65 protein-coding genes and 1 pseudogene (1 of these 66 cut by a window edge) are annotated in these 87,507 nt (G+C 50.0%); 23 read left to right on the top strand and 43 right to left on the bottom strand.

The features are described 5' to 3' along the window. Positions 1–99 precede the first annotated feature (99 nt). Both dsbB and nhaB read right to left on the bottom strand, forming a co-directional pair. The gene (gene dsbB / locus BIT28_RS14540; RefSeq protein ID WP_075764918.1) at positions 100–621 is read right to left on the bottom strand and encodes a disulfide bond formation protein DsbB; all 522 of its coding nucleotides are present in this window, start codon (positions 619–621) and stop codon (positions 100–102) included. Between the two features lie 91 nt (positions 622–712). Beyond that, the gene (gene nhaB / locus BIT28_RS14535) at positions 713–2,305 is read right to left on the bottom strand and encodes a Na(+)/H(+) antiporter NhaB (RefSeq protein ID WP_075764916.1); all 1,593 of its coding nucleotides are present in this window, start codon (positions 2,303–2,305) and stop codon (positions 713–715) included. A gap of 466 nt (positions 2,306–2,771) precedes the next feature. Here nhaB and fadR point away from each other — a divergent pair, with 466 nt between their 5' ends. Next, the gene (fadR, locus tag BIT28_RS14530) at positions 2,772–3,623 is read left to right on the top strand and encodes a fatty acid metabolism transcriptional regulator FadR (RefSeq protein WP_075764914.1); all 852 of its coding nucleotides are present in this window, start codon (positions 2,772–2,774) and stop codon (positions 3,621–3,623) included. 75 nt (positions 3,624–3,698) lie between these two features. On the opposite strand, the gene BIT28_RS14525 is transcribed toward fadR, so the two are convergent. Genes BIT28_RS14525 through BIT28_RS14515 form a run of 3 tightly spaced genes read right to left on the bottom strand, consistent with a single transcriptional unit; the run spans position 3,699 to position 8,503 of the window. After that, positions 3,699–5,228 (bottom strand): SpoVR family protein, encoded by a 1,530-nt coding sequence (locus BIT28_RS14525; RefSeq protein ID WP_075764912.1) that lies wholly within the window; start codon positions 5,226–5,228, stop codon positions 3,699–3,701. Between the two features lie 30 nt (positions 5,229–5,258). Next, on the bottom strand, positions 5,259–6,530 hold the full coding sequence (locus BIT28_RS14520; RefSeq protein ID WP_075764910.1) for a YeaH/YhbH family protein: 1,272 nt from the start codon (positions 6,528–6,530) through the stop codon (positions 5,259–5,261). A gap of 38 nt (positions 6,531–6,568) precedes the next feature. Then, complete coding sequence (locus BIT28_RS14515; protein WP_075764908.1) at positions 6,569–8,503, bottom strand: PrkA family serine protein kinase; 1,935 nt, start codon at positions 8,501–8,503, stop codon at positions 6,569–6,571. Between the two features lie 571 nt (positions 8,504–9,074). Here BIT28_RS14515 and BIT28_RS14510 point away from each other — a divergent pair. Beyond that, entirely contained in the window at positions 9,075–9,455 is a 381-nt protein-coding gene (locus BIT28_RS14510) for a VOC family protein (protein ID WP_075764906.1), read from the top strand. A 73-nt stretch (positions 9,456–9,528) separates the two neighbouring features. On the opposite strand, the gene BIT28_RS14505 is transcribed toward BIT28_RS14510, so the two are convergent. Beyond that, positions 9,529–10,404, bottom strand: a complete 876-nt coding sequence (locus BIT28_RS14505; RefSeq protein ID WP_075764904.1) for a D-hexose-6-phosphate mutarotase — start codon at positions 10,402–10,404, stop codon at positions 9,529–9,531. A gap of 255 nt (positions 10,405–10,659) precedes the next feature. After that, positions 10,660–11,655, bottom strand: a complete 996-nt coding sequence (gene gap / locus BIT28_RS14500) for a type I glyceraldehyde-3-phosphate dehydrogenase (RefSeq protein ID WP_075764902.1) — start codon at positions 11,653–11,655, stop codon at positions 10,660–10,662. 348 nt (positions 11,656–12,003) lie between these two features. On the opposite strand from gap, the gene msrB reads away from it, so the two are divergent. Further along, entirely contained in the window at positions 12,004–12,405 is a 402-nt protein-coding gene (msrB, locus tag BIT28_RS14495; RefSeq protein WP_075764900.1) for a peptide-methionine (R)-S-oxide reductase MsrB, read from the top strand. A 90-nt stretch (positions 12,406–12,495) separates the two neighbouring features. Here the strand turns inward: msrB and BIT28_RS14490 are convergent, their stop codons facing one another. After that, positions 12,496–13,323 carry a DUF2989 domain-containing protein gene (locus tag BIT28_RS14490; protein WP_075764898.1) on the bottom strand — a complete coding sequence of 276 codons (828 nt, stop codon included), beginning with the start codon at positions 13,321–13,323 and terminating at the stop codon, positions 12,496–12,498. A 240-nt stretch (positions 13,324–13,563) separates the two neighbouring features. Between BIT28_RS14490 and BIT28_RS14485 the strand changes: the two genes are divergently transcribed. Further along, the gene (locus BIT28_RS14485; RefSeq protein WP_075764896.1) at positions 13,564–13,851 is read left to right on the top strand and encodes a YeaC family protein; all 288 of its coding nucleotides are present in this window, start codon (positions 13,564–13,566) and stop codon (positions 13,849–13,851) included. A gap of 29 nt (positions 13,852–13,880) precedes the next feature. Here BIT28_RS14485 and BIT28_RS14480 read toward each other — a convergent pair whose 3' ends face one another. After that, on the bottom strand, positions 13,881–14,552 hold the full coding sequence (locus BIT28_RS14480) for a glutathione S-transferase family protein (RefSeq protein ID WP_075764894.1): 672 nt from the start codon (positions 14,550–14,552) through the stop codon (positions 13,881–13,883). Positions 14,553–14,737: 185 nt separating this feature from the next. Between BIT28_RS14480 and BIT28_RS14475 the strand changes: the two genes are divergently transcribed. Next, the gene (locus BIT28_RS14475) at positions 14,738–15,010 is read left to right on the top strand and encodes a hypothetical protein (protein ID WP_139310476.1); all 273 of its coding nucleotides are present in this window, start codon (positions 14,738–14,740) and stop codon (positions 15,008–15,010) included. A gap of 85 nt (positions 15,011–15,095) precedes the next feature. Here BIT28_RS14475 and ansA read toward each other — a convergent pair whose 3' ends face one another. Continuing rightward, positions 15,096–16,106 carry an asparaginase gene (ansA, locus tag BIT28_RS14470; protein WP_075764890.1) on the bottom strand — a complete coding sequence of 337 codons (1,011 nt, stop codon included), beginning with the start codon at positions 16,104–16,106 and terminating at the stop codon, positions 15,096–15,098. 84 nt (positions 16,107–16,190) lie between these two features. Further along, a complete protein-coding gene (sppA, locus tag BIT28_RS14465; RefSeq protein WP_075764888.1) occupies positions 16,191–18,044 on the bottom strand; it encodes a signal peptide peptidase SppA in 1,854 nt (617 codons plus the stop codon). A gap of 264 nt (positions 18,045–18,308) precedes the next feature. On the opposite strand from sppA, the gene BIT28_RS14460 reads away from it, so the two are divergent. From BIT28_RS14460 to BIT28_RS14440, 5 genes are all read left to right on the top strand, one after another. Further along, on the top strand, positions 18,309–20,321 hold the full coding sequence (locus BIT28_RS14460; protein WP_075764885.1) for an NADPH-dependent 2,4-dienoyl-CoA reductase: 2,013 nt from the start codon (positions 18,309–18,311) through the stop codon (positions 20,319–20,321). A 149-nt stretch (positions 20,322–20,470) separates the two neighbouring features. Further along, positions 20,471–21,019 carry an NAD(P)H nitroreductase gene (locus BIT28_RS14455; protein ID WP_075764883.1) on the top strand — a complete coding sequence of 183 codons (549 nt, stop codon included), beginning with the start codon at positions 20,471–20,473 and terminating at the stop codon, positions 21,017–21,019. 155 nt (positions 21,020–21,174) lie between these two features. Beyond that, complete coding sequence (selD, locus tag BIT28_RS14450) at positions 21,175–22,212, top strand: selenide, water dikinase SelD (RefSeq protein ID WP_075764881.1); 1,038 nt, start codon at positions 21,175–21,177, stop codon at positions 22,210–22,212. Beyond that, positions 22,212–23,306 carry a tRNA 2-selenouridine(34) synthase MnmH gene (gene mnmH / locus BIT28_RS14445; RefSeq protein ID WP_075764879.1) on the top strand — a complete coding sequence of 365 codons (1,095 nt, stop codon included), beginning with the start codon at positions 22,212–22,214 and terminating at the stop codon, positions 23,304–23,306. The genes selD and mnmH overlap by 1 nt, the downstream gene beginning before the upstream one ends. 138 nt (positions 23,307–23,444) lie before the next feature. Then, the gene (locus BIT28_RS14440) at positions 23,445–25,442 is read left to right on the top strand and encodes a DNA topoisomerase III (protein WP_075764877.1); all 1,998 of its coding nucleotides are present in this window, start codon (positions 23,445–23,447) and stop codon (positions 25,440–25,442) included. On the opposite strand, the gene BIT28_RS14435 is transcribed toward BIT28_RS14440, so the two are convergent. Beyond that, positions 25,439–27,061, bottom strand: a complete 1,623-nt coding sequence (locus tag BIT28_RS14435) for a GGDEF domain-containing protein (protein ID WP_075764875.1) — start codon at positions 27,059–27,061, stop codon at positions 25,439–25,441. The genes BIT28_RS14440 and BIT28_RS14435 overlap by 4 nt on opposite strands. Positions 27,062–27,359: 298 nt before the next feature. Beyond that, positions 27,360–28,055 (bottom strand): SDR family oxidoreductase, encoded by a 696-nt coding sequence (locus BIT28_RS14430; RefSeq protein WP_075764873.1) that lies wholly within the window; start codon positions 28,053–28,055, stop codon positions 27,360–27,362. 167 nt (positions 28,056–28,222) lie between these two features. Here BIT28_RS14430 and BIT28_RS14425 point away from each other — a divergent pair, with 167 nt between their 5' ends. Next, positions 28,223–28,498 (top strand): hypothetical protein, encoded by a 276-nt coding sequence (locus tag BIT28_RS14425; RefSeq protein WP_075764871.1) that lies wholly within the window; start codon positions 28,223–28,225, stop codon positions 28,496–28,498. A 79-nt stretch (positions 28,499–28,577) separates the two neighbouring features. Here BIT28_RS14425 and BIT28_RS14420 read toward each other — a convergent pair whose 3' ends face one another. After that, positions 28,578–30,434, bottom strand: a complete 1,857-nt coding sequence (locus BIT28_RS14420) for a DUF3413 domain-containing protein (RefSeq protein ID WP_075764869.1) — start codon at positions 30,432–30,434, stop codon at positions 28,578–28,580. Positions 30,435–30,479: 45 nt separating this feature from the next. Then, positions 30,480–30,698 (bottom strand): YejL family protein, encoded by a 219-nt coding sequence (locus BIT28_RS14415; RefSeq protein WP_075764867.1) that lies wholly within the window; start codon positions 30,696–30,698, stop codon positions 30,480–30,482. 74 nt (positions 30,699–30,772) lie between these two features. Here BIT28_RS14415 and yejK point away from each other — a divergent pair, with 74 nt between their 5' ends. The 3 genes from yejK (at position 30,773) to BIT28_RS14400 (ending at position 34,375) form a co-directional block, all read left to right on the top strand. After that, positions 30,773–31,786 carry a nucleoid-associated protein YejK gene (gene yejK, locus BIT28_RS14410; protein ID WP_075764865.1) on the top strand — a complete coding sequence of 338 codons (1,014 nt, stop codon included), beginning with the start codon at positions 30,773–30,775 and terminating at the stop codon, positions 31,784–31,786. A 225-nt stretch (positions 31,787–32,011) separates the two neighbouring features. Next, on the top strand, positions 32,012–33,793 hold the full coding sequence (locus BIT28_RS14405) for an Hpt domain-containing protein (RefSeq protein ID WP_075764863.1): 1,782 nt from the start codon (positions 32,012–32,014) through the stop codon (positions 33,791–33,793). Positions 33,794–34,015: 222 nt separating this feature from the next. Next, on the top strand, positions 34,016–34,375 hold the full coding sequence (locus BIT28_RS14400; RefSeq protein WP_075764934.1) for a nitrous oxide-stimulated promoter family protein: 360 nt from the start codon (positions 34,016–34,018) through the stop codon (positions 34,373–34,375). A 119-nt stretch (positions 34,376–34,494) separates the two neighbouring features. On the opposite strand, the gene fldA is transcribed toward BIT28_RS14400, so the two are convergent. From fldA to nhaC, 7 genes are all read right to left on the bottom strand, one after another. Beyond that, a complete protein-coding gene (gene fldA, locus BIT28_RS14395; protein WP_075764861.1) occupies positions 34,495–34,989 on the bottom strand; it encodes a flavodoxin FldA in 495 nt (164 codons plus the stop codon). A gap of 85 nt (positions 34,990–35,074) precedes the next feature. Next, positions 35,075–38,647 (bottom strand): pyruvate:ferredoxin (flavodoxin) oxidoreductase, encoded by a 3,573-nt coding sequence (gene nifJ / locus BIT28_RS14390; protein ID WP_075764859.1) that lies wholly within the window; start codon positions 38,645–38,647, stop codon positions 35,075–35,077. Positions 38,648–38,811: 164 nt separating this feature from the next. Then, a complete protein-coding gene (gene hcp / locus BIT28_RS14385; RefSeq protein WP_075764857.1) occupies positions 38,812–40,161 on the bottom strand; it encodes a hydroxylamine reductase in 1,350 nt (449 codons plus the stop codon). A gap of 536 nt (positions 40,162–40,697) precedes the next feature. Continuing rightward, positions 40,698–41,834: a M20 family metallopeptidase gene (locus BIT28_RS14380; RefSeq protein ID WP_075764855.1), complete on the bottom strand. Its 1,137-nt coding sequence runs from the start codon at positions 41,832–41,834 to the stop codon at positions 40,698–40,700. 84 nt (positions 41,835–41,918) lie between these two features. Next, on the bottom strand, positions 41,919–42,380 hold the full coding sequence (locus BIT28_RS14375) for a YjiG family protein (RefSeq protein WP_075764853.1): 462 nt from the start codon (positions 42,378–42,380) through the stop codon (positions 41,919–41,921). After that, entirely contained in the window at positions 42,380–43,123 is a 744-nt protein-coding gene (locus BIT28_RS14370; protein WP_075764851.1) for a nucleoside recognition domain-containing protein, read from the bottom strand. Before BIT28_RS14370 ends, BIT28_RS14375 begins: the two co-directional genes overlap by 1 nt. A gap of 519 nt (positions 43,124–43,642) precedes the next feature. Beyond that, positions 43,643–45,082 (bottom strand): Na+/H+ antiporter NhaC, encoded by a 1,440-nt coding sequence (gene nhaC, locus BIT28_RS14365; RefSeq protein WP_075764849.1) that lies wholly within the window; start codon positions 45,080–45,082, stop codon positions 43,643–43,645. Between the two features lie 803 nt (positions 45,083–45,885). Between nhaC and asd the strand changes: the two genes are divergently transcribed. Further along, the gene (gene asd / locus BIT28_RS14360) at positions 45,886–47,001 is read left to right on the top strand and encodes an aspartate-semialdehyde dehydrogenase (protein ID WP_089153680.1); all 1,116 of its coding nucleotides are present in this window, start codon (positions 45,886–45,888) and stop codon (positions 46,999–47,001) included. A gap of 114 nt (positions 47,002–47,115) precedes the next feature. Here the strand turns inward: asd and BIT28_RS14355 are convergent, their stop codons facing one another. From BIT28_RS14355 to sodB, 3 genes are all read right to left on the bottom strand, one after another. After that, a complete protein-coding gene (locus BIT28_RS14355) occupies positions 47,116–50,208 on the bottom strand; it encodes an efflux RND transporter permease subunit (RefSeq protein ID WP_075764845.1) in 3,093 nt (1,030 codons plus the stop codon). Next, a complete protein-coding gene (locus BIT28_RS14350) occupies positions 50,208–51,320 on the bottom strand; it encodes an efflux RND transporter periplasmic adaptor subunit (protein ID WP_075764842.1) in 1,113 nt (370 codons plus the stop codon). The genes BIT28_RS14355 and BIT28_RS14350 overlap by 1 nt, the downstream gene beginning before the upstream one ends. A 247-nt stretch (positions 51,321–51,567) precedes the next feature. Continuing rightward, positions 51,568–52,152, bottom strand: coding sequence for a superoxide dismutase [Fe] (gene sodB / locus BIT28_RS14345; RefSeq protein ID WP_075764840.1), 585 nt, complete (start codon positions 52,150–52,152; stop codon positions 51,568–51,570). A 372-nt stretch (positions 52,153–52,524) separates the two neighbouring features. Between sodB and BIT28_RS14340 the strand changes: the two genes are divergently transcribed. Next, positions 52,525–52,866 (top strand): Grx4 family monothiol glutaredoxin, encoded by a 342-nt coding sequence (locus tag BIT28_RS14340; RefSeq protein ID WP_075764838.1) that lies wholly within the window; start codon positions 52,525–52,527, stop codon positions 52,864–52,866. A gap of 186 nt (positions 52,867–53,052) precedes the next feature. Further along, positions 53,053–53,538, top strand: a complete 486-nt coding sequence (locus BIT28_RS14335) for a plastocyanin/azurin family copper-binding protein (protein ID WP_075764836.1) — start codon at positions 53,053–53,055, stop codon at positions 53,536–53,538. A 184-nt stretch (positions 53,539–53,722) separates the two neighbouring features. On the opposite strand, the gene BIT28_RS14330 is transcribed toward BIT28_RS14335, so the two are convergent. From BIT28_RS14330 to BIT28_RS14315, 4 genes are read right to left on the bottom strand one after another with little or no spacing between them, the layout of a single operon-like run. Beyond that, positions 53,723–56,419, bottom strand: a complete 2,697-nt coding sequence (locus BIT28_RS14330) for a molybdopterin-dependent oxidoreductase (RefSeq protein ID WP_075764834.1) — start codon at positions 56,417–56,419, stop codon at positions 53,723–53,725. Positions 56,420–56,421: 2 nt separating this feature from the next. After that, positions 56,422–57,009, bottom strand: a complete 588-nt coding sequence (locus BIT28_RS14325) for an arsenate reductase (azurin) small subunit (RefSeq protein WP_425439635.1) — start codon at positions 57,007–57,009, stop codon at positions 56,422–56,424. Positions 57,010–57,020: 11 nt separating this feature from the next. Next, positions 57,021–58,250 carry a cytochrome-c peroxidase gene (locus BIT28_RS14320; protein WP_075764829.1) on the bottom strand — a complete coding sequence of 410 codons (1,230 nt, stop codon included), beginning with the start codon at positions 58,248–58,250 and terminating at the stop codon, positions 57,021–57,023. A 10-nt stretch (positions 58,251–58,260) separates the two neighbouring features. Next, positions 58,261–59,352 carry a cytochrome-c peroxidase gene (locus tag BIT28_RS14315; RefSeq protein ID WP_075764827.1) on the bottom strand — a complete coding sequence of 364 codons (1,092 nt, stop codon included), beginning with the start codon at positions 59,350–59,352 and terminating at the stop codon, positions 58,261–58,263. A gap of 358 nt (positions 59,353–59,710) precedes the next feature. Here BIT28_RS14315 and BIT28_RS14310 point away from each other — a divergent pair, with 358 nt between their 5' ends. The 3 genes from BIT28_RS14310 to BIT28_RS14300 all read left to right on the top strand — a co-directional run bounded on the left by BIT28_RS14310 (position 59,711) and on the right by BIT28_RS14300 (position 66,119). Then, positions 59,711–62,107, top strand: coding sequence for a HEAT repeat domain-containing protein (locus BIT28_RS14310; protein WP_083651864.1), 2,397 nt, complete (start codon positions 59,711–59,713; stop codon positions 62,105–62,107). Positions 62,108–62,255: 148 nt separating this feature from the next. Continuing rightward, positions 62,256–64,781, top strand: a complete 2,526-nt coding sequence (locus tag BIT28_RS14305) for a PAS domain S-box protein (RefSeq protein ID WP_075764823.1) — start codon at positions 62,256–62,258, stop codon at positions 64,779–64,781. A 6-nt stretch (positions 64,782–64,787) separates the two neighbouring features. Then, positions 64,788–66,119: a sigma-54-dependent transcriptional regulator gene (locus BIT28_RS14300; RefSeq protein WP_075764821.1), complete on the top strand. Its 1,332-nt coding sequence runs from the start codon at positions 64,788–64,790 to the stop codon at positions 66,117–66,119. Between the two features lie 100 nt (positions 66,120–66,219). On the opposite strand, the gene BIT28_RS14295 is transcribed toward BIT28_RS14300, so the two are convergent. The 3 genes from BIT28_RS14295 to BIT28_RS14285 all read right to left on the bottom strand — a co-directional run bounded on the left by BIT28_RS14295 (position 66,220) and on the right by BIT28_RS14285 (position 73,841). Beyond that, positions 66,220–70,596, bottom strand: a complete 4,377-nt coding sequence (locus BIT28_RS14295) for a transporter substrate-binding domain-containing protein (protein ID WP_075764819.1) — start codon at positions 70,594–70,596, stop codon at positions 66,220–66,222. Between the two features lie 146 nt (positions 70,597–70,742). Further along, complete coding sequence (locus tag BIT28_RS14290; protein ID WP_075764817.1) at positions 70,743–72,071, bottom strand: response regulator; 1,329 nt, start codon at positions 72,069–72,071, stop codon at positions 70,743–70,745. 447 nt (positions 72,072–72,518) lie between these two features. After that, on the bottom strand, positions 72,519–73,841 hold the full coding sequence (locus tag BIT28_RS14285; RefSeq protein WP_075764932.1) for a Na+/H+ antiporter family protein: 1,323 nt from the start codon (positions 73,839–73,841) through the stop codon (positions 72,519–72,521). A gap of 303 nt (positions 73,842–74,144) precedes the next feature. Here BIT28_RS14285 and BIT28_RS14280 point away from each other — a divergent pair. Continuing rightward, positions 74,145–74,749, top strand: a pseudogene (locus BIT28_RS14280) (peroxiredoxin C). 80 nt (positions 74,750–74,829) lie between these two features. Here the strand turns inward: BIT28_RS14280 and BIT28_RS14275 are convergent. From BIT28_RS14275 to rnt, 3 genes are all read right to left on the bottom strand, one after another. After that, positions 74,830–77,310, bottom strand: a complete 2,481-nt coding sequence (locus tag BIT28_RS14275; RefSeq protein WP_075764815.1) for a VolA/Pla-1 family phospholipase — start codon at positions 77,308–77,310, stop codon at positions 74,830–74,832. A gap of 50 nt (positions 77,311–77,360) precedes the next feature. Beyond that, complete coding sequence (locus BIT28_RS14270; RefSeq protein ID WP_075764813.1) at positions 77,361–78,602, bottom strand: outer membrane protein transport protein; 1,242 nt, start codon at positions 78,600–78,602, stop codon at positions 77,361–77,363. A 599-nt stretch (positions 78,603–79,201) separates the two neighbouring features. Next, positions 79,202–79,873, bottom strand: a complete 672-nt coding sequence (gene rnt, locus BIT28_RS14265; protein ID WP_075764811.1) for a ribonuclease T — start codon at positions 79,871–79,873, stop codon at positions 79,202–79,204. Positions 79,874–80,095: 222 nt separating this feature from the next. Here rnt and motY point away from each other — a divergent pair, with 222 nt between their 5' ends. Then, positions 80,096–80,914, top strand: coding sequence for a flagellar protein MotY (gene motY, locus BIT28_RS14260; protein WP_245823700.1), 819 nt, complete (start codon positions 80,096–80,098; stop codon positions 80,912–80,914). A 109-nt stretch (positions 80,915–81,023) separates the two neighbouring features. On the opposite strand, the gene BIT28_RS14255 is transcribed toward motY, so the two are convergent. Then, on the bottom strand, positions 81,024–81,467 hold the full coding sequence (locus tag BIT28_RS14255) for a DUF2753 domain-containing protein (protein ID WP_075764807.1): 444 nt from the start codon (positions 81,465–81,467) through the stop codon (positions 81,024–81,026). Positions 81,468–81,481: 14 nt separating this feature from the next. Next, a complete protein-coding gene (locus tag BIT28_RS14250) occupies positions 81,482–82,096 on the bottom strand; it encodes a superoxide dismutase (RefSeq protein WP_075764805.1) in 615 nt (204 codons plus the stop codon). A 171-nt stretch (positions 82,097–82,267) separates the two neighbouring features. On the opposite strand from BIT28_RS14250, the gene BIT28_RS14245 reads away from it, so the two are divergent. After that, complete coding sequence (locus tag BIT28_RS14245) at positions 82,268–82,600, top strand: hypothetical protein (protein ID WP_245823699.1); 333 nt, start codon at positions 82,268–82,270, stop codon at positions 82,598–82,600. 60 nt (positions 82,601–82,660) lie between these two features. On the opposite strand, the gene gloA is transcribed toward BIT28_RS14245, so the two are convergent. From gloA to rsxC, 6 genes are all read right to left on the bottom strand, one after another. Further along, complete coding sequence (gene gloA / locus BIT28_RS14240) at positions 82,661–83,053, bottom strand: lactoylglutathione lyase (RefSeq protein ID WP_075764803.1); 393 nt, start codon at positions 83,051–83,053, stop codon at positions 82,661–82,663. 86 nt (positions 83,054–83,139) lie between these two features. Continuing rightward, entirely contained in the window at positions 83,140–83,781 is a 642-nt protein-coding gene (gene nth / locus BIT28_RS14235; protein ID WP_075764801.1) for an endonuclease III, read from the bottom strand. A 130-nt stretch (positions 83,782–83,911) separates the two neighbouring features. Then, entirely contained in the window at positions 83,912–84,610 is a 699-nt protein-coding gene (locus tag BIT28_RS14230; RefSeq protein ID WP_075764799.1) for an electron transport complex subunit E, read from the bottom strand. After that, positions 84,607–85,242 (bottom strand): electron transport complex subunit RsxG, encoded by a 636-nt coding sequence (gene rsxG / locus BIT28_RS14225; RefSeq protein WP_075764797.1) that lies wholly within the window; start codon positions 85,240–85,242, stop codon positions 84,607–84,609. Before rsxG ends, BIT28_RS14230 begins: the two co-directional genes overlap by 4 nt. A gap of 8 nt (positions 85,243–85,250) precedes the next feature. After that, complete coding sequence (gene rsxD, locus BIT28_RS14220; protein ID WP_075764795.1) at positions 85,251–86,300, bottom strand: electron transport complex subunit RsxD; 1,050 nt, start codon at positions 86,298–86,300, stop codon at positions 85,251–85,253. Positions 86,301–86,302: 2 nt separating this feature from the next. Next, a protein-coding gene (gene rsxC, locus BIT28_RS14215; RefSeq protein WP_075764793.1) for an electron transport complex subunit RsxC crosses the window boundary here: on the bottom strand, positions 86,303–87,507 show its 3' end. Its footprint extends 2,032 nt past the window's final position; 1,205 of the gene's 3,237 nt are visible here — the last part of the coding sequence; its start codon lies off the right edge, out of view; the stop codon is at positions 86,303–86,305.

Raw genomic sequence — 87,507 nt, 5'->3', positions numbered from 1 at the left:
ATTCGGAACCGCCGTATGCGACCCACGCTTGTACGGTGGTGTGAGAGGACGGAGGCCGCGAGGCCTCCTCCTACTCGATTCTTTCCACGATTCTAGTTTCTAGAACCTTTCTTTTTTCTTGCCAAAGAACTGCGCGATAACAATGAGCGCCAGAACCACAAGGTTAGCGGCAAAAATGATGACCAGCCATTGTGGCATGGACTGACCGAGGAAGGACCAGACCACCTTACTGCAGTCACCCGTAGCTTCAAACATCCACGGAACCCACTGGTTTAGTGGTGCCCACTCCGGAAACGTCACAAACAAATCACAGGTTGCAAAAGGCGACGGATTGAACTGGTAACCGACGTGCTCGTTGGCGAGAGCCAGCCCCTGATAGGCACTGTATCCCCACCCGGCAAGCCCGGTCCAGCGGATCACGGTGTTTTGCGGGGCAATCATACCAAGCAGGGCAGCAAAGCCTATTCCCATCATAGCGACACGTTCATAGATACACATGACACATGGGTCGAGTTTCATGACATGCTGGAAGAACAGGGCGCAAGCTTCAAAGAAAACAATGAAAATGAGCAGTAATAGCCAGGATAACCGGCTTTTGGAAAAGGTATTCAGAAATTGCATGAAATGATCTCACCTATACTTAAAACAAAGCCCTGAGAAATCAGGGCTTTGAACTTGTAATTTCTGACACTTATCTTTGCTAAAGATTCAATTAATGTCCAGTAGCAGGTGCAATATGTGAGGCAGCTTCCGCAACATGGTGACTTAGCCACCCCATGTCGTGGAACCACTCCGTCATTGGAACCAGCATAAACTCTATACCGGCTAGGCCAACGAGTGACAGCACAATGGTATACGGCAAGGCCATGTATACCATTCGGCCGTAGGACAGGCGAATCAACGGAGCCAGCGCCGACGTCAATGCGAATAGGAAAGCAGCCTGACCGTTCGGTGTTGCCACTGACGGCAAGTTGGTACCGGTATTGATAGCAACAGCCAACATATCGAACTGGTCGCGGGTGATGACGCCATTAATCAATGCGGTTTTCACTTCGTTAATGTATACCGTACCGACGAACACATTATCCGACACCATCGATAGCAGGCCGTTGGCAATGTAGAACATTGTCATCTGGGCGCTGCCTTCAAGGCTGAGTACCATTTCGATAATCGGTGCAAACAAATGCTGGTCGATAATAACGGCAACGATAGAGAAGAAAACGGCAAGCAGCGCGGTGAACGGCAGTGCCTCTTCGAACGCTTTACCCAGTGCATGTTCTTCAGTAATGCCGGTGAAAGAGGTGGCCAGGATAATGACCGTCAGACCAATCAGGCCGACTGCTGCAAGGTGCAGGGCAAGGCCAAGAATAAGCCATATCGCGATGACAACCTGGATAGCCAGCTTGGCGTAATCAATGTTGGTGCGGCGCTTGCGTTCTTCGTCGTCGAAATCAACCAGAATTTTACGGACATTCTCCGGCAGGCGGGTACCGTAACCACAAATCTGAAATTTTTCGACCAGTATGCAAGTCACTATGCCGCACAAGAATACAGGAACCGTGACCGGTGCCATGCGCAGGATGAACTCACCGAACAGCCAACCGGCCTGATCGGCAATGATCAGGTTCTGGGGTTCGCCCACCATGGTCATTACGCCACCCAGGGCGGTACCGATACCGGCATGCATTAGCAGGCTGCGAAGGAACGCACGGTAGTTTTCCAGATCATTACGGCTCACTTCGCGGATATGCAAATCAGTCGTATGGTCGTGTGAGGCATGGGGTTCACGGCCTGAGGCAACCTTGTGATAGATGCTGTAGAAGCCAATGGTCACGCTGATCACAACCGCGATAACGGTCAGTGCATCAAGGAAGGCGGACAGAAAGGCGGCCATGACAACAAACGACAACGACAGCAGTGTCTTCGATTTGATGTTGATCAGTATCTTGGTGAAAATGAACAGCAGTAGCTGCTTCATGAAGTAGATACCGGCAACCATGAAGATCAGTAGCAATAAGACTTCGATGTTGGCAACCAGTTCGTGTTTGACCTGCTCGGGGCTGGTCATTCCTATTGCTACGGCTTCGATAGCCAGCAAACCACCGGGTTGTAGCGGGTAACATTTCAGGGCCATGGCAAGAGTAAAGATAAACTCAATGACCAGTAACCAACCTGCGACAAAAGGGTCGATTAGGAAAAAGACGATTGGGTTGATGATGAGGAAGGCGATGATTGCCAGTTTGTACCAGTCGGGAGCCTTGCCTAAAAAGTTCTTGATGAAGGCGTTCCCTAGCGAAATAGCCATGTTCTTGGGTCTCTCAAAATACGCAAATTATTCGATGAGCCGGCTGCTACTTGCCTATTAGTCCGAGACCAAGATAACCAGTTGGTGGTTAAGTGTTCTTATGAGACCCCCTAAGCTAAAAATCATTTCCCTGATGGTTTTTAACTTAAAGCAGGCAGCAGCTTCCATTTAGCTCCCAGAGATAGATCGTGCTAACTGTACAGTTTGATCTAGATCAGTCAAGTAGTGAGATGGGAAGATGTTTAATTTATTGATATCTCATCTCAAAACCGGGGATTTAGGGCGGTAGATTACCACGCTCTGAAATATTTGCTTACAATTCGCAGGAAACGTTGAGCATTATCAAATTTTGAAGCGCAAAGTAAAACATGTCTTTTACATACCCAGCAGAGTTTCGCCCATTGCTTAACTAGTGGTATGATGAGTTAATAATATATAAGCAAGAAGCAACTGGAAAAATAATCAGATGGTTATAAAGGCTGATAGCCCAGCAACATTTGCTGAGAAATATATCATAGAGAGTATCTGGAATAATCACTTCCCACAGGGGTCGATTCTTCCGGCTGAGCGGGAACTGTCCGAGCTGATTGGTGTTACCCGTACGACGCTTCGTGAGGTGCTGCAGCGTCTTGCCCGTGATGGTTGGTTGACCATTCAGCACGGCAAACCGACTCGTGTAAACAACTATATGGACACGTCGGGCCTGAGCATTCTTGATACTTTGATTACTTTGGACGGACAAGATGTTCAGGGGGTACTTGAAGACCTGCTTTCTGCTCGAACAGATATTAGCAGCGTGTATATGCGATATGCTGTTAAGGGGAACAGCGAAGAAGCTAGCCAATTGCTGGCTAACATCATCACTTCTTGCGAGAGTTTGCTAAAGGCTGGCAACTTTACCGACTTCGTTGAAGCAAGCGACGCAAAGACAGAGTTGATGCAGGAAGTGAAGAAGATCGTCGATAAATACGGAAAAGATCAACCGGAGCTTTGCGAAGCGATTTGCCGAGCCCGCGCGTTTAACTACTACGATTACCGTATGTTCCAGGGGATGGCGGCGAAATCAGGCAACACCCTGTATGTTCTGACGATTAACGGCCTGCGCAAGATTTATACCCGTGTTGGTGGTTACTACTTTATGTCGAAGGAAGCCTGCGAACTGGCACTTGATTTCTACCGCGACATGAAGTCTTACTGTGACAATAACCAGCCGGAGCTGGTTGCCGATCGCATCAAGAAGTATGGCCGCGAGAGCGGAGCGATTTGGTACAGCAACCGTGTTGAGATTGCACGCTACCTGTATGAGGAAGAGCAGTAAGCTCGGGGCGACATTGTCGTAAATGTAAAAAGGAGATGCAAATGCATCTCCTTTTTTGTTTGTGGTTTTTGGTTGCTATATCTCTGAATCATATTGATTACGAACAGGGCAGGTACCGAGGATCTGCGTTCTGCCGTCGGGCATCTCTTCCTCCAGAGTGACATCGAAGCCCCACAGGCGGTACATGTGTTTTAGTACTTCCGTATGGCTGTCTGCTAAGGGAATCCTGTTGTGCGGTACATACCTTAGGGTGAGTGAGCGATCACCTTTCAGCGCCACATTCCACACCTGAATATTCGGCTCATTATTGCTGAGGTTGTACTGGGACGAGAGCTTCTCGCGGATCATCCGGTAACCTTCCTCATTGTGAATGGCGCTGACCTCGACGTAGTTGTGGCGGTCGTCGTCATCTACGGCGAAGAGTTTAAAATCACGCATCACTTTCGGTGACAGGTACTGGCTGATGAAGCTTTCGTCTTTGAAATTCTCCATCGCAAAGTGCACGGTATCCAGCCAGTCAGCCCCTGCAATGTCCGGGAACCAGTATTTGTCTTCCTCCGTCGGGTTTTCACAGATTCTGCGGATGTCTTGGAACATGGCAAAGCCCAGGGCATACGGATTGATACCGCTATAATACGGACTGTTGTAGTCCGGCTGAGCGACAACATTGGTATGGCTGTGAAGAAACTCGATAATAAATCGATCGGTAACCAGGCCTTCGTCATAGAGGTGGTTGAGGATGGTATAGTGCCAGAAAGTCGCCCAGCCTTCGTTCATCACCTGCGTTTGTTTCTGCGGGTAGAAATACTGGCTGACTTTACGCACGATACGGACTATTTCACGCTGCCATGGCTCCAACAGCGGCGCATGCTTCTCGATGAAATACAGGATGTTTTCCTGGGGTTCATGGGGGTAACGCGCTTCTTCTGTCTTGAGTTCTTTTTCTTCCTGGATAGGAATGGTACGCCACAGTGCGTTGACTTGGGTTTGCAGGTAATCTTCCCGTGCCTTTTGCCGGGCCTTTTCCTCGACGAGTGAAATTTTTTGCGGGCGCTTATAGCGATCCACACCGTAATTCATGAGCGCATGACAAGAGTCGAGCAGTCTCTCGACCTCATCGACGCCGTATTTTTCTTCGCATTCAGTGATGTATTTGCGGGCAAAGAGCAAGTAGTCGATGATTGAGCTGGCATCGGTCCAGGTTTTAAACAGGTAGTTGCCCTTGAAGAACGAGTTGTGACCATAGCAGGCATGGGCCATGACCAGTGCCTGCATGGTTATCGTATTTTCTTCCATCAGGTAAGCGATACAGGGATCCGAGTTAATCACAATCTCGTAGGCCAACCCCATTTGGCCGTGTTTGTAGCCACGCTCCGTTTCGATAAAGCGCTTCCCGAAAGACCAATGATGGTAGTTGATGGGCATCCCGATACTGGAATAGGCATCCATCATCTGTTCAGCAGTGATGATTTCGATCTGGTTAGGATAGGCGTCAAGCCGATAGTGATCGGCGACGCGTTTAATTTCCGTGTGATACTGCTCAAGCAGGTCAAACGTCCAGTCAGGACCATCACTGAGTGTTTTTGACTTAGTGGTTGTTACCATAACACACTCCCCTATAGCGCTTGCTGACATCTAATTCACTTGTTTCTTGAATAGCTCCCGGAATACCGGGAAGATGTCTTCCACACTCCTTATGTTTTGCATCGCAAAGTTGCTGTGGCTTGCCTGCAGTGCCTCATACTCCCGCCATAATGTCTGGTGTGCCCGGCGGGTGATCTCGATGTAGGAATAATAACGGCTGACTGGCAGGATATGCTTGTCCAGCAGTTCTCGACAGCCGGGTGAATCATCAGCCCAGTTATCACCATCTGAGGCTTGTGCCGCATAGATATTCCACTCAGCCGGTGAGTAACGTTTCTTGACGATGTCATCCATCATTCGCAATGCACTAGATACAATCGTGCCCCCGGTTTCCTGAGAGTAGAAGAACTCATGCTCGTCTACTTCCTTAGCCTGGGTGTGGTGGCGAATAAAGACTACATCAACATTTTTGTAGGTTCGGTTGAGGAACAGGTACAACAAGATATAGAAGCGCTTTGCCATATCCTTGGTCGCCTGATCCATCGAGCCGGATACGTCCATCAGGCAGAACATCACTGCCTGGCTGGTGGGTAGTGGCCGACGTTCGTAATTCTTGTAGCGTAAGTCAAAGGTATCGATGAAGGGCACGCTGCTGATTTTTTCCCGCAGGGCCTGAATCTCCCGTTTCACCCGATCTTCTTCGAGTGGCTGGGCCGGTTCGGTATTCATCAAATAATCTAGCGCTTGTTCCAGCTCCCTTAGCTGACGACGTTTGGCGGCCGTCATTGCTGTCCGGCGAGCCAGCGAATTTTGCAACGATTTCACGATGGCAATGTTGGCCGGTACTCCGGAAGATTTATAGCCGGAGCGGAATGTTTTCCACTCAACGATTTTATTGAGCTGGTTTTTTTCCAGGTTTGGCAGTTCCAGATCTTCGAAAAGCAAATCAAGGTATTCATCCTTTGAAATCTGGAAAACAAATTCATCCTGGCCTTCACCGTCAGGGCTGGCCTGTCCCTCACCGGCACCGCCTTGACCCGCCCCTCCCTGGGGGCGTTCAATACGATCTCCGGGGCTGAACTGGTCATTGCCCGGGTGGACAACTTCACGTTGTCCACCACGGCCTTGGTGAAAGCTTGGCTCGCGGATGTCGCGGGAAGGTATGGTAATATCCTCGCCGCTTTCGACATCGGTGATCGAGCGTTTGTTTACCGCATCAGCGATCGATTCCTTGATCTGCTGTTTATGGCGGCGCAGAAAACGCTGACGGTTCACCGTGCTTTTGTTTTTACCGTTGAGCCTTCGGTCTATAAAATGCCCCATAAGCTCTCCCCTTATTCATCCCATAATTCCGTGGCAGGCTACGACGACTTGCGTACGCGCAGATACCATTCGGATAGCAGGCGCACTTGCTTGCGGGTGTAGCCTTTTTCCATCATGCGAGCCACGAAGTCATCGTGTTTTTTCTGCTCATCGGTGGATGTCTTGGCATTAAACGAGATGACAGGAAGCAGCTCTTCGGTATTCGAGAACATTTTTTTCTCGATTACGGTACGAAGCTTCTCGTAGCTGGTCCAGTTCGGGTTCTTGCCGGCATTGCTGGCACGGGCACGCAGTACGAAGTTAACGATCTCATTACGGAAGTCTTTCGGGTTGCTGATTCCGGCAGGCTTCTCGATTTTCTCAAGCTCGTTGTTCAGCGCCGAGCGGTCGAACAACTGACCGGTTTCCGGATCGCGGTATTCCTGATCCTGAATCCAGAAGTCGGCATAGCTGACATAGCGGTCAAAGATGTTCTGACCGTATTCGGAGTAGGACTCGAGATAAGCGGTCTGGATTTCTTTGCCGATGAACTCGACATACTTCGGTGTCAGGTAACCTTTTAAATGCTCGAGGTATTTTTCTGCCATTTCCTGCGGGAACTGCTCTCGTTCAATTTGCTGTTCCAGTACATAGAACAGATGAACGGGGTTGGCTGCCACTTCGGAATGATCGAAGTTAAAGACTCGCGACAGGATCTTGAAGGCGAATCGGGTCGACAGACCGGCCATACCTTCATCGACACCGGCGTAGTCACGGTACTCCTGGTAAGACTTGGCTTTCGGATCCGTATCCTTCAGGGTTTCACCGTCATAGACACGCATTTTCGAGTAAAGGCTGGAGTTTTCCGGCTCTTTCAGGCGAGACAACACGGTGAAGCGCGCCAGAATTTCCAGGGTGCTTGGCGAGCAAGGTGCGGCTGACAATTCACTGTTCTGAAGCAGTTTTTCGTAAATGCGGATTTCTTCCGATACACGCAGACAATAAGGCACTTTGACGATGTAGACTCGGTCAAGGAAGGCCTCGTTGTTTTTGTTGTTACGGAACGTCTGCCACTCAGATTCGTTGGAGTGGGCCAGAATAATACCGTCAAACGGCAATGCAGAAAGCCCTTCGGTACCGTTGTAGTTGCCTTCCTGCGTTGCTGTCAGCAACGGGTGCAGCACTTTCAATGGCGCCTTGAACATCTCGACGAACTCCATCAGACCCTGGTTGGCCTTACAGAGAGCACCGGAATAGCTGTAGGCATCCGGGTCATCCTGAGAGAAGTGCTCAAGCTGGCGGATGTCGACTTTACCGACCAGTGATGAGATATCCTGGTTGTTTTCGTCACCGGGTTCGGTTTTGGCGATACCGACCTGATCGAGAATAGACGGGCGGACTTTGACGACTTTGAATTTAGTAATATCACCGCCAAATTCGTGCAGGCGTTTGGCAGCCCATGGTGACATGATGTTGTTAAGATAGCGCTCTGGAATGCCAAATTCTTTATTGAGGATGTCTCCGTCTTCATTTTTATCGAACAGGCAGAAAGGGTGGTCGTTAACCGGGCTGCGTTCGCCGTTTGCTGTCAGTACATACACAGGTACTTTCTGCATCAGACTCTTAAGCTTTTCGGCCAGTGATGACTTACCGCCACCAACTGGACCTAATAGGTATAGGATTTGTTTGCGCTCTTCCAAGCCTTGTGCCGCGTGCTTGAGGTAAGAAACGATTTGTTCAATGGCATCTTCCATGCCGTAGAAGTCTTCAAACGTTTTGTAACGGGAAATGACGCGGTTGGAGAATAGACGGCTCAAACGTGGGTCTTGAGCGGTATCAATCATTTCTGGTTCGCCGATTGCCATCAGCAAGCGTTCTGCAGCATTGACGTAAGCACTGCGGTCATTACGACAGATTTCAAGGAATTCTTGCAATGAAAGCTCTTCATCCTTGGCTTCTTCATAGCGTTGACGATAGTGGTCAAAAATACTCATGGTATGCCCCCTGAATCGTTCTTCAATCAATTAGAAAGGACGAAAACAATTAACTTTCACATCCCTCATATCTTAAGACTAGACCTAACTGATCAAATTGCTTCACTGAGTTGTTGGTTTATAAACTAAATTTCCCTTTTGTCCTTGCCTAACGAACTGAATGTTTTTTGAACATATTCTTACTATCCTCCTATAAATTGGGAATCGCAAGCGGATTTGTTTAAAAAATAGCGTCGATTTTGTTGCGATATTGTGATCTCGGTCGCTGCGGGAAAGTTGAGTCGCAAATCAGGGATATTGTTTCATTACTGGTTTTACCGCCTAAATGTAAAGCTTTTCATTGTGCAAAAATGTGCCATAAAGTGCTTTGTTTAGCTTGATGTGGTTTTTTTGTTCAAAGTGAGTTTGTGACGAATTGTTTTCCTTTTTCAGAACAAAATTTGAAGATCGTAGTGAAAGTAGCCCGCATCCAAGCTGTCAAATATTTGCGATAACGGCTTTTTTGGAGGGCGAAATCGATCCCCCTGACATATGCTAGAGAAGTAATTTGTGGAACGGGGGAGCTTGATTTATGGGGATTTCACGTGTTGATACAGTTTCGATTCCGGTCTCAGACCAGAGTCAGGCCTTGCTCTTTTATCGTGATGCCTTAGGGTTTGAGCTGATACGCGATCATCACGCCGATAACCATAAGCGCTGGATCCAGCTGGCACCGAAAGGGGCTGAGACGACAATCAGTCTAGTCATACCATTTGGCGGCATGAAGGCAGGATCTGTTCAGGGGCTGGTTGTGCAAACGGATGATATCCACACCACGCACAGCGAACTGACGGGCAGGGGAGTGCCCCTTTCTGAGATTGTCACCATTATTGGCGGGCGGTTTGCGACGTTTGCCGATCCGGATGGCAATGGCTGGGTACTCATTGAAACAAACACGCATATGCTTGCCTAGGGACGAGGCTCAGTGAATGTTGCTAATTAAGGCAATGCCGCCGAGATGGCGGCATTGAAAGCAGTGACTGCTATTACTTCTGCACTGTTATCTGCGTGCTGAGCGTGTGGGATTCACCCGGTGCCAATTCGATGGCTTGCTCGTGGATGGCGGATTCGACACAGACCATTGTCTCAAAGCTGTTGTCTGCCATATCCCCCATGCTGACAGATAGTGCCTGCCATGGATTCCAGATAACTGCAGCATCATGGCCCTGGTTAGTAACCAGAAGTTGTCTCTGATGGGCCTTGTCATCAATGACAACCGGATTAGCTGGCGAGGTATAAACGCGATCTGTTTCAGCGTTGAATGTCAGCGTATTGCCGCCAGTACAGGCTTCGTTGCCTTTGGTGCTATCTAGGTAAGCTTCACCCATGCCCGTTACAGCGATGTCGCCGATAGCAGCCACGTTAAAGTAGGTGTGCAGCGCACCGGTGAATGACCAGGAATGCTTATCGGTATTGGTCGAGGTCAGGCTGACTGTCAGTTCGCGACCAATTTCAAAGGTAATCTCATTGTGGAATTTATTAGGCCAGATAGCGCGGGTCGCCTCGGTGTCTTCCAGTGTCAGTGACACAATCACACCCTGTTCATTTTCACGGTGCTGATTTAGCGTCCACTGGCTATTACGTGCAAAGCCGTGAGAAGGTGTCGCTACTTTACCGAACCAAGGCCAGCAGACAGGTACACCACCGCGGATGGCTTTTGCCGTATCGAATTCAGCCTTTTCGCTAAGCCAGATGACGTCTTTCTCTCCTGCAGGCTTGTACCAAATCAGGTGGCCGCCGTGGAGGGAAATACCGGCCTCGGCCAGCTGGTGAATTACACGTACAATTTTGATGCCCTGGAACTCACAGATCGTGACTGCGTCAGATAGTGCTGAAATTGTCGGAAGGTTACGTAAATCCATAAGATCTTCATTCCTCACAGGTTGTAATCGGGTCAATGCTTATTTGATTGGCATCTCGACGAGATGAAAGGAAATACCAATGAAATAGGGACTTAATTTTATTTAAAAAATATCAGTAAAAATTAAAATAAATTTGTTAAATATGTAGGTACTTTTTTGTCATTGCTGTGTTTGTTGAATAGAGGTGCTCTGAACTCAGCATACAAAAAAGGCGGCTATTAAGCCGCCTTTTGTCATTCTTGCTAAAAGCTTACATTACTTAGAGATGTGAGCGATTAGGTCTAGAACTTTGTTTGAGTAACCGATTTCGTTGTCGTACCAAGATACAACTTTAACGAAGTTATCAGTTAGAGCGATACCAGCTTTAGCATCGAATACAGAAGTCTGAACTTCACCGATGAAGTCCTGAGATACTACTGCATCTTCAGTGTAACCTAGAACGCCTTTCAGCTCGCCTTCAGAAGCTTCTTTCATTGCTGCACAGATAGCTTCGTAAGATGCGCCAGTTTTCAGGTTAACTGTTAGGTCAACTACAGAAACGTTAGCAGTTGGTACGCGGAAAGCCATACCAGTTAGTTTGCCGTTTAGTTCAGGAAGAACAACGCCTACAGCTTTAGCAGCACCAGTTGAAGAAGGGATGATGTTCTGAGAAGCACCACGACCACCACGCCAGTCTTTAGCAGAAGGACCGTCAACAGTCTTCTGAGTAGCAGTAGTTGCGTGAACAGTAGTCATCAGACCAGACTCGATACCGAACTTGTCGTTAAGAACTTTAGCGATTGGCGCTAGGCAGTTAGTAGTACAAGAAGCGTTAGAAACGATGTCCTGACCTGCGTAAGTGTCTTGGTTAACACCCATAACGATCATTGGAGTTGCGTCTTTAGAAGGACCAGTTAGAACAACCTTCTTCGCACCAGCAGTGATGTGCTGACGAGCAGTTTCGTCAGTTAGGAAAATACCTGTTGCTTCAGCAACAACGTCAACACCGATTTCGTCCCACTTAAGGTCAGTTGGGTTGCGCTCTGCAGTTACGCGAACTGTTTTGCCGTTAACGATTAGGTTACCGCCTTCAACTTCAACAGTACCGTTGAAACGGCCGTGAGTTGAATCGTACTTCAGCATGTATGCCATGTATTCAACGTCGATAAGGTCGTTGATACCAACAACTTCGATGTCATTGCGCTCTACTGCAGCACGGAAAACGAAACGTCCAATACGGCCAAAACCGTTAATACCTACTTTGATAGTCATTACAGTTGCTCCACAACTTAATTTCTAATGAAAGATAACTGGTAGTAAAATTACAGAATCTTGGGTGACCCTGCAAGCCAAAAACGAACTTAAATTGCGTGAGGTCAAAAAAAAGTTCGGATTTTTTTTACATTCCCACTACAACGATGCAATTTCATACAATACTTGTATGAATATCCATCATTGCTGTTGTTAACTTTTAATATCCACACTCCGCTCATCTAAAATATGCTTAAATGAGCACGTACATGTAAAATCCTTTCGAGCAGGAAGTATGTGCTACAGTTCGCTTGATTGGCAAATAATTTTGCTTGGCCCAGTGATGGATAAATACAGATAGGATAAGTAATGTCAGATAAATCAGATGCTTATTGGCGCGATAATTTAACGGCGGAGCAATATCATATTTGCCGTGAACGAGGAACCGAGCGTCCATTTTCTGGAACCTTGCTTCATAACCGCGATACGGGGATATACCACTGTACTTGCTGTAACAAGCCCTTGTTTCAATCAGGGAACAAATATGACTCAGGATGCGGATGGCCAAGTTTCGATGCACCGATCAGTACTGATGCAATTCGTTATTTGAAAGACAACAGCCATGGCATGCAGCGCATCGAGATCCGCTGCGCCTATTGTGACAGTCATTTAGGGCATGTTTTTCCTGATGGACCGAAAACAACGGGTGAACGATATTGTGTCAACTCAGTGTCACTGGCCTTTCAGCCAAACGCTACGGTTGAAAAGTAATTACAGATTTGATTGTTTGAAAAAGGGCTCGTTGGGCCCTTTTGCATTTATCCCCCCAGCGAGAGAGGCTTTAGACATCAGTCAGCAGACTTAATTGGCCATGCTGGCTCTGAAGTTTCCTTTCTCCAGCGCCTTCGATATCTTCTGAGCTTGAAGATCTATTGCTTGTCGCTCGTCGTCAGGCATTGGGTAAAAGCTGATTAGCTTCTCCTGGCTGACGACGGAAGCCCCGAGTTCGGTGCCGACTCTTGCCCACAGGTAGGCGTTGGTGATCGATTCTGTCTGATGGGACAACGTTGCCAGAGACTGGATGATTTCTGGTTTAATAATCTGTCCGCGCTCATATAGCTCCAGGGCATGCTTAAGCAGCTGGATTGTCTTTGCTTTGTCTTTGTCGGTGTAATAGGTTGCCAGTGCAAGCTGTAGCTCGGGTGTTTCAAGAGCTGGGGTGCCTTCAAGCTGCAAAAACTGACGTAATGCCCCTTTTTCGCCCTGGCTCCAGCGGTAATAGATAATTTCAGGATCATCGGACTTTGCGAGTTCCTCGGACAACCTTGCAATCGACTTATAGCTATTAATGAGGGCTCTTGTTCGCAGGGTTTTGCGCTCTTTCAGTTCTGTCGGCTCGATTCGAGCAGCGTATTCCAGGCACTTTTGGTAATCGTAGGTGAATTTAAGCTCTTTAAATTTCTCTTCGGCGACAGGGTTTTTCTGCACATCATAGCGTTGCCAAATTAGGTTGGTGCGCTGAAGGCGGCACTGACCATCATTCAGGTTAGTGCTCTCGCAGATCTCCGGATACTTTTCGCATAGGCTTTCTGTTGAACGGTGGCGTTCAAAGCAGCCGCTAAGCAGCGTTAGGCTTACTGCTGCCAGCGATAGTTTTACTAATGTTGTTGATCTACGGGCAATGCTCATATTGGGTAATAGATTACTTTGAGTGTCTAATAGAATTTAGCGACTGACTATGGTGTTATCTTAACCGATGTATATTGAAAAAAAGCCAAAGGCTCAGATTTTTTTCGCATTGTGATCTGAGGAGCAAAAAAACTGACCGGTAGTTGGCGCTTTGGGATGTAATTGGTATTACTCCCAGCTCGATACTTGATTAGAATTATAAAGATGGAGCCAACGCACCATCAGATAGGAAGCCTGCATATGGAACTAGAACAACTATTAAAAGTGATGACCCCGGAAGTGTATCAGCGCATCACCACGGCAGTAGAGATTGGTAAGTGGCCCGATGGTACGCCGCTCACCCAGGAGCAGCGCGACTCGGCGATGCAAGCCGTGATGATTTATCAGTCCCGCCATAATACCGATGCCGAGCATATGTCAGTTGAGGCCGGGGGAGAAATCAAATTTAAGTCGAAAGCAGAGCTGAAACGCGATTTCGGGGTGCCGGAGCCTGACGATATCGCTCGCTTCGACCACAGTCAACTCTGAGTAACGACAACTAATAATATTTCCTTGGGCTAACCGACATGGTTGTCAAAGATCATGGGTTCACAATAAAAACCGCTGAGCTCATGATCTTCTTCGCTGATTAAATTCGCTATCCAGGGTTCCTGTTCAATATTGGCAAGATAGGCCTGCAATTTCGGGTAGTGGGTTAGTCTTAGCCCGGCCATCCAGCCACTGCGAAATACACTCCATAAACTGATTTCAGCCATCGAAAAGTGTCCGGCGACATACCCTTCAACTGGCAGCTGCTCTTCTACGTAATCCAGGACCTGTGGCAGGTGGTGCTCAAGGCATTGCTTGATGGCCTGTTGGTCCACATCTTTGTTCAGCATTTTTCCGCGCATGATTTTTTGGTAGAAAAGTACCCCGCCGATGAGTGATGTGAGTCGGGTATCGGCATATTCTTCCAGCCAGCGTACCTGGGCGCGCGCCGCCGCCGAGCCGGGATAGAGGGGAGGGACCGGGAAAATATCATCAAGGTAGTGGGCGATGACCGTCGAGTCCATGATGTTGCTGCCGTCATGCTCGAGGACCGGCACCTTGCCCATCGGGTGGCGCTTCTGAGCCAGTTCTTTTTCTAGATAGGGGTTAAGAGGCTGCAGATCATAGGCAATCCCTTTGTAGGAAAGCGCGAGCATGATTTTTCTGACAAACGGAGAAATGGAGGCACCGTGTAGAATCATAGTATTGTCTCGGGCTAATTGGCCTGTAGTGCTACAGACATGAACAGGTGAATAGACGTAATTGTTATAAAGTGTAGCCGAGATAAAGTATTAGGAGGTGTTCTGGCTGAGGGACCGCTTGATGTCTGCGATGTGAGAACTACATTTAAACCAAACTGTATCGTGTCACGATTCAGGAGGAAGCCATGAGGTATGCGGTATTTTGCGGAATGGGAGAGTTTCAGGGAGCGGCAGATGCATCATCGCCTGCCGATGCGGCGCTGGAAGTGCTTTACGAGCAGCTGGCCGGTGTCGATTGCAGCCAGGTCGAGCTGGCTCCCTGTGATGATCTGGCAAAGGCAAGTTTGCTGGTGTATGAGCTAGCCGGTGAGCTGCCTGCAAATATTGCTGACAAAGGCCCACACGGTTTGAAGGAGATTCCTACCAAAGGTGAACCTAACGGGTTCACTGAAGTGTAGTCGTACAAGCTTGCCTGATGAAAAAAGCCCTGGTCAAAGGCCAGGGCTGTAGTCGGTAACAATAGTTGTTTGGCGAGACGAACAGTTAGTGCGTCAGCTCACCACGTAAATCTTGCTGCATCATACTACGTACTGTTTCTATCGGTAGATCCTGACTGAGCAGGTAATGTAGCTTGGCAAGAGTTGCTTCAGGGGTCATGTCATAACCACTGAGTACGCCGGCATCAGCCAAGGCACATCCCGTGGCATAGCCACCCATGTTCACTTTTCCGGATAGGCACTGTGTCAGGTTCATCACAATGACACCGCGTTCGGTTGCTTCCTTCAACTGGGCAAGAAGGTCTGGGTTTTGTGGCGCATTACCCACACCAAACGTTAGCAGAATCATGGCATTGACCGGCTGACGTAAGGTATTACGGATAACTTCCGGAGAGATCCCCGGGTACATGGTGATCACGCCAATTGGCTGTGGTGTGATCGCATGTACTTTAAACTTGCCTTCAGGCTGCTTACTTAGCTCGACATTATTGAGCTGAATATTGATACCGGCTTCCAACAGTGGTGGCAGGTTCGGCGAAATAAAGGCACCAAAGCCGTCAGCATGGGCCTTGGTACTGCGGTTACCACGGATCAACTTATTGTTGAAGAAAACAGTGACTTCATTGATCGGGTAGTTCGCCGCGATGTGAAGAGAATTCAGCAAGTTGCTCTGGCCATCGGAACGCAGTTCGGCCAGTGGAATTTGAGAGCCGGTAACAATGACAGGCTTGTCCAGATTTTCAAACATAAACGACAGTGCCGAGGCGGTATATGCCATGGTGTCCGTACCATGAAGAATGACAAAACCGTCATATTTGTCGTAGTTTGCCTTGATATCATCTGCAATGCGCTGCCAGTCCGCTGGCGTCATATCTGATGAGTCGATAAGAGGCTCGTACTCGTGAATCGTAAACCTCGGCATTTCTGGACGATGGAATTCAGGCATGCTTTCCAGCTGCTTCTGCATAAAGCCCGCAACAGGGATGTATCCATGGTCTGACTTCTGCATACCAATGGTGCCGCCGGTGTAAGCAATGTAAATATGTTTTCTTTCCATAATCGGGTACAGACATTTCGGGTTGGTGGCCGCATTATACGGTTAACGCACAGTAAAAAAAGCCCGGCATGTGCCGGGCTGATCTCACTTTTCAATATTGCTGCAGTTCAGGCAGAAAGCATATTGTCCTTTTGGATCGTTAAAGTTACTTAGCGTTGTGAAGTCTGTTACAACTTGTTGCGTAACAGGCCGGAGCGCCGCAGGCACCTGGCCAAATACCATGGTCGCCAGTTTGGTGCTTGCCTCGGAGGCAAACTCCTGCAACAGCAACTCGGCCGGGCTGAGTGGCTCTTCCATCCAGCGAAGTTCGTAGCTGTCTAGCTTGGCAAGCTCAACAGCAGCGGCGATAGCGTCATCAAAATCACCCAGTTGATCAACCAACCCGAGCTCTAGGGCGTCGTGACCGGTCCAAACTCGTCCCTGGGCAATCTTGTCGGCCTGTGCCAGTGACATATTGCGATACTGGCTGACAAGGCCGATAAAGCGCTGGTAGCCATGCTCGACGCCGAGCTGGAAGACTTCGGCTACGCCCTCTGGCAGCTCACGGGTCACACCGACACCAGAGAATGGTGTGGTACCGACTCCGTCGCTATATACGCCCATCTTTTCCAGTCCCTTCTCGAAGGTTGTCAGGATGGCAAAGATCCCGATAGAGCCGGTGATCGTCGTTGGCTGGGCCAGGATCTTGTCGGCACTGGATGAAATCCAGTAGCCCCCGGAAGCGGCCAGGCTGGACATTGAAACAACAACTGGTTTTCCGGCCAGTTTCAGGGCATCGACTTCGCTGCGGATCACCTCGGAGGCAAAGGCGCTGCCGCCAGGGCTGTCGACGCGCAGAATAACGGCTTTGACTTCGTCATCAAGGCGAGCTTCGCGCAGCAGAGCCGCTGTCGAGTCGCCGCCGACAGTGCCTTGACGCTGTTGTCCGTCCACAATTGCCCCGCTGGCTACAACGACGGCAACTTGGTTCGGACTTGGCAGATCGTTATTGAACAGCGTTGGCTGGTAATCGTAGTAACTGATCTGGTTAAAGCTGTTTTCACCGTCACTGCCAAACTGTTCAATCATTTTTTGGTTTAGCTGCGGGCGGTTGGTGAGCTCGTCAACCAGTCCCATTTCCATGCTCAGTTTGGCAAAATCACCGTTTACCGCCTTGAGCTGCTTGACGAACTGGCCAAGTTCCGGCGTCAGGGCAGCAGCGTCGATGTGGCGATTCTTGGCAACATCCGCCGTGTACGCGCCCCATAGCTGGTTTAGCCATACAGTATTGGCTTCGCGTGCCTGTGCTGACATACCGTTTCGGGTATAGGGTTCAACGAAAGATTTATAGGTGCCGACCCTAAATACATGGGTGTTGACATCGAGCTTTTCGAGCAGGCTTTTGTAGTACAGGGTATAGCTGCCGTAGCCTGTCAGTAACACGCCGCCATCTGGTGACATGAAGATTTTGTCTGCATAGCTAGAGAGGTAGTACTGGCTCTGTTTGTAGTTGTCACCTACCGCATAGACAGGTTTGCCCGCTTGCTTGAATTCCTCGACGGCCTTGGCAATGTAGCGTAGCTTGGTCAGGTTGGTCTCGGCCATTCCTTTCAGGTTCAATACCAGGCCCGTGATGCGGTTATCTGTTGAAGCGGCGCGGATAGTATCAACAATATCGAAGAGTACATTTTCTTGTACGGGCGCCTGGCCCAGGGCATTGCTGGCCAATTGGTCAATCGGGTTAATGTAGGTGCGCTGTTCGACGATCGGGCCAGATAAATCCAGCACCAATGCGGCTTCTTTGGGTAGTGCCGGTTGCTCTCCGCTCTGGTTAAATGCGAAGAAAAGCAGGCCGATAACAAATAAAAAAATCAGATTAAGTATCAGCTGCCGGGTGAAACTGATCAGTTTCCAGATAGCTCGGAATAGTTTTCCAATTCCTTTGAGTACCACTTTCATGAACGTTCCTGATGATGCGATCGGTATTGTTTCTATCCTAACTTAGTAAACAAGGAATTACAGTAATAATCCTTGTTTACAATGTATTCCTTCCCTTAAGTATTGCGTGCTTCAACGGTTGTTGTAAGTAAATTTCAGCTTAGATTGTTGGGTTGTGAGTTACTACATTTGGTGGTGGATGTTGTAATAATGTAAACAAGTGTTTGATAAAAGTTTGAGCAGTTAATATACTGGTCAGACCATAACAACAAAAGAATGGAAGCCATGGACGATAAATCTTACCCTCATTTGTTAGCGCCCCTAGATCTTGGTTTCACTCAGTTACGTAACCGTGTGTTAATGGGATCTATGCACACTGGCCTTGAAGAGTCGCGAGACGGCTTCAAGAAACTTTCCGCTTTCTATGCAGCCCGAGCTCGAGGTGGGGTCGGGTTGATTGTCACCGGCGGTTTCTCGCCGAATTTCCGTGGCAGGCTGCATCCACTGAGTGCCGAGTTCAGTTCGGCGCGCGCTGCCCGGGCTCACAGGGTTATCACTGATGCTGTTCATGAAGAAGGCGGCAAGATAGCCTTGCAGCTTTTGCATGCCGGTCGCTATGCGATGCATCCGTTTGCCGTGAGTGCTTCAGCCATTCGCGCGCCAATTTCAAAGTTTACCCCGAGCAAGATGAGTAACCGCCAGATCAACAAGACGATTGAGGCTTTTGCGCGTAGTTCCGAGCTTGCGCGCGAAGCGGGTTATGACGGTGTTGAGCTGATGGGCTCGGAAGGATACCTGATTAACCAGTTTATCTGTAAGCGTTCCAACCATCGCTATGATGAATGGGGCGGAAGTTATGAAAACCGTATTCGTTTTCCAGTTGAAGTGGTAAAGGCGGTTCGCAAGCGTGTCGGGCGAGACTTCATTATCATTTTCCGTCTGTCGATGCTGGATTTGGTCGAGCAGGGCAGTACTCATGAGGAAGTGGTCCAGCTTGCGAAGGAGCTCGAAGCGGCCGGTGTGACGATTCTAAATACCGGTATCGGCTGGCACGAAGCCCGGGTGCCGACTATTGCGACGCAGGTTCCGCGTGCGGCATTTACCTGGGTGACCGAGAAGCTCAAGAGTGAAGTCAATATTCCGTTGGTGACCTGTAACCGGATCAATACTCCCCAGGTTGCCGAAGATATATTGTCCTCGCAGCAAGCCGATATGGTGTCGATGGCAAGGCCGTTTCTTGCCGATCCGGACTTTGTGGTCAAAGCAGAGCAAGATCGTGCAGACGATATCAATACCTGTATTGGCTGTAATCAGGCGTGCCTGGATCATGTGTTTGTCGGCAAGCGTGCCAGTTGCCTGGTCAACCCGCAGGCCTGTTACGAAACCGAGCTGGTGCTGACGCCAACGGCTAAGCAGCGACGTGTGGCTATCGTCGGGGCGGGACCGGCTGGGATGGCAACCGCAGTTGCAGCTGCTGAGCGCGGCTTCGAGGTTGATTTGTTTGAGAAGAACGACCATGTCGGTGGTCAGTTTAATCTGGCCATGCAAATACCGGGTAAGGAAGAGTTCAAGGAAACGATTCGTTACTTTACCCGCCGCCTGGAACAGACCGGCGTTAACGTCAAGCTGAGTCATCCTGTCGATGCCGATGAGCTTAAAGGCTATGACGAAGTGATCGTTGCAACCGGGGTTCAGCCGCGAAACCCGAAGATCCCGGGTGTGAATCATGAAAAAGTGATCGACTACCAGACGTTGATCCGAGATAAGGTACAGCTTGGTCAGAAAGTTGCCGTTATCGGTGCTGGCGGCATCGGTGTGGATGTCTCTACCATGCTGACGGAGCCGGAAAATCAGGATCTCGACAGCTGGCTTCAGGACTGGGGCGTCGACAAGTCGATTGAGCATGCCGGTGGCCTGTATCCCCATGATGAGTATGTCAGTCAGCGCCAGGTGTGGCTCATGCAGCGTAAGCCGGGCAAAGTCGGTAAGGGACCGGGACGCACCACAGGGTGGATTCATCGCAAGGTACTGGAAAAGCGCGGTGTGGAGTTGCTCAGTGGCGTCAGCTACGACAAGATTGATGATCAGGGTTTGCATATTACGGTCGAAGGTCAGCCCCGCCTGCTGGAGGTCGACAATATCGTGCTCTGTGCCGGTCAAACCTCGGTGGAGGTGTTGTCCGACAAGTTAAAGGCGATGAATGTCAATGTGCATGTCATTGGCGGTGCCGATGTTGCAGGGGAGGTTGATGCCAAGCGGGTAATCCGCCAGGGTATCGAGCTGGCCGCGAAACTATAAGAAAGTTAGTAAGCTAAGCAGCCAGTGCCGTGATATTCGGGGCTGGTTGCGAACCCCCTCTCAACTCCTTCCCCCTACTATTTCTACGGTTTTACTGTACAGTATTTATGATATTGTAAAACAATAATTATTATCATCATGAGGTTGTTATGGATGCTCTATCATTATTGTTAAATCGTCGTTCGTTACCCAAGCTGATGGAACCGGCTCCGCAGGGTGAGGTGCTGGAAAATATCTTCCGGGCCGGCCTGCGAGCACCGGATCATGCCGGATTGACGCCATGGCGATTTATCGTTTCGCATGGCGAAGGCCTGAATAAGCTGGCGGATATTTTGGTGGAAGCGGCGAAAGCTGATGGTGTCGACGAGGCGACCATTGAAAAAGCCGCGAGAGCTCCGTTTCGCGCCCCGATGGTGATCACTGTGGTTGCTAAAGTGACCGAGCACGAGAAGGTGCCGGTGATTGAGCAACACCTGTCGGCAGGTTGCGCTGCTCAGGCAATGCAGATGGCGGCGGTAGCGCAGGGTTTTTCCGGCTTCTGGCGCACCGGCAAATGGGCCTATCATCCGGTCGTGCGTGAGGCATTGGGCGTACAAGGCGATGACCAGATTGTCGGATTTTTATATATTGGTACGCCGGGCTGCCGCGCGGCAAAAGTCTCTGAGCGAGATCTGGGCCAGTTTGTTGAATACCTCTAGGCTCACTTGAAGCTTGTTCAGGTGCGGAACGCTATAAATCGTTTATCGGGAAGCTGATACTCCATCAGTTTCCCCTCTTTATTGATCCAGAGAGGTGACAGGGTTTGACCGCCGGAGTAGAATTCTCTGCTCTTGTTATTATTCCGGAGCGTGTCATGGAAAATGTCCGCCTTACACAATACAGCCACGGCGCAGGATGCGGCTGTAAAATATCCCCTCAAGTTCTTGATACTATTCTCCGAACTCAACTCGCCCCATTCTCGGATCCTAACCTGCTGGTGGGAAATGAAAGCAAGGATGATGCTGCCGTTTATGATCTCGGCAATGGCAGTTCGGTGATCAGTACCACTGATTTCTTCATGCCGATTGTCGATAACCCATTCGATTTTGGCCGCATTGCTGCCACGAATGCCATCAGTGATATCTATGCGATGGGCGGTAAGCCGATCATGGCAATCGCTATCCTTGGCTGGCCGGTCAATGTGCTGGCTCCAGAGATTGCCCAGCAGGTGATTGAAGGTGGTCGTTCGGTATGTCGTGAGGCAGGGATTTCCCTAGCTGGCGGACACTCTATTGATGCGCCGGAGCCTATCTTTGGCCTTGCCGTAACGGGTATTGTCGATACCGATCGCGTAAAGCGAAATAATCAGGCCGAAGCCGGGTGCAAGCTGTATCTGACTAAGCCGCTGGGGATCGGTGTACTGACCACGGCCGAGAAAAAATCCAAGCTAGCCGATCAGCACCAGGGACTGGCGCGTGACTGGATGTGCAAGCTGAACAAGCCGGGTGCAGATTTTGCCGATGTTGCAGGCGTTAGAGCTATGACGGATGTGACCGGCTTTGGCCTGATGGGCCACCTGAACGAAATTTGTGAAGGCAGCGAGTTAAAGGCAAAAGTATGGTTTGATCAGATCCCGCACCTACCGGGTGTGTTTGATTATATCGAGCAGGGTTGTGTACCGGGTGGTACGGGACGTAACTTTGATAGCTACGGCCATCGCCTGGGTAACATGAGCGAGCAGCAAAAAGCGTTGCTATGTGATCCGCAAACATCTGGCGGGCTGCTGTTGGCTGTGAGCCCGGAAGCCGAAGCTGAGGTTCAGGCTGTTGCCGAGCGCCACGGCATTGAGCTAAATGCAATTGGTGAATTGCTACCGGCTGATGGCGATACTACCTTGATTGAGATTTGTTAATGTCACGTCCGAATTGCGAAGATTTTCGACAGTTATTTGTCAATGATACCCCGTTAATGGATCTGCGTGCCCCGGTTGAGTTTGAACAGGGTGCCTTTCCGACATCGGTAAACCGTCCTTTGATGCAAGATAGCGAGCGTGAGGCTGTCGGTATCTGTTATAAAGAACAAGGCCAGGAGGCTGCAATTGCGCTTGGCCACAAGCTGGTTCATGGTGATATTAAAGCCGAGCGTATTGCCCAGTGGAAAGCTTTCTGCGAAGCGAACCCCGATGGTTATCTCTACTGCTTCCGAGGCGGCTTGCGCTCCCAGATCACCCAGCAGTGGCTGAAAGAGGCTGGTATTGAGTATCCGCGAGTCGTGGGTGGCTACAAGGCATTGCGACGCTTCCTGATTGATACCATCGAGCAGGTTGCCCAGCAGCCGATGACCCTGATTGGCGGTAACACCGGCTGTGGCAAAACCATCATGGTCAACGAGTTGAAAAACGGCCTTGATCTGGAAGGCGCGGCCAACCACCGTGGCTCCTCGTTCGGACGTTATGTGACCGAACAGCGAACCCAGATTGATTTTGAGAATGTACTGGCTGTGTCAATGCTGAAAAAACAGGCGCTTGGTATCAATCAGTTTGTTCTTGAGGACGAAGGGAAAATTATCGGCTCGGTCAGTGTTCCTTTACCTATTCATGCAGCGATGCAAGAGGCACCGATTGCTATTGTTGATGATCCACTCGATGTGCGTCTGGCTCGCTTGATGGATGACTATGTAGTGAGGATGCAGCGGGATTTTGTTGCTCACTACGGTGAGGAGCTGGGCTGGACACGTTTTGCCGAGTACTTGGAGCGTGGGATGTTCAGTATTCGCAAGCGCCTCGGTCTAGAGCGTTATGAGCAATTGCTGCAGGTACAGCAAGATGCGGTTCGCCTGATGCAAAGCTCGGGCTCGCTGGACGGCCATGAAGGCTGGCTCAAGCCCTTGCTGGAGCAATATTACGATCCTATGTATACCTATCAGCTCAGCAAAAAAGCTGATCGTATTGTCTTCCGCGGCGAATACGATGAGGTAAAAGCCTGGTTGGTTGATAAAACGGCGTAAACATGTGATGAGAAGCGGGGATACTGTCCTCGCTTCTTGCTTCTCGTTTCTGGTCCTGTATTTATATCCAGTGTTTTCTTGTCCTTTATTCTGCTTTTCTCTATAGTTCGTGTTACTAAGAACTAGCCAACAATTTTCATGACCCGTCTATATATTGCTGAAAAACCAAGCTTAGGCCGAGCCATCGCTGCGGTATTGCCGCGCCCCCATAAAAACAACAACGGTTATATCGAAGTTGGAAATGGCGATATTGTGACGTGGTGTATCGGCCACCTGCTCGAGCAGGTCGAACCCGATGCCTATGACGGAAAATACAAGAAGTGGAATATGGCCGATTTGCCGATTGTGCCACAGCAATGGCAACTGGTGCCGAGGAAGACGGCAAAGCAACAGCTGAGCGTTGTCCGCAAGTTGGCCAAGCAGGCTACCGAGGTTGTCCATGCCGGCGACCCGGACAGGGAAGGGCAGCTGCTGGTTGATGAGGTGATGGACTATATTAAGCTCGCTGCGAACAAGAAAGCCAGCATGCAACGTTTGCTGATTTCCGATCTTAACCCGGCAGCCGTGAAACGGGCACTGGGCAAGATGCGAAGCAACCGCGACTTCATTCCGCTGTCGGTTTCGGCGTTGGCCCGTTCGCGGGCAGACTGGCTGTATGGGATGAATATGACCCGAGCCTATACCTTGCTGGGGCAGAAAGGAGGATACCGGGGCGTTTTATCGGTTGGCCGGGTTCAGACTCCCGTATTGGGGCTGGTAACGCGACGGGATGATGAAATTGCCAATTTTGTTCCCAAGCCATTTTATGAGTTGTTTGCCCTGATCCCCTATCAGGACAATATGATCCGCGCCCGCTGGGTACCCAGTGAGGCATGCAAGCCGTGGCAGGATGAAGACGGACGGGTACTGAACCGGAAGCTGTGTGAAAACGTCGTTAACCGCATAAAGGGTCAGCCTGCAGAGGTAACCGAATCAGAGCGTAAGGAAACGCGCCAGTCTGCGCCTTTGCCGTATTCGTTGTCGGCGCTGCAGATCGATGCCGCCAAGCGATTCGGCATGAGCGCGGCCGATGTGCTGGCGACCTGTCAGTCGCTCTATGAAAAGCACAAAGTCATCACTTATCCGCGTTCAGATTGCCGGTACCTGCCACTGGATCACTTCAGGCAGGCGGATGAGGTATGTCAGGCCATAGCCAAGACTGCCGCAGAGCTTAGCTCGGCCGTTGAAGGTGCCAATACTTCACAAAAATCCAAGGCATGGAACGATAAGAAGGTGGATGCCCACCATGCAATCATCCCGACTCCCAAGGCAGTAAACAGCAATGCGCTGAGCGCCGGGGAGTATAAAATCTACCAGCTTATCGCCAGACAGTACCTGATGCAGTTCTATCCAGCAGCTGTCTATAGTGAGGCGAAACTAGTCTTTACCATTGCGGGTGGGATGTTTGTGGCCAAAGGACGTCAGTTGATGAGTGCGGGTTGGCGAGAGTTGCTGGGACGAGAGGACTCGACCAGTGAACAGGACCTGGCCGACAAGGTTCCACCGCTTGACAAAGGTACGGTACTGACCTGCCAGGACGGTGAAATAAAGGACAAAATGACAGAGCCGCCCAAAGCATTTACCGAAGCGACATTGTTGCAGGCAATGACAGGTATCGCCCGGTTCGTATCAGATCCGTCACTGAAAAAAATCCTCCGTGATACCGACGGGTTGGGGACCGAGGCCACCCGTGCCGGGATCCTTGATATTTTGTTCAAACGTCAGTTACTAACACGGCAGGGCAAGAGCATTCATGCCACTGAGGCTGGCCGGGGGCTCGTTTATGCGCTTCCCGATGAGTCAACGTATCCGGACATGACGGCGCACTGGGAGCATCAGTTGCAGGATATGGCGGAGAAGAAATGTGCCTATCAGCCGTTTATGGATGCACTGCAGGAACGGGTCCAGCAGATCATGGAGAAAGTGAAACATAGCGAGGTCCCCCCGAGTTTGCGAGAGCTGAAATCACCGGAGCCTTTTAAAGGCGGCAAGAAGCGGCGTTACAGCAAAGGCAGCAAGGGAGGAGGCAGAACTGGCACTAAGACCAGTAGCAGCCGGGCGGGAGCGAAACGCAAGCCACGAAAGAAAGCCGACTAAGCATGTTCGTAATACTGATTGCGCCCCAGCGACTTGGCTTCATATAGTGCCCCATCGGCCTGCTTGAAAAACTCGCCGGGGGAACTTTGCACAGAGGGAACTGTCGTGCTGATCCCGATGCTGATGGTAACTATGTCTGGTGAGCTGCTGACCCCCTTGCTGCGGGGTAGCTGCAGCTCACGTATTGCATGAATAGCGCGTTGGGCGGCGTAACGGGCTGCACTTTTGTCCTGGCCCGGAAGCAGCAGTACAAACTCTTCCCCGCCGTAGCGTGCAAAGAGGGCTCCGGCTCGTTTTTCCAGCGTTGCCAAGGTGTTGGCAATGATTTTCAGGCACTGGTCACCAGCGGCGTGACCGTAGCTGTCGTTATAGGCCTTAAACAGGTCGACATCGATGATCAGCAGGGAAAGCGGAAGCTGGTGGCGTTCGGCGCGACGCCACTCTTCGTTAATCCTTCTATCGAAGACCCGGCGATTGGGCACCGAGGTGAGCGGATCAAGCCGGGATATCTTCTCTAATTTTCGGTTTACCTTTTCCAGCTCAGCGGTACGGTCAGATACCCGCTGCTCAAGCTCTTTGTTCAGGTTGATCAGATTTTCTTCTGCCTGACGGCGGACAAGATGCTGCGAAACGATGAAACCAAATTGTTTTAGCAGTTGCTGATGGTAGTTATGGAGTGGAGTGCCGGTTAACAGGTTGTCACAGGCAATCCAGCCTACCGGGGTGTCTTCGTCCCATAGCGAAATATAGGCGCTCCAGCCAAATCCAACCTGCTTGAGCTCATGGAAAAGCGGCGTATTTTCTTCAATGGCCAGGTACTCTTTGCGCCGGTAGTCTTTGTTAATTTTGGTAAACCATAGATCCGGTATTTCTTCCTCGAAATAATGCTCGTTCACCGTCTTGCCGTGAATATCTGTGCCGTACGTGCCTTGCATGCGGTTCTTCCCTTTAAACAGAAAGATAGCCATGCGGTCGATGAGCAGCAGATTTTTTGCCTCATCGACGGCGGTAAAAAGCATATTATCCATAGAACCGGCGCGCCAGAGTTTGAATGAAATATCGTGCAGCGCCTGGAGCTGCTCTTTGAGCAGTTGCTGCTCTTGCTGGCTGATCTGCAGTTCACGCTCAGCAGAGCGGCGACCGTCATGTTCATCCTGAATACTTTCGCTCAGTAGGCAGGCATCGAGCTCAGAGGCCATGAGGGCAGCCAGGAAAGAGAATTCACTGCCTTCTGTGATTGAATGCTCCGGAAAATCGACGATAAGGCAACCGATGATATGGGAACGTCGCTCCAGCGGCAGGCATAAGCGCGCGTAGCCGTCACGTAGTTCAACTCTGGGCGTACGTTGACGAATAGCCCTGGTTACCTGGAAGAATGGAATACTGTTACGGTCAGAAATGTCGACGGGCGGGAATTGGTAGTGGATCCCGGTGTCATTCATTTCGAGAAGAATTTTCCATCGCGATTTGTAGGCAACGACCAGCTGGGCCCGGTAGGCCGAGAAGCTTTCGCTTAGGTTTCGGCAGGTGAGTTCGCAGACAGTGCGAAGTCCATGGGCCTTCCCCCATTGCTCAAGGATGCGTTGATAAAAATTGTCTAACCGTTCAGTTTGGGTCAATACAGGTTGTCCGTGTGAGAGTTAAGTCGTTGAGCACTTATTTTTATCAATCACAGAAATAAAGCTAGGCACCAAGCCCGCATTATGATTAGAAAGTTGGGCAGATTTATAAATTTGCGACTCAAAACACACCGATTTTTAGTGTGTGTGGGGGATTGTGTCAGGTTGGTTGGCCATTGTGGTGGAATGTTTATTATATATCAATCAGTGGATTACGGTGATATGGCGTTGTTATGGGGGCTCCAGGCTCGGAGGGGGGCCTGGAGAACGCTGGGCGTAGTATCTTGTTCAGTGAGCGCTACCAAGGAAGTTGCTGTCCCTGAAAATCAATAAATGATCCGGAGTCTTCCAAGGTTAATTGGTCTAGCACCTGCTTTAGCCCGGCGGCTGAAGCATCGGGTGTGATAAGGGCATTAGGCCCGCCCATCTCTGTTTGTACCCAACCTAGGTGAAGGGCAACCGAGATGATCCCCTGCGGTGACAAATCGTTTGACAGGCTCTTGGCCACGGAATTAAGTGCCGCTTTGGAAGAGCGATAGATATAACCGCCGCCGCTGGTATTTTCGGTCATACTTCCAACCTTGGACGAGAGGTTGGCGATGATACCGGGCTGCTTGGCTAAGAGTTGAGGGTAGAAAGACTCGGCCAGTTTCAGTGGTGCGATGGTATTTATCTCGAGTACCTTTCGCCACTCATCGAGATCGGTGTTACCAAAGCCATAGCCTTTGGGGCCGTAGTATCCGGCATTGTTGATAAGCAGGTCGAGGGGGACATCGGTCATTTCCTGGCTTAGTGCTGCTACTGCCTGATAGTCTGTGACATCCAGTTGGTGCAAGGTCAGGGCGGTGTTATTGGCCTGAAGCTGCTGAAGCTCAGCTGCATCGACGGTATGGCGGCAGCAGGCATAGACTCGCCAGCCTGCCGACAGGTAGGCCTTCACCAGTGCGAGGCCGACACCTCGGTTAGCCCCGGTTATAAGTGCATTTTTTTTCATGGTTAAATCCTTTTGATTTTTTGCCAAGTGTATACCAAGCAAATAGTTTTTGTAGCTGGCTATTTATTCAGAATCAGTATCGAAACTAAGACAGCGCAACGCGGCCAAGCTAGCCTATTATGTTCAGTGTTGCCTATGATTTTCGATGCTATTTAGGGTGGTGTGCTATGACTCTTATAATGCGCGGGAGCTGGGTTGTCGGCATCGTTATTTTGGTTGCCAGCTGTGCAGATACTCGCCATGAAAGGCTTGTTGAGCTGGGGTTTACCCGTAATTACCTTGATGGATACCAAGATGGCTGTAGCAGCCGGAAAGAGGAAGCTCAGACTTACCATGACGGCTTTCGTCGTGATCCGGAGCGGCTGCTGACTGACAAGAAATATGCCAGTGGCTGGAATGACGGGTTTGAGCAGTGTTACGCCGATAATTCCAAGTTTTATTAGTTTGGGTTGCTTGGGTATAGAACAAAGGCAGCTTGAAAGCTGCCTTTGTAGGGATGGATCAAGCCGTTTTGGCCTAGGGTCACTCTGGCTGATAGAAGCGCTTCAGTTCATGCATGACCTGCATCAGGGTTGAAAGCTTCGGTTTTCCGCCGCTTTTCAGCTTGTAGTCCTGATCATAAACTCGGTAATTACCGTGTTTATCTACTACTGTCGTCGTGTTTTTCTGCAGTACGACAATGTCTCGGTCACTCCCTGCCAGTACCCAGCGGCGCTTGGGGCTAGTTTCGAACAAACTGACACCGCTGCTGTAGTCCGTCACCGGCGTGGTTGTTGCCAATAATGACTCCATCAACGTCGGTACAAGATCCAAATGGCTTGTTGCGCGTGTAGTCTGGGCCGGAACACTTCCTGGCCAGTGCATGATAAACGGTACTTTTAGCTGGTAGCGACTGTAATTGGTTTCTGCACCCCAGCTATTGGTCCCGGTCTCATTAAATTCGTTGCCGTGGTTTGAAGTGATGACGACCACGGTATTGTCCAGCGCATTGTTGGCAACGAGTTGATCAAACACATCAATAAGCAGCTCATCAACATAGTAGGCCGCATTGCGGTAACTGTTCTTCAGTAACTGAGTTGTATCGATATTGGCAGGATTCGAGTCGGAACTGCTCAGGGACGGTTCAAACTGCGGGGCAAAGTCGCCATCTTCCTCGAAATTCTCGATAGATGCCAGTTCAATATAGCTAAACCACGGCGAGTCGTTGGATTGGGTATCTAGCCAGTCCTTCCAGTCAGCGATGGCTTTCGTGTCACTATTGGTATTTGTTTCATCAGCTATTTTCGCCAGCTTGCGGCTGGAAAAAATTGCTTCCGAGTAGATGGATGTCTCGAAACCGTTACCACTGAACAAGCCAAACTGGTAACCGCGCCTTTTAAGCGTATCAAGTAATACCGGTGACGAGTTCGCAGAGCGGACACTGTTGATATAGCCGGCCGGTAACCCGTAGAAGAGGCCAAAGACGCCCCCGGCATTCTCGTTACTGGCACTATAGTGGTTGCTGTAGTTGAGGTTTTGCTGGGCAAAGGCGGTTAGATACGGCATGGTTTCTTTATTGACCATATCGCTGCGCAGACTATCAATCATCACGATCAGCACATTTTGGCCTGTGCCCTGATCGTTGAACGCCAGCTTATTCATTGGATAGCGGATATGTTCGCTTTCGGCAATCCCCTGGGCATCAAGGCGTTTTGCATACTCCTGTCTATCCAGCCAGCCATGCTTCTCCATGAAGGTCTTGGCGGTCATCGGGTAGGACAGCGGGAAGTTGGAGCGCTGCACGGTCACCGGACGGTATAGGTTCGCATCCGCCCAGATATAGATCAGGTGGCTGCTCAGGAAACAGAAGCCGAAAATCATAGCGATAGGTACGCCGACATGTTTGCGAGTCAGCTTCCTGAGCTTGCGCCACAACCATTCAGACAGAATTAACTGCATAAGGAATATTGCAGGGACAGCAACAAATAGATATTGCCAGCGGGCGTTAAGATCTGTTTTCTCTCCGCTTAACAGCAAGTCCCACACTAGTGGACTCAGGTGCAAATCCAGAGACTCATAGGCATGGGTGTCCAGAAGCAACCCTGTCAGGCCAATGGTGCCGACCAATACCGCAAACAGCCGCATCAGGCGCTGTGAGGGGATCAGAAAGCTGGCCGGAAAGAGAACCAGAATATAAAAACCAAAGACAAGAAACCCGAAGTGTCCGACCCAACTTAATCCAAGATAAAGTTGGCCCAGGATGCTTTCGGGCCATTCAGAATGGGCAATATAACGGGTGCCAAGTAGCATGGCCGCGATGATATTGAAAAAACTGAACCAGTGTCCCCAGCTGATCAGCTGTGAGACTTTGTCTTTATAATTGTTACCGCTGGTGACCATAGATGTCAGTAATTCCCAGTCATAGTTGCGACGCCAACAAACAAATTAATCTTCCTTAATCGAGGAGAGCAGAGCTTGTGAGAATTTTTCTGCGATTGCTTTCCTTTGCGATGCTGGAACGTCGGCATTGATCACGTTGGTAGCGATGTTACCTACGATCATCAGTGCTAGTTCCGCAGAAGCATCATGCTTCTCTAGTACATCGAACACGTCATCAATGATTTGTTCAACTTTTTTATTGGTGTATTTTGAAGTAATTGGCATAGGAAGTCTTGTTTAATGTTAAAGAAAGCGACTTATAATAACCTACACTTTAGATTTACTGAAACTTTTCCATTATGAGTCTTACGCTTTCGAACGTCATCCTGCACCAACTGACAAAAAATGGTCAGGATGAACTTGAAGTTCACCTTAGAAAACAAACGCTTGAAAATAACCAATCGACAGAGGACCTGGTTGCTGAACTACACCGGGTCTACAGCAGCAAGGGCGCGAAAGGCTTTGCCCACTTTGCAGAAGACAGTGAGTTCAGCCATTGGCTGAAGCAAATTCGCTCCGGAGAATTAGATTTCCTGTCGTTTTCTAACCAATCGGCAAAAAAATTGCAAACCGAGCTGGCTAAATATCCGTTTGCCGATGCCGGCACCCTGGTTATGGCCGAGTATCAGTCTCTGGCGACCGACTATCTGTTTATCGGTTTACTGCCGACCTGTCACAGTATGAAGGTGACCGAGCAACTTGATATCAGTGCGACTGACTATCTCGATGTCGGCAAAATGGACATTGTTGCACGCATCGATCTCTCGTCCTGGGAAACTGATAGCGAGTCAAACCGATACCTGACCTTCATCAAGGGGCGTGTCGGTCGAAAAATTGCAGATTTTTTCCTTGATTTTATGCAGGCAGAAGTCGGGCTGGACGTGAAGGAACAAAATCAGGTGTTGATGCAGGCGGTTGAGGACTACTGTGCTGACTCGCGTTTGGAAAAGGAAGAGAAGCAGCAATACCGTAAGCAAGTCTACGATTACTGCAATGGCCAGCTACAGGCCGGCGATGAGGTGACGGTGAAGGAGCTGGCGGGAGAGCTGCCGACCACCGAGGACGGCACTGACTTCTATCAGTTTGCTGCCAATCAGGGCTACGAGTTGGAAGAGAGCTTTCCGGCCGATCGTACCGCCATGCGCAAGCTGACCAAGTTTGTCGGTTCAGGTGGCGGGGTGTCGATTAACTTTGACAGCATGCTTCTGGGCGAGCGCATTTTTTATGATGCCGATACCGATACGCTGACAATCAAGGGAACCCCACCGAATTTGAAGGATCAACTGCAGCGACGTCTGAACACTGATAGTTAAATTACGCTGACTACCAGACAGCCACCTTTATCTATGATGAAGGTGGCTTTTTTGTATCTTGGATATTGATATGCCATTGCGTGCATAATGTCTAATGGAATATGGTTAAGATGTTGGCTAAGCTAAATGTTAGTGTTGCTAGGCTATGATGACTTGGTTTTTATATATTAGCGTTGGAGAGAGGTGTGCCAACCGGTTCTTGAAATACCGTAGATAGGGGTGAGTATGAAAATAGAAGAAAAGCCTGTATCAGAGTCTGCTGTTGCACCTGTAATGCCAGAGCGAAGTCGGCAGGCTGAACAGCAGGGCAGAGACTCGTCACCTATTATTCTCGTATTGGGTTTATTGTTATTGTTGGTCGGAACGGGCGTTATTGCCTATCTTTCTATGCTATCGGCATCGACCCTGAGTTTCATCAGTTCTACCTCGCAGTTGCAAAATGAGGCTGAGCAGTTGCGGTGGCAAGTGATTACCGTATCTGCCGATTCATCACGGCCCGTTTCAGAACAACAAAGTGAACTGACAGCACCGTTTCGTAGCCGTTTGACCGAGTGGCAACATGGTGATAGTCCGGCTTCAGTTCAAGCCAAGATCACCCCGTTGGTTAAGCAGGGCAATCAATTTGCCGACCAGGCAGAATATGCCTGGCTGACGCGGCATTATGTTTTTGACAGAGAGACTCTCCTTGCTAAAGGTCAGGTTGCCGCAGACCTGACGGCGATCGAAAGTGTCGATCTGAATCCTTTCCTTGCTTCTCTTCAGAAGTTGCAATCAGTTTTGGTCCAATCAGAGACAACCCTGACCTGGTTGTGCTTGATACTGGCCGTTCTGGTAGCGCTCGTGGGTATTGGTGGGGCGAGCTATGGTGTTGTCGGTCGACGTAGGAACATGCAGGCCATGCCGATCACGGAGGCGACATCAGCATTGTTGGTACCGGAGTATGATTCAAGAGAGGATTGCGATGTTAAGGGCCAGGGTGCGACTGCCGGGGACCCAGAGCACGCCAGCAAGGCTTCAGCCAAGCTATCACCAATTGAAGAGCAAAAAAGCCGTATTGCGGATTCTGTACTTGATACGGAACAGATGCTCGACAGCATGGACGGTGACAGGGAGTCTGTGGTGATGCTGCTGGAGGTTTTCCTCAAGGAGCACATTGATGATGCCAAGCGGCTATCTGCCAGCCTTGAGCGCGGTCAGTGTGATGAGGTAAGTTTAATTTCACACAGCCTCAAAAGTGTTGCCAGCAGTTTTGGCGCCAGCAGGTTGCGCCAGCGTGCTGAATATATCGAGCATTGTTGCAAACAGGGTATTGCAGTTCACGCCGAAGATATTGAGCGATTAGATCAGGCGCTTAAAGAGCTGAAGGCGGCCATCGTGGCGTACCTTGCCGAGGAAGCAGAACGCGAACAAGATGCTGTTGTGGTTGAAGAGATGACATGTGTTGAAGAGTTGGCGAATGCTGAACAGATTGGGGGTGTTGCGCCTGAAGTGATTCAGGATGCTGAGATCCAGCCCGTTGAGACCGATCTTTCTCAGATCAAGTCTTCTGAAGTACCAGATATTGCCGATCGCGACAGTGCAGACCGTGAGAGCTTGGAGGCTGAAGCCCAGCAGTCAGGGCCTCAGAGAGAGGATGAGCAGCTAGACGTGCTGAATGTGGCGTATGTGATGGAGTCTATGGATGACGATGCAGAATCAGTCAAAATGTTGTTTGAGATATTTATCGAGGAACATGCTCTTGATGCGAAAAAGCTACAGCAGATGGTCTATCAGCGTGCGCCCGATGAAATAGATGAGGCTGCTCTGAGGTTGGTTCACAGTCTAAAAGGGGTCGCAAGCAGTTTGGGTGCTGAGTCCCTAAAGCGGCAGGCGGAGATCATCGAGAAGCATTTTAAAAAGCAGCAAGTTGTTGCTGATGCTGAATATAGGAAGCTCGAGAAAGTCCTGAACGATACCGTTGTTGCCGTTACCCATTATTTGACTCAGAACGCAGCGGTAGTTGCCTAGGCTCTTGCTGGGAAAATTGAGATCAATATGGGTGAATTTGGTGTTTTTTGACTCAAAAACGTGAGGGTGGACGCACTTATCACAGAATAACAGCTTTCTAGTTTGGGCTTGGTTAGATATTTATACTGTAGGTATGGTTGATTTGGCGGAATAATTCAATCGACAGGCAAAATTGATCTTTATCAAAGGTTGTTTTTGGCTGCGATGGATAATACCGCCCCTATGATAGTTCAAACGAAACATTCAGTTCGTAAGCAGCGTGAACTGGACACAGCAAAAGCGATGATTCGCCTATATTGTAAAACGCTGCACCGTGGGGCAATCATTTGTCCTGAATGTGAAGGGCTTATTGAATATGTCGAAACGCGGGTTGCCAGCTGTCGCCTGGGAGAAGACAAGCCTAACTGTCTGCAATGCAAGAGTCAGTGTTACCACCCTGCCAAGCGACTGCATTTCTCTCATGTGCTGCGTTGGTCTTCGCCAAAATTCGCCTGGCGGCGTCCGTTGCAGGCCTTAAAGTTCAAACTCGACAGTTATCGCTCTGTAGGAACGGTTGACACACAGTCAATGTCGACAAGATAACAGCTTCGAGATAAATCACACAGAAGTGTTCGATACATTTTGGCTATATACGACAAAGGCTGCATGATGCAGCCTTTGTTTGTTTTGCGCCATTATAACGACTGGTCCATGTTAAGGCGTTAAGCCGAAAGTCCCAGTGTGTTTAACCAGATTGCGATACGGTCATCGGTAAGCTCAGGCTGGCGGTCTTCATCAAGAGCCAGACCGACAAACTTATCGTCTTTAACCGCGCGCGAGTCATTAAACTCATAACCGTCCGTTGGCCACTGGCCGATGATCTCGCCGCCTGCTTCAACAATCAGATCGGCCAGATCGCCCATTGCGTCCTGGAAGCTATCCGGATAGTCCACCTGATCACCCAGACCAAATAGCGCTACTTTCTTTCCGCTTAGATCAGCATCTTCCAGCTCTGGTACAAAACAGTCCCAGTCCGGCTGCATTTCACCATAGTTAGCAGTTGGCGTACCGAGGATCAGCAAATCATAGTCGTCAAACACTTCATTGCTGCAGCCGGCAATATCGTTAGTTTCCAGCTCCAGTCGGGCTGCGATCTTTTCTGCAACTTTCTCGGTGTTGCCTGTGTCACTTGCGAAAAAAATACCAATATTTGTCATGTTCATCTCCAGCTAACTTGTATTGCTGATGGTTCAGTCTGTTTATGTTCGGTTAGGCGTAGCAGAGAGCTGCCACGCCTAATGATTATTTCTTTTCAGGCTTCCATTGGCCTAGTTGCTCCAGTAACAGGTGCTTGTGAGCAACTTGCTGGCGCAACCGTACCAGGTTGGCCTGATACTGTTCAGGGTTGCGGCGCAGGATCTGCGTAAAGCGAGCTTCACGGCTGATCAGCTCCTCGACATCCTTTTTCGGTGCTTTGGAGTCCATTTGCAGAGCGGCCCTGCCTTTGTCTGTCCGGCGCGGATCGAAGCGGAACAGCGGCCACAGGCCGGTTTCGACCAATAGTTGCTGGTGCTCGACACCTTCGGCCATGTCGAAGCCATGGGTGATACATGGCGAGTAGGCGATGACCAGCGATGGTCCCGGATAGGCCTCGGCCTCCTGCAGTGCCTTGATGGTCTGGTTCATGTTGGCACCCAGGGCAATTTTGGCGACGTACACATTGCCGTGCATCATCATGTTTAGCGCCAGATCTTTACCGTTGCTGGTTTTCCCTTGGGTGGCGAACTTGGCCACAGCACCGGTAGGCGTTGCTTTGGACTGCTGTCCACCAGTGTTGGAGTAACCCTGAGTGTCCATTACCAGTACATTGACGTTGTCGCTGCCGGCCAGAACATGGTCTAAACCGCCGAAACCAATATCGTAGGCCCAGCCGTCACCGCCGACTATCCAGTTACTCTTGGCAACCAAATCGTCAGCACGTTCGTTGAGCTGGCGGTGGCTGTATGGCAGCTCGGCTCTCATTCGGCTGAGGTTCTGACGCTGACGGGTTACAGCGGCTTCGCTACTGTCAAAGGCATCTTGCTTGATCTGCTCCTGTAGCTCGGTCGGTAAGATGTCAGCAGCTGTCTCCAACAGGCTTAGCGCGTTGTTACGTTTGCTGTCGAGTGCCAGGCGCATACCCAGACCAAACTCGGCGTTATCCTCGAATAGGGAGTTTGCCCAGGCAGGCCCGCGTCCGTGTTTATCGACGGCATACGGTGTGGTCGGCAAGTTACCGCCGTAAATTGACGAACAGCCGGTAGCATTGGCGACTAACAAACGATCACCAAACAGCTGGGTTAGGAGCTTCACATAGGACGTTTCTCCGCAACCGGAACAGGCTCCGGAATACTCGAACAATGGCTGCAGCAACTGGCTGGTACGGGCATCGATACGTTTGATATCAATACGCTCAAGCTCTGGCAGATCAAGGAAGAACTCGTAGTTCTTGCTTTGTGATTCCAGTACCGGCTGCTTCGGTGCCATGTTGATGGCCTTGCGCGACGGGTCGGCTTTGTCACTGGCCGGGCAAGCCGTGGTACAGAGGTTACACCCGGTGCAGTCCTGCGGTGAAACCTGCAATGTGTATTGTTGGCCTTTAAAGTCTCGCTGTTTGTACTCGGCTCTCTTGAAGCCTTCGGGTGCTGTTGCCAGGGCGTCTGGGGTGACGGTCTTGGCACGGATAGCAGCGTGCGGGCAGACAAGGGTACAGATATTACACTGGGTACACAGATCTTCTTCCCAGACCGGCACTTCCTGGGCAATGTTGCGTTTTTCCCACTGGCTGGTAGCCGTCGGCCAGCAACCGTCTACAGGAAAGGCACTTACCGGTAGCAGGTCGCCTTTGTCGGCCATCATCATAGCACTGACGCGCTTGACCAGATCGGGAGCCTTTTCATTAACGACAGGCGGACGGCGGAACAAGCTGGTGGCCTGCTGCGGAATCGCCACCTGCTGCAGACGGGCAACGGTTGCATCGACGGCCTTGTGGTTGGCCTCGACGATAGCCGGGCCACGCTTGCTGTAGCTTTTCTCAATCGCCTGTTTGAGCTGGGCAATAGCCTGCTCGAGTGGCATTAGTTCGCTGAGGGCAAAGAAGGCCGTCTGCATGATGGTGTTCAGACGGTTTTTCAGCCCGAGCTCACGGGCCAGCTCTACGGCATTGATAACATACAGATTGAGCTGTTTGTCGATGATGACCTTCTGGACTTCCTGCGGCAGGTGCTCCCAGACGTCATCAGCGTTATGCGGGCTGTTTAGCAACAGGGTACCCTGCTCGGCAGCGTGCTCGAACATTTCCAGTTTGTTGACAAACTGGAACTGGTGGCAGGCAATAAACTCAGCCTGCTCAATCAGGTACGGCGCTTCGACAGGCATGGTGTCAAAACGCAGGTGAGAAACAGTCGTACCGCCTGATTTCTTGGAGTCATAGACGAAATACCCCTGCGTATGCAGGTCGGTGTTTTCACCAATGATCTTGATAGTGTTTTTATTGGCACTGACCGTACCGTCGGCACCCAGACCGTAGAACAGGGCACGTAGTCGGCTGCTTGGCTCGGCATCAATGGCAGGAACCGGCGGCAGAGAAAGGTGGGTGATATCATCACAGATCCCCACCGTGAAGTTATGGCTGAGCTGCTCGTCGGCCATCGCATTGAAGATGCTGACGGCATGGCCCGGATTGAATTCTTTCGATGACAGGCCGTAGCGACCGCCCATTATTGCAGGCAGGTGCGGGTATTGTTTTGCCGCGTACGCCTGTTGGATGGTTGATACCACATCAAGATATAGCGGCTCACCGACGGAGCCTGGTTCTTTGGTACGATCCATGACGGCGATCTGCTGAACGCTGGCAGGCAGCACGGACATGAAATGCTTGAGCGAGAACGGGCGATAAAGGTGAACACTGACGATACCGATTTTACGTCCGGTCGTCAGCAGGTGATCAATTGCCTGCTCAACAGCCGAGGTGGCCGAGCCCATAATCACAATGACATCGGTGGCTTCCGGGTGTCCGTAGTAATCAAACAGCTTGTATTCTCTTCCGGTCAGGCTGGCAAACTGGGCCATTTTATCAGCCACGATATCCGGACATGCCTGATAGAAACCATTGGCGGCTTCACGTGCCTGGAAGAAAGTGTCCGGGTTTTGAGCTGTACCGCGAATGCTTGGCGCATCGGGTGTCAACCCACGCTGGTGGAAGCTATCAACATGATCTTCGGAGATCATCTGGCGAATGGTGTCATCGTCGATCATCGCGATCTTGTTGATCTCATGCGAGGTGCGGAAACCATCGAAGAAATGGACAAACGGGATCCGGCTTTCCAGTGTTGCGGCCTGACTGATGAGGGCAAAATCGTGGGCTTGCTGGACCGAATTGGCCGCCAGCATGGCAAAACCGGTTTGACGTACCGCCATTACATCGGAATGATCACCGAAAATGGACAGGGCATGGGTAGCAAGCGTTCTCGCTGCGACATGCATAACAAACGGCGTCAGTTCACCGGCAATTTTGTACATGTTCGGGATTTTTAGCAGCAAGCCCTGAGATGAGGTAAAGGTGGTGGCCATCGAACCGGCCATCAATGCACCGTGAACCGCACCAGCTGCACCACCTTCAGATTGCATTTCAATAACCCGCGGTACTTGTCCCCACAGGTTTTTTTGTCCCTGGCTCTCCCAGATCTCACAGGCTTCCGACATCGGGGAAGAAGGTGTGATGGGATAAATGCCGATGACTTCATTGCAGCGATAGGCGACGGAAGCGGCGGCTTCGTTGCCGTCCATCGTGGCATAGGTGATGTTTTGGTTATCAATCCGTGGATTTTTAGGCATAACTTACTCCAGCGAACAAGCACTGTCTGTTCAAGCTAAGGCTGATGGTGCTGAAATGGGGTACCGTCAGTAATTAAGCTTGGCTGTCTTATTATTTTGAATCGGGCCGACCTCTGTGTGGGTAGGGTGAGGCCGGCCCGGTTGAGCGAAGGGAGCGAAGCGACTTAGGCTTCGACTACCTCAATCTCTGGCTGAGGGTTCAGCATTTTGGCAAGGTCATCTTCAACATTGCCAGTTAGCTGCAGGTTGAACTGCTGCTGCAGGAACTCGAAGATTGCCTCGTTGACAAATTCTGGTGGGTTAGGGCCCAGGTAGATGTTCTGGATACCCAGGTTGAACAGGGCAAGCAGGATCAGAACGGCTTTCTGTTCCATCCAGGACAGAACGATGTTCACAGGCAGCTCGTTAACCGGTACACCCATCGCATCGCTCAGTGCAAGTGCAATCATCACGGCACCATAGCTGTCGTTACATTGGCCAAGGTCAAGGTAGCGAGGGATCTCTGTGCCCGGTACGGTACCAAAGTCGTGGTCATTGAAGCGGAACTTGCCACAAGACGAGGTCAGGATAATGCAATCGTCCGGAATAGACAGCGCCAGATCACGGAAGTAATCGTTCGGCTTGCCTGGTTTGTCACAACCGGCAACCACGAAGAATTGCTTGATCTTGCCAGCGTTAACGGCATCCAGAATTTGCGGAGCAAGGCCAAGAATCGTTTTGTAGTTGTGCCCTGTCATCAGAGTATCGTCGCTGTCGAAGCCTTCGATATCCGGCAGGCCTAGTGTTTGCTCGATCAGCGGCGCAAAATCATCTTCTAGCTGGCGGCAGTTGTCGATACCCACAATACCGTAGCTGTACAGACGGTCGGCGTAATCTGCACGTCCTGTCGGAGGAACGATACAGTTGGTCGTTACAATAATGGTACCGTTCCACTTCTGGAACAGTTGTTTTTGGTCAAACCAAGCTTTACCGATGTTGCCTTTCAGGTGGCTGTACTTACGCAGCTCTGGGTAACCGTGGGCTGGCAGCATTTCGGAGTGGGTGTAGATGTTGATGCCTTTGCCTTCGGTGGCAATCAGCAGGCGTTCTAGTAGCTCAAGATCGTGACCGGTAACAAGAATACCTTTACCTTCGGCTTTGTTCTGCGGTACGCATACAGGAGTAGGGATCCCGAGGCGACCGTGGTGAGCTTCACCGAGGCGAGACATCATTTCGCTACCGGCACCACCGATTTTCATTAGCTGGGCAATATGCTGGTCAAAGCTAAAGTTAACGTTTGTCAGCGTGAAGTACAGTGTTTCGGCGATAACATCGTCAACCGATTTGGTATCCGCGCCAAGATCGTCGGCATGGGTACGGTATGCTGACAGACCTTTCAGGCCGAAAATCATAATATCCTGAAGGCGAGACAGGGTTTCATCCTTACCGCATGTACCCTGAGTTTTACCTGTGCTGCCACAGCCGCCGCTTTGGGCCATTGAGCACTGGTGACAAAACATTGCTAGGTTCGACATTATTGCATTCCTTAAAAGGTGTATTTATTGTGCAACTTTATAATAGGGGAGGAGGATATAGGTACTGAATGCCCCGGGTCATTGATCCGGATCATTATCTGTTCAATAACCTATATCTTAAATGAAACTTTTGATACCGAGCAGGAAAGCATCAGCTTGTACGAGTTTGTCAGGATTGGGTCATATTGGTTGAGAGGGGCTATTTGCAGTTATATTCTATTGATTGAACCGTCAGTTATTCATGGTCAGTGTAACGATCAATGCGAAATAACATTGCTATGAAGAAGAAGGAATATTGACCTGATAGAAGTCTGTATCGAGGTTGGCAATGAAAACGTGCAAACTGGAAAGAAAGCTAAGAAAAGAAATGCTTCATGAGTCTCAAAGGCACCTGTGTGCGGTCAGAGCGAAATTTATGAAACGGTATACCGGCAATCGACATCGAAGCTCTCAGCGAGATTACGAGCGGCAGGACAATCAGTATTAACACACAGAGCGCGAAAGGCGCCCTGTGTTGTTTTCATTGCGTTTGGTAATTAGTTTGCGAGTTTGATAAGCACTCTTTTCAGTAGCTGAATGCGAGGCTCAATCGTGTCCAGTTCAAGATATTCATCGGCACTGTGGAAGCCTGCCCCGGCCGGACCCAGACCATCAAGGGTAGGAATACCCAGCACGGCCGTCAGGTTGGCATCTGAGCCGCCACCGACTTCCTGCCACTTGATATCAATACCCAGCTCTTTGCCTGACTCTTCAACCAGCGCCATTAGGGCCTCGGTTTTCTCCGACGGTACCATCGAAGGCTTATGGGCTTCACGATCAATGGTTATTGCCACACCATCAACAAAAGGTTTTTCTGCCATTGCGCGGATTTTGGCATCGGCATCGGCATACTCGTCGTTGTCCCAGAATCGGACATCGACCACGGCTTCGGCGTGATCCGGGACGATATTGGCACCCGCGCCGCCTTTGACAACACCGACATTGAGGGTTGTGCCTGACTCAAAGTTGGTGAGTGCATTGATGCCAAGGATCCAGTTGGCCATTTCGGTGATGGCACTTCGCCCGCTTTGCGGATCGTTACCGGCATGGGCAGCTTTGCCTGAGAAAGTCAGACGGTAACGTGCCATCCCTTTTCGTGCCTTGACGAGCGAGCCATCGGCGCGGGCAGCTTCGGCGACTAGGACATGTTTGGCATTCACCGCCACACTTTTCAGCCACGTTTCAGAATGCAACGAGCCGATTTCTTCATCCGGGTTCATGCAGATACAGATAGACAGCTTATCGAGTGTACTTTTATCCATGTCGCGCAGGGCATAGACAACATTCAGCAGGCCGGATTTCATGTCAGACACGCCAGGTCCATAGGCGCGCTTCTCATCGACTGTCATTGGGCGGGCTGCCACGGTGCCGACTGGGAAAACAGTGTCCATGTGTCCGATCAGCATGACATCGATACTGTCGCTGTCTGGCTTGTTGCGAACTTCCAGGCCAGTGCCTGCAATACCGCAGTCAACACGTTTGACATACCAGCCCATGTCCAGATACTTATTCGCCATTTGCTGGGCAATAACCTCAATGCCTTCGGTGGTCAGCGTACCGCAGTCGACATTGATAAGCGGGCGTAATTCTTCGAGGTATTCATGTAAAGAGAAATCTTGTTGTGAGGTGTTCATAGTCACTCCTGAAAAATGCTCCCTGTCGCAGCAGGGACTGAAAGGCAGCAGGAAAGAGGGAGCCGGAAGCCCCCTCTCTGAGAATTAAACGAGAATGTTCATTACAAACATGGCGGCGAATGCATTCAGGACAGACAGGGCAATCATAACCGGAATGTAGCGCCCTTCGGTGCCGATAGGGCCCATGATCCGGCCCATGTATTGCACCTGAGAGCCCATCAGGTAGATAGCCGGTGCCAGAATCGCGATATGCTGACCGTTTAGGATACCCTGATCAAATAGGGTAATAACCACGCCGACGGCACCTCCCATCGACATCCAGGCACCGATGAGTACGGCTGCCGCTTCGCCGGGCAGGCCGAAGACTGCCATAACAGGCGAGAACAGGCTGCCCATTACATCCAGTGCTCCGGTAATTTGCAGCGCTTTGATAATGACAAATGCCATCAGTACGTTGGGAACTGTCGAGGTAGTGGCAATGGTCCAGCCTTTTTTGGCACCCTCGACGAAGATATCAGTCACCATTGGTTTTTTTGCAGTTGCCATTATGCTGTTTCCTTATTCAGTTCTTGTTTCTGTTCTGGTTGTTGTGTGGATTTATCTTCTTTGCCTTCGGTGATGTTCAGATAGAGGCGGAACATATTGGCGCCGACAAATTTGAAGATGAACATGATGGCAACTGCCAGACCAATTGATGAGGTGACTGCTGGTGTGCCGTCCATATTGGTGAGCGTGAACAGCACAGCACCGGATGAGAAGAAGTTAACGATAGCGGCACCTGCCGAGAACTGGAACATGGTGAAAACATCGGTCTCACGTTTGGTCAGGTGACCCTCATCTTTTAGCTGACGGGTCATTGCGGCACCTGCATCGGTGCTTTGCAGCGAGGCAATCAGTGCCAGTCCCGAGTTCCCCGGGATCCCCATCAGAGGACGAAGTAGTGGTGTTAGCAGTTTTCTTGCTGCATCCAGTGCGCCGTAGTGCTCAAGAACGTTGATCATACCTAGTGCGAACATCACGGTAGGGATCAGGGTAAGGGCAAACAGGAAGCCGTCACGCGCACCGCTGCCGCCTTTACCGCGCATGGATGTGGTTGCTGCCTGCACACCGTCGGCAGTTTCGTTTACCGAGTAAACCACATTACCAAATGAGCCATTAAGAGTGGTGAAGTCGAAGACCCCGTACCATTCATTGGATTGCAGTAGGCCCGAGAAAAAGACAACAGCAAAAGCGAGGGCAAGATAACTGCCAATGGTGACCTTACGGCCTTGGTCCGCTGGATTGCTCATAAATGTAACCTCATAAATGTCGACTAATCGCCGTAGCGATAAACGGATTGTGCACAGAGCTCTTTTCAAATAATGATGAATATCGGTATGAGAGTTTGTGCATAAAAATGAACGAGGGCTATTTTTCACTGATCGTCAGGGTAAAGAATTGACGGGGGTCAATATGTGCCACTGAAACTTAACACTAAGGAGGCAGGTGTTTATATTTGTGAGCCAGATCGTAATTAAAAGGAGTTTGTAAATATAAATGGGTTAACCTTTTATTATTTGGACTATTTATATATTTTATTTAAATTAATTAGCCATTTAGATTTTGTAAAAGTTTAGGTATTTGGTTTTTTTGTTTTGGTCTTAACATGTTCATTGGCTTTATATTATGCGGGCTTTGTTGTTATTTACTTTGCTGATGTGTTTTGTGATGTTGATGGGGTTGGTGAATGTGCGCCAAAACTTTAAAAGCGAGATGCTTGGATATAAAAAAAGCGCCCTTAGGCGCTTTTTTAGTTCATGAGCAAGGTATTAAGCGGTTTGCTGCTGGGTAATACCTTCAATCTCGTCTTCTGCATCAGCCGTTGCTGATGGTGGACAGCGATCAACGAACCAGCCCATGTAAGAAGACACAATCGTTACGATGATACAAACGAAGCTTAGCCACATGAACGGGGCGTAAGAGAATGTCGCCACACCCAGGATACTTGCCATGTAGATACCGTTATCACTCCACGGCACCATACCGGAAGTTAACGTACCACCGAACTCGGCGTTACGAGACAGGTTCTTGCGCTGGTAGCCCAGACGGTCGTAGTTCTTGGCACAGATTTTAGGCGTTAGGATAAGAGATACGTACATCGCCGAGCCGAACACGTTACCCAGGAACGCCGTCGCAATTGTCGATACAGACAGGCTACCTGCAGAGTTAACACGTTTTTCAAATAGCTTGGCAATCGTCTGCAATACGCCGACTTTGTCCAGCAGGCCACCAAAACCAAGACCGAAGACGATAACCGCTACTGAGCCCAGCATGGATGACATACCGCCACGGTTCAGGATTGCATCGATGAAGTCTACGCCGGAGCTGATAGAGAACGGTGCCCATGCCGTGTTGAATGCGGCGAGTGGATCCATGTCCTGAACCATCACAGCCCATACGATACCTAGCAGAGAGCCAAGCGAAATAACAGGGAATGAAGGCAGGCGCATGGCTAGCAGTGCCAGCACGATAATGACAGGAACGAACGAGAACGGAGAGATAACGAACTGCTGATCCATCGCTGCAATGACAGACTCAACCTGAGACATGTCAACATTGCCTGCGTAGTGGAAGCCTACCGCGGTGAACAGAATACCTGTGATGATGTAGCTGATCAGTGCAATTGGCAGCATGCCTTTAATGTGTTCCATGATCTCTACGTTAGACATAGAAGAGGCAAGGATCACGGAATCTGACAGCGGAGACATTTTGTCACCGAAGTAACAGCCAGACAGTACCGCACCTGCAGTCATTGGTGCCGGGATCCCAAGACCCTGACCAATACCCATCATGGCGATACCTGCTGTACCGGCAGCACCCCAGGAAGTACCTGTAGCCAGCGCTGTCAGGGAACAGATGATCATTGTTGCCAGAAGGAAAATGGATGGGTGAATGGCTTTAAGACCATAGTAAATGATGGTTGGAACAATACCGCCGGCAATCCAGGTACCGACCAGCGCACCAACGGCAAGCAGGATCAGTACGGCACCCAGGCCGTTGGAAATACCTTTGGTTGCAGCCTGTTCCAGAGATTTGTAGTCATGACCCAGCTTAATGCCCAGTGCCATTATAACGAACCAGCCGATATAGAGAGCCAGCTGGATAGGTAAATCTAGTTTTGCGGTGAAAGAGAATGCCAGCGCAAGAAAAATACCCAACGCTACAATGACTTGTAACAGCGATGGCAGTTTCACAGTCTGTTTGTTCATACTTCTAACCTTGTTAGTTCGAGCCTGTAAAAAATGGAAAGCCCCTGAATTAGCAATTCTCAGAGGCAAATAATAATAATTCTTATGACTTGTGAGTCATTCATTTAGAGTGCTCATGTCGTTTCGGCGCTACTCTATCCGAATGCACTGAGTCCCGCGATAAATATTGTGTCTTTCTGTGACCTCATCCAACCAGTTGGCTGAATAAAGAAAAAATACATATTAACTCTTTTAAAAAGTGTTAATTTTTAGTGTTTGTGTTGTGCTTTGGTTGTTTTTTAACTGTTCTCAAAGATTGATCTATTTGTCGTAAATTGCTTGTTTTGTAGCTTTATTTTTTGTCATTTGCTTTGTTATTGAAGTAAATAACCAGTGATGTAACTATTTTTAGGTTATCAGGGTGTGAGTAGTATTTCAAAAATAGTCGCATGATACAGTTTGTTTTGTTAAATGTGTTTTTCTCTTTTTGGCGTATAAAAGAATCACTTTTAGTTTGTTTATCTGGCACTTTATTGCCAGATGGGTTGTTTTCTGGCCCGTAAAGGGTGTCAGCACTGGTGGTGGTTGTTTTGTTTGGAATGAGGCATTTTTACCCAGTGAAAATGCTCCTTATTCTGCGATTAGGCATTTTTTTGCTCATTTCATGCAGATTGTGCTTGTTTTTCATCGCCTAAATCTCTATAGATGAACTACTGCCAGTAGGCACAACTATCTGCAGCTAGTGCTGTGAGTGGTATGGCCAGATAGTTCTGCCGATTGGTATGTCGAATATGAAATTCTGAACAGGGAGTGTAGTAACAATGATGAAAGTTGGTCTGGTTGGTTGGCGTGGTATGGTGGGTTCGGTGCTGATGCAACGAATGGTTGAAGAAGGAGACTTCGACGTTATCGAGCCAGTGTTCTTTTCTACGTCTCAAGTCGGTATTCCGGCACCCAATTTTGGTAAAGACGCTGGTGTATTGCAGGACGCATTTGATATCGAGAGCCTGAAAAAACTCGACGCCATTATTACTTGTCAGGGCGGCAGCTATACCGAGAAAGTTTTCCCGGCTTTGCGCCAGGCAGGCTGGAAAGGTTACTGGATTGATGCCGCTTCAACGCTGCGAATGAAAGAAGACTCGATCATCGCGCTTGATCCGGTGAATTTCGATCAAATTAAACAAGGTATTCACTCTGGCACCAACACCTTTACCGGTGGTAACTGTACGGTCAGCCTGATGCTAATGGCGGTAGGCGGCCTTTATCAGGCCGGGTTGGTTGAGTGGATGACCTCTCAAACTTACCAGGCAGCATCGGGAGCGGGTGCCAAGAACATGCGTGAGCTGATCAGCCAGATGGGTGTGATTAACGACACGGTGTCTAGCGAAATGGCTAACCCGGCAACATCAATCCTGGATATTGACCGTAAGGTGGCGGATACAATGCGTGCTGCTGACTTCCCTGCCCAGGAGTTTGGTGTGCCGCTGGCAGGCTCGCTGATCCCATGGATTGATGTGAAGCGCGACAATGGTCAGAGCAAGGAAGAATGGAAAGGCTCGGTTGAGACCAACAAGATCCTTGGTTTGGACAATAACCCAATCCCGATTGACGGTACTTGTGTCCGTATCGGTGCCATGCGTTGTCACAGCCAGGCGCTGACCCTGAAGCTGAAGAAGAACGTTCCGCTGGACGAAATTGAAGAAATGATTGCGTCCCATAACGACTGGGTGAAAGTGATCCCGAATGAGCGTGATATCACGGTTCAGGAGCTGAGCCCGACCAAAGTAACCGGGACACTGTCTATTCCGGTTGGTCGTTTGCGCAAGCTGGCAATGGGTGACGATTATCTGAATGCTTTCACGGTGGGTGATCAGTTACTATGGGGTGCGGCTGAACCGCTACGTCGTACGCTGCGTATCATTTTGGCCGAGAAGCAATAACAGCAGTATTTGCAAGTTTTGTTAACGGATAAACAGAAATCGCCTGCAATTGCAGGCTTTTTTTATTGTCTTGAAATAGCCTTGAGCATGAGGTCGAATCGTTGCCAGCAGGCCTTACTGTGAAGGCTGCGGCTTGTTTGATTTCCTGACTATTGCCAGAATGTCTTTCTCCTTGAGCTTAGCCATACCCACATAAGCGACAGGTACGACAAACAGGGAGAAGAAGGTCCCGGCAATCAATCCACCAACCAGTACCAACCCGATATTGATCCGCCCTAGCGATCCGGGTCCGGATGCCAGTGCCAGCGGCAGTGATCCCAGGATCATAGTGAGCGAGGTCATCAGGATCGGACGAAGGCGAGAGCGGGCACTGTCCAGGGCCGCCTCGATAGCCGGCATATCGTGTTTACGCTTCTCGTTGGCAAATTCGACCAGCAGGATCCCGTGTTTGGTTACTAGCCCGACTAAGGTCAGCAGGCCTATCTTCGAGTAAATATTCATGCTCTGACCGAATGCTGTCAGGGTCAGCACCGCACCAACGATACACAGCGGTACGGTCAGCATAATCACCAGCGGATCGACAAAGCTCTCGAACTGGGCGGCAAGAATCAGGTAGACAAAGAGCAGCGCCAGCAGGAACAGTAACTGAGTCCCAGCCTGGGAGTCGGTCAGTTCCTTGACCACGCCGTTATAGTCGTAGCCCTGGACACTTTGCAGCAGTTTGGGCAATTCCTGATCGATATAAGCTTTGATATCGCTGGCCGTATAGCCCGGCATCAGATCAGCGGTGATCTCGGCGCTATCTTTGCCCATAAAGGTCTTGAAGCTTGATTCTGCCGTGGTCTGCTTGATGGTGACGAACTGAGACATCGGCAGTGTCTGACCCGACGCCGAGCCGACATACAGCTTGTCCAGTACGTTAAAATTACCCAGTGCCTCGCGGTTCACCTGAACCTGGATCGGGTAGGTAAACCCATCTTCCGACTGCATATCTGCCGCTTTCACGGAGCCGAGGAAGGTTGACAGGGCATCCGTGACGTCGCTGTAGCTGACACCAGACAGAATGATGGCATTGCGATCAATCGACAAATCGTAGTTGAGCTGATCGCGAAGTACCGAGTTTTTGACATTGGTTACCCCCGGATAGTCTTCCAGCAGTTGGGTGACCTTGTCTGCGGTATCACTTAGCGCATCAGTGTTGCGGTCAACGGTTGTCAGTTCAAGGATCAGGTTGTTGGCCACATTGAGGTTGTCAGCCGTACGGACCGAGAAAGACATGCTGTAGGCAGACACATTGCTGCTGGCTTTGTCTATCAGCCCGGCGATCACCTCGTCGGCGCTCTGGGTGCGTTCACCCCAAGGCTTGAGCATCACATGGTTTGTCGGGGTACCCTCGATATAGGACAGGTTTGCCTCGATGGCCTCGTTGTCAGCCATTACGCTATTGAGTTCGTCATTGTGCTTTAGGTGGTACTGTCGCCCGACACCCGTCGGCGCGGTCGAGGTGACGTCAATGAAGCCGGAATCTTCGGTCGGCAGCAGTATCTGCGGCATCTTCATAAATGCAGCACCGGACAATCCGACCAGCACCAGTGCAATGGCAACCATAATGCGTTTACGATTGAACCATTTGCTAAGTTCACGGGTGTAGCTGTCGGCCAGTTTGTTCAGCAGGTTATCGACCTTGCTAAACCACTTGGGCTGGTTGCCGACGGGCCTGATCAGGTAGGCGCTCATCATCGGCGACAGGGTTAGTGCGACCATGCCCGAAATAATTACAGCTGCCGCGAGGGTAAAAGCAAACTGACGAAAAAGATCGGCCGTCAGGCCAGACATCATACCGATAGGAAGATAAACCACCGCCAGTGTCAGCGTCATTGCTATCACCGGGAAGATAATCTCCTTGCTGCCTTTTAAGGCCGCGTTGAAGGGTGTTTCGCCGTTTTCGATGTGGCGGTAACAGTTCTCCACTACCACGATGGCGTCATCTACCACCAGGCCAATCGCCAGAATGATTGCCAGAATGGTCAGGACGTTAATACTAAAGCCGAGCCATGCCATAACGGCAAACACACCGATAACACAGACGGGAATGGTGATGATAGGGACAGAGGCAACCCGGAGCGAGCCGAGAAACAGTACGACCACCAGGGAAACCAGAACAATAGCTTCGACCAGGGTCGAGAAGCCCTGATCAATCGCCGCTTCAATAAAGTCGGCCTGGTTGTATACCATTTTCATTTCGATGCCGTCAGGCAGCTGGCCCTGCATCTGGTTTATGGCTTCTTTCACTCGCTCGGCAACGGTAACCGGGTTTTCGGTACGTAGCGGCAGCACCTGCAGCGACATTGCCTGTTGCTTGTTGACGGTCAGCAGGCTTGGGGTAAGGCTCTCTTCTCCCATGACAATATCGGCAATGTCCTTGAGGCGAATGGCCTGGCCGTTGTCGACACGGATAACCAGATCGCGGACATCATCAATATTCTCAACCTGGTTAATCGGGTTGATAGAAAAATCTCGGGCTTCGCCCATGATAGTACCGGCCGTGAAGCTGGCATTGTAGGAACTCAGTGTACCGACAACATCGGCCGTTTTGATGTTAAGGGCCATCATGCGCTCGGGCTTGAGCCAGACGCGGACGGCCTTGGACGAACCGCCATACGGTCCCCATACGGCCCCGACACCTTGAATGTGGCGAAACTGCGGGACAAGCTGCTGACTGATGTAGTCGTACATCTCTTGCTGTTCGAGCCCGCCGGTATTGACGAAAGTGATCACATTGCTGGCAGAGCCGGTATCGGAGGCGTTGTCAGTAACTGTAGGTTTATTCGTCATGCTCGGCGGAAAATCACTGATCCCTTCTACGCTGCTGCGCAGCTTGTTCATCAGGTTGGTATATTCGACGTCATCGACATCATCGGCAAAATCAATTTTCAGGGTACAGCTGCCTTCCTGACAGTCTGTTGCCATGGTATCAACGCTGTCGAGGCCGGTTGCGGCATCGATCAGCTTGTCAGCAACGTTGCGTGACATGAACTCGGCACTGGCTCCGGTAATGTTGGCACTGACCGTCGCGGTCGGTGTGTTGTGATCCGGAAAATACTGGATAGACAGCTTTTGGAACGACAACAGGCCCAGCAAGATCACTGCAATACTCAGTACTGAGGCAAAAACAGGGTGGCGTATACAAATCTCTGGCAATCGCATTAGCTTTCCTCCGATGCCGCAGGTTTCCCGGTGCTAGGGTGAATTGGCGCTTGGGTATTGCTCTCTTTATCGTTGGTATTGATATCGCTATTCAGTACCTTGACGGCACTTTCTGCCGTCAGCTTTTGTTGGCCGGTTGTCACGACTTGCTGGCCTTTTTTCAGCCCCTGACGAACCACGACGTAGCCATCATTGGTGTTCTGACCGAGCTTGATCGTTTGCTTAACAGGTTTGCCATCGGAAATCACCCAGACATAGCGCTCGTTATTGTTGGCAACAACGGCATTCTGCGGGATCAGGAGTTGCTTTTTCCCTTTTGCCAGTCTGTGTTTTACGTTTGCAAACATGCCTGGTGCCAGTACATGGTCGGGGTTGGCAATACGGGCGTGGACTTCTACCCGGCCGGAGTTTTCATCGACGGCAGGGGCAACATAATTGACTTTTCCTTTGAAAGTCTGGTCAGCGAAGGCATCGACGGTAATTTGCACGGCCTGCTCCTTGGCGGCTTTTCCGAGATCGTCCTGGCTGATGGTATAGCTGACTTTTACCGGATCGAGGCGATACAGGCTGACTAGAACACTCGAGGCATCGATGTGGCTGCCCACAGAGTGGCTGAAGGCTGTCAGGCGGCCGTCAAACGGGGCGATGATCTGGTAATCGCGCAGCACGGCCTGCTTTTGGCGGAAATCAGCGGCGGCCAGGTTGACTTGTTCCTTCAGCTCGTCAACGTCCTGAGGAGACAGGGCATCAGGTTGCTTCTTTAACAGGTTCTGGGTGCGCTGTAGTTTAGTCTTGGCCATATTCAACGAGCTTTTGGCTTTGTCGAACTCTGCCTTGGCCTTGGTGCTGTCAAGCTCGGCGATGAGATTGCCTTTCTTGACGGCATCACCGTCTTTGAAATAAATCGCTTTTATTTTCTCACCGGTGCTGAAAGTCAGGTTTGCCGAATCGGTCGCGCTAATTTTTGCGGCTTCTTCGATCTGAACATCAAATGCTTGGGATTTGACTGTTTCGGTTGTAACAGGAATCGCTGCTGTCTCGGCTAACGAGAAGGCAGAGGTGAAGAGGAACAGTGAGGCTAACAGGTTATTTATAGGTCGTTTATTTTTCATAAGAGCATCTTCTTACTTTCAATCTGTGCTCCGGCATTTTTACGTTTATTTTTTAGGCGAAATGTCAGGAATTCGTTAGGAATTCAATAATATTGCGAACCTATTAATCACTGTTTTGGTTGGTTATTGGAAAGATAGTTGGTGGTTATAGATTGAGCAGTTTTGAGGGCAAAAGCTGTTTGAAGAGGTAATAAAAAACGCCTGCTCAGAGGCAGGCGTTTCGACAGTGATGCTAATTTTCTAAGAATTAGGCTGCTAGATTCTTAGCAACGAATTCCCAGTTAACCAGTGCCCAGAACGCATTCATGTAGTCTGGACGTAGGTTACGGTAATCGATGTAGTAAGCGTGTTCCCACAGGTCAACAGTCAGAAGCGGTGTGACACCTTCTTCTGTAAGAGGAGTGCCTGCGTTAGACGTGTTCACGATGTCTAGAGAACCGTCAGCTTTCTTAACAAGCCAAGTCCATGAAGAACCGAAGTTGTTGATTGCTGAGTCTGTGAATTTCGCTTTGAATTCTTCGAAAGAACCGAATGCTTTTACAATTGCGTCTGCCACTTCGCCTGTTGGTTCACCGCCTGCGTTAGGGCTTAGGCAGTGCCAGTAGAAAGTGTGGTTCCAGATTTGAGCTGCATTGTTAAATACGCCGCCAGTAGAAGTTTTGATGATTTCTTCCAGAGACTTCTCAGCTAGCTCTGTACCTTCAACCAGGCCGTTTAGCTTAACAACGTAGGTGTTGTGGTGCTTGCCGTGGTGGTATTCAAGCGTTTCCTGAGAGATGTGTGGCTCAAGAGCGTTGATCGCGTACGGTAGAGCTGGTAGTTCAAATGCCATTGCTCGGTTCTCCATTCTGATTTTTTGGGGACAAGCCCCCGACATTGCTTCCAGTAGACTTCGGCCTACTTATTGTTTTGAAACTGACTGATACCAATCATATTAGGTCACTATACTCATTGGTATAGAGGCATAATGTGACTGCTGAGCTATTTTAGCAAGTTTTTACTTTATTAAAACCCCCATTTACTAAAAAATAGCACTTCAAAGAGGGATATGCCGGGATCTCAAGTGATATTTTTCATTCAGACACTTGCCTAGATTGCCGTTTAAAATATCCATATAGATTTTAGGCGTTTTTTTCCTTGGCATGACCAAGTAGAATGATGTCTGTGAAATTCAACTTATAAGTAAGTGTCGTAAGAGGAAGCTATGGAAACCATCGACAAAATTAAACAACAGATCGCTGAAAACTCAATTCTGTTGTACATGAAGGGTTCGCCAAAACTGCCTAGCTGTGGTTTTTCATCTCAGGCATCTCAGGCGCTAATGGCATGTGGCGAGAAGTTTGCGTATGTCGATATTCTGCAAAACCCGGATATCCGTGCAGAACTTCCTGCCTATGCGCAGTGGCCAACTTTCCCTCAGCTATGGATTGAAGGTGAGTTGATTGGCGGCTGTGACATTATTCTTGAAATGTTCCAGAAAGGCGAATTGCAGCCTTTGATCAAAGAAGCGGCCGAGCGTCGTGACGGTGAAGCGGCTGCGGAGTAATTCTCCCGTTCGTAAACACTAAGCTCAAGAAGGGCCCCGATATCTGTCGGGGCTTTTTATTGCCTGCGCCACGCCTGACGACGTTCAATATTGTATAGATTTGCTGAATCAATGATCCCCGTTACGGTTCACTTGCTTGATATTGTGTATTGTTCTCATTAACAATAAGAAAAGAGCTCACACAATATGAAGAAAATACTGCCACTCCTTTGCCTGTTGCTGGTGTGTTCGCCGGCGGTCCGGGCTGAAACACAAGTTATCAAGCAGGTGTTCGATATCAAAACTGCAGATCTGGATGCGATGTACCAGTTTATTCCTGATTATGTGGCTATTGATGTCGGAGACTCTGTCCGCTTCGAGGGAACGGTTGGCTCCCATACCGCGCACAGTATTCAGGGCATGCTGCCTGAGGGTGTCGAGCCAATTACCATTTCCTACCAGAATGTCTCGGATATCAAGTTCGACAAACCGGGTGTCTACGGTATCAAGTGTAAGGTGCACCACCGTTACGGCATGGTGGCACTGATTGTTGTCGGTGATCCGTCGGTTAATATCGAGGAAGCCAGGGCGGCGGCGCTTAAGCGTGTGAGCCGCCGGGGCCAGGATAAGATGCAACGTCTGCTCGATCGTGCTGAAGCGAGCATTCAGTCGAAGGCAAACAATGACAGCTAGCTGCCATTGCTACCCGTCTTGGCATAACTTCAAACTGGCATCGTAGGTTGATAGGTTGATAGGTTGATAGGTTGATAGGTTGATAGGTTGATAGGTTGGCGACATTGGTATTACTTCTTTATGTCATTTGGTGTATAGGGGCCGAAGCCCCTTTATTATTTTCTACACATCGAATTTGACGGTGTTACACAATATTCCTCGGGGCAAACGAGAACGCCCGGAATTCATGCTTGTATTTGGAGTCACCAATCTTCCTGATATTGGCGACACCCATTTTGTAGTTGTAGTTACCGCTGATCTGATCCACGACTCGGGTTGTCAGCGAGTTGGAAGGTTGCCGCATGTCGATCATATTGGCATACAACGTACCTTTCTTGGTGGCCGGCGTAACGATAGCCACAGCAGTGACAGCCGCCTTGTCGAGCTTGATATGGCCGTTTTCCATCAGCTTACTGAACTGGAAGTCATCGCCGTGTACCCCCAGAATGGTGTCCTTGAAGTTGGCCACTCGGTCTGAGTACATCATTACCTGATCGCCTGACTCAATCCCGCGTTGCTTGGCATCGTCAGGGTGGATCTCAACCCAGTTTTCCGGCCAGCGCTGGATTACATAGGCACGGCGTTCTACATCGTCGAAGCCGGACTGCCAGATCTCGTTGATTCGGCCGTTCGAGAACCACAGCTCCTCGCCTTTGGGCTGTATCCACTCATAGAAATCACTGAACAGATCCCATGGGTGTTTCTGCAGGTTGACCTTACCGGTCTGGCTGTTGAAGGCCGTGAGCTGCTTCTTCAGAACATTGGCTCCCTGAGGGCCGTCAGCCAGGCCTTTCTCGAGCAGGGTCTCTGTGGTCATCTCGGTATCATGCAGGCGCTTGGTACCGACCAGCTCCTTGGTATCGTAGTTGTAGAATACCGGCCCCTGGATCCCCGTGGTACCAAACTCCCGGAGTTTCTGGTGCAGGGTTTTGCCTTCGGCATGGGCAGCAACCTTGATCATATGGAAGTCTTTGCGGCTACCGCGGCTAAAGCGCGATGCTTCTTCGGCAACATCGTTGGAGTTCTCCCAGTCGAAGCCGTCGTAACCCATGCGGCGAGCCAGCTGGGCAATGATCCACCAGTCAGGCTGTGCATGCCCGGGCGCATCGTTGAACTTCTGGTACAGGCGAAGGCGACGCTCACCGTTGGCGCGCATAAAGTCGGCTTCACCCCAGGTTGCAGCCGGGAAGACGATATCGGCAAACTTGGCACCGATTGGGTCACGCAGGTAGATATCCTGGTTGATGACGACCATGCCGCCGGAATCGGCCCGCTTTTTCAGGGTGTCGATAATCTCTTGTTTGTCATAGCTATAGACCTGATGCGGGTTGGCTGTCGTTAGCTCCCAGAACTTCTTCTGCAGGCCCTGACTGCCGCACATCGACTGGATCCAGGTGGTACCTATGACATGGGCAAAGCGGGTATGGCCGGAGTACAGGTAGCGATCGGTATCCAGAGAGCGGCGCCGGCGTCCCGGTACTTTTTCCGGAGATTTGTTGCGCGGTAGCTTGCCGCCGGACTGGCCGCCACGTTGGTGGCCGCCAAATCGACCGATCACACGGCCTTCCCGGCCTCCGGTGCCGATGATGGTAGCCAGTGCGGAAATGGCATTGGTGTTACCGGTATTGTTTGACCAGTAGAAGCCTTTCTCGATCCCGATGGAGGTTTTCGGCCGCTTGCCGTCTACCGGTTTAGCCAGCATCTCGGCGGCAAGATAGATTTTGTCGACGTCGATTCCGGCCATCTGGGCGGCATATTTAGGATCGAATTCTTTCTGGGCCAGGTTCCACTTCTTGTAGTCTTCAAAACCGTTGGTCTGGAACTTGCCCCAGGTGGTGCGCCATTGCCATGGGGTGTTACGGGTCCCCTGGCCGAAGCCGGAGTTAGATTCCCACTTGTTGTTCACCCAGTTCTGCAGCCACTCAGTGTCTTCCCAGCCGTTTTCCATGATCACCCGGATGATGGCACCGACGACCAGGTTGTCTGAACCTGGGTTAAGATCGATATGCAGGCCGCCGTGTTTTTTCAGGTAGGCAATACCGGCAGTCTCACGCGGGTTGAGCATAACGGTTTTCATGCCGCGCTGTACGGCTGGCATGATGTACTGGGTAAACAGGATAGTTTTGGTTTCGTACGGGTCGGTACCACAGATCATCAGGGTATCGGCGGCCCCCCAGTCATCATAGCTCGGACCAAAGTTGTCAAAACCAGCATCCCTGAAGCCCGGTGTCGAGGTAACATCCGACGGGGTGTCATGGAACGAGAAGTTGGCGGTATTCACATGGCGCAGGGCATACTTGGTGATTGCGTAGGTATTCTCGATGTACTGGTACGAGAAGGTTTTCACTCCGTAGGCGTTGGTGCCGTGTTTGTCGATCACATGGCGGCCGACTTCAGCGGCAATATCGAGCGCAAACTCCCAAGGGACAGGCTGCAGGCTACCGCCAATACGCACTAGCGGTTGAGTCAGGCGGTCACGGGTCCCGGTTGCCGGGTTGTAGACTTTTTGCGCCAGCAGGCCGCCACGCATCGAGGAGTCACCGGTTTTGTTGACGGCGCCCGCATCCTTGTCCGGGACGATGACAATATTGTGGGGTTTGCCGTTGTGCATCACCACATTGTGCTGTGCCGGAGCAACCCATGCCTGCAGCGGGGCACTCGGGAAGTTCACACCAAATGCATTCTGATCCGCTTTCTGGCCACCGTTTTGCTGTTCGAGCGGCCAGCGGTAGACCTTGTAACCACAGGCGACGATACAGTAATCACAGGCTGTCGTAATGACCTCGGCATTTTTGGGAGGCAACGGCGCATGATCTTCGGGGATATAGAAGTTAGTGGTCATGATTATGCCTCCTGAATCGCGATGATGTTGTCGGTGCGGCCAAACAGCAGCCCCATGATGCCGACGGCATACACGTTGTCGCCGTCCTGCTCCAGCAGAACTTGGGGCAGGCTTTCATAGGCCTGACCGGAGACGATAATGCCATGACGACGCATATCAAACGTTGACAGGTGGAACGGACACTGGCCTAACACCCGGTGCTCGCCAACGACCTTGTACTGGCCGTCCAGCGGACCACCCTGGTGGGTACACATCAGAGAAAAGGCCACGACATCTTGCTTGTCACCGATTCCGCCACCACCCTGGACACCCATTTTGACCAATATGGCACGGGAGTTCGGGCCGTCATCCGGATAGTTGAAATAGAGCGGTTCGTTGGTTTTCATTTCGCTGAGCTTGGCAACCAGTGTCCGCGGGTAGCCGACGACACGGGCTTGCGTCTGGCGGGCCTGAGCTGTCCCTGGAAACAGAGTGACAGAGACCACGCTGGCACTGCCGGCAACAGCACCGGAGTACATAAGGAACTCACGACGGGACATCATGCATTTACGGTGTTCTTGTGCGCTTTCTTTTTTTTGCTTGCGCTTCATTCGGTCAAAAATCATTTTTTCGCCTCCGCAAGTTCTTCTTCGCTAAATAGACGCTGGTATGGCGGGATCTGAGGGTATTCCATGACAATTCGCTCGCCTGAGAAGGCATCGAGGAAGGCCAGTAGATCGGCTTTTTCCTTGTCGCTCAGGCCCAGAGGCTTGATCTTGGCACTCTTGGTTTTCGGGAAGCCGGTGCTACGACCGTCAGCGGCAACACCACCGCGGTTGTAGAAGTCGACAACCTCTTCCAGCGTTGCAATGGCACCGTTGTGCATGTAGGGCGCGGTGTACTTGGTATAACGCAGGCTCGGTGTACGGAAGGTGCCTTTCATCTCTTTGCGCTTGCCGCGGAAGTAGACCCCGGGATCGGCTTTGGTGGTACGGTACATTTTCTCGTTCGAGCCCTTGGCGTATAACTCGTAGCGGAAGGTGATCTGGGCAAGTGGATCAGACTCCCAGCGCAAGTTTGTCGGCACGCCGATGTTATAGTTCTTCTGATCCGAAGCCAGGGCGCCGTTGTGGCAGGCAATACATTTGGCTTTGCCCTCAAACAAGGACTTGCCCCGTAATTGCTGTTTGCTCAGTGCCGATTTGTCGCCCTTGAGGTAGTTATCAAGCGGAGTATCTGTCTGTACCAGGGTGCGCTCGAAGGCGGCGATGGCCTTCCAGGCGTTGCTAATCTTTGGATAGTTGTCACCGAACACATGGCTGAAGCGCTCGACATAGTCCGGTACCAGTGCCAGACGCGATTCCATCATGTCGTCCTCACCATTGCCGGCAACACCACCTTTGGCAGCGCTCTTGGCCTGTCCTTCCAGTGATTTGCTGGAACCGGCCCAGAAAAGCTTGTTGTAGTAGGCTGAGTTGATGATGGTTTGACTGTTGCGCCAGTGAACGGTGCCCGGGTAGCCTAGCGAGAGATCAGCAGGGAAATCCCAGCCAAGGTTCGGGTTGTGACAGGCTACACACGGTGTCGAGGTATCACCGCCCAAACGGCCATCGAAAAAGAGCAATTTGCCCAGTTCGACTTTTTCCGGAGTGGTCGGGTTGTCCGGTGGTGTCGGCACGGCACCCAGCGGAGCCAGCGCCGGATAATTGATGCCATCGAGGGTAACTGGCTGCAGGGTCGCAGCAATTTCTTCGGCTGTCGGTGTGCTGGTTTCTTGCTGGGCGCAAGCGGGTAGCGATGCGGTCAATAGCAGAGTCACCGTACATGCAGACAAGGTAATTGTTTTCTTCATCTTGTCCTCCTTAGTTTTTCGCGTTGCGCCAGTCGGCGATAGGCTGGTAGTTGTAATCCTGGGTCTTCCAGACATGCTGCTCACTCGTGAGTGGCTTGCCTGACAGTGCCGTGAGGAAGGCGACCAGCGATTGCTGTTCCTGCTTGCTTAGATTCAGCGGCTTCAGGCGTGAGTCTTTATTGCTGTCTTCGCCGCCGCCGACGTTATAGAACGCCACTACATCGTCCAGCGTGGCCAGCATACCGTTGTGCATGTAAGGGGCGGTGTATTTCAGTTCACGCAGGGTCGGGGTCATGAATTTGCCGAGATCAGAGCCGTCGGCCTTGTGGCTTTGGACATGGGCACCGACATCGCGTTTGAGGTTCATGTAGTTTTCGTTGCCCATGAACATATTGAAGGCAATGAAGGTCTGGTGACGCATTGGGTCGCGGAAGATCTCGAAGTTCTCGGGGACACCGGTATTGTAAGGGATACCGTCAGAAAATAATGGCCCGTTGTGGCACTGTGAACATCCCGCTTTCCCCTTGAACAGCTCAAAGCCTTTTTTCGCCTCGGCACTCATTTTTCCGCTGTCATAGGCTGTAGTACTTGATGTCAGTGTTTTCAGATATTCCGGAATCGCTTTGCGTACCGAGCCGTTGGAGGGCTCGCCGTACCCGGCTTTTTTGAACATTTCGATGTAAACGGGATCTTGCTTGATGCGTTCCTGCATCAGGCGCATGTCCATGTTCATCAGCCAGTCTTCAGTGATCATCTCACGGGTAACGTCGTTCAAGTTGGTACCGATCCGGCCATCATGAAACCATGTTTTCTTGTAGGCGCTGTTGATCAGGGTCGGCACGTTACGAAAGCCTTTGCTTCCGATATAGGCCGGGCCCAAGGCATCCGGGTGGGCGAAACCGCTTTCAGGCTGATGGCACGATGCGCATGACATCATACTGTCGCCAGATAGACGGGCATCGAAAAACAGACGTTTACCGAGCTCGGCTTTTGCCGTATCTATTTTCAGCTGTGGTAGCGGGCCAAACGTATTGTTGTCATTCTGGGCCCAGGCTGAAAATGAGAGACTGGCGGCAGCGGCAAGGATCAGCGTTTTGTTCATTGTTGTGCTCCTTAGCTTCCAGTTCCAAGTGCTTAAAAAAATCTGTTAGCAAAAAAGGGGTATACACAAAACAAGCCAACTTTTTTTGTTGATATTAATAGTTAAATTACAGTGACTTATACTGTTACTTGACGCTTGTCACAGTGTGAAAACTGAACGTTTCGTTTAACTCGTGAATAGAGAAGTGAACGAAACGTTCAATTGATAAAGACATAAATTAAACTGATTAAAAGAGTTTGGGTTTAAGTTATTGATATTAAATGACTATATTGTTTCTAGATGCGTTCAAGGGCATGGCATGAAACCTGCTTTACTCGCTAAAACGTATGGATGCATACAGTAAGCCTGAGTGGAGAAGATGATGCCAAACCACGAATCAACACAAACAATAAACAGTGGATCCCAGCTCGCGATTAATCAGTTGCTGCAATTGTTGGAGCAGGGAGATGAAGCCCAGCGCTGTTACAGTGCCCAGGCTGTCGGTCAAGCGAGGATCACCGATGCTGCTCCCAGCCTGAATACCTGCCTTTATCACACCGATCCAGATGTCGTGGTTGATGCCGTCGATGCCCTGGCTAAGCTGGCTGTCGGAGATATTGATACGCTTGAGGATATTGCGCTTCACCACCCGGAAAGTGATGCTCGACTGGCAGCGCTGGAAGCTTTGTCGGCACAAGCCGGGGGGGCGGAACAGGCGAGAATCACAACGATTTTGATGAGTTTTGCCAGCGGCAGGCCGGAAGGCGATGACTGGGGGGTGAGTTCCGACTGGGACGATTGGTGGGATATCCAGCTAAAAGCGGTACAGCTACTGGCCAAAAAGCCCGATGAGGAGACAGTTCGGCTATTTTTCCTGTTGCTGGAGGATGAACCGGAACCGGAGTTAGAATCGGCGCTTTACTACGGCATCGGTCAGGTCTCCCCGCAATGGCTGAATGACAGATATCAGACTGGCAGAGTGATGACCCGGCGCAAGCTGATCCGTGCATTGGCCCAAAGTGATAGCAAAATCGCAACCATTCAACTATTCAAAGCAATGTCAGATGAAGACCCTGAGATCCGCAGAGCCGCTGTTGAGGCGCTTTGCCGTCGCAAGGCTATTGAGTATCAATGGGACATAGTGCTTCGTCTGTGCGATCAAGAGCAAAGAGTCCGGGAGGCGGCCGAAGCAGGACTGGATGTGATGGGAGAGCTGGATAAGTTGTCGCAGGCCAAGCTGTATTCATTGGCACAAAAAGCGCCCGGTGCTGCCTTGTCGACGATTCTTGCGCTGATGGCTTGTCATGTCGACGCGCCCGATTCTGAATGCCTAGAATGGATTGCTGAGCAGTTACACCATGACGACCCGGCAGTGGTGTATGCGGCGGCTGACTTTTTTGCTTCAACAAAGTATGAGGGCGATGTCTATAGTGAGCTGGCCGTTCAGCGCTGCCTAAAACATGTAGAACGGACGACGCTGCCGGTGTCGTTACGGGCTGACTATATTCGCCTGCTCAGTAAATTGGTCTGTCAGCGGGACGCCTTTTTGGCTGCCGTATACCCGGTGATGCAATATATCGTTAACGATGAGCAGAATGACGGGGTATTGCGTCAGGCAGCATTGGATTTGCTCGCTCGCATCTCTTCTTATAAAGGCCAGCAATATCTCCGTGAGCTTATTTTGGGTTTAGCAGCCAAAGGGGAACTGATACCGGTCAATCAACTGGACACTGATGAGAGCGTTCAGGAAAGCGGTAACCGTAAGGCAGAAGAGACGGCATCAGCGGAAGCTGTTGAGTTAAATTCAGAATCAAGCCCAGAACCAGCTTCTGACATTCTGGAGTTGGAACAACTGCTTGCCGCCCATGAAGAAAAGTTTTCGGCTTTGGCTGAAGACGATTTGCCAGCAGCGACCCCGACCTCGACGCTGGCGGCGATTCAGCAAACCAATGTTGAGGCGATGTTGAGCTGCCCGAAAGAAGAACAAGCCCCGGAACAGCATGTGCTTGATATGATCGAAGAACTGCCTGATAACTATACCGATTACACTGAAATAGTGCGTGATCACTTTGATACCTCGGACAAGTTAGAGCTAAATCGCAAGAAAGTTGCCAAATTACCGCAACTGGGAAACAAACTCCTCGCAATGCGGGCATTGGGAAGTAGCGAGCAGCCAGCAGCTGTTCCCTTGCTGATTGAATCCCTATTGGGCGCGGAGCCAAGCGAGCAGGTCGAGATATTTGGGGCCTTGGCTCGCCTGGCTGATACGGTGAACATCCCTGAAATTAAGAATGCAATCGGTGCCGCCGCGAATACGCTTTATCACGGCGATAACGTCTCCAAGCAGGCTGCGACACGATATCTGGCCAAGATGCCGCTGGGTAAGGCGTTGCCGTTATTACTACTGGGTGCCCGTGATCAGCATGAACATGTCCGAATTTGCAGCCTGATGGCCATTGAACAGCAACTAGAAAAACATACTGTTAGGCAGCAAGATCGCCCGGCCTTAAATGCAGCGCTTACCAAGGCGTTACACGATCCTGCGGGAGGTATCCGCAAGCTAGCATTGAAGCTGCTTGCAGATATTGATCTTAAGTTACATCTCGATATTCTGCTTGAGGCCGCTATCAGCAATGATGAGGTAAACGAGATTGCCGCGTCGTCTCTTCGTCACAGCAAAGAAGAGGTGCTGGGTAAACTGGCGGGATTACTCCCAGACCTGGATGACCATCGCCAGCCCCTGGCAATAAAGCTGGCAGGCGGGCTGCTGTCATAGTTTTTATTCACTTATGGCGTATTTCGTAAACGTTGTACGCCTAAGCTGCATACTTAAGTTCGCGACGGGTCACGAAATTTATATGCCAACCCTTCAATGTGTAACGGCTTTGGTATGATTGTTATCAATAATGCACAAGGGAATGGGTATGGACGAACTGGGTGCACCGCGTCACTTCGTGAAACAACGCCAGTTTTATACCGAGTTGCTGCTATGGTTGATCCCGGGCTGGATGGCTATTCTGGGACTGATGCTGGTCCATTATTTTTTGAGTGTCCATAACGAGCAGCAATATGCCCTGCATAACGAACGAGTGATCGTCGAGCTGATAGAAGAAGTGCTCGACGATAGCCTGAGCAGTATGTCGTCAGATGCTAAGCTGCTTTCGTATATGGCCGGAAAACAAGCCGATGCCCCTGCCGCGCAGTTTAAAGCCAATCTGACTGACTATTTCATCCAACTGGCCAGTAACCAATCTAGTTACGATCAAGTTCGATTTATTGATACTTCTGGTAGGGAAATAGTACGTGTTAACAACGTGGATAACCGGATCCATGCAGTTGACGAGCAGCACCTGCAAAACAAATCCCGGCGATATTATTTTCAGCGTAGTGTCGAATTGGCGCCTGACAAGGTCTATATCTCACCGATGGATCTGAATGTCGAAGGCGGTAAAATCCAGCAGCCGTTAAATCCGACTATTCGAGTCGGGGCATCGGTATTCGGCCGTGATCAACAGCGAACTGGCGTAGTGGTACTGAACTATAAAGCCAGACAGCTGATTGATAAGCTACTGACTATTTCCCCAACGTTCATTCAACACCTGTTTATCTTAAACCCCGAGGGGATAGCGGTGATCCAGCCGGCCAGCAGCAGTGAGTCAGCATTCAGTTTTAACCCCGAGGGCGCGGTCGATCCTCAGGTGCTGGGGCTGATAAACCGTGAGCATACGGGCCAGCTACAACTGGGAGAGAGCTTTTTTACCTTTACCCAAACCGATACAGCCAGCAACGGCAACTGGACAATCATTTCGGTATTCCCCGAACAGCGTATGAATCTGGCGCGGATAGCTTTTACGGACAGGTATCTATGGCTTTATATCGCCGCGTTAGCTTTGCTTTTGTTGCTTGCGGTGGTATTTAGCCGATACCGGCTACAGGCCAGAATATTGCGTCAGAAACAACGTTACGAGCAGCAGTTTCGCCATATTTTGGAAAACATTCAGCTAGCTGCCGTGTCGGTAAATGCCGAGGGCCGGGTGGTGTTCTGCAATGATTTTTTCCTCAATATGGTGGGTTACCGGCGTGAAGAGGTCATTGGTAAAAACTGGGTGAAAACCTTCACTCCCAAAGAGCTGCAGCCTCAGGCCGCGAAAGCACTTACACAGGCGCTGGAGCAAGGAACCGATCAGCCTCGTGCCGAAGGCGTGGTGCAAAGTCAATCCGGGGAAATCCATATCTTGTCATGGACATCGACCTTTTCCCGCATTCACCAGGGGCAGGCTGATGCCGTGACCTTTGTCGGTGAAGATGTAACCGAACAGCAGATGACAAAAGACGAACTGCAGCGATTGAGCCATGCGGTCGAGCAAAGCCAGAACTCAGTGATGATCACCGATGTCTCCGGGCGGATTGTTTATGTCAACCCGGTGTTCTGCGAGCTCACAGGTTACGGGATTGATGAGGTGATGGGACGGACACCTAAATTCTTGCAGTCCGGAGAGATGCCTGAGGATAGCTATCAAGCGTTGTGGCTGGCACTGCAAGACGGTCGTGAGTGGCGCGGTGAGTTTCACAACCGGAAGAAAAATGGCGAGATGTACTGGGAGCGGGCACGCATTTCGCCGGTAAAAAATATCGAGGGGCAGGCGCTCTACTATGTGGCGGTCAAGCAGGATATCACAGAAGAAAAGCGTCTGGCCGGGGAGGTCGAGCGGCAGATGCGAGAGCGGATTCAACATGAGAAGCTGGCAGCTGTTGGCAAGGTGGTCAATATGATCGCCCATGATCTGCGAAACCCGTTGAGCTCGATAAAAATGGCGTTGCAGATTTATGCCCGTAAAGAACAGGATGAACTGTCGGCGATTTCGCTGGATCAGGTGCGGTATATGGAAGCCATCCTGGAAGATCTGATGACTTATTCACGCCCGGATCAATTTAAGCCGGACTGGCTGGATCTCAATAAACTGGTGGAGCTGGTTACTTTGACCCAGCAGAAATTAGCGAAGGAGAAAGGGGTGGCATTGGATATCTCTTTCCAACCCAACCTGCCGACCGTCTATGCCGATCCGGTGAAATTGCGTCAGGCGCTGCAGAATATTATTGTCAATGCGATACAGGCGGCAGAATCAACGGAAAATCAGTCTCCGTGTGTGAAGGTCGCGACTAATATTATGATGACGGAAGTCGGCACACGGCTATTGGTGGACATTGATAATAACGGTCCGGCCATTGACCCGTGTCTGACCGAGAAAGTCTTTGAGCCTTTCTTTACAACCAAGGCAAAAGGGACCGGACTGGGGTTGGCGATAGTGAAGCGGATTATCGACAGCCATGAAGGAAAGATAATTATTAAGCCATTGAATCAAAAAGATAGTATATGGCAGGGAACACGCTCCCGCATTCAGCTTCCGGTTGCACCGGCCAGTTATAACAATAATGAAAGGATTCACTAAGCTGCTATGAGCAAGTTGTTAATTGTCGATGATGATCAAGGGATCAGCCGCACACTTCAGTTGCACTTTCAGTCTCAGGACCATGAAGTTGAAATTGCCCATTGTGTCGATGACGGGGTAGCGATTGCCCGGAATTTCCAGCCTAATGTGATTGTGTTGGATATTCGTATGGAAGGTAAATCAGGCCTGGAAGGTATTGCTGACTTTAAGGCGCTGTGCCCGGATGCTCGGATCATCATGATCACAGCTTTTCACGATATGGAAAGTACGATTGAGGCCATGCAGCGCGGGGCGGACGAGTATATTCATAAGCCGATTGATCTTGATGAACTCGATTCCGCGGTGACCGTAGCCTTACAGTATCAGGTTTCCAGCCAGCAGCCTGCCGTCGCTATTCCTGAAAGCATGGGCCATTCTATGGTTGGCTCTTCCCATGCAATGAAAGAAATCTATAAAACCATTGGCCGGGTCGCATTAACGAATGCATCGGTCATGATCACCGGCGAGTCGGGGACGGGGAAAGAGATGGTAGCCAGGGCGATTCATCAGGCTGGTAGGCCCGATAGCGCCCCCTTTGTTGCTATAAACTGCGCCGCGTTGGTCGAGACATTATTGGAATCAGAAATGTTCGGCCATAAGAAAGGGGCGTTCACTGGTGCGGTGTCCGATCAGCCGGGTAAATTTGAACTGGCAAACAACGGTACTTTGTTTTTAGATGAAGTGGGTGAGCTGGCTCTCCCTATTCAGGCGAAGCTACTGCGTGTACTGCAGGAGAAGGAGTTTACTCCGCTGGGCAGTAAGCTCGCCTACAAGACTAATGCGCGCATTATTACAGCGACTAATCTTGATTTTGAACAGGCAATTAAAGATAAAACCTTCCGCGAAGATCTGTTCTACCGGCTGCAGGTTGTGCGGATCCATCTTCCGCCCTTGAGAGAACGGCGGGAAGATCTGAATGACCTGATCCCGGCCTTGTTAGCTCGTGCAAACCGGGATTTAGGCACCAAGGTTAGCAAAGTGGCACAGGATGCGATGGCTGCGCTGTGCGCCTATGACTGGCCGGGCAATGTGCGAGAGCTTGAGAACATATTAACCAAGGCTGTCGCTTTGTGTCCGGGCGAAATCCTGACCTTGGACTTATTTGCTGACATTGCGCCTGATTTGGGAGCGAAGAACGAAGCAAGCGTGGATATTACCGCTAAGAGCTTGCAGGACATTGAGTACCAGCATGTGATCCGGATTTTGGAAAGCGTTGAAGGACACAAAGGCCGCGCCTGCGAGATCCTCAAAATCAGCCGTCCACGGCTGCAACGGATTATCGAACGCAGCGATGTCTAGTAGAGTAGGGGGGCACCGGATTCGGCTTGTGGTGCTACTCTTGCCGCGGTAATCTACCGCGGCCAAGCCGCCCATATTATTGGTGTCTGCAGTGATTGCTTTATGTTGTAGCCTTAGATCTAATATCTTGAGGGTCTTCTTCTAACAGCTTGGCTGTGGCTTCTCTTAAGGCAAGATAGGCAGTACTGTCGGCGCTGAACTGCGCGCGCTCCGCTTCTTTTTCAATTGCCGCCAAAGGTATTGCCAGTGTATCGCACTCCAGCATCTGGGAGGCACCTTTCATTTTGTGGGCTATGGTTTTTATGTCCTGCTGGTTGTCTTTCTCAATGGCTTCATTCAATTGCCTGAAATCTTGCTGGTGGTTGTATTTAAACTCCTTCAACAATTGATTGACTACATCCTGATCTTCGAACAGCAGCAGGATTTTTTTCTCGTCGAGTACTGCTGAAGGGGAGCTTTCGTCCTTGTTTTCATTATTTGGTTTGCTTGATTCTTGTGGAAAATCTTTTTGAGCAGCTTGCTGATCGTCGTCCAGCTGCTTGTCGACAGCGCTAAACAGATCGTGGAATTCGCTGGCACTGTGATTATCATCCGCCTGCGTTTGGCCTTGTTCTTCTGTGTTCATCGGTGCAACTGGCTCTGCGTTCAGCCATTTCAGCAGAACCTGTTTGAGTTTGGCGATAGAGACGGGTTTGACAAGAAAATCATTCATGCCCATTTCAAAACAATGGCTGTCTTCCCCCTGAATCGCATTGGCTGTCAGGGCGATGATAGGTAGCCCTGTAGAGGGTGCCCCATTGATAATATGCTCAAAGCACACCTGTTGGCAGGAATGGGTAATGGTCGGGCCGAAGTCGGTGATGAGCTGTTCATGTGTCAGCTCATTGTTGTTGCTGGTCTCTCTGGCGCGGCGCTCTTGTTGCCTAAGGGTGGCAGAGAGGGTATATCCGTCCATTTCTGGCATATGACAGTCGGTGAGCAGCAGTCCATAGCGGTGGTGCTTCATCGCTTCTAGTGCAAGGATACCGTTGTCAACGATGTCAGCATGGAGGCCAATCTTCTTCAGTTGCTTGGATATAACCTGCTGGTTGACGGGGTGATCTTCGGCGACGAGGATCAACCGTCCGCTGGCCTCGGCTGATTCCCGACTCTCCGTCCAGTTTTCTTCAGACTCAACCAGTTCGATGAATCTACTCTGCATGCTACTGACCGGCGTGGTAAGGACATGCCGCAGGTTGTCTGGCAGGAGTGGATTGACGGACAGACACCATTGCTCTTCGAGAGGCTCCGGAGAGAGCATCGGGTTCTGGTTAATGATAATAATATTGACGTCCGGCAAGTGTTCTTCCAGCCATTGGTCATTGAGCTGAAGCTGCTGCCAAATCGACATGGCAATAAAGATATGTCTGGGCTGATGTTTTCCCGTTTCGTTTTTCAGTTCGTGAAGGTGCTTGACTGCGACGATGATCGGGGTAAGTTGCAGGTGCTGTAGGTAGCGATACAGGGCTTCTCTCTGCATAAAGTAGCCGATGATCAGGCTGGTGCCGCTAGTTATAGAGGCTGGTACACCGGTATCGTCTGCCATATGAGAAAGCCTGTGATCCGCTTCGGGCTCTCCTAATGTCAGCGATACTGTGATACTGAACTCACTCCCTTTGCCTAATTGGCTGTTGAGCTGGATAGTCCCATCCATCTGTTCGACCAGTTTGCGTGCTATCGCGAGTCCCAGACCCGTGCCGCCAAAGCGTCTGCTGGTGCTTTGATCGGCTTGCTCAAATGGCTTGAACAGGTTCTTTTGTTGTTCCGGTGAGATACCTATACCAGTGTCGCTGACGGTAAAGCGTATCGTTTGTTTACCGGAAGAGAGTTCAAAGCCAGCCGGGCTGAGTACATCAACAGCCAGCCCGATCGTGCCTTGTTCGGTAAATTTGACCGCATTGTTTAGGAAGTTATTAAGGATCTGATGGAGGCGAATATCGTCAGCGAGCAACCAGTCAGCCAACCTGGGATCCTGCCAGTATTTAAAGGCCAGGTTTTTTTGCTGAGCATGAATGGATTGAGGCTGGATGATACGAGCCAGCACTTTGCCGAGTTTGATATTGGTTGGATTTAGATCCAGTTTTCCGGCTTCGATTTTTGAATAATCCAGAACGTCATTGACGATGTGGAGCATATTTCTAGCCGATTGGGTCAGGCCGCCATGCAGATTAACAAGCTCATCATTGAGGGGTTGGTCCGCCATCAACTCGAGTAGACCCAGAATACCGCTGATGGGAGTACGTACCTCATGGCTGATTGTGGCGAGAAACTGTGATTTTGCGGCTGTAGCGATTTCTGCTTTTTTTCTCGCATGTTCCAGAGCGAGTTGTTGTTGTTTTAGCAGGGAAATGTCGGTGACAACCGTATTCCAGTAAAATCCGCCTTCTTCATGGGGGGTGACACGGCTCTTGAACTGTATCCACTTAAGCTGGCCTCTGTGGTATTTCAGCTTTTGTTCGCTATCCCAGTGGCCTTGCTTGGTTGCCTCACACATACTTTGCTTAAGTACGTGCATATCAATGTCATCGAGCAGATTGAGCAGGTGTTCGGGGTGGAGCTTGATAGAGGTGGCTGAAACCCCCAGCAGCTCTTTAACGCCCGCACTGACAAAGGTGTACTGGATGTTTAGAGGCTGTTCCGGGTCGGGCTGAACATGCTGTAATACAACACCGTCCAGGTTGTCGGCAAGGTGCTGCAGGCGTCGTTCGGCTCGCCTGGCGCGTTTCTCGGCCGTTTTCCGCTGTAAAATCTCCTCGGCCATTTTACGGTTCCACCAGGTGATGGTAATGATCACCGTCAGCACCAGTAATGTGATGATGCCGGCCCATTTCGCGACCTCCTTGGGGGCTAATCCTTCCTGATATTCAAAGGTCAGCCATTTGTTCTCAAGCCGGGTCAATTCTTCTTGCGGTATAGAATTGAGTGCCTTGTTGATGATGTTGAGTAATATTGGCTGGCGAAAATTTACCGCAAAGTGCAAGGGAACGAGGTTCTTATCTTCGATCTGACCGACCATTTTAAACTGGCCGAGGTAGTCCGATTGTAGCAGCGGGGAGGCGTGGTGCAGCGAGGTCAAAACGCGATCGACTTCTTCTTTCTGCAAGGCTTGAAAGGCCGATACTTGGTTGATGTATGAGACCGACGAGCAATTGCTACAAAAACCAGAGAGCAGTTCCGAACCCGAAGTATCGGCAATGATGCCGACAGTGAGTTTGCTGTTGTTAAGCAGGGAGTCGATCCCTTCCTCGGCGGGGGCAAACAGTACCCAGGGCTCGTCAACGTATGGGGTTGAAAAGTACATTAGCTTGTCTTGAGTCGGCGTTTCAGGCAGTGCAGAGAGCATCATTAGCTCACCGTCATGAAAAGCGCGGTTGAGTTCCGAGTAGTTTTTTTTGCTGCTGATTTCAAACTTAACGCCTAGCTCATTACTGATGATATTCAGCAAGTCTGCCGTCAGGCCGGAATGGATTGTATCGGCATTGATGTAGTCATAGGGTGCCCAGTCATTGTGGACGCCAATGGTGATGTAGGGGTTTTTGTCTAGCCAGCTTCTTTCTTCCGGGCTGAGGCGAAGCTGTCCATAGTTCGTGAACATATTGATTTGCCCGGGGTTTAGCCATTGGTTATAAATCGCTGTCAGGCTTTGATTTTTTATATCTTCCAAGGCGAAATTGATCCTGCTTAGCAGTTTGTGCTTACCCTTTTGAGTTGCGAAATGTAAATGGTTGGTCGGCAGACCGGGAAGGATCGACAGTTCCAGTGAAGGGTCATTATGTTGCCGGAGCAGGTCGGATAGGACGACGGCATCGCCGATATAGCCATCGGCTTTGGACTGCTGGACTGCTTCAATGGCCTGTAGGCTGTTGCTGACGGGAACTAAAGTTGTTTTTGGCATCAAGCTGGGTAACAGCTCCATTAGGGCAAAGCCTTGCTCTACGGCAATTTTCTTGCCCGTTAATTCCTGAAACTGATTAACCGGCTGTTGCTTGGTGATCACTCCCCGCCGTATTGAAAACATCGGTTCGCTGAATGCCATATATTGTTGGCGGCTGAACGTGGAGGTTACTCCGGGGAGGAGATCCAGTTCACCTGTTTTGAAAGCCGCGACAACCTCGTTATAGGTCGAATAAAACGTAATGTCGTAGGTAAAATCGGCATGTTTGGCGACCTGGTCGAGGACCTCAATTAGCAACCCGTCAACCTGAGTTTCTGTCGTTGTCGATGTGCGGGCGCCCAGAGAGGCGTCTTTATTCTCGGTAACGAAAATATAGGGAGGAAAACTAAAACCGGGGAGACCGACTCGAAGGTGGGGTTTGTCGCTAACAATCGTTACTGATGATTGTGGATCAGCCTGGCCGGGAATTGGCAAGATACTCAAGAGCAGACAACAGGTAATAAAAAAACACCCGGTCCGGTGAAAGAACTGTTCGGTTATCATTCCCTACATCCTTGTAAAGCAATGTTCTAAGAGCAATTTTAAAATGAGTTGTGTCTTATGATTTCTCGTAAATCAATGCATTGAGATCAGTTCTCCTGAAATTCAGATATGAAAATCACCCAGCCCAAAATCGTTATTCCATCTTGTTAACCAGCCACTGTCATAGAAGGGGTGTTAACATTCCCCAGCTCCTTCAGAGCCAAAAACTGAAGTCGCGAGAGTGAAGGTGTTGTCGTGGTATGTATGTTAAGCTCATCCAGCTTGAGTTTCATTTGGTTAAGCTGTTCACTAAGCCCAAGTTCACGATAACCAAGACAAATTAAAAATCCGGTTTCGAAATCGGTAATGTCCTGTTCGGGGATTTGACCTAATAGCTCAGCAGCTAGCTCAGCATTTCCCAGTCGGTTCAACCGCAGTGCCTGCAGCGCTTTGAGGGTCGCTTTTGAAGATAACGGGCTTTCGTTTCCCTTGCTTAGTCGGTACCAGGCGGCATCAGCTCGCCAGTTTTGCAGTGGTTCTAACTCTGTATTGAACATGTCGGCATAGACAGCAAAACCACGGCGGCCTGAGTTGTCCCACATCGAATAGGGTAGCAGGTGGGCAACATGCAGCAGGTGCGGTATAGCTTTGTCGAAATGACCGCTGGCAATATGCAGCCATGCAATATTCAGTGTTTGCTCAATGCTGCTGTTGTTTAACTTTAACGCTCGCTGAATGGTATCTTCTGCTTCCGGCCATCGGTTTGCCTCTATACAGATTTCCGTTTTGAGATATAGCAGGCGGACATTGAATTTATTTTCTTTGATTAGGATATTGACTTGTTGAAGTGCCTGCTGATGTTGCTGCTTGCGTAATAATATTTCGACTTGCTTGATTTTAGCCGGTAGGTGATTGTGCAGTTGCAGCAACCCGGAAAGCATTGCCTGTGCTTCGTCGTATTGCTGGTTTTTACATAACAGATTGACGATATGTATAATGCCATTCTTTAATGCCATAGTATCCGGCGCACTGGCAAACAGTGGTTTGACATCGGTCAACCCGTTTCTGTTGAACGCTTGCTCGAGAGTTTGGCAGAATTCACGTCTTAATAACCCGGACGACACACGTTTGATAATGTCTTCTGAGCGTATGGGCTTGATCAGGTACCCATCGGGTTCAAGCTGCGAGTAGCCGAGAAATACATCCTGACTGTCGTTGCCGGTCACAATATAAACCAGTGCCTGTTGTTTGAGTATCTCCTTGTAACGCAAAAACTCAAGCAGGTGCAATCCGGTGCTTCCTGTCCCGAGGTTATGGTCGATGAGCAGAATGTCGAACTTCTGTTTGTTACAGGCAGCAATGGCACCTTTGGCGTTGGCCGTACTAATTATATTATTCATTGGTACTCCGAGCTTCATAAGCAATGCACGGGTAGCACTCTGAATAATGTTGCTGTCGTCAATGATCAAATAGGTTGATTGAGCAAGTATTTCCATATAGAGCCCCATCACGAAAAAACACGTATCCGTATGAATCAACTATAGTTTAGAAAAATCACATATGAAAATTATTGGCTATGTTTTGATATATACCCAAGTAACCTCAAGATGCGTGCTTCAGCGAGAATTACTTGGTTTGCAGGCACGGCACCAATTTGAAGGTCTAGTGGCTCTAAATCAAAAATTGGTAACAAAGGCTGCAAGCCAAGTAAACTCGCCCTCTGGGAGTGAGCCTACGTGCCTATTTCTGTGTCAAATCACGTTGAAAGGGATGGCCATTCCTACCGTAATTTTCCTTGAGCTAGACTCGTAGGTCTCACTCTGAATCCTGCATCTTGAGGTAGCTTGGGTATTATTAACAGAAGTGAATGTAATTAGGGCGAAACAACGAAAAAGACCGCTTTCGCGGCCTTTTATTGTTGTATTTCGTATCGATTTGTTGTTCTACAGGATCATCGATGCTAACCAGCCGAAGGCAATCAGCGGCAGGTTGTAGTGGATGAAGGTCGGAACAACGGTTTCCCAGACGTGTTCATGCTGACCGTCGGCATTCAGACCAGCTGTCGGTCCTAGCGTCGAGTCAGAGGCTGGTGAACCCGCATCACCCAGAGCGGCTGCAGTACCGACTAGGGCAACGGTTGCCAGTGGCGAGAAGCCAAAAGTCAGGCACAGCGGGACATAGATAGTTGCCAGAATTGGGATGGTAGAGAATGATGAACCAATACCCATTGTTACCAGCAGGCCGACAACCAGCATCAGAAGCGCAGCCAGAGGTTTGTTATCACCAATCACATCGGCCAAAGAGCTAACCAGAGTCTCAACACCGCCGGTTGCTTTCATTACCGACGCAAAGCCGGCTGCAGCAATCATGATAAAGCCAATCATTGCCATCATGTGTACGCCCTTGGTGAACACATCGTGGGTTTCCTTCCACTTGATCACGCCACCAAATGTGAACACCATGAAACCAATCAGGCCACCGATGATCATAGAGCCGCTATATAGCTGGGCGCCCAGCGCCGCAATAATAGCACCAACTGCAATGTAGACATGCTGCATGTTGATTTCAGCATGCTCAGGCTCGCTGGCTAGGATTTTCTCCTCAGAGTACTCGCGAGGTTTGCGGTAGCTGAAGAAAGTAGCCACAAGCAGGCCGAAAATCATGCCAAGTGCCGGTAGTAGCATTGCATAAGGTACCTGGCCGGCAGTGACATCCAGACCGTTGTCATGCAGGTTTTTCAGCAAAATGTTGTTGAGGAAAATACCGCCAAAGCCGACAGGCAGCACCATATAAGGGGTAACTAGGCCGAAGGTCAGCACACAGGCGATCAGGCGGCGGTCAAGCTTCAGCTTTGCAAATACATGCAGCAGGGGGGGGATCACAATTGGAATAAACGCGATATGAACCGGAATGGCGTTCTGAGAAGAGATGGCTAGAAGCACTAAAATGGTAAGAACGGAGTATTTCACACCTGTTGCAGCCGCTGCATTTTCATGGCCGCTGATCCGTTTGATAACTTTCTGCGCCAGTACATCTGTGATGCCCGAGCGTGAAATCGCGACAGCAAACGTACCGAGCATGGCATAGCTCAGGGCGGTAGTGGCACCGCCACCTAGTCCGCTTTCAAATGCAGAAACGGTTTCTGCCAGCGGCATCCCGCCGATAAGGCCACCTAATATGGCACTGAAGGTAAGCGCAACGACAACATTGACCCGCATTAATGCGAGGACAAGCATGACGCATACCGATATAACTACTGGGTTCATAAAACTAAGATCCATCCGTTGTGTTATGGCATATGTGTAAAGTTTATTATTATTTTTGGCTGTTTCGCTCAAAAACATCCAGTTTCCTGAAATTTTACGACATGTCGAGAAAAATTTGATGCCGATAGGGTATTTTATTTTTTTTGCTGAATGTCTCAGCCTTGCCATGAAGCCGTGTCTATACTGTTTCTGCAATGAACACTATGTATAACCGTTAGTGATAACAATATGTTAGGGCTAATTTTCGAACGTAATGCCTTGCTCCTATTCGGCTGGTAAGGCATTCACTAAATGGAGTTTGTTATGAGTGTACTAGTAGGTCGTCCTGCCCCTGATTTTACTGCCGCGGCAGTGCTTGGCAATGGCGAGATTGTCGAACAGTTTAATTTGAAACAGCATACACAGGGAAAAGCGGTGGTGCTTTTTTCTACCCGCTGGACTTTACCTTTGTTTGCCCTTCGGAACTGATCGCGTTTGATAAGCGCTTTGCTGACTTCCAGGCTAAAGGGGTGGAAGTGATCGGGGTATCGATTGATTCACAGTTTTCTCATAATGCGTGGCGTAATACTGCTGTTGAAGATGGCGGGATTGGGCCGGTTAAGTATCCGTTGGTTGCTGATACCAAGCATGAGATTTGTCAGGCTTATGATGTTGAACACCCAGAAGCCGGTGTCGCCTTCCGTGGTTCGTTCCTGATTGACAAGGAAGGGGTTGTTCGTCACCAGGTAGTGAATGACTTGCCGCTGGGACGTAATATCGACGAGATGCTACGGATGGTTGATGCCCTGCAGTTCCATGAGCAAAACGGCGAAGTGTGTCCGGCACAGTGGGAGAAAGGCAAAGAGGGTATGGATGCGTCACCGCAAGGGGTGGCGAAATACCTGTCTGAACATACTGATGATTTGTAATTCAGTTACAGAATAGGCTGAAGAAAACAGATAAAAGAAAGGCTAGCCGTGAGGCTAGCCTTTTTGTGTATTACAGAAAGTTAAAAGCCATATTGCTTCGTAGAAGGGTCAGGCAAGGTTGCCGAAAGTACAGTGCCTGCATTTGGTACTGTAAGGCTAGTACCGTTGCCATTGACCAAGCTGGCGATGTGATCTTGCATTTCGCCTGTAGCGGCATCTGGGCTAGCCGCGTTTCTGTCTTTCTTCTGACTGCCATGGTCTCCGGCTGTAAAGTAAGTAACATGCTTGACTAAAGATGCTACATCACTGTCGGTGACACTTAGGTTTAGGAGGCCTTCGTCAACCAACGGCAAGGTACCGCCAAATACCGAATAAGGCTTAGCGATACTTGTACCGGTGACAGTACTTCTGAATGTAAGCTGTGTTGGAATTGTGCTGTCATCTTTCACCATTGATAAGTAGACAGGTAGCCCGCTGCTTATCTGTGGTGCATGGTTGAGTGGATCAACAGTATCCAGAATTGTCTGCGCGGCATAGGCAAATTGAGTGAAATTACTATATACCTTGGTTAAGGTTGCAATGGATTCGGAATCACCGCTGCCAACTAACAAGGCTTCAAAGCCAGCGTAACATGTTTTATAGTCTAAACTTTTTGAGTCACAGTCAGCTTTGAATTTTGCATCGGCACCAGCTAGCAGGGTGCCTTTTACAAAGTTACCGTACTCTGTCGACTCCATTAGTAGGTAAGGAATACCGGCTCCTGGGTTGGCTAGAGCGAGTTTATTGATATTAAAGAACAGTGCATCGCTTTGTTGGTCTTCGGCAGATGTTCCGAGTGGACGATTGGCAACGTTACCTAATGCAACCCCAGTCATCGCACCAAGAGAGTGGCCGATAAAGCTAACGCCATTATCTGGATTTAGCCAGCCAAAGGCTCCCATCGCACCAGCATTTCCTTGTTTTATAGATGCAAACAATCTGCCGATAGCAACACGAAGGTTAATCTGGTCCATGACACTTTGACGCAGGTTGTCCCGTCCGACAGGCAATGTTTCAAGGTTTAAGAAGATTTCAGGCTTGGTTGATGCTGTAGTATAACCAACGACTGGAAGTGTTACGCCACGTGTACCATGTAATGGCAAGTCAATTGCGAAGATTGCATTACAGGAGCTGCCGATGATGGTATCCGCCAGCGAGCTGGTTTTTAATTCCTCTTTATTTGCAGTGATCCCATGCTGGTATATGCTGACAGTGTTTTTCTCAATTGCTTGGCAACCACTTGCAGCTGGTGGCAGAATCAAGGTGTACTCAACTTCTTGTACGGATTTCAGTTTAGGAACTGGGCTGTAGCGCGTAATTAGGCGTTCGCTATCTAACTGACTGCCATCGGATAAAGTGATTGTTTTGCCTGTTAGCAGCGGAAGAACTTTGAGCTGTACGGCCGGATCAGTACTGACTTTTTCAAGATCATCCTGAGTAATGCCCCAATCTGTCAGCTTCTGCATAACAATGGCTTTGTCGGTGCTACTGGCAGTTTCATCTCCCAGTATGTATTTAATAGCAGCTAAACTTGGCATGCCGCTTTGCCATGGAGTGGTACTAAACTTGTCTGCAGCCGTCTCGAGGAAATAGGGCAAGTACACTTTGCCGGTATAAACTTCATTTGTTCCCCCGACAGTAGTTCCTGCTGATGTAAGGCCCGTCATTGTATATAGTTTGGCGAGATCAGCTGTTGAGACATCACCAATTGCAGAGCCCTGCCAGACGGTTGAGGCATCATTTTTCAGCGCAAGTGCCGAAGCGGCTTTTCCTGCGAACAGAACATCACCAGCTGAGGCGGTCGTAAACCAGTTAGTGAAGATTATCTTGTTTTTATCAACCCCGGTTGCGGCAAACGTTGCTTCACTGGCATGGGCGAGGCGCTGTGCAGGTTCGAGCTTTTCGCTCGGTGGTCGGGTAGTTGATTTTAATACCGCGTAGCTGTTACTCATGCCTACTTCATTGCCGTTGATATCTTTTAAATCAGAGGTAATGGCAAACTGGTATTGGCTAGCAGGTTTTAGTGGTTTGGTCAGCAGTACCGTCAAGGTTTTTCCCGAGGCAAAGACTTTGAAGTCACCGTTAGCTTCAGTCAGTGGTACCGGTTGGGTGCTGGTATAAGTACTAGACGTAGGATCGCCTGTTTCTAGCAAGTAGAATCCATCTGCAGCAGTGGTGCCATCTAAATCATTGCCTATAAACTCAATTGTTATCGGTTGGTTGGTGCTCCAGCCATCAGTTTTACCCATGGTAACAAGTGGGTCAGACCATTTATTAGGGTCATCAGCTAAGCTTTCTGTTGCTAAGGTTCCATCGTTTTTATCAACTGCCAGGTAGGTCGGTTTGACTACCACAGGTGATTTTGGGTTGGAAAGAATGTCAAACTTGATCTTGGTATCAGCTTTCAGGCTTCTTTCGATGATTGGATCAATGGTTGGGTTACCGACGACTTCGCTTTCATTTCCGCAGCCAGCCAAGCCAATACTAGAGGCAATCAGTACCGCTAAAATATTCTTTTTCATGTTATATCCCTATCTTTCAAATCATGTTGCAGCCGAGGGGCTACCGAATCCTAAAATTTGTAGTTGATTTGCGCGGCGCTGATGATTGCACCACCGGTAGAAGTGAATGAGCTGCCATCTTCGGTAAAGGTGGCCTCTTTACCATCGAGATAGGTCAAGCCAACATCAAACGTCATCTTCGGGCTGTAGGTATAGGTTGCACCTGCCGAGTACCAGTAACGATCGGTATCAGGGATACTAAGGGTTGATTTACCGGCTTGCTCATCGAAGGCAAAACCGGCGCGAAGGGTCCAGGTCGGGTTGAGGATATAGGTTGCCCCGATGGAGTAGCGGGAGTTATCGTCGTAATCTTCGTCTTTCAGCAAGCAAACCCCGGCTTGGCCATTATAGGTACACTGATCACCGGTACCACGTAGCTCTTCGAACTTACTGTACTGTATCCACTGAATACCGTAGTGAATGGCCCATTGGCTATTTAGAGCGTGATAACCGGAGAATTCAGCAATCGCAGGTAGCACAACAGATAGTGAACCGGGAACGGTATTATTGGCAGCTCCGGTAATAAGGCCTGTGTAATCGGTAAAGTCACCATCAAAGTCAAGATCCACCTGAGAGCGATAGCTCAGGCCGAAACGGTGATCATCATTAATTTCATAGAGAGCACCGACATTCCAGCCCCAACCGGTGGTATCGCCTTCCATTTTTATACTTTTATCACTCGGTTTGCCACCATCAACAGCGGCAGCCATTGACCCTAAAAATCGTGTGAGCTCGGCGTCGCCGTAGACAAGGCTGACACCACCGCCGATGCTGAAGTGCTCATTGATCCGATAGGCAATATTCGGGTTGAAATTCAGTGTGATAAGAGATGTTTCACCGGCTGAAGAGCCTGCATTAAAATCTGCCGGATATTCGGTCGCTACTCCGTAGTTGGAAAACATTGCCAATCCGACCGCGAAGCGATCGTTGATAGGATGGATATAGTAACCCGCCGGAACAATACCTAAAGGCGCAACGTCTTTTGCTGTCTGACCGAAATCATTATCTTCAACATCGATATCAGGATCAACGATACTGATCGCACCTGAAAACTCAGCGGTTTTGAAAAGGGTCATTGCGGCAGGGTTACGTGCTAATACTGATGCATTATCAGCGACGGCGGCTTCGCCGGAGAACGCCCGACCTAAGCCAGATGCAGAGTGTTCGTTAACCTGAAAGCCAGCTGCGTTGACATTGACAGACATTAATGCCGCGGTTACGGCGACGGCAGTGAGTGTTATTTTTCTGGACATTATTATATTTGCCTCTTTGATATTTGCTTCTTGTTCTTCGTTCCATGAAGGAAAAACAAATTAATGAAATACGGCTTCATGCAGAATCAGAAAACACCGGCTCTATGCTTAACGCGCTCAGAACAAGGCATGTTGTTCAGGCATAGTGGCTTCACATCATTATGATACGAGGTGATTACGTAGGCGCGACCAGTCTTCCATAGAATCAATCTGAAACAATATGAAACAGTATTACGCAGTATAAGGATGAAAAATATAAATGTTAAGTCGTTGTAACACGTTGTTTTTGTGAGAAATGAGTAATTGAATGGTATATTATTTATTGGTGTTTAAAACGGGCGTTTTAAATATATTGTGTGTTTGAAAACATGTTTCTAAAAGCCCAGCACTGCTGGACTCATAGGAGGTCTGATGAGTTTTGCGTGTTTAATTTTTAAGACACTTCGATTTTTTCTGTTTGAGATTTTAAAACTTGCTGTTCGCCTAATTCTTTCATTTGTTAACGCTCTCACAAAAAAATATCAATCAGGCGTATTGAGTAATTACTCTAAAATGCCAGAAAGTTGACTTTCAATGTGGTCCGATGAGTTTGTTATTCTCTAAGGTTGAGTTTCTTCGCTCTTTTCTTCTGCAGAATCAAAAAGTGGCCAGCCACCTAATTTCTTCCATTTGTTAACAATCTCACAGAATAATTCTGATGTGCGTTCAGTGTCATAAAGAGCGGAGTGGGCTTCCTTGTTATCGAACGGGATCCCGGCGGTGCTACAGGCCTTGGCCAAGACTGTCTGGCCGAATGCCAAACCGCTCAATGCTGCCGTATCGAAGGTCGCAAATGGGTGAAAGGGATTGCGCTTTAGTTTGGCACGCTCAGAAGCCGCCATCACAAAGCTGTGATCAAAGTTGGCGTTATGGGCAACCATGATGGCACGGGAGCAACCAGCCGCTTTTTGTTCTTTGCGGATCTGCTTGTAGATCTCTTTTAGTGCCGCTTCTTCAGAGACCGCACCGCGAAGCGGACTGAACGGATCCCGGATCCCGTTAAACTCCAGCGCCTCTTTATGGATCACAGCCCCTTCAAATGGCGTTATGTGATAATGGATAGTCGAAGCAGGCTTTAGCCAGCCTTCTTCATCCATTTTCAGGGTGACTGCACAGATCTCGAGCAGGGCATCTGTTTTGGCATTAAAGCCGGCAGTTTCTACATCAATGACGACGGGAAAGTAGCCGCGAAAGCGACTTTTAAGAGTGTTTAGTTCGTTATCTTGGCTCATAGCACTGCGGTTGATAAAAATGAAGAGCGCATTATGTCAGATTCACTCCGGGAGCTAAACCTTAATTCATCGCGGGGAAACTGCACCTAAAGATTTTTTCGTCAGATCCGATACAATAGTCAGCATTACGATTGAGCTGGTGGTAGGAATATGGGCAATACAACAACATCATTGTGCTTGGCAGGCGCATTGCTAGCCGCTGCGACAGCAAGTAACACGGTGATGGCAAGCAAGCAATATGTCGCGACGCCTGCGCAATCGAGCTGGAAGGTTGCTGTTGATACTCCGCTGGAATGTCGTATGCTGCATAAGATACCCAATTACGGTGAAGCTCAGTTTACCTCCCGGGCGAGCAAAAAAATCAATCTAGATTTTGAACTTAAGATGCGCCGTCCCATGGGGGAAACACGCGATGTCAGCCTGGTATCGATGCCGCCGCGCTGGATGCCGGGGGATGCGGCTGAGCCAATCACTAAAATTACCTTCTTCAAACAGTTTGATGGCTATATTGGGGGGCAAATGGCCTGGGCAATGCTGACCGAGCTTGAGAGCGGGCGTTACCCGACGCTAAGTTATCAGGACTGGCAGCATCGAAATAAACGTATTGAAGTCGGGCTTTCAGCGGTCTCGTTTCAGGCGCCCTATCAGCAATTTAGTCAGTGTATAGACAACTTGCTGCCTTACAGTTTCGATGATATTGCCTTTACCGTTCTTCACTACGACCATGATAGTGATGAGTTGAACAAAGCCTCGCGCCAGCGCCTGGCTCAGATCAGTGATTTTGTCCGATATAGTGATGATGTTGATTTGGTATTGGTCGCAACCTATACCGATTCACGGGGCGGCAAGAACGTCAATCAGGCATTGTCGGAGCGGCGGGCCAAGAAGCTGGAAGAATACTTTATGGCAATGGGCTTGCCGAAAGACCGGATTCAGGTTGAGGCTTACGGAAAACGTCGGCCAATTGCCGACAATGAAACGCCAATCGGGCGCAATCAAAACCGCCGTGTTGTGATTTCATTAGGCAGGACACTTATCTAGCAGATGTCAAAAACCCTAAATAAACAAAGCGAGATACTCAGTGTATCTCGCTTTTTTGATCCTAGTTCATTGTACCTATCAGGCTATAAAGTCATTCAAGTTTAGCCATTTAGTGAAGACGAAACTTGGCGATCAGCTCACATTGGTTACTGATATTGATATGCTCAAGTTGGCGGGCAACTGCCGGATTGGGGTGGCGTTTTAGAAACGAGATCAAAGCGGATTTACAGCACCCAAGGGTATCAATAAATGCATCACACTCCTTGCGAGGACACTGAGGAATAAGTGCCATTACTTGCTCAGAGGCAAGCTGTAAGTACTTAAGCTCATACTCGTTGTCGCCAGCCTTTCGCCAAAAAGACGCCAGATTATGACAAGACGTGACTTTGATGGTCAGTAAGTCCTCAAGCTCTTCGCGCGTCCCCTGAATCGGTTCTAGCTGCTGCGATTCAGCCAAAGCCAGTTGGTAATGAATCACTGACATCATTGGCTTGTTATTCTCTTCGGCTTCTGCGGCCAGCAAGGTATGCCGTTCCCAGCGTGATACATCCATGATTATTCCTTAGATTACTGCTGCTGTAATGCCTCGACAAAATGCTGTTCGACTTGCTGCCAGTCAACAACATGCCACCATGCGTCGATGTATTCCGGGCGTTTGTTCTGGTAGCTGATGTAGTAGGCATGCTCCCAGACATCGAGTGCCAGAATCGGCTCCCCACAATTACCGACAACATCCATCAGCGGATTGTCCTGGTTGCTGGTGGAAGAGATTTCCAACCGCCCGTCGTTGACGCAAAGCCAGATGAACCCAGAACCGAAGTGGTTGGCTGCTGCCTCGGAGAAAGCTGTTTTGAAATGTTCAAAGCTGCCGAAGTGACAGTTAATTGCTTCGGCAAGTAGGCCGCCTGGTTGCCCGCCACCACTGGGTGACATGCACTGCCAGTAGAGGTTGTGGTTGAAAAAACCGCCACCGTGGTTTCTGACGGCAGGAGCCTGTTTAGAAACTGTGGCAAAAATCTCATGAAGAGATTGTTGTTCCAACTCAGTACCGATAATCGCAGTCATAAATTTATCATAGTAAGTTTTGTGATGGCGGCTATGGTGGATTTCCATCGTTTTGGCATCGATATATGGTTCGAGTGCATCATAGGGGTAAGGCAATTCTGGAAAGTTGAATGACATGACCGTTCTCTCTTGGTTTTTTTTATATATTAATGAGAATAAATATCATTATCAACCCTGCTTTTTATGATGCTTTTCCACTTTCTTAATTTTGGAGCTGAAGTAACTGCCGAAAGAGCTAAATTGAGATGGGTATAGAGATAAACATACTAAGAAAAGGCGGTGGTAGTTATGAATGTGCTTTTGTTGGTACTCATGTTCAGTTCTGGCTTGGTATTTGCCGATGACTCAGTGGTAAGCAGTGATGCCGAAAGGGTAAAAGAGGAGCTTGCCAGTGAAGTGGCGGCGAAGCAGATTACGTTAGAGCAGGCAGACGAAATGGAGCTTAACCGCGCTGATACCTATGAAGTCACCAGTACGGTTAGTGCGGAAAATTTGGAACTGCAAATTGCCGAGAAGCTCAAAGATAGCGTGATGCCTTTCTACTCAATAGAGTTTAATGATCCCAACAAAGATAATGAGTATCGTGCGACTGTCGTAGAGTATTTCGGTAAGGTGGAGTAGGGCTGATGAGTGTAAGCAAAGCCTGTCATAGCAGGCTTTGCGATATCATGAATTGGCCACTTAACTACGCTGGATCAACTCGATCTTGTAGCCGTCCGGGTCGGTAACGAATGCAATGTGCGTACTTCCGCCTTTCACTGGGCCTGGTTCGCGGCTCACGTTGCCCCCCGAAGCTTTAATCGCATCACAGGTTGCGTAAATGTCTTCAACACCAATTGCAATATGGCCGAAAGCATCGCCCATTTCGTATTCGGTTGTTCCCCAGTTATAGGTCAGCTCGATGACGGCGCCTGTTGACTCATCACCATAGCCAACAAAGGCCAGAGTATATTTATAGGCCTCATTGTCACGCTTGCGAAGTAGCTGCATGCCCATGATATCGGTATAAAATTGAATAGAGCGTTCGAGATCGCCTACGCGCAACATTGTATGAAGAATGCGTCCGTTAGCCATAGTGCCTCCGATGTCGGAAAGAGTTTGAGTGCAGATATAATAGGTGCAACAAACAGAATGGAAAATAACCATTCCGGAAATTGTTGTTACTCATTCGGGTAAACTTTATCTTTGAATTCGCACAGGTCTTCAATAACACAGCTGCCGCAGCGGGGCTTGCGGGCCACGCAGGTATAACGGCCGTGTAATATCAGCCAGTGATGGACATCAACCTTGAATTCTTTCGGAACCACCTTTAGTAGCTTTTGCTCGACTTGATCAACGTTCTTACCCATTGCGAATTTGGTCCGGTTTGATACCCGGAAAATATGGGTATCGACGGCGATGGTTGGCCAGCCGAATGCGGTGTTAAGGACGACATTGGCCGTTTTGCGGCCGACACCTGGCAGAGCCTCCAGGGCTTCGCGGTTTTCAGGGACTTCCCCGCCGTGTTGTTCGAGCAGGATCCTGCAAGTCTTAATGACGTTCTCAGCCTTGGAGTTAAACAGGCCGATGGTTTTGATATATTCCTTTACGCCCTCAACACCTAGATCGAACATGGCCTGAGGAGTGTTGGCGACAGGATAGAGTTTGTCGGTGGCCTTGTTGACGCTGACATCGGTGGCCTGTGCTGACAGAAGAACCGCAATCAGTAGTTCAAAAGGTGAGCTCCAGTTGAGTTCGGTTTCCGGGTGCGGATTCTCTGCCCGCAGACGTTCAAGGATCTGAACGCGTTTTTCATTGTTCATGCTTGCTTCCTAACAACTGTTGGCTGTTGCCGCAGTAAGCTATTCCTCTGGTGTAGGGCCAGAAACAGGTTGAGCCGCCTGTAGGAATGTAGCTAACTGCGGTTTATAGTATATTTTTAAGGTTGAACGTTTAGTTGGCCGAGGTAACTCGCGCTCGTTCAATTTCTGGTTTGGCTTCAGCACCTGCCGCTTTCTGTTCGCGTTTTTTATCTATCACATTCTTGAGTGCGATGATAAAACCGACACCGATAAAGGCACCGGGAGGCAGCATAGCCAGCAAGAAGTTGCTGTCAAAGCTGAATACTTCAATTCGCAATGATGCTGCCCAGTCTCCCAGCAGGCGGTCAGCACCGTCGAACAAGGTACCATTTCCCAGAATTTCGCGCATCGCGCCGAGCACCACCAGGGTTGAGGTAAGACCCAGCCCCATCCACAAACCATCTAACACGGCAGGTATAGGTTCGTTCTTGGAGGCGAAAGATTCTGCGCGACCAATAATAATACAGTTAGTCACGATCAACGGAATGAAGATCCCCAGTGACTGGTATAGCCCGTAAGTGAAGGCATTCATTAGTAACTGGACACAGGTAACCAGTGCCGCAATGATCATTACGAAGACCGGGATCCGAACTTCAGACGGCACCCATTGACGAACCAGTGAAACGATCAGGTTCGATCCGATGAGCACTGCCGTGGTAGCAAGCCCTAGACCAAGGGCATTGGTGACGGTTGCCGATACGGCCAGAAGAGGACAGAGTCCCAGTAACTGAACGATAGCCGGGTTGTTATCCCACAGGCCATTTTTCATCAATTCTTTATTTATGCTCATGAGTGGCCCTGACAATTCAGAGGTTGATTAAACAATTCCTGTTGGTAGCGCTGGTAATACAGCGATACCTTCTTCACAGCACCGACAACAGCACGCGGAGTAATGGTTGCACCGGTAAACTGGTCAAAATTACCGCCGTCTTTGCGAACTGCCCAGCTGGCATCTTTTTCACCTTGAAGTTTCTTGCCGGTAAAGCTGTAAATCCAGTCGGTAATCCGGGTATCAATTTTATCGCCAAGCCCCGGGGTTTCATTGTGGCTTAGGACACGCACACCCGTGACGACACCAGAGTTATCAAGGCCGACAATAATTTTGATGGCTCCGTTGTAACCGTCGGGCGCAATAGCTTCAATCGCAACACCCGACACTTCACCTTCTTTTTCTGCCAGGTAAGCCGGCATTGGCGTAGAGGTGCCGAGATATTGCTCATTGGTGACTAGGGTGCAGCTTTTGTAGAGCTCGTTGTCATGGTTTTCTGCAGGGATCACCTGGTTCAGAACCTTAAGCAGCTCCTTTTGTTGTTGCTCTTGAATTCTTCCGGCAGTCAGCAGTTGGGTAACAGATACTAGCAGGGTAGCAAGCAGGGCAAATACTGCCAGTACACCGCTGTTTTTTTTCATTGCAATCAGCATGCTTGCTCCTATAAGTGGCCGTATGTTCGTGGGCGTGTGTAGTAATCGATCATAGGTACACACATGTTTGCCAGCAATACGCTGAACGCGACACCGTCAGGGAAGCCACCCCAGGTTCGGATGAGGTAAACCAGGATCCCGATTAAGGCACCAAAAATCAGACGACCTTTGACTGTGGTCGATGCCGATACAGGATCGGTGGCAATAAAGAATGCCCCGAGCATAGTAGCACCAGAGAATAGGTGGATGATTGGTGATGCCGTGCCGTCCGGGTTGAATAGGAAGGCAACGGTGCTGATCACAAACAATGCGCCCAGCATACCGACAGGGATCTGCCACTGAATAATGCGCAGCTTCAGCAGTAGCAAACCACCCAGCAAGAAGCCAACATTTACCCACTCCCAACCAATACCGGCAATCATACCGAAGATTGGGCTAGCGAGAGTTTCAGTGGTGGTATGGCCGGTTGTCAGTGATGTCTTCAGGGTGTCCAAAGGTGTTGCCATGGTTACCCCGTCAACGGACATCCTGAGTTGATGCACACTGAACCCGTCTTGGGTAAAGCCGGTAAATACTGTATACAGGCTATCAAGCAGCGACACAGGAGCGGCGCTGATTGAAGAGGGAGGAAGCCAGGTTGTCATCTGCACCGGAAAGGAAATCAGCAAGACAACATAGGCTACCATCGCAGGGTTGAAGAGATTCTGTCCGAGGCCGCCATATAAGTGTTTGGCGATAACAATTGCAAAGACAACACCGATCACGGTGATCCACCAGGGAGCCAGCGGCGGGATTGAAATACCGACCAGAATACCGGTAAGCAGTGCACTGTTATCGCGCAGGTAAGGTAATACCGGGCGCTTACGCAAAACCAGTATTGCAGCTTCAGAGGCGAGCGCTACCAAAGAAGCCAGAATAACCTGGATCAGTACACCCCAGCCAAAGAAGAACCATTGGGCAGCAATACCAAGGGCCGAACAAAGAATGACAGTACGCATGATATCGCTGGTACTGCGTCGGCTATGTGTATGGGGTGAGCTGGCAATATTAAAAGCCACGATTAGTTATCCTCGTTATTCTGTTGTGTATCTTTTGCTGCCTGTTGGGCAGCCTTGCGAGCCTTAGCACGGGCAATAGCAGCAGCGACGGCGGCTTTCTTCGGATCCACGTCTTCCTCAGTAACTGTGCTGGCTGGCTCGTCCTGAGTTTGCTCCGCCTGCGTTTCAGCTTCTTTGGCAGCCTTGCGAGCCTTGGCGCGGGCAACGGCAGCAGCGACGGCGGCTTTCTTCGGATCCACGTCTTCCTCAGTAACTGTGCTGGCTGGCTCGTCCTGAGTTTGCTCCGCCTGCGCTTCAGCTTCTTTGGCAGCCTTGCGAGCCTTGGCGCGGGCAACGGCAGCAGCGACGGCGGCTTTCTTCGGATCCACGTCTTCCTCAGTAACTGTGCTGGCTGGCTCGTCCTGAGTTTGCTCCGCCTGCGTTTCAGCCTCTTTGGCAGCCTTGCGAGCCTTGGCGCGGGCAACGGCAGCAGCGACGGCGGCTTTCTTCGGATCCACGTCTTCCTCAGTAACTGTGCTGGCTGGCTCGTCCTGAGTTTGCTCCGCCTGCGTTTCAGCCTCTTTGGCAGCCTTGCGAGCCTTGGCGCGGGCAACGGCAGCAGCGACGGCGGCTTTCTTCGGATCCACGTCTTCCTCAGAGGCCGTGTCGGCTGGCTCGTCCTGAGTTTGCTCCGCCTGCGCTTCAGCTTCTTTGGCAGCCTTGCGAGCCTTGGCGCGGGCAACGGCAGCAGCGACGGCGGCTTTCTTCGGATCCACGTCTTCCTCAGAGGCCGTGTCGGCTGGCTCGTCCTGAGTTTGCTCCGCCTGCGCTTCAGCTTCTTTGGCAGCCTTGCGAGCCTTAGCACGGGCGATGGCAGCAGCAACGGCAGCTTTTTTCGGTTCAGCCTCAGCTTCGGTCGCTGCAGGCTCAGGTGTTTCCTGAGCAGCTTCAGACGCTTGCGCGGCTTTACGAGCCTTGGCACGGGCGATGGCAGCAGCAACGGCAGCTTTTTTCGGTTCAGCCTCAGCTTCGGTCGCTGCAGGCTCAGGTGTTTCCTGAGCAGCTTCAGACGCTTGCGCGGCTTTACGAGCCTTGGCACGGGCGATGGCAGCAGCAACGGCAGCTTTTTTCGGTTCAGCCTCAGCTTCGGTCGCTGCAGGCTCAGGTGTTTCCTGAGCAGCTTCAGACGCTTGCGCGGCTTTACGAGCCTTGGCACGGGCGATGGCAG

The sequence above is a fragment of the Photobacterium proteolyticum genome, from assembly GCF_001939735.1.
GTDB lineage: Bacteria > Pseudomonadota > Gammaproteobacteria > Enterobacterales > Vibrionaceae > Photobacterium > Photobacterium proteolyticum.
This window is presented reverse-complemented; position numbering and strand designations above follow the sequence as displayed.

What these genes read in the sequence shown, in the direction of transcription:
- BIT28_RS14420 (WP_075764869.1), bottom strand. Translation starts at nt 30,434, where the DNA reads ATGGTCACCAGCGGTAACAATTATAAAGACAAAGTCTCACAGCTGATC.
- fadR (WP_075764914.1), top strand. Translation starts at nt 2,772, where the DNA reads ATGGTTATAAAGGCTGATAGCCCAGCAACATTTGCTGAGAAATATATC.
- BIT28_RS14340 (WP_075764838.1), top strand. Translation starts at nt 52,525, where the DNA reads ATGGAAACCATCGACAAAATTAAACAACAGATCGCTGAAAACTCAATT.
- BIT28_RS14505 (WP_075764904.1), bottom strand. Translation starts at nt 10,404, where the DNA reads ATGGATTTACGTAACCTTCCGACAATTTCAGCACTATCTGACGCAGTC.
- BIT28_RS14330 (WP_075764834.1), bottom strand. Translation starts at nt 56,419, where the DNA reads ATGACCACTAACTTCTATATCCCCGAAGATCATGCGCCGTTGCCTCCC.
- BIT28_RS14515 (WP_075764908.1), bottom strand. Translation starts at nt 8,503, where the DNA reads ATGAGTATTTTTGACCACTATCGTCAACGCTATGAAGAAGCCAAGGAT.
- BIT28_RS14370 (WP_075764851.1), bottom strand. Translation starts at nt 43,123, where the DNA reads ATGAGCAATCCAGCGGACCAAGGCCGTAAGGTCACCATTGGCAGTTAT.
- BIT28_RS14255 (WP_075764807.1), bottom strand. Translation starts at nt 81,467, where the DNA reads ATGGATGTATCACGCTGGGAACGGCATACCTTGCTGGCCGCAGAAGCC.
- BIT28_RS14415 (WP_075764867.1), bottom strand. Translation starts at nt 30,698, where the DNA reads ATGCCAATTACTTCAAAATACACCAATAAAAAAGTTGAACAAATCATT.
- BIT28_RS14320 (WP_075764829.1), bottom strand. Translation starts at nt 58,250, where the DNA reads ATGAAGAAAACAATTACCTTGTCTGCATGTACGGTGACTCTGCTATTG.
- BIT28_RS14520 (WP_075764910.1), bottom strand. Translation starts at nt 6,530, where the DNA reads ATGGGGCATTTTATAGACCGAAGGCTCAACGGTAAAAACAAAAGCACG.
- BIT28_RS14335 (WP_075764836.1), top strand. Translation starts at nt 53,053, where the DNA reads ATGAAGAAAATACTGCCACTCCTTTGCCTGTTGCTGGTGTGTTCGCCG.
- gloA (WP_075764803.1), bottom strand. Translation starts at nt 83,053, where the DNA reads ATGGCTAACGGACGCATTCTTCATACAATGTTGCGCGTAGGCGATCTC.
- BIT28_RS14350 (WP_075764842.1), bottom strand. Translation starts at nt 51,320, where the DNA reads ATGAAAAATAAACGACCTATAAATAACCTGTTAGCCTCACTGTTCCTC.
- BIT28_RS14430 (WP_075764873.1), bottom strand. Translation starts at nt 28,055, where the DNA reads ATGAAAAAAAATGCACTTATAACCGGGGCTAACCGAGGTGTCGGCCTC.
- nth (WP_075764801.1), bottom strand. Translation starts at nt 83,781, where the DNA reads ATGAACAATGAAAAACGCGTTCAGATCCTTGAACGTCTGCGGGCAGAG.
- nhaC (WP_075764849.1), bottom strand. Translation starts at nt 45,082, where the DNA reads ATGAACAAACAGACTGTGAAACTGCCATCGCTGTTACAAGTCATTGTA.
- sodB (WP_075764840.1), bottom strand. Translation starts at nt 52,152, where the DNA reads ATGGCATTTGAACTACCAGCTCTACCGTACGCGATCAACGCTCTTGAG.
- BIT28_RS14510 (WP_075764906.1), top strand. Translation starts at nt 9,075, where the DNA reads ATGGGGATTTCACGTGTTGATACAGTTTCGATTCCGGTCTCAGACCAG.
- fldA (WP_075764861.1), bottom strand. Translation starts at nt 34,989, where the DNA reads ATGACAAATATTGGTATTTTTTTCGCAAGTGACACAGGCAACACCGAG.
- BIT28_RS14355 (WP_075764845.1), bottom strand. Translation starts at nt 50,208, where the DNA reads ATGCGATTGCCAGAGATTTGTATACGCCACCCTGTTTTTGCCTCAGTA.
- BIT28_RS14315 (WP_075764827.1), bottom strand. Translation starts at nt 59,352, where the DNA reads ATGAACAAAACGCTGATCCTTGCCGCTGCCGCCAGTCTCTCATTTTCA.
- BIT28_RS14375 (WP_075764853.1), bottom strand. Translation starts at nt 42,380, where the DNA reads ATGGCAACTGCAAAAAAACCAATGGTGACTGATATCTTCGTCGAGGGT.
- BIT28_RS14310 (WP_083651864.1), top strand. Translation starts at nt 59,711, where the DNA reads ATGATGCCAAACCACGAATCAACACAAACAATAAACAGTGGATCCCAG.
- mnmH (WP_075764879.1), top strand. Translation starts at nt 22,212, where the DNA reads ATGTCACGTCCGAATTGCGAAGATTTTCGACAGTTATTTGTCAATGAT.
- nhaB (WP_075764916.1), bottom strand. Translation starts at nt 2,305, where the DNA reads ATGGCTATTTCGCTAGGGAACGCCTTCATCAAGAACTTTTTAGGCAAG.
- BIT28_RS14425 (WP_075764871.1), top strand. Translation starts at nt 28,223, where the DNA reads ATGACTCTTATAATGCGCGGGAGCTGGGTTGTCGGCATCGTTATTTTG.
- BIT28_RS14480 (WP_075764894.1), bottom strand. Translation starts at nt 14,552, where the DNA reads ATGATTCTACACGGTGCCTCCATTTCTCCGTTTGTCAGAAAAATCATG.
- BIT28_RS14285 (WP_075764932.1), bottom strand. Translation starts at nt 73,841, where the DNA reads ATGAACCCAGTAGTTATATCGGTATGCGTCATGCTTGTCCTCGCATTA.
- BIT28_RS14270 (WP_075764813.1), bottom strand. Translation starts at nt 78,602, where the DNA reads ATGTCCAGAAAAATAACACTCACTGCCGTCGCCGTAACCGCGGCATTA.
- BIT28_RS14250 (WP_075764805.1), bottom strand. Translation starts at nt 82,096, where the DNA reads ATGTCATTCAACTTTCCAGAATTGCCTTACCCCTATGATGCACTCGAA.
- BIT28_RS14455 (WP_075764883.1), top strand. Translation starts at nt 20,471, where the DNA reads ATGGATGCTCTATCATTATTGTTAAATCGTCGTTCGTTACCCAAGCTG.
- BIT28_RS14325 (WP_425439635.1), bottom strand. Translation starts at nt 57,009, where the DNA reads ATGAAGCGCAAGCAAAAAAAAGAAAGCGCACAAGAACACCGTAAATGC.
- selD (WP_075764881.1), top strand. Translation starts at nt 21,175, where the DNA reads ATGGAAAATGTCCGCCTTACACAATACAGCCACGGCGCAGGATGCGGC.
- ansA (WP_075764890.1), bottom strand. Translation starts at nt 16,106, where the DNA reads ATGGAAAGAAAACATATTTACATTGCTTACACCGGCGGCACCATTGGT.
- yejK (WP_075764865.1), top strand. Translation starts at nt 30,773, where the DNA reads ATGAGTCTTACGCTTTCGAACGTCATCCTGCACCAACTGACAAAAAAT.
- rsxG (WP_075764797.1), bottom strand. Translation starts at nt 85,242, where the DNA reads ATGCTGATTGCAATGAAAAAAAACAGCGGTGTACTGGCAGTATTTGCC.
- BIT28_RS14290 (WP_075764817.1), bottom strand. Translation starts at nt 72,071, where the DNA reads ATGGAAATACTTGCTCAATCAACCTATTTGATCATTGACGACAGCAAC.
- BIT28_RS14245 (WP_245823699.1), top strand. Translation starts at nt 82,268, where the DNA reads ATGAATGTGCTTTTGTTGGTACTCATGTTCAGTTCTGGCTTGGTATTT.
- BIT28_RS14440 (WP_075764877.1), top strand. Translation starts at nt 23,445, where the DNA reads ATGACCCGTCTATATATTGCTGAAAAACCAAGCTTAGGCCGAGCCATC.
- BIT28_RS14490 (WP_075764898.1), bottom strand. Translation starts at nt 13,323, where the DNA reads ATGAGCATTGCCCGTAGATCAACAACATTAGTAAAACTATCGCTGGCA.
- BIT28_RS14475 (WP_139310476.1), top strand. Translation starts at nt 14,738, where the DNA reads ATGAGGTATGCGGTATTTTGCGGAATGGGAGAGTTTCAGGGAGCGGCA.
- BIT28_RS14460 (WP_075764885.1), top strand. Translation starts at nt 18,309, where the DNA reads ATGGACGATAAATCTTACCCTCATTTGTTAGCGCCCCTAGATCTTGGT.
- BIT28_RS14405 (WP_075764863.1), top strand. Translation starts at nt 32,012, where the DNA reads ATGAAAATAGAAGAAAAGCCTGTATCAGAGTCTGCTGTTGCACCTGTA.
- asd (WP_089153680.1), top strand. Translation starts at nt 45,886, where the DNA reads ATGAAAGTTGGTCTGGTTGGTTGGCGTGGTATGGTGGGTTCGGTGCTG.
- BIT28_RS14380 (WP_075764855.1), bottom strand. Translation starts at nt 41,834, where the DNA reads ATGAACACCTCACAACAAGATTTCTCTTTACATGAATACCTCGAAGAA.
- dsbB (WP_075764918.1), bottom strand. Translation starts at nt 621, where the DNA reads ATGCAATTTCTGAATACCTTTTCCAAAAGCCGGTTATCCTGGCTATTA.
- BIT28_RS14275 (WP_075764815.1), bottom strand. Translation starts at nt 77,310, where the DNA reads ATGAAAAAGAATATTTTAGCGGTACTGATTGCCTCTAGTATTGGCTTG.
- BIT28_RS14400 (WP_075764934.1), top strand. Translation starts at nt 34,016, where the DNA reads ATGATAGTTCAAACGAAACATTCAGTTCGTAAGCAGCGTGAACTGGAC.
- BIT28_RS14230 (WP_075764799.1), bottom strand. Translation starts at nt 84,610, where the DNA reads ATGAGCATAAATAAAGAATTGATGAAAAATGGCCTGTGGGATAACAAC.
- BIT28_RS14300 (WP_075764821.1), top strand. Translation starts at nt 64,788, where the DNA reads ATGAGCAAGTTGTTAATTGTCGATGATGATCAAGGGATCAGCCGCACA.
- msrB (WP_075764900.1), top strand. Translation starts at nt 12,004, where the DNA reads ATGTCAGATAAATCAGATGCTTATTGGCGCGATAATTTAACGGCGGAG.
- BIT28_RS14525 (WP_075764912.1), bottom strand. Translation starts at nt 5,228, where the DNA reads ATGGTAACAACCACTAAGTCAAAAACACTCAGTGATGGTCCTGACTGG.
- hcp (WP_075764857.1), bottom strand. Translation starts at nt 40,161, where the DNA reads ATGTCGAACCTAGCAATGTTTTGTCACCAGTGCTCAATGGCCCAAAGC.
- nifJ (WP_075764859.1), bottom strand. Translation starts at nt 38,647, where the DNA reads ATGCCTAAAAATCCACGGATTGATAACCAAAACATCACCTATGCCACG.
- BIT28_RS14485 (WP_075764896.1), top strand. Translation starts at nt 13,564, where the DNA reads ATGGAACTAGAACAACTATTAAAAGTGATGACCCCGGAAGTGTATCAG.
- gap (WP_075764902.1), bottom strand. Translation starts at nt 11,655, where the DNA reads ATGACTATCAAAGTAGGTATTAACGGTTTTGGCCGTATTGGACGTTTC.
- motY (WP_245823700.1), top strand. Translation starts at nt 80,096, where the DNA reads ATGGCAAGCAAGCAATATGTCGCGACGCCTGCGCAATCGAGCTGGAAG.
- rnt (WP_075764811.1), bottom strand. Translation starts at nt 79,873, where the DNA reads ATGAGCCAAGATAACGAACTAAACACTCTTAAAAGTCGCTTTCGCGGC.
- BIT28_RS14295 (WP_075764819.1), bottom strand. Translation starts at nt 70,596, where the DNA reads ATGATAACCGAACAGTTCTTTCACCGGACCGGGTGTTTTTTTATTACC.
- BIT28_RS14305 (WP_075764823.1), top strand. Translation starts at nt 62,256, where the DNA reads ATGGACGAACTGGGTGCACCGCGTCACTTCGTGAAACAACGCCAGTTT.
- sppA (WP_075764888.1), bottom strand. Translation starts at nt 18,044, where the DNA reads ATGAAAGTGGTACTCAAAGGAATTGGAAAACTATTCCGAGCTATCTGG.